A 111,500-nucleotide genomic window follows, 5' to 3' on the forward strand; every position below is an offset into this window, starting at 1 on the left:
GCTCATGACGATCGTCGCGATCGCAGCCATTGCAGCAACGGCACTCGCGATTGCGGGCTTATGGCTTTTCACCGGTCCCATGCCGATCCACATGCTCGTCGCCACCGTGATCGGTGTGTCTGGGTCGGTTCTTCTCGGCGGCGGCCTGATGGCCCTCGTCTTCATGAGCTCCGGCACCGGGCATGACGAACGGGTGCACGACTTCGAAAAGGACAAGGAATGATCAGCCCTGACGCCGAGCCTATCTTGCGGGTTGTTCCCGGGCCGGCCGACATTAACACCAACGGCCACATCTTTGGTGGCTGGGTGCTCAGCCAGATGGACATCGCCGGCGGAATCGTCGCGTCGCGCCACTCGCAGGGGCCGTGCGCCACCGTCGCCATCGACTCGATGGCGTTCATCGCGCCCATCCTGCTGCGCGACATCATCTCGATCTACGCGCATGTCGAGCGGACCGGCCGCACCTCCATGGCGATCCGGATCGAGGTCGTCGCCGATCGCGGCGCGGCGGATCCGGCGGTCAAGGTGACGGAGGGGCTCTTCACCTTCGTCGCGCTCGACGAGAACCACCGCCCCCGCCCCCTGCCCGCGCCGACTCCGACACCCTGAACCGTCCTTCTGGCCGTAAGGCAGCAAAAAGCCCGCCGATGCGACAGGCACCGGCGGGCTTTTCAATGTTCCGAAATGCGGTGGCTCAGGCGGCGGCGATGCTGCCGTCATCATTGGCCTCGGCCCGTGGCCGCCGGGTTCGGCGACGCGGTGCCGCCGCCTCTTCTCCGTCAGCTGCGGCGGGGACCGGCGCGATGGCGGGCGGCAACCGATCGGCGAAGCCCAGCGGATCGCCGGCACCGGATGCATCCTGGTCCGCTTGCTGCTCGACAGCCTCCTCGCGCTGGCGCGGCCGGCGACCCCGCCGCGGCCGCTCGACCGCCTCGGCACCTGCCGTCTCGCCCGCCTCGGCGTCCGTCGCGACCGGCTGCTGCTCGTCCGTCATCTCGGGCGCGCGCGCCCGGCGCTCGCGGCGCGGCTCGAAGCCGGCGTCGGCTCGCGGCTCGCGCTGCGGCCGGCCATCGCGGTCGGCACGGTCCTCGCGATCACCGCGATCCGACCGACCGTCGCGCTCTGGACGCTCCCGGTCCTGGCGCTGATCGCGATCTCCGCGCTGTTCACGATCGAAGCGCCCCCGCTCGCGATCGTCGTCACGGGCACCTTCGGCGCGCACGTCCTCCATCATGTCGCCGTCGGCGTCATCATCGAAGTCGTCGCGCTGCCGCCGTTGCGGCTGGTCCTCGGCGCGCGGCCGGCTCTCGCTCAGCACGCGGAAATAATGATCGGCGAACTGCAGATAATATTCAGTGGTGACGCGGTCGCCCTGGCGCTGCGCATCCGACGCAAGATTGCGGTACTTCTCCAGCAGCTGGCTGGCGTTGCCGCGCGCACGATTGTCGATCCGGTTGCCTTGCTCGGGCCGCCCGCCTTGCGGACGCTGCTGCCCGCCACGGCCGCGACGGCGGCCGGCCTGACGATTGTTTATCAAGATGCCTTGGTCCTCAGTCTCAGGTGTCGTGATCCGTCTGTAAAGGCCGAGTCAGTCGCTCCGCCGGCTGCGGTGCCGATGCGGCCTCCATGCCTCCGCAGATCGCCTTCCGCTGTGATGTCGCGCCAAGCGCGTCGACCGGTTCACCGATCGTGGCAGCTGTCGGCCGCCATCCGCCCAACCCCTTCGTGCATTTCATCTAATGCTGCCCATGCCCTTTTCCAAGCGCAAACTCGCTGGCCTGCATCAGCAGGCATCGATCACGCCCGCCGAGATCGCGGCGCACGGCGATCGACAGCCCGGCCGCGCGGAACAGCGCACCGGCCGCTTCCGCCTGCGTCCAGCCGATCTCCACACAGGCGATGCCGCCGGTCGCGAGCTGACCGGGCAGGACGCGCGCAAGAACACGGTAGTCGTCCAGGCCATCCGCCCCGGCAAACAGGGCGCTTGCCGGCTCGTGCCGGCGCACCTCGTCCGGCAGCACCGCGCCATCCTCGATATAGGGTGGATTGCACAGGATCAGGTCGAATGCCTCGCCCGTCCCCGACCAGTCGCCGGCGCGGATCTCCGCACGATCCGCCATGCCGAGCGCGACCGCATTCTTGCGTGCCCAGTCGAGCGCTGCCGGCGATGCGTCGATCCCGACGCCGGTCGCATCGGGCCACCCGTCCAGCGCGGCGAGCAGAAGCGCGCCCGATCCCGTCCCCAGGTCGAGCACACGGCGCGGCGGCGGCCGATCGGAGAAAGCGGCGACCGCTGCCTCGATCAACGTCTCGCTGTCGGGCCGCGGCACCAGCACGCCCGGGCCGACCTGCAGGCTGATCGTCCAGAAATCGCGCTGGCCGACAAGATAGGCGACCGGCTCGTGCGACATGCGCCGTTCGATCAGCGTGTCGAACCCGGCGGGCACCGGCGCACGCTCGATCCCTTCGAGCAGCATCCGCTCGCGCGATTGCCCCGCCGCCTGCGCAGCGATCAATTCCGCGTCCAGCCGGGGCGTATCGCTGACCGTCGCCAACCTGGCCGCCGCCGCCCTGATCGCCGGCCCCAGCGACCCTGTCGCCTCAGGCCTCGTCAAGCTGCCCCAGCCGCGCCGCTTCGTCCTCGGAGATAAGTGCGCCGACCAGCTCGTCCATCTCGCCCTCCAGGATCTCGGGCAGCCGATGGAGCGTCAGGTTGATGCGATGATCGGTCACGCGGCCCTGCGGAAAGTTGTAGGTGCGGATCCGCTCCGACCGGTCGCCCGACCCGACCATCGACTTGCGCTGCCCCGCGCGCGCGGACGCGAGCCGCTCACGCTCCAGCTCGTACAGCCGGGTGCGCAGCACCTTCATCGCCTTGGCCTTGTTCTTGTGCTGCGACTTCTCGTCCTGCTGGCTGACGACCAGGCCGGTCGGAAGATGCGTGATGCGCACCGCGCTGTCGGTTGTGTTGACGGACTGCCCGCCCGGTCCGGAGGACCGGAACACATCGATGCGCAGGTCCTTCTCGTCAATCTGGACGTCGACTTCCTCGGCTTCGGGCAGGACCGCCACCGTTGCGGCGCTGGTGTGGATGCGCCCGCCGCTTTCGGTCGCCGGCACGCGCTGCACGCGGTGCACGCCGCTTTCGAACTTAAGCCGGGCGAACACGCCCTGACCGGTCACCGAAGCGACCACTTCCTTGTATCCACCTGCGTCCGACGACGACCCGCTGATCGTCTCGACCCGCCAGCCGCGTCCCTCGGCATAGCGCTGGTACATGCGGAACAGGTCGCCCGCGAACAGCGCGGCCTCGTCACCGCCGGTACCGGCGCGGATCTCCAGCATCGCGGCGCGCTCGTCGGCGGCATCGCGCGGCAGCAGCTTCAATGCCAGGTCGCGCTCGGCCGCCGCCAGCGCGGCGCCGTTCTCGGCAAGCTCGGCCTGCGCCATCTCGCGCAGTTCCGGGTCCGCATCCTGCGTCATGTAGCTGAGCGAGGCTGCCTCCTGGCGCAGGCGCCGCACCTCCGATGCCGCCGCCGCGACCGGTTCCAGCTCGGCATATTCCTTTGACAGCTGCACGAAGCGGTCGGCGGGGAGCGATCCGTCCGCCATCTGCTGCGACAGCTCGTCCCGCCGCGCCTCGATCGCGCGGATGCGGTCTGCGGAAATGGACGTCATGCGGGGATCAAGGCCAAGTCGGATGTCCGCAGCACATCGGCGGCCTGCTCCTCGCCCGATCCCGGGCGCACGCGCAGCGTCGCCGCACCATCGCGCCAGCCGATCGCGACCACCTCGCCCGCACCCAGCTTCACGCCCTTGTCGAAACGCTTGCGCGGCGATCCGCCCGCTACGATCTCCACGGACAACGCCGCGGCACGCAGACGGTCGGCGACCCGCAGGCCGTCCGCCAGCGCGGCATCGTCCTCGATCACCAGCGCGACATCGCACACGTCGAATGCCGGCGCTTCCGCCAGCATGCCAAGCCGCTCGATCCCCGCCGCCCAGCCGACGCCCGGGGTCGGCGCGCCGCCCAGGCTCTCCACCAATCCGTCATAGCGGCCGCCTGCCAGTACGGTCCCCTGCGCGCCCAGTCGGTCGGTGACGAACTCAAACGCGGTGTGCCGATAATAGTCGAGCCCGCGCACCAGCCGGTCGTCGCGCGTCCAGGCAACGCCCGCCGCGTCCAGCCCGGCCGTGACCTTGCCGAAGAAGTCGGCGGCGGCACCCGTCAGGAACTGGTCGATGCCCGGCGCCGCGTCCGCAACCGGGCGGTCGCGCGCATCCTTGGAATCCAGGATCCGCAGCGGGTTCTTGTCCAGCCGCTTCTGACTGTCCTCGGAAAGCTCGCCGCGCGCCGCCTCGAAATGCTCCACCAGCGCCGCCCGCCACGCATCGCGCGTCTCGGCATCGCCCAGCGTGTTGAGCTTCAATGTCACGCCATCGGCAATGCCGAGCTCGCGGATCAGCTGGGCGGCGAACGCGAGCAGCTCCACATCCGCCAGCGGCTCGGCCGCACCAAGCACCTCGGCATCGATCTGGTGAAACTGCCGGAAGCGTCCCTTCTGCGGCCGCTCATAGCGGAACACGGGGCCGTGGGCGGCGATCTTCAACGGCGCGAACTGCTGCCAGCCCTCCGTCAGATAGGCACGCGCGATCCCCGCGGTGAATTCCGGCCGCAGGGTCAGCGAATCACCGCCGCGATCCTCGAAGGTGTACATCTCCTTCGACACGACATCGGTGGTCTCGCCCAGCGAGCGGGCGAACACCGCCGTTGCCTCGAACACGGGCAGCTCGACCCTACGGAAACCATAAAGCCGGCGCACGCGCTCGAACGTCGCGACGACGTGCGCGAACCGCGCTTCCTCCTCCCCGAAGATGTCCTGAGTGCCGCGAATGCGCTGCGGCGTCTGCGCCTTTGCCATAGAAGCCGCTTCCTAGTGGAGGAGCGCGGCCCGCGCCAGCGTCCGGATGGAGGTGGCTTGCAATCCGCGTAGTCGCGCCTTTTGCACGTCCCGGCGCTGGACGTTGCCGGTTGCGGATGACTAGACAGGTCAATCAACTGCCTGAGAAGGTCGCCCCCACGATGATCCGTCCCCTGTTCGTCGCCGCGCTGTTGCTGTCCGCGGCCCCGATCGCTGCGCAGCAGCTGTCGCAGCCGCAGCCCGTACCTTTCGTCAATCGCGTGCCCGCGCCGCGCGATGCGGCCTACCCGGGCACCATGCGGCTGGAGGTCGACGCCACCGACACGCAGCGCCGCGTCCTGCGCGTGCGCCAGACGATTCCGGTGGCGGAGGGCGGGCGCATCACGCTGCTGTTTCCCGAATGGCTCCCGGGCAACCACGCGCCGCGCGGGCAGATCGAGGCTTTGGCGGGGCTGCGCTTCACCGCCGGCGGCCGGCCGGTGCGGTGGACCCGCGACGACGTGAACGTCTACGCCTTCCATGTCGACGTGCCGGACCGCGCGCGGGAGCTGGTGGCAGAATTCCAGTTCGTGTCGCCCACGACCAGCGACCAGGGCCGGATCGTCGTCACCAACGACATGATGAACATTCAGTGGGAAGACGTGTCGCTCTACCCCGCCGGCTATTTCACCCGTCGGATCCCGGTCGATGCGTCCGTCCGCTATCCCGCCGGCTGGACGGCGGCCTCCGGCCTTCCGAGCCGGGTCGCGAACGGCGTCTACCGCTACCAGACGACGGACTACGAGACGCTGATCGACTCGCCCGTCTTCGCCGGTCGCCATTTCCGCCGCTGGCAGTTGACGCCAGACGTCGGTCTCAACGTCGTTGCGGACGAGGAGCGCTTCCTGGCCGCCACGCCGGAGCAGATCGCCGCCCACCGCCGCCTGGTCGAACAGGCCGTCACGCTGTTCGGCGCGCAGCATTACGACAAGTACGAGTTCCTCTTGGCGCTGACCGACGAGATGGGCGGCATCGGGCTGGAGCATCACCGCTCCTCCGAAAATGGCGTGAACCCGGAATATTTTACGGAGTGGGACAAGGGTCCCGGCCGCCGCAACCTTCTGCCGCACGAGTTCACGCACAGCTGGGACGGCAAGTATCGTCGCGGCGCGGGCGCCTGGACCCCCGACTACTCGACGCCGATGCGCAACGAGCTGTTGTGGGTCTATGAAGGGCAGACGCAGTTCTGGGGCTACATTCTCGGCGCCCGGTCCGGCCTGTTCTCGAAGGATGAGACGCTGGATGCGCTCGCCTACATCGCCGCCACGCTGGATCAGCGCGCCGGGCGCACCTGGCGCCCGCTGCAGGACACGGTCAACGATCCGATCATCACTCCGCGCCGCCCCAAGCCCTGGACCAGCTGGCAGCGGTCCGAGGACTATTACAACGAGGGCATGCTCGTCTGGCTCGATGTCGACGCGGAGCTTCGGCAGCTGACCGGCGGCGAGCGCTCGATGGACGATTTCGCGCGCGCCTTCTTCGGCATGAACGACCGTGACTGGGGCATCAACACCTACACCTTCGATGACGTCGTCTCGACGCTCAACGGCATCGCGCCGGCCGATTGGCGCAGCTTCCTGCGCACGCGCCTCGACGATGTGAGCACTCGCGCGCCGCTCGGCGGCTTCACCCGCTCCGGCTACACGCTTGTCTACGAGGATACCCCGTCCAGCTACCTGACCGACCTTCAGTCCCGCAACGAGAACGCCGATCTCAGCTTCTCGGTCGGCGGCACCGTCGCCAACTCCGGGACCATCTCGCAGGTGATGTGGGACGGCCCGATGTTCGAGGCCGGCCTGACGCCGGGTCAACAGATTGTCGCCGTCAACGGTCAGGAATACGGGGCCGGCGTGCTGACCCGCGCGATCACGGACGCAAAGGGCGGTCGTGATCCGATCCGCCTGACCGTCCGCGACGGAGATCGCCTGCGTGAGGTCGCCATCGACTATCATGACGGGCTGCGCTACCCGCGCCTCCGCAAGACGGGCGCGGCTGACACCGGCCTCGACCGGCTGCTCGCACCGCGTTCCTGACGCGGCGCGACCGCGTTTCATTCGGCCGGCGGCGCCTCCGGGCGCCCCGGCCTGTCACAGGGTGCGTGCATGAACATCGAGCTTATTCCCGTTGGCGACGATCCGCCGAACAGCCTCAACGTCGTCATCGAGGTGCCTGTCGGCGGCGAGCCGGTGAAGTACGAGTTCGACAAGAAGTCGGGCGCGCTCTACGTCGATCGCATCCTCCACACCCCGATGCGCTACCCGGCGAACTACGGCTTCGTGCCCCACACGCTGTCGCCGGACGGCGATCCGCTCGACGCCCTGGTGGTTGCCCGTTCGCCCTTCATCCCCGGCTGCGTCGTGCGCGTGCGCCCGATCGCGGTGCTGATGCTGGAGGACGAGGCCGGCGGTGACGAGAAGCTGCTGACCGTACCCGTCGACGCGACCTTCCCCTATTATTCGAAGATCGGCGAGAAGGACGACCTGCCCGAAATCGTCATGCAGCAGATCGAGCACTTCTTCACCCACTACAAGGATCTGGAGACCAAGAAGTGGGTCCGGGTCGGAAAGTGGGGCGGTGCGCAGCAGGCCCGCGACGTCATCATCGAGGCGATCGAGCGCGCAAAGGCCGCGAAGGACTCCGGTCCCCGCCGCCGCATGAGCGATTTCTCGGCCGTTTGACCATCGCCACCGGCCGGTGCCCTCGCCGACGCGGGGGCGCCGGCCCGGTCAGCTGACGAGCTTCAGCCCGGCGACCGCCGCGACGATCCCCAGGATCAGCAGCAGGCGCGCAGCCGACAGCACTTCTCCGAAGAACAGTGCGCCCACCACGACGGTGCCGACCGCGCCGATCCCGGTCCAGACGGCATAGGCGGTCCCCATCGGGATGGTTCGTGCCGCCGCCTCCAGCAGCGCCATCGACGCGGTGACCGATCCGAGGAAAGCCAGCGTCCACGGCAGGTTGCGGAACCCGTCCACGAACCGCAGCGCGGTCGTGAAGCCGACCTCGAACAGCCCTCCAACGATCAGCAGCACCCACGCCATCATCTTGCCTCCCTGTCCGGTCCGGCGGAACCGCGTTCCGTGCAGCCGGGTTCATCCCCGACCTGAACGGCACGAGAGGGACAATCAATGGCCGAGCTTAAATCTCCGGTGCGGTACACCCCCGGCGTCGAGCAAACGGACGGTGACGAGCAGAAGACGCAGGCCGAACTGAACGAGCAGTTCACCACCATCCTGGAGACCACCTCCAAGGATTATGGTCACGCCGTCCGCTCTGTTCACGCAAAGAGTCACGGGATCGTCACGGGCGAGCTGACCGTGCACGACCAGCTCCCGCCGGAGCTTGCCCAGGGCCTGTTCGCGACTGCCGGCACACACGCCGTGCTGCTGCGCTTCTCGACCAATCCGGGCGACATCCTGGATGACAGCATCTCGGTCCCCCGGGGCGTCGCGATCAAGGTGTTTGACGTCGCGGGCGACCGGCTTCCCGGCGCGGAGGGCAACACCCAGGATTTCGTCATGGCCAACGGACCCGCCTTCGCGGCCGCCACGCCCGAGCAGTTCCTGGGCAATCTGAAGATGCTCGCCAAGACCACCGACAAGGCGGAATGGGCGAAGAAGGCGCTGTCGAAGGTGCTGCAGACCGCCGAAGCCGCCCTCGAGCTGGTCGGCGGGGAGAGTGCGACGCTGAAGACCTTGGGCGGGGCGCCCAACGTCCACCCCCTGGGCGAGACTTATTGGGGTCAGGCACCGTTCCGCTACGGCGACTACATCGCCAAGTTCCAGCTCGTCCCGGTGTCCGACAACCTGACGTCGATCACGGGGAACATGATCAACGCCGATGGGCGTCCCGATGCGATCCGCGAGGCCATGCGTGAAACCATGATCGAGGCGGACGGCGTGTGGGAGCTCCGCGTGCAGCTCAACCGCGATCTCGACAGCATGGACATCGAGGATGCGAGCAAGCCTTGGGACGAGGAGCAGAGCCCGTTCCAGACGGTCGCCACCATCCGGGTCCCGCACCAGCTCGCCTGGTCGCCGGAACGCGCTCAGATCGTTGACGATCAGCTGCGCTTCAGCGTCTGGACGGGGCTTTCCGCCCACCAGCCGCTCGGTGCCATCAACCGCGCGCGGCGATCCGCCTACCAGACGTCGTCCGACTTCCGCGGCCGCTTCAACGGTTGCCCCATTCATGAGCCGCAGCAGGCGCCGGCGCTCGCCGGCTGAGCCTGGATCAGGCCGAGGCGAGGGCGTCCAGCGCGGCGCCCTCGATCCGCCATCCCTCCCAGCCGCTGGTCGGCGCCGCCCCCATCCGGCGGTAGAAATCCTTGGCCGGCTCGTTCCAGTCGAGCACCGCCCAGTCCATCCGTCCGCACCCGCGCCGCCCGGCCTCCGCGGCGAGCGCGCGGAACAGCGCCACGCCCGCGCCGGTCCCGCGGGCGGCTTCCTCGACGAACAGGTCTTCTAGGTAAAGCGTCGGGCTCCCCGTCCAGGTCGAGTAGGTCAGGAACCACAACGCCACACCGACCACCCGGCCATCCTGCCGGGCCAGATGCGCCCACACACGCGGCTGGTCGTCGAACAGCGTGGCAGACAGGCTCTCTTCCGTCGCCTTGACCGCGTCCGGCATGCGCTCATAGGCCGCCAGCGCCTTGATCAGGCGCAGGATCTCGGCCTCGTCGCCCGGTCGTGCCATGGTGATGTCGGTGGTCATGCCTGCGGCTCCAATGTGGGTTGTTCGATCGGCTTGGTGCGGACGGCGACGATGCATCCGGTCACGATCAGCGCCGCGCCCACGACCGTCCAGCCGGACACCGTCTCGCCGAACACCGCCCACCCGAACAGCGATGCCCACACAAAGGCCGTGTATTCGGTGGGCGCCATATGGCTGGCGGGCGCCCGCGCATATCCCCAGGCGAGCAGCATGGCGGATACGGTGCCAAGCACGGCGGCCGCGACGATCGCTGTCCACTGGTCCTTCGGCGGAACCGACAACATCCAGGGTGCGGCCAGCAACAGCAGCCCGGCAACCACCAGTGCCTGGAAGAACGCCACCTCAGCCGGTTTCGCCACCTGCGCCTGCTGCCGCATCAGCACGATGTTGAAGGCATAGCAGAGGGCCGACCCGAGCACCGCAAGCGCGCCCGTCAGTGCCTCGGGGCCGAGGTCGGCTCGTGCTTGCCCGGCCAGGATCGCGCCGACACCGACCGCCGCGATCAGCGATGCGGCGACTGCCGCCGGCGCCACCCGCTCCTTCAGCATCACGGCCGACAGATACTGGGCCAGGAGCGGCGACACGAACGACAGGGCGATCGCCTGCGCCATCGGCAGGCGCGCCAGCCCCCAGAAGAACAGCAACGCCATGATCGTCGTCACGGCCCCGCGGATCAGGTGAACCCGCAGCGTCGATCGCGCGGGCCACCCGTCGCCGCTCGCCAGATATAATGTGCCCCCGATCGCGACAGCCGCCAGGTTGCGCCAGACAAGCGCCACATAGGTGCCGATGGCGATCGACAGCCCCTTCATCAGCACGTCCATCGCGGAGAACACGGCGATGCCTGCCGCCGCCACCGCAAAGGCGGTGACATGCCCGCGACCGTCGCTCACCTCTTCCGCAGGCCCGCGTCGCGCCCCATCAACCCCCAGCGCCGCATCGCGTCGGCATCGTCCAGGCATTCATCTGGCGCGCGGCGATAGTTCATCGTCATCTGCCGCCCGTTCTTGTCGACGACGCTGAACCGCTCGGCTCCCGCCTCGTCCCACACGGCGTCGCTCTGCGCATCCGCCTTGAACCACAGGGCGTCAAGCGCGACGATCGCGAACACGGTCCCGTCGAGGTAGAGCGTCGCTCCCCCCATCATCCTGCGGTGAGTGACGGATCCCAGCGGCGCCATCGCCTCGGCGACCCACTCGATCAGCCCGGTGTCGAGGCTCATCGGGCGGCCGTCGCTCCACTCACGGTAATCGCAGTGATGCCATGCCGCTGCATCAGGTAGAGCAGACCGCCGACGCAGCTGTAGGGCATGGCGTCACTTCCCTCGATCCGCACCCGCCGGTCGCGGTCGGCGGACCCAGCGAACACCGCTTCCAGGTCGCTGCGCTCGCGCGCCAGGTCGAACATGCGGCCGTCGGTCCCGATCATGCATCGACGATCCGGCATCTGCTTGACCACGATCTCCGATCCATTCTCCGCGGGCGTGGCGGACAGCAGCAGCAGGGCGGCCGCGACGATCACTCCGCCGCGATGGCGGGCTGCCGCTGCGCCTCGATCTCGGCGGCCTTGGCCTCCACCAGCCGGACGATGTGGTCGACCATGCCTTCGTCCTGCACATGGTGGTCGGTGACCCCGGACAGATAGACCATGTGCCGGCCGTTACCGCCGCCGGTGATCCCGATGTCGGTCTCCCGCGCCTCGCCCGGGCCGTTCACCACGCAGCCGAGCACGGACAGCGACATGGGCGTCCGGATGTGCTGCAGCCGCTCTTCCAGCGTCTGCACGGTGCGGATGACGTCGAAGCCCTGCCGCGCGCAGCTGGGGCAGCTCACCACGCGCACGCCGCGGTTGCGGATGCCCAGCGCCTTCAGGATCTCGAAACCGACCCGGATCTCCTCCTCCGGCTCGGCCGACAAGGACACGCGGATGGTGTCGCCGATGCCGAACCACAGGAGCGACCCCATGCCGATCGCCGACTTCACCGTGCCGCCGACGAACCCGCCGGCCTCGGTGATGCCCAGGTGCAGCGGGCAATCGACCTGCTCGGCCAGCTGTTGGTAGGCCGCCACCGCCAGGAACAGGTCGGACGCCTTCACCGCCACCTTGAACTCGTGGAAATCATGGTCCTGCAACAGCTTGATATGATCAAGCGCGCTTTCCACCAGCGCTTCCGGGCACGGCTCGCCATATTTCTCGAGCAGGTGCTTTTCCAGGCTGCCGCCGTTCACGCCGATGCGGATCGCGCAGCCATTGGCCTTTGCCGCCCGCACCACCTCGGCCACCCGATCGGACGACCCGATGTTGCCCGGATTGATCCGGAGGCACGCCGCGCCTGCATCCGCGGCCTCCAGCGCGCGCTTGTAGTGGAAATGGATGTCCGCGACGATCGGCACCCGTGCTGCGCGCACGATCTGGCCCAGCGCGGCCGTTGATTCCACATCGGGGCACGACACTCGGATGATGTCCGCGCCGACATCCTCGCACCGGCGGATCTGGTCGATCGTCGCGCCCGGATCCGACGTCGGCGTGTTGGTCATCGTCTGCACCGTCACCGGCGCATCGCCGCCGACGGGGACGTTCCCGACCATGATCTGGCGGGACGGGCGACGATGGATGTCGCGCCACGGGCGGACTGACATGGGAAACCTTCCGAGATGGCTATCGGCCGTCATATAGCGGCTTGCGCTGGCAAGCGGAACCGGTGGCCTTGCCGCAACCTTCTGCTAGACGCCCGGTCGTTGGTCCGCGGAGTTCCCCCATGTCTTCCTTGAGCTGGTCGCTCGTCATCCACGGCGGCGCCGGCGTCATCCCGCGCGGCAGCCTCGACGCCGCCGCCGATGCCGCCGCGCGCCGTTCGCTGGCCGACGCCCTTGATGCCGGCTCCGCGATCCTGGTGGCGGGCGGCAGCGCGCTGGACGCCGTGGAGGCGGCCGTGCGCGTGCTGGAGGATGCGCCCAGCTTCAACGCCGGGCGCGGCGCCGTGCTGACGCGCGAGGGCACGGTGGAGCTCGACGCCGCCATCATGGACGGGCGTGACCGGCGGGCGGGCGCCGTCGCGCAGGTCACGCGCGCCCGGCATCCCGTCAGCGTCGCGCGCGCCGTCATGGAGCGGAGCCCGCACGTCATGCTCGTCGGCCGCGGTGCCGACATATTCGCGATCGGCGAAGGGCTGGAGCCCGCGGAACAGGACCACTTCATCCTTCCGGAACGCCGCCGCCAGCTCGATGAGCTGCTTGCCGGCGGTGGCGACGGCTTCGACGTCGACATGAAATACGGCACCGTGGGCGCGGTCGCGCGCGATCGCGATGGCCATGTCGCGGCGGCGACCTCGACCGGCGGCGTCATGGGCAAGCGCTGGGGCCGGGTCGGCGATTCTCCCCTCATCGGTGCCGGCACCTTCGCCGACGACCGCGCCTGCGCCGTGTCCTGCACGGGATCGGGCGAGCACTTCATCCGCGCCGGCGTCGCGCGGGAGATCGCGGCCCGCATCCGCCTGGCCGGGGAGGATCCGGCCACGGCCACCGCGACGACGATGGCCGACATGGCCGCGCTCGGCGGCACCGGCGGCGTCATCCTGGTGGACGCGGCGGGCGATCCGCTCTGGCAGTTCACAACGGCGGGCATGTACCGCGGCCGGGCGACCTCGGCCGCCGGCCGCCATGTCGCCATCTTCGGAGACGAGGATTGATCCGGAGGCTTCTGCTCTTCGTCGCGGCGGCGATGCTGCCGACGGCGCCCGCGCTCTCCTGGGGCCGCTATGGCCACGACACGGTGGCGGAGATCGCCTGGCTTGAAAGCAGCCCTGTGGTCCGCGCGCGAATGACCGCGCTGCTGCGGCGCACCGCATTGCTGGAGACGCCGGACTGCCCGGCCCGCACGCTTGGCGATGCCAGCATCTGGGCGGACTGCATCCGCGGCTTGAGCCCGCGCTTCAGCTACACCAACCCCTGGCACTACCAGAATGTCTCGGTCTGCCGCCCGTTCGAACTGACCGCGGCCTGCAAGGACGGCAACTGCGTGTCCGCGCAGATCGACCGCAACGTCCGCCTGCTCGCCGACCGCACGGTGCCGGAGCGGGAGCGGGTCGCCGCGCTCTTGTTCCTGATCCACTTCGTCGGCGACCTCCATCAGCCGCTCCACGCCGGCGACGACGATGATCGCGGCGGCAACGACGTGCGCGCCCGCTACGGCATTGCCGGCGGGCCGCGGACGAACCTGCACGGCGTGTGGGACACGCCGCTGGCGGAACGGGCGATCACCACCCCGGCTGCCGATGCGCGAGGGCTTCTGGCGAGCGCGCCGGCGGATCGCGCCGCGCTTGCAGCCGGTACGACGGAGGATTGGTCGCGTGAGGCCTGGCAAGCAGCGCGCGAAATCGCCTACACGCCCGTCCGCGGTGGCGATCCCTGTGCCCGCGGTAACGTCGCCGCCTTGAGCGAGGCCGACATCGAACAGGCGATCCCCGTCATCCGCCTGCAGGTGCTGCGCGGCGGCGTTCGCCTCGCCCGGCTGCTGCAGGAAGCCCTCGGCTAGACCACGAACATTAACCATCCCCGCGCGTTGAAGGCAGCGTCGGCACCGCCACGAGTGTCCGCCAACAGGAGGGATGACCATGAAAATCGCGGGATGCGCCGCCACGATCGGCCTTGCCCTGGCCGCACCGGCCGGGGCTCAGAACTACAGCAACCTGTTCGTCTTCGGGGACAGCCTGGTTGATTCGGGCAACGCCCGTGCGGCGCGCCTTGCCGTCGGCGGCGTGGATCCCGCACCGCCCGCGCAGGGCTATTTCGAAGGCCGCTTCTCCAACGGCTATAATTTCGCCGACTATCTCTCGCTCGGCCTGTTCAACACGCCCGCGACCGCATCGGCTCTGGGCGGGCTGAACTTCTCGGTCGGCGGCGCGCAGGCCGCCGAGGTCCCGGGCGACGCAAGCCCGAGCTTTGCCGAGCAGATCGCGAGCTTCCAGGGGTCGGGGCTCAGCTTCAATCCCGATTCGCTCGTGCTGCTCACCTTCGGCGGCAACGACGTGCGGCGGGAGCTTGGCCGGGTCGCGACCATCCCCAACTATGTGCCCGACTTTTCGGAAACGCTCGCCGCGTTCAGCACGGGCGTGTCCGACCTGATCGGCCTGGGTGCCCGCAACATCATCGTCACCGGCTTGCCGGACATCGGGCAGATCCCCGTGGTGACTGCCCTCGGCTCCGCTGACCTGTCACGGACCGGTACCCAACTCTCCTTCGGGCTCAACCAGGCGCTTGCCCAACAGACCTCCCTGCTTGGCGCCCAGGCGGGTCTTCAGCTGAGCTTCTTCGATCTCTTCGCCTTCCAGCAGGCGCTTTATGCGGATCCGACCGCGGCCGGCCTGCCGGCCAACCTGAACACGCGCACGCCGTGCCTTGCGGTACCCGGCGCCGCCCCGACCTGCACCGGCTTCGTGTATTTCGACGGCATCCATCCGACGACCCAGGTGCACGCGGTGATCGGCGACGCGCTGGTCGCGCAGGCTCAGGCAGTGCCGGAGCCTGCGACCTGGGCGATGATGATCGCCGGCTTCGGCGCGGTCGGCCTCACCCTGCGGGCAAGACGGCGAGCGGACGTCAGGCTCGCCGCCTGAACGAAAGGGGGGGAGAGACGCTTTCGCATCCCTCCCCCCTTCCTTGGGTTCGAAACGACTTAGTTGCCGACCGTGACGGTCACCGCCCGGCGGTTCTGCGCCCAGGCGCCTTCGTCCGATCCCGTCGCCTCCGGCCGTTCCTTGCCATAGCTGATGACGTTGATCCGGCTCGCCGACACGCCCTGCGCCTGCAGATAGTTGGATGCAGCCGTCGCGCGCCGGTCGCCCAGGGCCAGGTTGTACTCGCGCGTGCCGCGCTCGTCGGCATGACCTTCAATGGTGATGCGGACATTGGGGTAACGGGCCAGCCACTGTGCCTGGCTGTCGAGGATCGACCGCGCCTGCGAATCGATGTCGGAGCTGTCGGTCGCGAACAGCACGCGATCGGCATTCACACTCTGAAGGAAGTCTGCCTGGCTGCCGGGCACCACGGTCGTGCCGGTCTGGCCGGTCCCCGCGCCCGTGTCATAGCCGGTCTCCGGCGCGGTGGTCGCCGGCGGCGGCGGCAGCTGCTCCGGCGCACGGCGTGCGCAGCCTGCGACCGTCACCAGCGACAGCGCGCTCACCATCATGATTGCCTTGTTCATATCGTTCCCTCCTTGTCGGAATCTGTCAGCTTAACGTCGTCACATCCGAAACGGTCCGCTCAGGGCAACAGCGGCCCCCAGCTCGGGTCGGAGCCGTCGCGCGGCGTCGCGATCCGGCGCTCGACCCGGCCGGTCAGGTCGACCGAGTGGACACTGGCGCGGCCAGAGCCTTGCGCCGTGCGGAAGAACATCAGCACCCGGCCGTTCGGCGCCCAAGTCGGCTGCTCGTCCTGCCAGGCGTTGGTCAGCAGGCGCTCGCCGCCGCCACTCGCGTTCATCACGCCGATCCGGAACCCGCCGCCGATCTTGGTGAAGGCGATCAGGTCGCCGCGCGGGCTCCACACCGGCGTGCCGTACCGCCCGCCGCCGAAGCTGATGCGCTGCTGGTTCGATCCGTCGGCGTTCATGACATAAAGCTGCTGCCCGCCCGACCGGTCGCTTTCGAACACGATGCGACTGCCGTCGGGGGAATAGCTGCCGCCCGTGTCGATGCCGGGCGAGTTGGTCAGCCGCTGCGGCCGGCCGCCGCTTGCCGACACGCGGTAGAGGTCTGTATTTCCACCCTGCGCCATCGAGAACAGGATGAAGCGGCCGTCCGGAGAGAAGCGCGGCGCGAAGGAAAGCGACGCGCCCTCCACCACCAGCCGCTGCCGCCCCGTGCCGACCTGCAGCGTGTAGATGCGCGGCCGATCCTCGGCATAGCTCATGTAGACGATCTGCTGCTCGTTCGGCGAAAAGCGCGGCGTCAGGACGATGTTCTGCCCGCTCGTCAGGAAGCGGTGGTTGGCACCGTCCTGGTCCATGATCGCCAGCTGCTTGGTGCGGTTGTTCTTCGGGCCGGTTTCCGAGACATAGACCACGCGGCTGTCGAAATAGGGCCCTTCGCCCGTCAGGCGCGAATAGACGCTGTCCGCGCACTTGTGCGCCGCGCGCCGCCAGCTGTCCGGCTGCACCACAAAACCCTGCCGCGCCAGCTCGGTCCGCGCGAACACGTCATAGACGTAGCAGCCGACCGTCAGCGATCCGTCGCCATTGGCGCGGACGAACCCCTGCACCAGTGTCTGCGCGCCCGTGCCGCCCCAGTAAGGGTAATCGGGCTGCGTCACTTCGTCGAAGCGCACCGGCCGCATCCGGTTGGCATCGATCGGCGTGAACAGGCCGCTGTTGCGCAGATCGTTGGCGATCACCTCCGACACTTGCCGGCCAAGCGCGTCGGTCGATCCGGCGGCGGTTCCCACTGGGGAGTTGGTCGGCATCACCGGAATGGCGATCGGCTGCGGCGCGCTGACGCCGCCGGTGACGTCCACCTCCACCTGCGCCGCGGCGGGCACCGCCGCCATCGCGGACAGCACCGCTGCAATCATGACCAGGGAACGTCGCATGGGTCCTCCTCCCCTCAACCGGGCAGACTATAGTTCAGGATGATGTCTTCCCACCCGCCGGCGTAAAGCTCGGCGGGCAGCTCATAGGGCGAACACTGGATAAAGGCGCTGATCGCAAGCTCGGCGACGCGCTGGGCGTATCGGCCGTTCTCCGCATTGACGCCAGTCTGCCCGACAATCGTCGGCCGCCCGTCAAGCGTCCCGTTTTCGTTCATGCGCAGCCGGATACGCGATCGGATCTCGTTGGCGCCGGGCCCGGGGTTCGGGATGCGATTGGCGCAGGGCTGCACCTGCCGCTGGATGGCGGCGGACAGGCTCGCGACCTGGCTTGATCCGACGGAGGCGGCACGCGGCGTCTGCGACGTGCTCTTCGATGCTTCGCGCGTCAGCCCCTGACGGAAGCTGTCTCCCAGCCGCGATCCGCGCGGGCGCTCGGCCGGCGTCTGGCGCGTGGCCGCAGGCGGGGTCGGGCGGGGCCGGGTCTGCGCGCGCTGCGGCGGACGCGGCGTCGCGCGCGGTGCCGGTTGGGCGACCGGTGCCGGTTCCGGCGGTGCGGGCGTCGGTTCGGGCGCAGCCTCCACCGGCGGCGTGGGCGTCGGGGCCACCTCGGGTGCGGGTGCAGGCGTCGGCGGCCCAAGCTCGGGCGCAACGCTTTCCGCCGGCACCTCGGTCGCGATCTCGGGCGCGGCCGATTTCCACGCCACCTCGTCGACAAAGGCGATGTCCATCGGGTCGCTTTCCAGCGCGCGCGGGTTGGGCGTCGCCAGGAACCCGACCGACAGGATCCCGAACAGGATGACGTGCGCCGCGGTGGCGACGCCCAGACCGATCTTTTCGGACCGGTCCATCGTCACTCCTGCCCGACGCTCACCAGCGCGATGCGGTTGAGGCCCGCGCGGTTGAGCTCGCCCATCACCCGCATCACCCGGCCGTAATCAAGCGTCCGGTCGGCCCGCAGGAACACCTGGCGCGGCTGGTCGCCGCCGCCGGCCAGCGCCGCCAGCCGATCGGGCAGTACCGCCTCGGGCACTTCGGTTTCGTCGATGAAGGTGCGGCCGGTCTCGTCGATCGACAGGGTGATCGGCTCCTGGTCCTGGTCCAGCGCGGCGGCGCGGCTGTCGGGCAGGTTCACCGGCACGCCCGCCGTCAGCAGCGGCGCCGTCACCATGAAGATGATCAGCAGCACCAGCATGACGTCGACGAACGGCGTGACGTTGATCTCCGCCATCGGCGCGCGCCGCCGCCCCCTGCCCCGACCGGAGACGCCCATCCCCATCAGCCGGCGTCCAGCTCGCGGGAGAGGGTGGCGTGGAATCGATCGGAAAAGCGGGTCAGCCGCGCCTCCAGCCGGTCCAGCGCATGGCCGAAGCGGTTATAGGCGATGACGGCCGGGATGGCCGCGAACAGGCCGATGGCGGTCGCGAACAGCGCTTCCGCGATGCCCGGCGCCACCACCGCGAGCGAGCTCGACTGCTCGGCCGCGATCGAGGTGAAGGCGCGCATGATGCCCCACACAGTCCCGAACAGCCCGACGAAGGGTGCCACGGACCCGACCGTTGCCAGCACGTTCAGCCGCTCCGACAGGCGGTCGATGTCGGCCGCGACGGACACCTGCATCGACGTCGCCAGCCGGGCGCGGGTGCCGTCCTTGTCGATCTGCTTGCCGCCGGTCGATCGCCGCCATTCGCGCACGCCGGCATCGAAAAGGCGTGCCGCCGGAGACACGTCGCTTGAGTTCCGATCATGGAACTTGTCGATGTCGTCGGCCTTCCAGAACGCGTCCTCGAACGCTTCGCTGGCCTTGCGCTCACGGCGCAGGCGCCCGCCCGTGCTGACGATGATCGCCCAGGTCCAGATGCTGGCGGCCAGCAGGCCCAGCATCACCGCCTTCACGACGATGTCGGCCTGCAGGAACAGCGCGACGGGAGACAGGCTGGCGGCTTCGGTGGCGAGGACTGGCGTCATTGCGGCGCTCTCGGGCTCCCTTGTTCCAGCCGCTCGAAAATCCCGATCCACGCGCGCGGCTGACGCGTGGGACGTCCTTCGGAGGATACAAACGCGGCGACCACCTTCGCCTCGGTCAGCAAAGCATCGCCCCGGATGACTCGCTGATGAACGCGGGCGTAGGCGGCTCCATGCCCCACAAGCCGGCTCTCGACCATCAGCCGGTCGCCCAGCCGGGCCGGGGCATGGTACACGATGTCGAGCGAACGGATCGCATAAACGCCCGTTCCCGCCTCCCACGCCGCGCGCTGGTCGATGCCGGCGTCCGCCAGCATTTCCGATCGGGCGCGCTCCATGTAGCGGAGGTAGTTGGCGTGATAGACCACGCCCGACAGATCCGTGTCCTCGAAATACACGGTGATGGCGAAGCGGTGGACGCCGCCATCGAAGCCGCCATGTGTCGCATCCGCGGGCATGGGCACGGGCCTAGCGTGCCAGACCGTTCAGGCAACCCCGAACGGCCCGCATTCGGCCGGGCGGTGCGCTAACGCCGCTGTCCGAACGCGCCCACCTGCTCCGCCACCAGCCGGATCAGATCGCCCTGCGCCACCGGCATGTCGGCCAGATGCGTGCCCCATCCGGGCTGCGGTTGCCCGCCGATGACGATGTCGCCCGGAAACTGATCGGTGCGCGCATCATCGGGCGTGGGCGGGATCGACAGCGCCAGATAGCCGACCGCCCCGTCATGGACGCAGCGCGCCTCCACCAGCCCCTCGGTGCGCACGAAGGGAACGCTTGGCTGCCCCTCGCTGGACCACCGGATCGGCGGGTTGGTGGGTCGCGCGGCGAACCAGTAGCTGTCGAGCAGCGCCGATACCGGCGCCTGGGTAAACTGCGCGGGCCCGCCGCCGTTCAGCGCGCCCGGATTGGTGCAGGCGACCGTCCGCCCGGCGGTTGCCGCCCGGCCGAACAACGCCACCTCCGGCGGGGGCGCATCGGCACGATAGGTGACATAGGTGATGACGCAGCCGGTCTGCCCTTCCTCGGTGCAGAGCGGGATCTGGCGGAACGTGCCTCCGACCACTTCGCCTTCCGGCACCTCGATGTTCCAGCCGAGCAGGATCGCCGACAGCATCTTCTCCGCCGCCGGCTTGCCGTCGATCTCCTCCGCAATCAGCCGGCTCAGGTGCACGCTGCCCTGGCTGTGGCCGATCAGGACGAACGGCCGGTCCCCGCTGCGCCGCCGGAACTCGGTCCATGCGGCCTTCACGTCCTGGTAGGCGAGCTCAAAGGCCGGCACGACCTCGCGCTGATCGCCGCTGGTGGCCGCGCGGTTGAGGGTGGCCAGCGTCAGCTGGCGATAGATCGGGGCAAACAGGCGGCATTGCTCGGAAAAGCGCGCCACCTGTGCATAGGCGGTCGCGATCTCCTCCTGCCCGGCCACCAGGTCGGAAACGACGCCCGGATCCCGCGACACCGTCGGATAGACGTAGAAGCAGTCGGCAGCCGCATCGGGGTTGGGGCGTGCCTCGCCCACCGATCCATAGCCGTTCGGATTGAGCGCAACGGTCGGCAGCACCTGGCTGCACGCGTCCGTCTTCCCCGGCAGGCACAGCCAGGCGCCATCCTGCTGGTAATCGGGTGCCGCCGGCATCGCGGCTGCAGGAACCGGTGGCGCCGCCGGGGTGGAGGGTGTCGGCGTCGGCTGCGCCTGCACGGCGGCGGCAGCGGCGGCGGCAAGCAGCATCCAGGTCGTCATGGTCCTTCTCCCTCGTCGAACAGTCCGCCCTGCGCGCCGGGCGGCGGCGTCAATCCCAGATGCGTCCAGCCACGCCCGTTCAGGCACCGGCCGCGGGCCGTCCGCGCGATCAGCCCGAGCTGGATCAGGAAGGGCTCGATCACCTCCTCCACCGTGTCGCGCGGCTCCGACAGGCCGGCGGCGAGCGTCTCCACGCCGACCGGCCCGCCGCGATACACATCGGCGATCATGGTGAGGTAACGCCGGTCCATCGCGTCCAGCCCGAGCGCATCGACATCCAGGCGGCCGAGCGCCCGATCCGCAACCATGCGGTCGACCAGCGCGTCTCCCGCCACGCCGGCGAAGTCCCGCACCCGCCGCAGCAGCCGCCCGGCGATGCGCGGCGTTCCCCGCGACCGCCTCGCGATCTCCCGCGCACCATCGTCGGAGATCGGCAGGCCCAGCAGCCCGGCGGCGCGCACCACCACCCGCTCCAATTCGTCGACCGTGTAGAATTGCAGTCGGATCGGGATGCCGAACCGGTCTCGCAGCGGTGTCGTCAGCAACCCCTGCCGCGTGGTCGCGCCGACCAGCGTGAAGCGCGGCAGGTCGATACGGACCGACCGGGCCGATGGCCCTTCGCCGATCATCAGGTCCAGCACGCGGTCTTCCATCGCCGGATAGAGCACCTCCTCCACCTGCGGCTGCAGCCGGTGGATCTCGTCGATGAACAGGACGTCGCCGTCTTCCAGGTTGGTCAGCAGCGCCGCCAGGTCACCCGCCTTGGCGACCACCGGTCCCGATGTCGCGCGGAATCCCACCCCCATCTCGCGCGCCACGATCTGCGCCAGCGTCGTCTTGCCGAGGCCGGGCGGCCCGAAGAGGAGCACATGGTCAAGCGCGTCGCCCCGCGCGCGTGCCGCCTGGATGAAGACGCGCAGATTGTCGCGCGCGCCCTGCTGCCCCACGAACTCGTCCAGCGCGCGCGGCCGCAGCGCCGCGTCGGCATCGTCCGGGGCGCGGACAGGGCTCAGCAATCGCTCGGCGTCGGTCACCCAGCCTGCCTAGCGGGCCGGCGCCACCGCTGTCGAGCGCGGCTGCGTCTCGGGCATCAGCAGCAGATAACCGACCAGCCCCACAGCGGCGATCGCACCCAGCGTCGCGAACATCGCGCTATAGCCAAGGTGAAGCGCGATCAGGCCCGCCAACCCTGCGCTGAACGCGGCGCCCAGCCCTTGCGCGGTCGCGACCGCCCCTTGAGACACGGCAAAGCGCCCGGTGCCGCGCGTCAGGTCCGCCACCACCACGGGGAACAGCGCGCCGAAGATGCCCGCTCCCACCCCGTCCAGCAGCTGCACACCGATCAGCCAGGCGGGCGCATCGAACACTGGATACAGGAATCCCCGCACCGCCAGCACGGCGAAGGCCGCGACGAACAACGGCTTGGTGCCGACCCGCTCCACCAGCCGCCCGCTCGCCATCGCTACCGGCACCATCACCGCCTGCGCGGCGACGATGCACAAGGCGATCAGCGATGTGGCGTAATCCTGCCCGACTTCCCGGGCGAGCTGCTGCCCGACGAAGGGCAGCATGGCCGCATTGGCCAGGTGGAACACGGCGCACAGCGCCGCGAAGATCAACAGCGGCCGGCACTCCAGCAAGGTGCGCCAGCCGCTCGGGACCTCCGCGGCATCGTCCGTGCCGCCAAGCCCGCGCGCGGTCCGGTTGTCGACCTGGCTGTTGTCGACCCGTGCGGCCGCCGCGACGCTCGCCAGCGCCAGCACGCCCATCAGCCAGAACACCACCTCGGGGCCGAAGCGCCAGGCGAGCAACCCGGCCAGCCCGGCAGCGACCGCATTGCCGGCATGGTTGAATGCCTCGTTCCGCCCGACCCGTCGCGCAAACATCTTCGGACCGACCAGACCCAGCGTCAGCGCCGACAGTCCGGGCGCGAACAGCGCGGCGGCAACCGCTGCCAGCGATTGGGTGCCCGCGACCCACGCGAACCCCGACACGAACGGCAACGACACGCTTGCCGCCGTGACTGCCAGCGCGGCCAGGATCAGCAATCGGGGCTTGTTGAGGCTCCGGTCCACCAGCCCGCCGGCGGGGGTTTGCGCGGCCAGCCCGATCAGCGCGCTCAGCGTCAGCACGAAGCCGACGGTGGCCTCGTTCCACCCATGGGCAGGGCCGCGCACCGACAGCAGGTAAATGGCGAGATAGGGGCCGAGCCCGTCGCGGACATCGGCCAGGAAGAAGTTCAGCGCATCCAGCTGCCGGTCGGCAGATCGCTTCTCAGGCGGCGCACCCACATCCGCGATCGTCGCCATTGGCCGGCTCCATGATGATGTGGAGCCTGAACGTCATTGCAGCGGATCGGTTCAGGGCCGCGCCGACTTGCGCAGCGCCAGCCGCACGATGGCATCCAGCGTGGCGCCCGGGCCAAGCTCGGCTCCGGCCGCGTCCACCGCCGCCGACGCATCGAGCGGGCGGAAGCCGAGGTTGAGCAATGCCGAGATCGCGTCGGCGGCATGCCCGCCATCCGCCGGCTTCGCGCCGCCCGCAGGGGCCAGCGCCGATCCGATACCGCCCTTGTCCTTCAGCTCGGTGACGATGCGGAGCGCAAGCTTCGGGCCGACGCCCGTTGCCCGCGCCACGCTCGCCTTGTCGGCCGCCGCGATCGCGCGCGACAGCTCGTCGGGCGCCAGCACCGACAGGATCGCCAGCGCAACGCGGCCGCCGACGCCCTGCACGCTGGTCAGCAGCCGGAACCAGTCGCGCTCCGCCGCCGATCCGAAGCCGAACAGCGTGATCGCGTCCTCTCGCACCTGCATTTCGGTCAGCAGCACCACGTCGCCTCCGGCCGGCGGCAGCGCACCCAGTGTCCGGGCGGAGGCGAGCGCGAGATAGCCGACACCGCCCACGTCCAGCACCAGCTGGTCCGCACCCGCCTCCACCAGCACGCCCTTCAACCGTGCGATCATGCCCATGCCCCCCGTGCCCGCGCGCTGGCGAGATGATGCGCGTGGCAGATCGCCACCGCCAGCGCGTCGGCGGCATCCGCGCCGTCGATGGCGGCGCCCGGCAGCAGCCGCGCCACCATCGCACGCACCTGTTCCTTGGCGCCGCCGCCCGTGCCGGTCACCGCCTTCTTCACCTCGGCCGGGCTGTATTCGCCCACCTCGACCCCGCCGCGCGCCGCCGCGCAGATCGCGACGCCGCGCGCCTGCCCCAGCTTCAGCGTCGATTGCGGGTTGGCGTTGACGAACACCTGCTCCACCGCCGCCGCCGCCGGACGATGCGCGGCGATGAGCGCGGCGAGCGCCGCGTCCAGCATCGCCAGCCGCGCACCCAGCGACAGCCCCGGCGGCGTCGACACGCGTCCGTTGGCGATGTGGGCCAGCCGGTTGCCCTCCGCCCGGATCACGCCCCAGCCGGTGGTGCCGAGACCGGGATCAAGGCCCAGCAGGATCAGCCGAGCGCTTCCATCACGGCGTCGGACACCTCGTGGTTGCCCCACACGGTCTGCACGTCGTCATCGTCGTCAAGCGCGTCCAGCAGCTTCATCAGCTGCGCGGCGTCCGCTTCGCCGACGTCCACCATCGTGCCCGGCCGCCAGGCCAGCTTGGTGCCCTCCGCTTCGCCCAGCACCGGCTCCAGCGCCTTGGCCACTTCGTGCAGGTCGCCCTGCGCGGTCCAGATCTCGTGCCCGTCCTCGCTCGACGTGACGTCCTCGGCACCCGCCTCCAGCGCCGCCTCGAACACGCGCTCGGCATCGCCGACGCTCGCGGGGTAGGAGATCAGCCCCAGCCGGTCGAACCCGTGGCTGACGCTCCCCGCCGTGCCCAGGTTGCCGCCGTTCTTCGACACGGCCGTGCGCACGTTGGTCGCGGTGCGGTTGCGGTTGTCGGTCAGCGTCTCGATGATCAGGGACACGCCGCCCGGTCCGAAGCCTTCGTACCGGACCTCCTCGTAATTCTCCGCGTCGCCCCGGCTTGCCTTGTCGATCGACCGCTGGATGTTGTCCTTCGGCATGGACGCGGCCTTTGCCGCGTTCACCGCCGCGCGCAGGCGCGGGTTCATGTCGGGATCGGGCAGGCCCATCTTCGCCGCCACCGTGATCTCGCGGCTGAGCTTGGAAAAGGCGCCGGAGCGCTTCTTATCCTGCGCGCCCTTGCGGTGCATGATGTTCTTGAATTTGCTGTGGCCCGCCATTGTCTGCCTCTATCGTGTGCGCCGCTCTTATGCCGGCGGCTGCGCCTGCGCCAGCCGGTCGAGCTTGGCGTGGAGCGCGTCGAGCTTGTGGTTGATCCGGGCGATGTCCAGTTCCGCCCGCAGGTTCACTTCATAATCCAGCTGCGCCGCCAGCCGATCCTTCATGGATTGGCGGTTCTGGCTCATCATGATGACGGGCGCCTGGATCGCCGCCAGCGTCGACAGCATCAGGTTGAGGAAGATGTACGGATATGGGTCGAACGCCATGCCGAACCGCGCCAGCACGTCGGAATTGAGCAGCATCCACCCCAGCAGAACCACCGTGAAGGTGATGATGAAGCCCCAGCTTCCCCCAACCGCGGCCACCCGGTCGGCCAGTCGGTCACCGAAACCCGACCGGGCATCGGCCTCGTCACCGGCATCCCGGCTGGTCGCGGCGCCGCTCTCGAACCCTGCCAACGCGCGGCGTTCCGACGCATCCAGCGTCGCAGGCGCCCGCCCCAGCAGCCGATGCACGATGTCCGCGACCGGCGGGTGCATCAATGCAGGCCGAGCGCCTGGCGGTAGGTTTCCAGCAGCGCGTCCGCCTCGTCGCGGTGGTGCTTCTCCATCCGCCGCAGCCGCACGATCGCGCGCATCGTCTTGGTGTCGAAGCCGGTGGATTTCGCCTCGGCATAGACGTCCTTGATGTCGTCCTGCGTTCCGCGCTTCTCTTCCTCAAGGCGCTCGATCCGCTCGATGAGCAGGCGCAGCTGGTCGGCGGCAACGACGTCGTCGGACATGGGTCTCGCAATCTCTCTGGTTGGTGGGTTGGCCGGCGCGTCTAGGGCATCGCACCGGCCGTTTGAACCCCTACTCGGCCATCACCGCGCGACCGGTCGACTTGTGCACCCGGCCATCGTGCATCACGAAGTCGACCGTCTCCAGCGCCCGGACGTCGGTCAGCGGGTCCCCGGCAACCGCGATGATGTCGGCGGTGCGGCCCGGCGCGATCGTGCCCAGCGTCTCGGCCCGGCCCAGCGCCTCGGCCGCATCCACCGTGGCGGCGCGGATTGCCTGGGCCGGCGTCATCCCGGCCGCCACCATCAGCGAGAATTCGCGCGCGTTCTCGCCGTGCTTCGACACGCCCGAATCGGTGCCGAACGCCACCCGCACGCCGGCGCGGATCGCCCGCGCATGGCTCTCGGCCGCGGCTGCCGCCGCCGCTTCCGCCTTCGGGATGGTCGCCGGCGGCAGCACGCCCGCGCGCGCCTGTTCCAGCGCGGTCACCGGCGCGATCATCGTCGGCACCAGCCAGGTGCCGCGCTCCCGCATCAGCCGCACCGTCTGGTCATCGAGATAGGTGCCGTGGTCGATCGTATCGACGCCCGCCTCCACCGCCGCGCGCGTGCCCTCGGCGGCATGGCTGTGCGCCGCCACCCGCCGGCCGAGCCCATGCGCCGTTTGGATCACCGCGCGCATTTCCTCCGGCGACATGGCCCGGCCGAGCCCGCCCGACACATTCGACAGGACGCCGCCGGTCGCCATGAACTTGATGACCTGCGCACCCAGCGCGACCTGCTCGCGCACCGCCCGGGTGCAGTCGGTCGGCCCGTCGCAGGTGTTGGTCGTGTGCGCATGCACGGCATCGGCAAAGGTCGCATTGAGCCCGTTGGTCGGGTCGCCATGCCCGCCGGACACGGAGATCGGCGCGCCCGCCTGGATTACGGTCGGCCCCACCAGCTCGCCCCGCCCGAACGCCTGCGCCAGCGCGCGCATGCCACGTGCGTCGCCGCCCAGGTCGCGCACGGTCGTGAAGCCGGCATCCAGCGTTGCGCGCGCATTGCTCAACGCCGTCACCATGTCGTCGGCATCGTCGCGCGTCGTCGTCTCCAGCCGGGCGCGCAGCGGATCGCCGCCGATCCCCCACAGGTGGACATGCATGTCGATCAGGCCCGGCAGCACGAACCGATCGCTCAGGTCCACCAGCCGCGCGCCCGGCTCCGCCGGCGCCAGCCCGTCGCGGATCTCGGCGATCTTGCCGTCGCGCACGATGATCGTGCTTGGCCCGCGCGGGCGCTCGCCCGGCCGGTCGAGCAGCCGCCCCGCATGGATCCAGGTGACGACGCTGCCGGCCTGCGCCGTCGTGGCCGGCGTCGTCTGCGCGGCTGCCGATCCGCCCGCCGCCAACATCAGCGCCAGCGCGCTCGCAAGAGTCCGCATCTTCATCCTCCCCTTCGTTCCCTGCCAAGCGGGCAGCGCACGTCGATGCGCTGTTCTTCCCGCTTCCGCCCAAGAAGGGAAGGGCAACGCGTCGACATGCCTGGCCGGAGAAGAAAAGAGGATCCGTGTTCACCCGTTCCGGGCGACGCTCTCCTTCATGCGCTGCAACTGCTCGGGCGTCGCTTCGGTCTGGAACCGCGCCTTCCACTCGGCCTGGTCCATGCCATAGATCGCGCGCCGCGCCGCAGCACGGTCGATGGCCCCGTTGGCTGCCTCCTCGACCCAATCGGCCAGGCAATTCCGGCAAAAGCCCGCAAGCCCCATCAGGTCGACATTCTGCGCGTCCGTCCGGTGCTGCAGGTGCCCCACCAACCGGCGGAACGCGGCGGCCGCCACGCGGTCGTCGATCCCGGCGACCTCGACCTCTTCGGTTCCCGTGCAACTCATCGCCATCTCCTGCTTTGCCCCACCGGCTTTAGACGTTAGAGCCGCCGCGACAAACCGGACCGAGGACTTCTTATGACGACCAGCCTGCGCCCGCGTGACCGCAAGGTCCGCATCCTGGCCACGCTCGGGCCCGCCAGCCGCTCGCCCGAGATGATCGCCAAGCTCTACCGCGCAGGCGCCGACGCGTTCCGCGTCAACATGAGCCATGGCGCGCAGGACGGCCATGCCGAGACCATCGCCACCATCCGCACGCTGGAAAAGCAGTTCAACCGGGCAACCACCATCCTCGTCGACCTTCAGGGGCCGAAGCTGCGCGTCGGCGCGTTCGCCAGCGGCGCCGCGTTCCTGGAGACCGGCTCCACCTTCGTGCTCGATCAGGACACGACGCCCGGCGACGCCACCCGCGTGCGCCTCCCGCACAAGGAGCTGTTCGCCGCGCTGACACCCGGCGCGCGCCTGCTGCTCGATGACGGAAAGCTGGTGCTGCGCACGATCACCGCCTCGCCCGACCGGATCGAGGCGCGGGTGGAGGTCGGCGGCACCTTGTCGAACAACAAGGGGCTGAACGTCCCCGACGTGCTCGTGCCGATGGCCGCGCTGACCGAAAAGGATCGCTCCGACCTGTCCTTCGCAGTCGAACAGGATGTCGACTGGATCGCTTTGTCCTTTGTGCAGCGGCCGGAGGACGTGGCGGAGGCGCGCCGCCTGATCGGCGGCAAGGCTGCGCTGCTCGCCAAGATCGAGAAGCCGGCTGCGGTTGAGCGGCTGGATGCCATTCTTGAACTCGCCGACGCGGTCATGGTCGCGCGCGGCGACCTGGGCGTTGAACTGCCGCCTCAGGACGTCCCGCCCCTGCAGAAGCGCATCGTCGAAAGCGCGCGCCGCCTCGGCCGTCCGGTCGTGGTCGCCACGCAGATGCTCGAATCGATGATCAAGTCGCCCTCACCGACCCGCGCGGAGGTGTCGGACGTGGCGACCGCCGTCTACGATGGTGCCGACGCGATCATGCTTTCGGCCGAAAGCGCCGCCGGCGACTGGCCGGAAGAATCGGTGTCGATGATGAACAGCATCGCCACCCAGGTGGAACGCGACCCCGGCTATGCCGCCCGTGTCCACTTCACCGAAACGGTGCCCGATCCCACCACCGCAGACGCGCTTGCGCAATCGGCGCGCGAGATCGCAAAGACTGTCGGCGCCGCCTCCATCATCTGCTTCACTCTGTCCGGCTCCACGGCGCGCCGCGTCGCGCGGGAGCGTCCGTCCGTGCCGCTCCTGGTGCTGACCCCGCGGCTGGAGACCGCACGCCGGCTCGGCCTGCAATGGGGCGTCCACGCCGTCCGCACCAAGGATGTGGAAAGCTTCGAAGAGATGATCGCAAAGGCGAAGCGCATGGCGCTCCGCCATGGCCTCGCCACGGCCGGCGACCGCGTCGTCATCGTCGCCGGCGTGCCCTTCGGAACGCCGGGCAGCACCAACGTCATCCACGTCGCCCGCATCGTCGGCGACGAACTGAAGGGCCGCGACGCCTGACTTGAAAGCAGGTATTTACTCGGCCGCTCCCATCGGCGCTTCTCGAACGGCTCCCCGATCAGTTGCCGCCGGAGATCCGATCCTCGCGAAAAGGGAAATTCGGCTGGGTAAGAAGCTCCAGGCGCGCCTCACGCCACTGCGCTTCGGTGCGGCAAATCTCTTCCCGGCGGTAGGGATGCGATCGCACCTGCTCCCGACAGATCAAGAGATCCGAACCCGGTGGCGTGCCGCCAGCAGCTGTATGGGTGGCCGTCGGGGCTGGTGCTGCCTGGAGAACCAGACTTAGAACTGCGGTCGCGATCATGCACTTTCTCCCTAGGGGCGAAGGAACTGATTCGATCAGAACGCCTGTGACTTGAGTGTAAACACCAAGCTGGTCTTCCGACATGAATTGTTACACCCGATTCAGCGGCAAACCGGAATTCAGAGCGGCAGGCCGGCCTGGCACCGCTCCAGCTCGACCGGATCATGCGTGCAGGTGACGGTGACCTCATCCCGCTTCTCGACGGACAGGGCACGCAGGCGGGCCTGGTTGTTCAGCCGGCTGGTGGCGTCCACTTCCATCAGCCGCTGGTAGGCGCAAAGGCCGGGCGTACAGCGTCGCCGCGCCGACCGCATCTCGCCGCGATAGAAGTAGGCGTCGCCCGCATGCAGCAGCCAGCCGGCGGCGCCGCGATCGATCGCCACGCCGGCATGTCCCCAGGTGTGGCCGGGAAGCGGAACCATCAGGATCTCGGGCGGCAACCCCTCCAGGTTCCTGACGGCATCGAACCCGAACCACGGCTCCCCGCGCGCGCCATAGGTTCGCCAGCCCGCGACCTCGTCCAGCTGCCGCCGTCGCCACCGGTTTTGCGCGACGATGCCGCGGTGCGGGCCCAGGGCATCGTCATATTCCCGCTTCATCACGTGGACGGTGGCCTTCGGAAAATCTTCAAGCCCGCCGGCGTGATCGAAATCCAGATGCGTGGCGATGATATGGCGCACGTCCGTTGCCTGGTAACCCAGCGCCTCGACCTGCCGGATGGCGGTCTCCCGCTCGTGCAGGCGGATGTTGAGCATCGTCCGCCATGCCAGCGTGATGCGCGGATCGGGCCGCCGGTGAGGATGCGCGACGTCGCGCAGGCCATATCCGGTGTCGACCAGCACCAGGCCGTGCGCATTCGTTTCGACCAGGAGGCAATGGCAGACGATTTCACCGAAAATGCTGGTGCTGCGTCCGTCAAACAGTGCGCCGCCCAACGGACAATCGGTGCCGCAGTTCAGATGGTGAATGCGCAAGGATGATCTCCCGCAGGCTTGCCGGGCAGGAGCCATCCCCTACCCGGCCATCCGTCAACCGATCTGCGCGTCCTGCGCGCCGCTGTCCGGCCGCGCCGGTCCCAGGATCGGCTCCTCGCCCAACGGCCGGTTCTGGAAGACGGTGAACGTCCCGCGGCCATCCACCGCAGGGCCGTCGGTCCAGCGCCCTTCGGGCACCGATCCAACGGCAGCAGTGGCGTAGAAGTTATAGTTGTTCTCCTGATCCTCCATCTCCTGCGGAAAGCTGTTGGGGATCGGCAGGTTCGCGGACGGGCCGCCCAGCTCCTCCAGCACCGCCAGCCACTGCTGCTGGTGCATGGTGTCGCGCGCGATCATGTAATGGAGCATCTTCTTCATGCCCTCGTCCTCCGCCGCGTTGAACAGACGGACGGCGAGCACGCGTCCGGTGCTTTCCGCGGCAACGTTGCAGTACATGTCGGCCGCCGCATTTCCGCTCGCGTAGATGTGGCTCATGTTGAATGGTACGCCGTCGGAATCCATCGGCATGGCCGCCAGCCCGCCGGACAGCAGGTTCTTGTGGATCAGTCCCTCGATCGATGCCTTGGCGCTGCCGCCGCCCATCACCGCTCCGACGATGCCGTCGGCGGCACCTTCTTCCTGCAACGAGGCCGGTGCCGTCTCAAGGTTCAGCGCAACCGCGGTTGCCAGCATCTCGATATGGCCAATCTCCTCCGTCGCCGTGTGGAGCAGCATGTCGCGATACTTGGTTGTGGGCGCGCGATTTCCCCATGCCTGGAAGAAGTATTGCATGCAGACGCGGATCTCGCCCTCGACACCGCCGATCGCCTGCTGAAGCATTCGTGCGAATTGTGGGTTGGGCTTGGCAACAGTGACCGGATATTGCAGCCGCTTGTCGTGAAAGTACATGAAGGTCCTCCTCGCTATGCTACGAGGTGAACGGACAAACTCCACGCAAGTCGTTCCGCTAACAGTATGAAATCGCTGTATTTTTGGCTGATCTCGGTTGTAGATCTGGATCAGGACTGCGGTCCGCCGGGTCGGTTACGCGGGCAGCAGCTCTCGCGCCATCAGGTCGCGGCGCAGCGTCTCGGCATCGCGGAACAGATGCCCGGCCATGCCGACCGCTTCCGCCCCGGCGATGTTCTCCGCACGGTCGTCGACGAACAGCATGGCCGATGCCGGCAGCCCGAAGCGCCGCTCCGCCAGGCGGTAGATCGCGGCGTCGGGCTTCACCAGCCGCTCCTCCCCCGACACGATGATGTCGCGCATCGGGCCGAACAGCCGGGGATGGTTGGCGCGCACGGGCACGAAGAACTCGTGGCTGAAGTTGGTGATGCCGAACATCGGCACGCCCGCTGCCGCCAGGTCGTCGATGATCGCCTGCATGCCCGCGATCGGTGCACCCAACGTTTCGCCGAACCGCGGACCCCAGACCTCGATGAGCGCGCGGTGCTGCGGGTGCTCCGCGATCAGCTCGGCGCTTGTCTCGGCAAAGGGCCGGCCCGCATCATGCTGGAAATGCCATTCCTCCGTCAGCACCTCGCTGAGGAAGAGATCAAGCGCGTCCTCGTCCGCGATCATCCCGCGGTACAGCGCCCGCCGATCCCAGGGCAGCAGCACGTTGCCGACATCGAAGACGACCGCCGACACGCCCCGAACGTCAAAAACCCGCTCCCCGGTGCCGGGAAGCGGGCGATCCCCCTCCGCCATGCCGGGCGTCAGCCCTGGCGGGCCTTGAAGCGGCGGTTGGTCTTGTTGATGACGTAGGTGCGGCCGCGACGGCGGATCACGCGATTGTCGCGGTGACGGTCCTTCAGCGACTTCAGCGAATTGACGATCTTCATGGCGCGCGCCTGCTCTTCAAGAATCTTGTTCGAAACGGAAGCGGCGCGGGTATCCGCCCGGCCGTCCCAAGTCAAGTCGGCGGCCAGCCGGGCGGGATCAACGATGGATCGTTTGCGCGCCGTCACGGTTTCGCTAAGGCGACCCGTCTTTCCAGAGGATACCGACCATGTATCGCCTCGCTTCCGCTGCCCTCCTGCTTTCGCTCGGCGCTTGCGCCGCGCGCACGCCGCCGATCGAGGTCACCCGCTTCAATCTGGGCACGCCGATCGAGCGGGGCTCGGTCGCCGTGCGCGCCAATGACGGTCAGGATCAGCAGAGCCTCGCCTTTCGCCTTTATGCCGGCGCCGTCAGCGACGAGCTTGGCCGGGTCGGCTATGTCCCCGGGCAGGAGGAAACCAGCCTCTACCTCGCCACCGTTGATGTCGCCACCGGCACGCGCGCGGCCCTTGCCACCCGGTCCCCGGTCAGCATCGGCATCGGGGGCGGCACCGGCGGCTTCCGCGGTGGCGGCGTGGGCCTCGGCGCATCCTTTGGCCTCGGCGGCCGCCCGCGCGACACGGTGGTGACGGAGCTGCGCGTCCAGATGACTCGCCGGTCGGACGGCACCACCGTCTGGGAAGGGCGCGCGCAGGGCGAGGCGCAGGTGGGCACCGACGCGGCCGATCCCGATGTCGCCGCCCGCCGCCTTGCCGCGGCGCTGTTCTCCGACTTCCCCGGCAACAATGGCGAGACCGTGAGCGTCCGATGAGCCTTGAGATTTCCGCCGCCTTTGATGGCGGCAACATTCGCGTGCTGGGGATCGACGGCGACCGCGCCGATCTGGAGATCGTGGCGGATACGGGGTCCGACTTCTACCAATGGTTCTACTTCCGCGTCGCCGGCGCCCGCGGCCGCCCGCTCGAGCTGCGGATCACCAACTGTCGGGGTGCCGCCTACGCCTTCGGCTGGCCCGGCTACCGGGCGCGCGTGTCCACCGATCGGGAAAACTGGCGCCAGGCGGAGACCAGCTTCGACGGCGACGTCCTCACCATCCGCCACACGGGCGATGCAGACGTGCTGTGGGTCGCCTATTTCGCGCCCTATTCGATGGACCGGCACCATGATCTGGTCGCCCGCATCGCCGCCCACGACGGCGTTCGTGTGCGCGAGCTCACCCGCACGCTCGACGGGCAGCCGCTGGACATGCTGACGCTGGGCGACGGTCCCAAGCAGCTGTGGTTCTACGCGCGCCAGCATCCGGGCGAGACCATGGCCGAATGGTGGATGGAAGGCGCGCTTGAAAAGCTCGTCGACCCGGCGGACGCCGCCGCCCGCACGCTGCGGGAAAAGGCAACCATCCACCTCGTTCCCAACATGAACCCCGATGGCTCGCGCCGCGGCCATCTGCGCACCAACGCCATCGGCGTGAACCTCAACCGCGAATGGCACGATCCCAGCCCCGGCCGCAGCCCGGAGGTCTTCGCCGTGCGCGCCGCCATGGACGAAACGGGCGTCGACTTCGCCATCGACGTTCATGGGGACGAGGCCATCGCCGCCAACTTCTTCGCCGGCTTCGAGGGCATTCCGTCGCTGAAGGAGGATCGGCAGCGCCTCTACACCCGCTATGCGCAGGCGCTGGCGGCCTACACGCCCGACTTCCAGCTCGATCTGGGCTACCCGGTCAGCGCCCCCGGTACCGCCAACCTGTCGATGTCGACCGCGCAGGTGGCCGAACGCTTCGGCGCCGTCGCCATGACGCTGGAAATGCCGTTCAAGGATCATGACGCCAACGCCGATCCGGATCATGGCTGGTCCCCCGACCGGTCGAAGCGGCTGGCCCATGCCTGCCTGGATGTTCTCGCCGGCATGATCGACGAGGTCTGAGCGTCTTGGACGCGGCGGATCGCTCGCACGCGGTCTCGATCATGCCGCGTCTCGACCGCTCGCGACCGCACCGGCTAAGAGCGCGCCGACGCCAAGGGAGTTTTCCATGTCCAACCTCGTCCTGATCCGCCACGGCCAGTCGGCCTGGAACCTGGAGAACCGCTTCACCGGCTGGTGGGACGTGGACTTGACCGATCAGGGCGTCGCGGAGGCCAAGGCGGCAGGCCGGCTCCTCGCCGAACGCGGTCTGGACTTCGACATCTGCTTCACCAGCCTGCAGAGCCGCGCGATCAGGACGCTGCACCTGGCGCTGGAGGAGATGGGCCGCCTGTGGCTGCCCGAGGTGAAGGACTGGCGCCTGAACGAGCGTCACTATGGCGGGCTCACCGGGCTCAACAAGGCGGAGACCGCCGAACGCCACGGTGACGAGCAGGTCCGGATCTGGCGGCGCAGCTTCGACACGCCGCCCCCGCCGATGGAGGCTGGCAGCGACTACGACCTGACTCAGGATCGTCGCTATGCGGGTATCGACGTGCCGGCGGCCGAAAGCCTCAAGGACACGATCGCCCGCGCCCTTCCTTTCTGGGAGCAGAACATCGCGCCGGAGCTGCGGGCGGGGCGCCGCGTCCTGATCGCCGCACACGGCAACTCGCTGCGCGCTTTGGTGAAGCACCTGTCGGGTATCCCGGACAACGAGATCGTGGGGCTGGAGATCCCGACGGGCAAGCCGCTGGTCTACGCCCTGGATGCGGACCTGACGCCCACCGACCGCTACTACCTCGCCGATCGCGCCGCCTGATCGCTGGGATGCGGGGCAGGCCGTCGGGCCGCCCCCTAGAGGACGTTCCGCTTCAATCGGTACATGTCGCCGTCGGCCCGCCCCAGCGCGGTGCCGCCGGCGTCGTTCACCACCAGGGTCGTGACACCCACGGAAACGCTCACGCGCATTCCGTTGGCCATGGGGGTGGCCGCGATCACCTCGGCCAGCGACTGCGCCTTTTCACGGGCGGCCTCCTCGCTGACGCTGTGCAGCAGCACGCCGAACTCATCGCCGCCCAGCCGCGCCGCCAGGTCGCCGGCGCGGATATGCTCCTTCAACAGCTCGGCGACATGGATCAACGCCAGATCGCCTGCCCCATGACCGTGGAAATCGTTGATCCCCTTCAGTCCGTCGAGGTCGATGTAGAGCAGAGCGGCCGACGTGCCATACCGGGCGACGCGCGCGATGGTGCGCTCCAGCTCTCGTTCGAACATCCGGCGGTTGGGAAGCGGCGTCAGCGTGTCGCTGTCCGCCAGCGCCTCCAGCTCGGCGATGCGGATGCCCATCATACGCACGGTCTCGCGCAGCGCGGCGTTCTCCTCGACCAGTCGGGAGGAACGACGCTCGACCGGGTCGAGCGGACTGGTAATGCCGCTCATTCGACTCATGCCTGGAAAAACTCCCTACGCAACAATACTGCAGCGGCCGGGCTCCGACCACTGTCTTGGTTGGTGAACGTCCCGGTGGCGAATACGCTCCGGTGTCTCATCCGGCATGATTGCGCTTGGCATGCGCCGCTTTTAGGGACGGTCGGATGACGCAGGATGCCACCATCGGCCTCATCATGGGCAGCCAGTCCGATTGGGACACGATGCGCCATGCCGCCGACACGCTCGACCGGCTGGGGATCCCGCATGAGGTGCGGATCGTGTCGGCGCATCGCACGCCCGATCGCCTCGTCGACTATGCCCGCGGCGCACGGGATCGTGGCCTCCGCGCCATCATCGCGGGCGCCGGCGGTGCCGCGCATCTGCCGGGCATGGTCGCGGCGATGACACCGGTCCCGGTGCTGGGCGTTCCGGTCCAATCTGCTGCCCTGTCCGGCTTGGACAGCCTTTTGTCGATCGTGCAGATGCCCGGCGGCGTGCCGGTCGCGACCTTTGCGATCGGCAAGGCCGGGGCGATCAACGCCGCGCTGTTCGCCGCTGCGCTTCTTGCCGGCACCGACCCGGCGCTCGCAGGCCGTCTCGATCAATGGCGCGACGCTCAGACCCGCGACGTGGCTGACGCCCCGCGGTGACGGCCCCGGACGCGTCTTTGCCGATGGTCCCGCCGGGGGCGACGATCGGCATCCTCGGCGGCGGTCAGCTTGGCCGCATGCTCGCCATCGCCGCCGCCCGGCTCGGGTACCGCACCCACATCTACGCGCCCGAGGAGAGCGGCCCCGCTGCCGATGTCTGCGCCTGCTGGGTGCGCGGCGATTATGATGATGCCGACCGGGTGGCGGAGTTCGCCCGCGCCGTGTCGCTCGTCACCTTCGAGTTCGAAAATGTGCCGCTCGCCGCCGTGGAGCGGCTCGCCGGGCTTGCGGCCGTCCATCCGCCCGCCCGCGCCCTCGCCGTGTCCCAGGATCGCGCCGACGAAAAGCGCTTTGTTGAGTCGCTCGGCGGGGCGGTCGCGCCCTGGCGGCCAGTCGACGGCCGCCCCGGTCTCGATACCGCGCTTGCTGCGATCTGCACGCCCGCGATCCTGAAGACCCGTCGCTTCGGCTATGACGGCAAGGGACAGGCGCGCATCGACACCGCGGCGGACGCGGATGCGGCATGGGCGGCGATCGGTGGCGCCCCGGCGGTGCTCGAGGGGATGGTGGCGTTCGATGCGGAATTCTCCGTCATCGTGGCGCGCCGCGCGGACGGGATGCTCGTCACCTACCCGCCCACCCGCAACGAGCATCGTGGCGGCATCCTCCACCGCTCGGTGGCGCCTGCAACCGGCATTCCGGCCCGGCTTCTCGAAGCCGCCGCCGCCCTCACCGCCCGCATCGCCGACGCTCTCGACTATGTCGGCGTGCTCGCCGTCGAGTTCTTCGCCGACGGTGAGGATCCGATCCTCAATGAGATGGCGCCGCGCGTTCACAACAGCGGGCACTGGACCATCGAGGGCGCGGCGACGTCGCAGTTCGAAAACCACATCCGCGCCATCTGCGGCCTTCCGCTCGGGCCCACGTCGCTGACCGGGCGGTCTGCCGAAATGCTCAACCTGATCGGCGACGACATCGACGCCTGGCCGCGGCTGCTCGCCGAGCCCGGCGCGCATCTCCACCACTACGGCAAGCACGACGCGCGCCCGGGCCGCAAGATGGCCCACGTCACCCGGGTCACTGTCGCGCGCTGACCTCCGGTCGCCGGACATGACAAAGCCGCGGTGCCGGCTTGGCGACCGCGGCTTTGTCTTGCAGCGCTGCCTCGCTCCCGCCGAAGCGGGCGCGACGGCCTAGGCCTTCCGCGTACCCGTCATCGGCGACGTGCCGAACGCACCTGCGGTGACACCGCCGGTCAGCGTGTCGCCGTCGATCGTGGCCGTGCAATCGAGCGTGATCGCCATCGGCACCTTCATGTCCATCTTCCAGCTGAGGGTGTTGCCCTCGACCCGGCCGTCCAGGACGTCGAGCGATCCCATCGCCCCGGCATTGGTGCCCGTGAACCGGTCACCGTCGGTCTTCACCGTCAACGTCGACTTCTGCTCGCCCAGCGGCGACTTCACCACGCAATCCCACTCGCCATCCAGGTTGGACATCATTCTCTCCTTTGAACCTTGTTGTCAGCGTGCCGCCGGCTGGGCAGCCGGTGCAGCCGGGGCTGCGGATGCCGGCGCCAGCTCGACGACCTCGACCGGCAGGCCGAGCCCTTCCAGCTGCGGCCGCACCCGTGCCGCGTCACCAACGACCACCCACAGGATCTGGTCCGGCTTGATGTTCGCGCGCGCCGCCTGATCGACCGCCGCGACGGTCATCGCGCGGTACCGCGCCGCCAGCGTGTCGTAGAAGTCGTCCGGCCGCTTGTAGAGGTCGTTGCGCATCATCCCGGCCAGGACTGCTCCCGCCGTCTCGTAGCTGCCGGGCAGTTCGCGGATGGAGCCGTTCACCGTCCGCTCCAGCTCCGCCTGCGTGGTCCCGTTCGACCCCAGGTAGCTGGTCATCTGATCCCGAAGCGCACGGATCGAATCGCCCGTGCGATCCTGCTGGACGGGCGCCAGCACGATGTACGGCACCTGCCCTTCGACCCGGTTGACGATGCCGCGCACGCCATAGGACCAGCCCTTCTGCTCGCGCAGGTCCATGTTGATCCGGCTGAGGAAGTTGCCGCCCAGGATGTCGTTGGCGGCAACCAGCGTCTCCAGATCGTCCGTGCCCTCCACCGGCAGCAGCTCGCCGGCGAAGATCACCGACTGCGGGCTGTCCGGCCGGTTGACCAGCACGATGCGGCTGCGCGGTGCCGGCACCGCTGCCTCGATGTCCTTGGTGCCAGCCGTCCCCGTCGGCTGCCAGCGGCCGAACTGCGCTTCCAGCAGCGGCTGGACCTCGGCGAGCGGACGATCCGACACGACGAAGATCTTGGCCTTGTCCGGACGCATCCACGCACTGTGGAAGGCGGCCAGCTGCTCGCGCGTCACCCGCGCCACCGCGGCGGGATCACCCGTCCCGGTGAACGGCACGCCATAAGGGTGCTGTGCACCGTACAGCAGCGGCGGCAGGGTGCGCAGCGCAATCGCCTGCGGCTGCGTCAGCTCGGCCGCGATCTCGGCCAGCTGCTGGGCGCGCAGGCGTTCAACTTCCGCCGGCGCGAAGGCCGGGTTCTTCACCACATCGCCGAACAAGGCCATCGAAGGTGTCAAGTTGGCACTCAACGCAAACAGCGTCGCGGTGGTGCGATCCATGCTGGCATTGGCGCCGATCTGCGCACCGAGCCGCTCCTGCTCCTCGGCGATCTGGATCGAGTTGCGGGTGGTCGTCCCTTCGTCCAGCAGCGACAGCATCAGCGCCTGGGTGCCGAGCGCATCCTTCGGATCCGCCGCGTTGCCCGCGTCGAAGCTGATGGCGACCTGGGTGATCGGCACCGCATCACGGTTGGCGTAGACCACCTCGATGCCGTTCGACAGGCGCGCGCGCGTCACGTCCGGAAAGTCCAGATCCGCGATCTGGCCGACCGGCGGGAACTGCCCGGGCTGGCGCGGCCGCGTTGCAGGCGCCGGCGCTGGGGTGGCCGGACGCTGCTGCGCCTGAGCCGGCAGCGGAGCCAGCGGCGCCTCTCCCGCTTCCGGGGTGTGATAGTAGCGCGGGGCCGACGTCCCGCCGGCAAAACCGCCAGCGCGCGGACCGGCCTCCTGATAGGCCTCCCGTGCGCCCGGCACCACCGACAGCGCATAGACCGGCCGGGTGAGCCACTTCTGAAGCGCAGCCTGGATCTCGGCCGGCGTCAGCGCGGCGGTTGCCTGCAGCTGCTGCTTATAGAGCTCGGGATTGTTGGCGTAGAGTTCACCCTCGGCCAACGCCACAGCCTTGCCGCCGAAGCCGCCGACCTGCTCCAGACCGGCGATCCGCCCCGCAACAGCGCGGGTGGCATAGCGCGACACCTCGTCCGCGGTCGGCCCCGTGCGGATGTAATCCGCCATGATCTCATCCAGGCGGCGCGATACGGTTGCGGGATCAACGCCCGGGCGAACGTTCACCGTGACCTCGAACATACCAATCTGCGCGAAGTCCTGCACGTTGGCGGACACCGAAACGGCCAGTCGCTCCTGACGAACGAGGATGTTGTCGAGGCGCGACGACGACAGGCCGCCAAGCACGCCGGCACCCGCCGACAGGGCCACCGTCTCAGGATCGGTCAGGCCGGGCACCACCCAGTTGCGATAGATGCGCGTGGTCGCCACCCGGTCGCGCATGACCTCGGTCTTCGGGGCGGACAAGGTCGGCACCGGTGCGGCGATCGGCTCCTGCTGCGGCCCGCGCGGAATGTCACCGAAGTAACGCTCTACAAGCGGACGTGCAGTCTGCGCGTCGATGTCGCCGGCTAGCACCAGCACCGCATTGTTCGGGCCGTAGTGCTGACGGAACCAGTTGCGAACATCCTCCAGGCTGGCCGCATCCAGGTCGGCCATCGATCCGATCGTGGAATGGCCATAGGGGTGGCCCTCCGGAAACAGGGCAGCCAGTTGCGCATATTCGACCAGCCCATAGGGTTCGTTGTCGCCTTGCCGCTTCTCGTTCTGCACGACGCCACGCTGGTTATCCAGAACCTGCTGGGTGACCGCGCCGAGCAGATGGCCCATGCGGTCAGATTCCAGGAACAACGCGCGCTCAAGCGCCTGGGTCGGGACGTTTTCGAAATAGTTGGTGCGATCGAACCAGGTTGTGCCGTTGAGGTTGGTCGCGCCGATCTGCCGCAGCGGCTCGAAGAAATCGCCCGGCACATTCTCCGTGCCGTTAAACATCAGGTGCTCGAACAGATGAGCAAAGCCGGTTTTGCCTTCCGGCTCGTGCTTCGAACCGACATTGTACCAGACGCTGACGGCGACCACCGGCGCCTTGCGATCGGTGTGCACAAGAACGCGCAAGCCGTTGTCGAGCGTGAAGCGCTCATAAGGGATATCGACCTGGGACACGAGCTGTGACAGCGGCGCCGGTGCGGCGGTCGCTGCGGACGCGGGCGAACCGGAAGAGGTCATGGCAGTGTCTGTCGCGGTGGCGCAGCCTGCCAGCATCGCGAGCGGCATGATCAGCACGGTGAAAGCTCTGCGCCTCATTTTGTCCTCGTCCTCGGTCGTTTCGTCGCGGACCATAGCAGCGCGTCGTCAGTCCGCAACGCACATCCTGCGGCCTTTCGATCTGCCGGAGAACAGGCTAGACCCGACTGTCTTTTCAATAAGAAAGAGCCTTCATGCGCCTGTCGATCGCGGCCGTTTCCGCTCTCCTCCTTGCCTCGTCGCATCCGGTTATTGCGCAAACGTCGACCACGACACCGCCTCAACCGCCTGCGGCTGCAGCGGCGACGCCGCCTGCGGAAATTTCAGCGGACGCGGTCCGCGCTCACATCACCTTTCTTGCCGACGATCTCCTGGAGGGCCGTGACACGGGATCGCGCGGGTACGACATCGCGGCGAACTATGTCGCAAGCCGCTACCTCGCCACCGGGCTCGCCCCGGCTCCGCGCAACGACGCCTGGTTCCAGCCGGTCAAGTTCCAGGAAACTACGGTCGTCGATGACGGATCTGCGGTGCTGATTGGTGAGCAGCGGTTCGCCAACCGCCAGGCTGCACTGGTGACGCCCGGCCGGGAGGCGGAAACTCGCGTCACGGCGCCGGCCGTGTTCGTCGGTTACGGGCTCGATAGCCCGGCAGACGGGTTCGACGACTATGCCGGCCTCGACGTCACTGGCAAGATCGTCGTTCTGCTCGCAGGCGCGCCCGCGAGCACGCCGTCCGACGTCGCCGCCAGCCTCAACGCCGACAAGGCGCGCCGCGCGAGCGAGCGTGGTGCGATCGGCGTTATCACGATCAACACCGACGCCGCAGAGGAGGCGCGCCCCTTTTCCCGCTCCGTTCAGCTAGGTGGCCGCCCGTCCACGACTTGGGTTGCTTCAGACGGCACTCCGTTCAGCCAGGCACCGAACATTCGCGCCAGCGCGCTGATCGACCGGCCCGCAGCAGAGGCACTGTTCGACGGCGCACGCACGCCGCTCGCCCGCATCCTGCGCGATGCGCGTCGCGCAAACGGCCGCCCCCGCGGCTTCGCGCTCGCACAGCCCGTCAGCATCGACGTGCGAGCGACCCGTCGCACGATCGAGAGCAAGAACGTCATTGGAATGCTGCCCGGGTCGGATCCGACTGTTGCGAACGAATACGTGCTGCTGATGGCACATCTCGATCACATCGGGATCAGTCCAAATGCAGAGGGCGACGACAAGATCAACAACGGCGCAATGGACAATGCCGCCGGGGTGGCGACGATGCTGGAAGCCGCTCGCGCACTCGCGGCCGGGCCGCCCAACCGGCGACCGATCCTGTTTGCGGCCGTGACGGCGGAGGAGCGCGGTCTGCTCGGCGCGTCCTATCTATCACGCAACCTGCCGATCGACGGCCGGGTCGTGTCCGTCGTCAACCTCGACATGCCTATCCTGCTCTACGACTTTCAGGACGTGATCGCCTTTGGTGCGGAGCACTCCACCATGGGCCCGATGGTCGCGGCGGCAACCTCTTCGATGGGCATCCGGACCTCGCCCGACCCCTTGCCGCAGGAGCGGCTGTTCACCCGCTCCGACCATTACCGCTTCGTGCAGCAGGGCGTGCCTTCCGTGTTCCTGATGACTGGCTTCGCGGGCGACGGTCGTGAGAAGTTCACGCACTTCCTGGAGACGAACTATCACTCGCCCCGTGACGAGGTGACGCTGCCGTTCAATTGGCAGGCCGGTGCAAAATTTGCGGAAGTGAACCTGCGCATCGCCCGCGCTGTCGCCAACGCCGATCAGGCACCGCGTTGGTACGCCGACAGTCCGTTCGGGCGCCAGTTCGCGCCCGACGCTCCGAAGGCGGAGCGCGCCGCGGGAGACTAACTGCGGCGCCGGGTACGTCACACAATGGGGCGCCCGCCCACTGCCTGAGCAAGGGCTGCAAGGGTCGCGATGGCCAGGGCTCCGGTGCACGCGACCACAGCGATCCGACGTCCTCGCGCGAATACCCACCCGATGACCACCGCCGCCGCTGGCAGAATCTGTTCGGCGTGGAGGCCAAGGAAGTGTGCCACGCGCAGGTCTCCGCCCGCGCGGTTCCAGCCGGTAATCGGCAGGGAGCTGCCCGTCGCGCCGACGCTGTGCGCGCCCGTCGAGCTCATGTAGCCGCCAAGGCCGCCGCCGAGCACTACCGTAAGCAAAAGCCCGATCACCACTGCCAGCTGACAGTGCGGCGCCAGATCCGGCCGCGGGTGGCGCCAGACCGCCCAGGCGATGGGAAGCGACGTGCCAACCAGCACGACCGCTCCCACGCCCATCAGTGCATAGCCGAGGGTGGCCCAGCCGGTGGAGAAGTTGAAATGCGACGCCTCGGCGAAGGCTGCGCGGTAGGCGATGTAGAAGGCCTCGTAAGCGCCCGTCACCACCAGCGCCCAGGCCGTTGCACGCAGGAGCCCGCTGTCGCGCTGGGGGGCTTGGACGTCGCCGATGAACCATGCGGCGGTCAGCGCGAAGACGCCGATCGAGAGGAAGAAGCGGGTCGGCTTGGCCCAGGTCGGCTGACCCATGAAGGTGCGGGCATCCACCAGTTGCAAACACGCGGTGAGGAGGGCGCAGCCCAGGAGCAGCAGACCGAAGCGGGTCAACAGCGGCTGCCGGGCATGGAGCGCGGCGAAGAGCTTGAGTGCCATGTTTACGCCTCCACACGCGCAAACGGGCGCGCTGCCAGGAAGACAAGGAAGCCGACGGGGCCGAGCAGGAAGGTGAGCGGGAGGGACAGGAGCAGTGCCGCCTTCGGCAGGCCGCGCCCGAGCCCTTCGCGCAGGATCAGCGTGCCAACCACCAGGTCGAACGCAAGATAGTGGACCCAGCCGGCGAGCAGCGCGCGATCGTCGGCGAACAGCGTCCGGATCGCGGCAAGCGAGCCGAAGCCGCCATCGGTGGCGGCAAACGAACCGAGCTGAGCCAGGTAGAGGAGCGCGAGAAGGCCCGGCACCACGATCCCCGTCAGGCGCCATGCGACAGGCCGCAGCCGCGGTGCGAAGAGGCTGGCGATCAGCACGACCCAGCCGACAAGAGCCAGCAGGTTGGCGATTCGGAACATGCCGTCGGCAGTCACTGGAACCTCCATCTGAACAATGTATAGTTGGGGAATGGCAGATGAACTGAACAGTGTCAAGAAGGGTCGCTACCATCATGGGGATCTTCGCGCGGCTTTGCTCGACGCCGCAGAGGCGCTGCTCGGCGAACGCGGCGTCGACGGCTTCTCGCTTCGCGAATGCGCCCGCCGTGCGGGTGTCTCCCCGGCGGCGCCCGCGCACCACTTCGGGGATGCGAGGGGCCTCCTCACGGCGCTTGCGACCCGCGCCTTCGCCGCGCTGACGGACGCGCTTGCCGCCGCGCCGGTCACAGACGAGCCCGTCGCCGACCTGCATGCGCTGGGCGCCGCCTATGTCGGCTTCGCGCTTGCGCGGCCGGCGCTCTTCGACCTCATGTGGCGGCGCGCGTTGCTGAGCGGGGACGATCCGGCCTTCATCGCCGCTGCCGATGCCGCATTCGATCCGCTTGCCCAGGCCGTGGCGCGGGTGACCGGCGGCGCGCCCGACCGCGCCGACGTCATGGCCGCGTGGTCGATGGTGCACGGCTATGCGCGCCTCGCCCTCGACGGCGCGGTGCCGCCGCAGACCCGCCCGCCGCTTGCCGAGGTTGTTCGTCGATTGACGCTCTAGACGGGCTTGTGTTGCCTCTTTGCAACACTAAGTTCGGCAAAGCCATTCCAGGGGAGCATCATGAACCTCGACCAATTCACCGACCGGGCGAAGGGTTTCCTGCAGTCCGCACAAACCGTCGCCATCCGCATGAACCATCAGCGGATCGCGCCCGAGCACATCCTGAAGGCGCTGGTCGAGGATCGCGAGGGCATGGCCGCGGGCCTGATCCGCGCGGCCGGCGGCGATCCGGCACGGGTCACCCAGGCGGTCGACGCCGCCCTCTCCAAGCTTCCAGCGGTGTCGGGATCGGGGGCGCAGCAGACCCCTGGCCTCGACAATGATGCCGTTCGCCTGCTCGACCAGGCCGAACAGGTCGCGAAGAAGGCGGGTGACGGCTTCGTCACCGTTGAACGGCTGCTGCTTGCCCTTGCGCTGTCGACGGGTCCAGCCGGTCGGGCGCTGTCGGCCGGCGGCGTGACGCCGACCGGGCTCAACGCCGCGATCGAGCAGCTGCGCAAGGGCCGCACGGCGGACAGCGCCTCGTCCGAGGATGCCTATGACGCGTTGAAGCGCTTCGCCCGCGATCTCACCGCCGCGGCGCGGGACGGCAAGCTCGACCCGGTCATCGGCCGGGACGAGGAGATCCGCCGCACCGTCCAGATCCTGGCCCGGCGCACCAAGAACAATCCCGTCCTGATCGGCGAACCGGGTGTCGGCAAGACGGCGATCGCAGAAGGCCTCGCCCTGCGCATCGCCAATGGCGACGTGCCGGAGGGGTTGAAGGACCGCACGCTCATGGCGCTCGACATGGGCGCGCTGATCGCCGGCGCGAAATATCGCGGCGAGTTCGAGGAGCGGTTGAAGGGCGTCCTCGACGAAGTGCGCGGCGCCGACGGGCAGATCATCCTCTTCATCGACGAGATGCACACGCTGGTCGGCGCCGGAAAGGGCGAGGGCGCGATGGACGCGTCCAACCTGCTGAAGCCCGCGCTTGCCCGCGGCGAGCTCCACTGCATCGGCGCGACCACGCTCGACGAGTATCAGAAGCATGTCGAAAAGGACCCGGCCCTTCAGCGTCGCTTTCAGCCGGTTCTGGTGGGGGAGCCCACGGTCGAGGATACGGTGTCGATCCTGCGCGGCCTGAAGGAAAAATACGAGCTGCACCACGGCGTCCGCATCACCGATGCCGCGCTGGTGGCCGCCGCCACGCTGTCCAACCGCTACATCGCCGACCGCTTCCTACCCGACAAGGCGATCGACCTGATGGACGAGGCCGCAAGTCGCATCCGCATGGAGGTCGAGTCAAAGCCGGAGGAGATCGAGACCCTCGATCGGCGGATCCTGCGCATGAAGATCGAGCGCGAGGCGCTGACGCGTGAAAGCGACGCCGCCAGTGCCGATCGCCTCGCCACGCTCGAAGCCGACCTGGCCAATGCCGAGCAGCAGTCGGCCGAGCTCACCACCCGCTGGCAGGCGGAGCGCGAGAAGATCGCTTCGGAAGCCAGGATCAAGGAGCAGCTGGATTCCGCCCGCGTATCGCTCGAGCAGGCGCAACGGGCGGGCGACCTGGCGCGCATGTCGGAGCTTACCTACGGCACCATTCCGCAGCTGGAGCGCCAGCTCGCCGAGGCGGAGGGCGCCAGCAAGGGCGCGATGCTGCGCGAGGAGGTGACCGCCGACGACATCGCCTCCGTCGTCGCCCGCTGGACCGGCATCCCGGTCGAGCGGATGATGGAGGGCGAGCGCGAGAAGCTGCTTGGCATGGAAGACGCGATCGGCAAGCGCGTGATCGGGCAGCGCGAGGCCGTTGCCGCGGTGTCGGCCGCTGTCCGGCGCGCGCGGGCCGGCCTGCAGGACCCCAACCGACCGCTCGGCTCCTTCCTGTTCCTGGGGCCGACCGGCGTCGGCAAGACGGAGCTGACCAAGGCGCTCGCCCGCTTCCTGTTCGACGACGACAACGCGATGGTGCGGATCGACATGTCGGAGTTCATGGAAAAGCATGCGGTGGCGCGGCTGGTCGGCGCCCCCCCGGGCTATGTCGGCTACGAGGAAGGCGGCGTGCTGACGGAGGCCGTGCGGCGGCGCCCGTATCAGGTGGTGCTGTTCGACGAGGTCGAAAAAGCGCATCCGGACGTGTTCAACATCCTTCTGCAGGTGCTGGACGACGGTCGTCTGACCGATGGGCAGGGTCGCACGGTCGATTTCACCAACACGCTGATCATCCTGACCTCGAACCTCGGCAGCCAATATCTCGTGCAGCTGCCCGATGATGCGCCTGTGTCACAGGCGGAGCCGCAGGTGATGGAGGTCGTTCGCGCGCACTTCCGCCCCGAGTTCCTCAACCGGCTGGACGAGATCATCCTGTTCCACCGGCTGGGCCAGGGCGAGATGGGACCGATTGTGGAGCTTCAGGTGGAACGCGTTCGCCGGCTGCTGGCGGACCGCAAGATCGGGCTGGAGCTGAGCGACCCCGCCCGCGCCTGGCTGGGGCGCGTGGGCTATGATCCCGTCTACGGCGCACGACCGCTGAAGCGCGCGGTGCAGAAGCACCTGCAGGACCCGCTCGCCGACCTGATCCTGCGCGGCGAGGTGAAGGACGGCAGCACCGTCCACGCCGACGAAGGCGACGGCCGGCTGGTGCTGACGGCGGGGTGACGTAAAAAGGGGCCGCGCCTTGCGACGCGGCCCCTCCCCTTCTTCCAGTCCGATCGGGCTTAGAGGCCGACGCGGACACCCGCCCGGAATGCGCGGCCGAAGATGCCGCTGCCACCCTGTATCGGGTTGTACAGGTACGCGCCGTAGGTCACCGGATCGATCGGCGGCAGATCGTCCAGGACGTTCAGGACGTTCACGTAGAAGGTGAAGTTCTCGTTCGCGCGGAACGACGCCGTCATGTCGAGCGTGAAGTAATCGTCCACCCGGCACGGCGTGTAGCCGTCCGACAGGCCGCACTGGCCCGCCGTGCCCGGACCCGTCTCGTCCTCGGCCGACAGATCATAGCCGCCGACCCAGTTCACGGTGCCGCTGAGGGTGAAGTCCTCAAAGGCCAGCGTGTTCTGCCACGTGCCGCGCCACTCCGGCGTGCCCGATCCGGCGGTCAACGCGAAGTTGCCGAGCGTCCCTTCGTAGGTCTGCGTCGAGCCGTCCGGGAAGGTCGTGCTGAGATTGATGATGTAGCTGACCTCCGGCGAGGAAGTGAACTGGACGTCGCCAAAGTCGTAGGAGAACAGGCCGGCGACATCGATACCTTCCACGTTGATCGTGTTGGCATTGACCAGCTGCGATTCCACGAACGCCGGCCGCGGCAGGGCGTTGGGAAAGGCAGGATCGGGTGCATCGGCGATGACGTTGTAGCCGGCGGGGATCGGCTGACCGGCGAAATACGCCGCCAGAGCCGGATCGATCGGCGCGCTGGTGATCGCGTTCGACTTCTCGATGTTGAAATAGTCCACCGTCAGGCGGACCGACGGCAGCGGCGACAGAATGGCGCCGACGGTGTAGCTGCGCGACTTCTCCGGCTCCAGGTCGGGCGACGCGAGCGTCGTCAGGCCCCGCGAGTAGGCGGTGATGTAGTTCGGGCATCCCGACAGATTGTCGGCGCGGCAATCCGGGCCATATTGCGACAGGAAGGACTGCGGCAGCGTGGCCGTGGACACGGTGACGAAGCCGGTGGTCGGCAGCGCATTCGCTTCGCCGAAGGACGGGATGCGGAAGCCTTCCGAATAGGTCGCCCGCAGCGAGAATTGCGGGATGGGCGTGAACAGCACACCCACCTTCGGCGAGAACGCCTCCTGACCCGACGAATACGCATCGAAGCGGCCCGACGCGTTCACCTCCAGGAAGTCGAGCACCGGTGCGTTGATCTCGGCAAAGGCCGAATAGACCGTCCGGTTGCCCGAGGTTCCAAAGGCGTTCAGCGTGAAAAAGCGCTGCGTGGGGCCGTTGGTGTCGGGATTGGCGCTGGGCGCGTCGACGGCTTCGTAGCGGATCTGGCCGCCGACGCCGAGCTGCAGGGGACCGCCCGGCAGCTCGAACAGGTCACGCCCGAGCGTTGCCTGAACGGCGTACAGGTCGGACGATGCGTCCGTCACGTTGTCCGGCGACACGAAGTCCAGGATGTCTTGGCTGTTCTGCGACGGGTCGACGAAGTTCAGCGTGCCCTGTGCGATCGAGGTGAGCAGGTTGGCGATATAGACATAGCCCCTCTGCTCACGCCGCAGGTCGTTGTGCATCGCGGTTGCATCAACGGTGTACTGCCAGTCGTCGTCGGCGCCGAAGGTGCCGGTGACGCCCAGCGCCGCGCGGTAGACCCGGCTGCGGGTCGAGTTCTCGACCGGGCGATTGATCGGGCGGCCGGTGACCCGGGCGATCAGGCCCTGGGCAGCGAACGGATTGTTGGGGTTGAGCACGCCGTTGGTGGCGTTGCAGCCGGTGGCGACCGCCGATGCATCGCCCACGCCGCCGGCGCAGACATAGACCGGCAGGCTGAGCGCGAAGGATCCGGGCGCCAGCGATGCCGACGGGCCGGAAGCGGTGGAGAAGGGCGGGAACAGGATGCCCGCGTTGGCGGAAGCGCGGATCGTCGGCGGCAGGCCCGTGTAGCTGGAGCTGGTCTGCTGGAAATTGACCATGAAATAGCCCTCGGCGCTGTCGCCGAGACGCGCCGTTACGCGACCCGAGCCGCCGAACCGCTCGATGGTGGGGGAGACCACGCCATATTTCGCAACCGTGTCGACCGTGCAGATCTGGTTGGTGCCGGTCGGCGCGATGGCGTTGCCGGTGAGCGCAAGCTCCTCGGGGGTGAGCGTGTAACCGGGGCCGTACTGACAGCCGGCCGCCGGGTTCAGCAGCTGGTAGCGGCTGCCCTCGATCGCTCCGTTGGTCGCGGTGTAGGGGCGGACGTAGACGTCGTAGACACCGACGTTGAACGCCGAGAGCTGTCCGGTTTCCGGATCACGGCCGTTGCCGATGTTGTTCGGACCGCACGTGCCCTCGAAGCAGATGCCGGACAGATCGCTGGAGTTGTACGGCGCGGGAAGGTCGCGGTTGGCGACGCCTTCCGACCGGAAATAGAAGCCGCTGAGATAGGCGTTGAACCCGTTGGTATCGAGGTCCCCGGTGCCGACCGTCAGGCTCAGGCGCTGGTTGGATGCGGTGCCATCCTCGGTGATGCCCGCCTCGACACGTCCGCCGACGCCGTTGAACTGACGCTTGGTGATGATGTTCACCACGCCGGCAACGGCATCCGCGCCGTAGGTCGAAGACGCGCCGTCACGCAGGACCTCGATCCGCTCGACGATGTCGTCCGGGATGGTGTTCAGGTCGACGAAGTTGCGCGATCCGTCGTCGGCCAGCGGGTAGTAGGCCGCGCGCTGACCGTCGAAGAGGACCAGGGTCGAGTTGGTGCTGAGGCCGCGCAGCGACACGGCGGACGCGCCGGCAGCAAAGGCGCCGTTGGCGGTGAAGCTGTTGGTCAGCGCCGGACCGTTGTTGGAGGAGATCTGCTGGATCGCATCCTGCACCGTGTTGATGCCGCGCTGCTCCAGCGACTCCGCCGTCACCACGGTGACGGGCGAGACCGTGGTCGCGGTGCTGCCGCGAAACAGCGTTCCGGTGACGACGATCTCCTCGCCGGCGGCAGCATCGTCCGGGCCAGCCTGCGGGGCGGCGGGTGCCGAACCGACCGGCTCCTGCGGTTGCTCGGCGTCCTGCGCCCAGGCAGGCGATGCGGAGACCATGAGCCCTGCGCCAAGCATGGCGAGGACGTGACGAGCAGAGCCGCTCCGGGAATTGGAGCGAACCTGGGAGATGCGACTTTTCATTGATGTGCTCCCTGTCTGGTCTGGCGCTTTGCACCTCGACCTGGTTCTTCAGCGACCCGAAACGGGACAGCGGGAGTATGAAACCCTTCTGCGGAGGCAAGACAGCCTCAACTGCATCAACCTAACGCATTCATCCGCCACAGTAATATTTCAGCAACACTCTGCAACGTGAGTTAACAACTCTTTTCGCGAAGCGTGGAACATATTCGTAGGTGCCTCACCTGTGCCTGCGAGACGCTCACGCCGCGAGGTGATCCAGCCTCTGCGATCGCGCGAGCCAAACCTTGGTTTCGGGTATGCGGGCAACAAAAAAGGGCGGCCTCTTCGCAGAGGCCGCCCCTTCTTGCTTAATGCCGAAGATTAGAAGCGCAGGCGAGCACCCGCATAGAAGCGACGGCCAAACACGTCGTAGACGGACGCGTTGGTGTCGGTTCCGGTTGTGTTGCCGGAGACGCCCGACAGGATCAGCGGAGCACCATTGTCGAGGAGGTTGTCCGCGCCGATGTAGAACTCATAATTGTCGGACGCCCGCCAGGACGCTTGGGCGTCCAGGTAGAACTCGGCCGGGATCTTGATGGCGCCCGGCTCCAGATCATAGCCAGCCAGGAACTGATCATCGAGCGAAGACCGGCCGAGATAGGTGCCGGTGAAGTTCAGCGTGAACTCATCGTTCGAATAGCCGAGCGACGCCGTGAAGCGATCCTTCGCAGCACCGACTTCGCCAGCGGACGGATCAACATCCGCGCCCGGCAACGGCACCGTGTCCAGGCTGAACACGTGCGTGTAAACTACCCGCGCGTTCAGGTTACCACCAACGCCAATGCCCTCGAGCGGAATGCTGTTGGTCAGCGTGACGTCCAGACCCTCGGTCGAGAACTCGCCGCCGTTGATTGCGCCGACGTTGATCAACTCGATCGAACCCGAGCTGTTGATTGCCGTTGCGTTAGGACGACGGCTGATGAACGAGCACAAGTCCTGGTTGTTCTGGTTAAAGCACTGATCGAGGATGAAGGCCCGACCGGGGGTCACGATCGCGTCGTCGATGTTGATGTTGAAGTAGTCGACGCGCAGGACGACGTTCCGCAGGAAATCAACCGAGCGCGGATTGATCGTCACCGAAGCCGTGTAGGAGTCGGACTTCTCCTCCTGCAGGTTCGGGTTGCCGCTGTTGAAGCCGCTGATGCCCTGAATATCCGCCTGGTTAAGCGTGAAAACACCGTTTGCTGCAATGTTGCCAAGGACACCCGGCGACGCGCGGCAGATGTCGCCACGAGTACCGCCACCGGTTGCACCGATCCCAACGCAGGGATCCTGCAAACCAGTCGGGAACGTCTGCGACGGGCCCGTAAACAGCTCACCGATGTTGGGCGCCCGCACCGACCGAGCGTAGGTGCCGGTAAACCTGATCGCTTCGATCGGCGCAAACTCAACACCGCCGCTGTAGCTGTAGACGGTGCCGATCGTCGAGTAGTCAGAAACTCGACCGGACCCACGCAGCCCCAAATAGTTGATGAACCCTTCCGAGATCAGAGGGACGTTGATTTCGCCGTAGAGCTCGCTGACCTCGAACGCGCCGGAGGTGTCCGGGAGAGCGTTGCCGGCATTCAGGCCGGCGTTGGTCAGAGCGTCGTTGTTCTCGTTGCTGGTCTCACGACGATATTCCGCACCCACCGCGATACCGAGCGGACCGCCGGGCAGATCGAACAGCACGCCGGACAGGTTGCCCTGGACGACCTGCTGGGAAATGCGGGTCTGGAAGGTCTGATCAGCCGCGATGTAGTTGATCGCCGCCTGCGAGATCGAGTTGAAACCGTAGATGTTGATCGGAACGCAGCCCTGCGCCCGAGCACCCGCATCGGCGCAGACCGGCGTGTTGTCTCCAGCGAACTGGGCCCCCAGCGCGCTGCGCGGAATCGCAGACAGTGCGTTGCGGAAGTTCAGGACGTTGACCTGACCATTGGACTGCTGCGATTCGCTGGTGCGACCATAGTTGTAGCTGAGGTCCCAGTTGAACTTGTCGTCGAACAGGGTGCCTTCGACGCCGACCACGAAGCGGTAGAAGTCGCGAGTGGTAGAACCGTTACGGGTGCCGAACTCCGACAGGCGACGTGCGAACTGCAGATCACGAATGCCGTCGCCGTTTGTGTCCGTCGAGGCATTGAAGATGGCGTCCGGCACGAACGGGTTGCGGATGAGCACGCCGTTGACGAGCGTCTGAAGCGGAACCGCACCGGTTGCGTCAGGGAAGATGCCGCCGATGCCGTTCGATGAAAGCGGGAACGGCTCGATCTCACGCGAAGAGCTGGTGTTGTTATACGTACCCTCACCGAAGACACTGATGCCGTCAGTGACCTCATAGTTCACGCGTGCCGCGAACAGGTAACGCTCGACCGGCACGGCAATCGTGCGGAAGAACTGACGGTTGAAGCCGTCCGGCGCACGCGTTGCGGTGCCGTTGCTCGAGAAGCCGGTGATCAGCTGGTTGTTGCGATTGAACGTGAAGCTGCCACCGGACGTGATGAAGCGGCCCTGCGGCGCAAAGCCGGACAGGAACGGCTGGGTCGGCACGCCGAAATCGGCCGGATCGCCAGTAATCCCAGCAAAGGTGTCAATGTCGTCGAGGAAGGTACCCTCACGATTGCGCGACAGCACGCCACCCTCGTTGGAGTAGCCGAAGTGCACCATGGCATTGCCGCGGCCGTCGCCAAAGTTGCCGCCCGCGGTGATGTTCGCCTGATAACGACGATCGTCGCCACGCTCGGTCAGGCCGTACTGCGCGTTCGCCTCGACGCCTTCGAAATCATCCTTGTAGATGAAGTTGACGACACCCGCGACAGCGTCCGAGCCGTAGAGCGACGACGCGCCGCCCGTCAGAACGTCGATACGCTGGATGAACTGCACCGGGATGACGTTCGTATCAACGGTGGCCGAACCCGGCAGACCCGACACGACGCGACGGCCGTTGATCAGCACCAGCGTGCGATCGCTGCCGAGGTTGCGGAGGTCGACCGTGGCAACGCCGGTGCCGGAGGTCAGAAAGGCCGAGTTGGTGCGGCTGAGACCAGGCGCGCCGAACACGGGGCTTTCAAGCAACAGTTCCTGAATGTTGGTGACGCCGGCCTGGTCGATGGCGACGTCGGACACGACCTGCACCGGCGACACCGACGTGATCGTCGGCGACACGATGCGCGAGCCGGTGATCACGATGTCCTCGCTCGGACCGGTGCTGGTGGCAAGACCAGCCGCCGCGCGCGCTTCTTCGCTCTGCGCGGTGGTCTGCGCCTGGCTCGACTGCGAACCAAGGGTGGTTTCCTGCGCCATCGCGGAACCAGAGAACATCGCAAGCGCAAGCACCACCGGCGCGCTGCCGGCCCGCAGAGCATGCTTCAAGGTCGAATTAACCATGGAAAACCCCTTTTTCTTCGCCAATGCATCAGCAAGCAAGCAATGGACGCAATAAGCGGCAAGGCATCGTGCGCCTTGTCAGGGGCAGGGAAATGCATGATCTTGGGAGCGCCCGAAAGAGGGGCGCGCTCTCAAGCACCATATTGCTTTAAACTGTCGCCAATTTGCAACATTGAGGCGGCTCGTAAGGCCGCCAACGATCCTTTCGTAGGAACGGGAGCTAGTTCCCCTCCATCGGCGGCACCAGCAGTTGCGGGTCCACGCGGGCGTCGCGCCACTTCAGTGCCCAGTGGAGGTGCGGTCCGGTGGAGCGACCGGTGGTGCCGATCGCGCCGAGCAGCTGTCCGCGACCGACGCGCTGGCCGACGCGAACGTCGATCCGCGACAGGTGGAGGAACGCGCTGTTCAATCCCATGCCGTGATCCACAATCAGCAGATTGCCTTCCAGGCTGAACGGCCGGTCCGCAGCCAGCACGACGACGCCGTCGGCCGGCGCGGTGATCGCGGTGCCGGTCGGGCGGGCAATGTCCACGCCTGAGTGATAGGCGCCGGGCTCCCCACGGTAGATGCGCTGCGAACCGAACACGCCGCTGATCCGGCCCGTCGCGGGCCAGGCGAAGCGCTGCAGCCAGCCGTTGACCGGGCTTTCGATCGCGCGCGCCGCCTCGATCCGCGCCACCTCGGCCGCGCGGATCCGCTGGTAGGTCGGATCGGGGCGGCTGGGTCCGCGCGCGATATCGACGCGCTCGATCCGCCAGGCGCGCGGCCGGACGGTCAGGGGCTCGGTGATCGTGCGCCCATCCGCGAGCCGGGCCGTGAGACGCGCGCTCGGCCCCGCGTCGCGGTCGAAGCCGATCAGGAATCGCTCGCCCGCCGCCAGCGGCACCGGCTGCCCGTCCAGGAACAGCGCGGCGGTTCCGCTCGGCGCGGTGCCGATCACCAGTCCGCCCTGCTGCAACGCGCCTTCGAAGGAAAAGCGCGCGCGCTCCGGCGGCTCGGTGGCCCGCACCACCGGCACGGGCGGCGGCGCGGTCACCGGCGGCTGGCTGCGGGGAATGGCCGTGCACCCACCCAGCAGCGCCAGCAGGATCGCGCCTGACAGCCCGCGCATCATCGGCCGCACATCGCGTCGACGGCGGCCTCGGCAGAGCCATAGCCTTCCTGCCGCTCCACGCTCCAATAACGTAAGCGGTCGAGCGGAACCGGCATGCCCGTCCGCGCGCAGACGATGTGGCTGCCGGGCGAGATCACGCGAAAGCCATTGGGGAGGTAGGCGAGCCGGGCGGGTCGCTCGGCATTGGTCATCAGCATGGTGTTGGTATCGGCCTTCCCAGGTTGATCCGCGATTTACAGGAGGCTGCCCTGGTCCGATGCCGCGGGAGCGGACCGCCGCGGCGCCGGCGCCTTGTCGGACCGCACCGCCACCTCACCATCGGCGAAATGGAGCAGCATGGCGCCGGCATCGCGCGCCTGTCCGGCGCTGGATATCAGCGCTCCGCGCGCCATCACCCGGGCAAAGCCGCGCGCGAGCGGGCGATCCGGATCGAGCGAGGCGAGCAGGCGCGACAGCCTGTCGAGCCGCTCGTGCGCGCGTGCGGCGCTTCGCAGCAGCAGCCTCGGCTCCAGCCCGACCCGCGCCAGCCGGTCGCGCCCCAGCGCCACGCGCTGCCGCAGCAAGGGCGGCCGCAGCGCACCACCTGCCCGCGCCAGGTCGCCGCGCGCATCCGCGACCCGGCGCCCAAGCGCCCGATCGAGCCGTGCGGCCGCCGCGGCCGCCCGCTCGCGCTGCGGATCGAGCAGTCCGGGCAGGCTCGGCATCAGCCGCGACGCCGCCGCCAGCCGCTCGGCACCGCGCGCCACATAGCGGCGCGCGCATCGTTCGATTGACTGGCCACGCGTCGCCAGCGTCCGCTCCAGCTCCGCCTTCACCGGCACCGCCATCTCGGCAGCGGCGGTGGGGGTCGGCGCGCGGCGATCGGCGGCGTGGTCGGCCAGCGTCGTATCCGTTTCGTGCCCGACCGCGGAGATCAGCGGGATGGTCGCCGCCGCGATGGCGCGCACCACCGGCTCCTCGTTGAAGGCCCAGAGATCCTCGATCGAACCGCCGCCGCGCGCCACGATCAAGAGGTCCGGTCGCGGGATGTCGCCGTCTTCGGGAAGCGCGCAGAAGCCGGCGATCGCTGCGGCCACCTGCTCGGCCGCGCCCTGCCCCTGCACCTGGACCGGCCAGACGATCACGCGCGTCGGGCAGCGATCCTCAAGCCGGTGAAGGATATCGCGGATCACCGCGCCCGTCGGGGACGTGACGACGCCGATCACGCGCGGCAGGAAGGGCAAAGGCCGTTTGCGATCGGTCGCGAACAGCCCTTCGGCCGCGAGCTTCGCCTTCACCTTTTCGAGGAGGAGCATCAGCGCGCCCTCCCCGGCCAGCTCCATGGTGTCGATCACCAGCTGATATTTGGATCGGCCCGGATAGGTGGTGAGCTTGCCCGTCGCGATCACCTCGATGCCGTCTTCGGGGCGGAAGGCGAGCCGTGCCGCCGCGTTGCGCCACATCACCGCGTCGATGCAGGCGTCCTCATCCTTCAAGGTCAGATAGGCGTGACCCGACGCTGCCTTCTTCCACCCGGACACCTCACCCCGGATGCGGACATGGCCGAAGCGGTCCTCCACGGTGCGCTTCAACGCCTGCGAGAGTTCGGACACGCTGATCGCGGCCGAATTGCTGCCCGCCGTCCCCTCGGCTAACAGCCGGCGCGCGGCGTCGATAAGGGGATCGTCCATGAATGTCCTGCTGCTGGGCTCTGGCGGGCGTGAGCACGCGCTTGCCTGGAAACTGGCGCAATCGCCCTCCTTGGGCAAGCTTTTCGCCGCGCCCGGCAACCCGGGAATCGCGGATCACGCCCGACTGGTCGTGCTGGATCCGGCGGATCATGCGGCCGTCACCGCCTTTGCACGGGCGGAATCCATCGGGCTGGTGGTGGTGGGGCCGGAAGCGCCGCTGGTGGACGGGCTTGCCGACAGCCTGCGCGCGGCCGGCGTTCCGGTGTTCGGGCCGTCCGCGGCGGCGGCACGCCTGGAAGGGTCAAAGGCCTTTACCAAGGAAATCGCGGTGGCCAACGGCATTCCGACCGCCGACGCCGTCTATGCGACATCGCCCGACACGGCGGCAGCGGCGCTCGACCGGTTCGGCGTTCCGGTCGTTGTGAAGGCGGACGGCCTTGCCGCAGGCAAGGGGGTGGTCGTCGCCGCCACCCGCGCCGAGGCGGATGCAGCGGTGGCAGCCTTGTTCGCCGACGGCACCGGCGCCGCGCTGATCGAGCAATGCCTGGTCGGCGAGGAGGCGAGCCTTTTCGCCCTGAGCGACGGCAGCACCGTGATCCCGTTCGGCACCGCCCAGGACCACAAGCGCGTCGGCGACGGCGACACCGGGCCAAACACCGGGGGCATGGGGGCCTACAGCCCCGCCCCCGTGCTCACGCCCGAACTGGAGCTGCGGGCGATGCGCGAGATCGTGGAGCCCACCGTTCGCGCCCTGGCGGACGCCGGCACGCCCTTCGTCGGCGTGCTGTACGCCGGGTTGATGCTGACGGCAGAGGGGCCGAAGCTGATCGAATATAATGTCCGTTTCGGCGATCCGGAGGCGCAGGTGCTGATGCCGCGCGTCGCGGGGGATCTTGTGGCCATCCTCCATGCCTGCGCGACCGGCGGCCTGGCAGCCCTTCCGACGCCCCGCTTTTCCGACGAGACGGCGCTTGGCGTGGTGATCGCCGCCGACGGTTATCCCGGAACACCGCGGACCGGCGGCACCGTCGGCGGGCTGGAAGCGGCGGCGGCAACCGGCGCGACCGTGTTCCACGCGGGAACACGGTCGCTGGAGGACCGTGTGGTCGCGAGCGGCGGCCGCGTCCTGTGTGTCGTGGCAACCGGTGCCGATGCACGGACCGCGCGGGACCGCGCCTATCAGGCTGTCGACATGATCGACTTTCCCGACGGCTTTTGCCGCCGCGACATCGGCTGGCGCGCCATCCAGCGCTGAGCGTGATCCGGAATCAGGCGGGCGAACTTAGGTGCTCGACAGCGCCGGCGGGTGCCGGGATGCTATGGCATCCGGCACCGGCACGCGCCGGCCCGACTGAAACGGAGAGCTGACACATGGCCGATTATTGGTGGCTGATCCTGCTGGTGGCGGTGCTTGCCGTCATTGGGCTCGTCCTGCTGACCCGCCGCGGCGGCGGCGAGACGCTGGATCGATCGACCCGCACACATGAGGTGTCGCGCGATCCTGAGCCGGATGGTCCGGCGGACCAGGCCGTTCCTCCCGTGCTGGTGATCCCGCAGGCCGCACCGCTCGACGTGGTGCCGCCCTCCATCCCGCTGATCGACGAAGCGCGCGTGGTGATCGAGGACGCGCCCTCTGCCGGTGCGGAAGACACTGCCGACAGCGACGGCCCGCCCGATGATCTGACGGTGATGAAAGGCGTGGGGCCGAAGCTCGCGGCGCTTCTCGCCGACCTGGGCGTCACCCGCTATGCGCAGATCGCGCGCTGGACGGAGGCCGATCTTGCGCGCGTCGACGAGCGGCTGGGCGCCTTCAAGGGCCGCCCCACCCGGGATCGCTGGATCGAACAGGCCCGGCTGCTTTCCGGCGACGATCGCGGCGCATTCGAGCGCACGTTCGGCAAGATCGATCCCGCCGCCTGAACCCCGGACACGGCAAGGGGCCCGGACCTTTCGGCCCGGGCCCCCGCCCCCCTCGCTAAGCTACAGGAGGGAAGCTCTTGGCGGAGCGGTTAGCAGCGGCTGCCGCTCCGATCGATCGCGCGGCCTGCCAGGGCACCGGCACCTGCACCCACGATGGCACCCGCCGTCCGGTCACCGCGGCGACCGACAACCTCGCGGCCCAGCAGACCACCGGCGATGGCGCCGATGATGGTGCCCGTCGTGCCGTCGCTGCGGCGGCAATAGCGGTTGTCGTAACGGTTGCCGCGATAGTTGCGCGCCCGGTCGCCCCGATAGCGGTCACCGCGGTAGTAGCGGTCGCCACGATCATAATCGCGATAATAGTCGCCGCGGTTGTAATAGCCCTGGGCCGCCGCCGGCGTTGCCGGAACCACTGTCGCAGCCGAGGCCGCGACGACCGCACCGAGAAGAGTGAGCTGCTTCAGCATGACGATACTCCCAAATACTAGATCGAAAACCGTGTCCAACCGGCGAAGTGCTGTTGGAAGAACTCCCTGTTCGTCCCGGCCTTCGTCGATAATTGGGTTCTAGAGTGATTCGCTTGAGTCGTCCCTGAACGCGCATTTTAGCTCCCGTTCATGGAGATTACCGGGCGGGTGCTTCCGGAAAGCCGCGCTTTCCCTGACGTTTGACCCGATTTTGCCGTCTCGCGCCCGGACGGCAGGTCGTTATGAGGCGGCATGGGACGGCGCCGGAGATGAACGATCTGAAACGCGGCCGCCGCTTCCTCGCCGCCGCTGCGATGATCCTGCTGTTCGTTGGCGAGCGCGCCCGTCCCGGCGAACGCGATCGCCTCGGCCCTGCCGTGCCGATCATGGCGGATGCCGTGCCGCTCGACCGCTTCGACCCGGATCGCCGGCAGGTCGGCCGCCTCCTGCTGCGGGAGGCATGGGCGCTGCGATCGGCCGATCCGGCCTTCGGTGGCTTCTCGGCGCTGGCCGCCCACGGTCGGCGCTTCCTGATGGTCAGCGACGGCGGCACGCTGGTCAGCTTCGCTCTCGATCGCGGCGGCGGCATACGCGATGTCCGTCATGGCGATCTGACCGACGGTCCGGGCGATGGGCGGCTGAAGGAATCGCGGGATGCCGAGTCGCTGGCGCACGATCCGGCGACGGGCGAATGGTTGGTCGGCTTCGAACGTGCCAACGCCATCGGCCGCTACGATCCCGAGTTCCGCCGCCTTCTGGCACTCGCGCGGCCCGCGTCGATGGCCGACTGGCCCGACAATGCCGGTGCGGAGGCGATGGCGCGGTTACCGGATGGCCGCGTGCTCGTCTTTGCCGAAGGCGGCCGCACCCCGTCCGGTGCCCGACGCGCCCTCCTGTTCGATCGTGACCCCACCGATCCGGCAGCGCTCGCCACGCCGATTGCCGTCACTCCGCCGGACGGCTTCCGTGTCACGGATGCGGCAGCCTTGCCCGACGGCCGGATCATCGCGCTTCATCGACGCGCGTCCGTCACCGACATCCGCTTCGGCAGGATCGATGGTCGGCTGACGCTCACCGATGGCTTTTCGGCAGCGATCGCGATCTACGATACGGCAACATTGCCGAGTGGAGCGCTCAGGGCCGAGCGCGTGGCGACGCTTGCCGCACCGCTCACTGTCGACAACATGGAAGGGATCGCGGTTGTGCCGGAGGACGGCCGGCTGTTCATCTGGATCCTGTCCGACGACAACCAAAAAAGTGTGGAACGCACTCTGTTGATGCGCTTCGAGCTGCTGCCGTGACGAACGCACGAAAGCGGCGCCCGGCACGCCGCGCCCCTTGCCGGAGCACGCATGCCGACGCCGCCATCACGGCCTTGGATTGAGCGGCCGGGCGCGCCCGGCGACGCTCAGGCCGCCTGCTTCTTGACCAGCTCGCGCTTCAGCCGGCGCACGCGCAGGCTCAGCTTCTCGTCGGACGTCTTCAGCAGCCAGTTGTCGAGGCCGCCGACATGCTCGACCGAACGAAGGCCGTGAGTCGACACGCGCAGACGCACGGCGCGCTCCAGCCCGTCCGACAGCAGCGTCACGTTCTGCAGGTTCGGCAGAAAGGTGCGCTTGGTCTTGTTGTTGGCGTGGCTCACATTGTGCCCCACCTGCCGGCCCTTGCCGGTCAGCTCGCAGATGCGCGACATGGTCTTGGTCCTGAGTTTCGGGTGTCCCGGAAAAGGTGCGCCACTAACGATTGACCGGCCCGACGTCAACCGATCCCGTCGGGCACGCGGTCATCATGCAACCGGAACGATCGCCGGATCGTTCGCCCGCCGATTGCACCTGTGCCGAAAGGGGCCGAACCGATGCGTAAGTTCCTGCTGCTGATCCTGCTGATCATCGTCGGATTGGCGATCATCGCCGTCGCGACCGGCCTGGTCCCGGTGACGCAGACGCAGGAAGCGCGGCTGCCGACCATCGAGGGCGGGCAGCTGCCGGCGTTCGACGTCGACACGCCCGAGGTCGAGGTGGGCACCGTCAACAAGACGGTCGAGGTGCCGGTGGTGGATGTCCGCAAGGGCGGCCAATAAGGTCTTGCCATCGCTCCCGCCGACTGCTCCGTCGGCGGGATGATCCACGGCTTCCCCCTTCCTCCGCCCATGCAGCGCGCGCTGGCGCTGGCGGAGGCGGCCGGCAGGTGCGGGGAAATCCCGATCGGAGCTGTCATTCTCCACCGCGGGCGGATCGTGGCGGAGGCTGCAAACGAGACGCGCAGCCGGCCCGATCCAACCGCCCATGCCGAACTGCTCGCGATCCGGCGGGCAGCGGACGCGCTGGGGCAGGAACGGCTGACCGACTGTACGCTTTTCGTGACGCTTGAGCCTTGCGCGATGTGCGCCGGCGCGATCGCCCATGCCCGACTGGCGGTGCTCCATTACGGCGCGGAGGATCCGAAGGGCGGCGGCGTGGCGCACGGCGCCCGCGTCTTTTCCCATCCGACCTGCCACCATCGGCCGCTGGTCTATGGCGGCATCGGGGCCGAGCGATCGGCCGCGATGCTCCGCCGCTTCTTTGCGGAGCGGCGGGTGGGCGCGGACGGATCCGCGCCCGCCGACGATCAGTAGTTGGACTGGCGGACGTCGTTCTCCGTCACCGGCACCACGCGGATCTCGACCCGGCGGTTTTCCTGACGGCCGGCTTCCGTGTCGTTGCTTGCGACCGGCTGCGTCGATCCGAAACCGCGGGTCGCGATGCGGGCGGACTGCACGCCGCGGCTGCTGAGATAATCGGCGACCGCCTGGGCCCGACGCTCCGACAGGGGCTGGTTGATGGCATCGCTGCCCGTCGAATCGGTGTGGCCGTACACGTCGATATAGGTCTGGTTATACTCGCTGAGCGTCTGGGCGACCTGATCGAGCGTGGTGCGGAACTGCGGCTGGATCGATGACTGGTTGGTCGCAAAGGTGATGCCGGCCGGCATGTTCAGGACCAGGTTGTCGCCTTCGCGGCGCACGTCGACGCCGGTGCCGGCGGTCCGCTCCCGCAGTTCGCGCTGCTGGCGATCCATGTAGGCGCCGACGCCCGCACCCGCGATCGCGCCGATGCCGGCGCCCACGATCCGCTCCGTCCGGTCGTTGCGGCCGCCCAGCAGGTCGCCGAGCAGATAGCCGCCGACCGCGCCGCCGGCGCCGCCGATCGCCGCGCGGCTGATTCGGCGCTCACCGGTCACGGGATCGGTGGTGCAGGCCGCGGTGGTGCCCGCCAGCGCCAGCAGCGCGGCGACGGTCATGGTGGAGGGACGACGGATCATGGAACTCTCCCGTGCGGTTGATGATGTTGCGGGCAAGAACCGCCACCCGTGCACCCTTGTTCCGGATGCGATCCGACATCGCTGTTGTGTCGGAGCCGAAATGCCTGCAAAGCCGCCGCCGCGCCATGCAGCCGCTTCCCCCCTTTCCCTGGCTCGATCTTCTGATCATCGTCGCGCTGATCGGCGTGAACGGGCTGTTCGCGATGTCGGAGCTGGCGCTGGTGTCGTCGCGGCGGCCGCGGCTCCAGGCGCTCGACAAGGCGGGCAGCCGCGGAGCCCGGGTCGCGCTCACCCTGTCGGAGGATCCCGGCCGCTTCCTGTCGACCGTGCAGATCGGCATCACGCTGATCGGCATCCTGGCCGGCGCCTATTCGGGATCGAGCCTGGGCGGCCCGGTCGCGGCGCGGCTCGAGCGGCTGGGCCTGCCTGCCGACACGGCCGAGGGTGCGGGCTTCGGCGTCGTCATCGCTGTCACCACCTACCTGTCGCTGATCGTCGGCGAGCTCGTCCCCAAGCAGATCGCGCTCCGGTCGCCCGAGCGGATCGCGGCCGCCATGGCGATCCCCATGTCGTGGCTGGCCCGCGTCGCCGGCCCGATCGTCTGGCTGCTCGATGCTTCCACCGGCCTCGTCTTTCGCCTGCTCGGCATCGGGCGGGAGAATGACAGCCAGGTCACGGCCGAGGAGCTGCACCTGATCGTCGCGGAGGCCAGCAAGTCCGGCGTGATCGAGGAGCATGAGCGCGCGATCATCTCCGGCGTGGTCCGGTTGGCCGACCGACCCGTGCGCGAGGTGATGACGCCGCGCACGATCGTCGACTGGATCGACGTGGAAGCGACGCCGGAGGACATCCGCGCCGCGCTTGCGGGAACCGGCCACACGCGCCTGCCGGTGGCGGAAGGATCGGTCGACCGCATCGTCGGCGTGATCCAGGCGCGCGACATCGCCACCGCGCTGGTCGATGGTCGGCCGCTGGAGCCCCGCGCGCTGATGCGCCCGGTCACACACATCCCCGACCAGCTGGGCGCGATGGAAGCGCTGGAGACACTCCGGCGGGCAGAAGTGCCGATGGTGCTGATCCAGGACGAGTACGGTCATTTCGAGGGGCTGGTGACGCCCACCGACCTGCTGATCGCCATTGCCGGCAGCTTCGCGTCAGACGTCGACGACGCGACCGACCCGGACGTTGTCGAGCGGGAGGACGGCAGCCTGCTGGTGTCCGGATCGCTGTCGGCCGATGCGCTTGCCGAGCGGCTGGAACTGACGCTGCCGGACGACCGCGATTACGCCACGGCAGCCGGCTTTGCGCTGTCCGTCCTGAAGCGGCTGCCGAAGACCGGCGACCATTTCACCGCGCAGGGCTGGCGGTTCGAGATCGTCGACATGGACGGGCGCAAGATCGACAAGCTGCTCGCCGAACCGGTCGTCGACCCGGCGGTCTGAGCGGGATCAGGGCGTCTCGAACAGCTGGGCCAGCTGCTCGATGATGGTGCCGCCCAGCTGTTCGGCATCCATGATCGTCACCGCCCGCGAATAATAGCGGTTCACGTCGTGGCCGATGCCGATCGCCACCAGCTCCACCGGCGACTTGCCTTCGATCCAGCCGATCACGCCGCGCAGGTGCCGCTCCAGATAGCTTCCGCTGTTCACCGACAGCGTCGAATCGTCGACGGGCGCGCCGTCGGAGATGACCATCAGCATCTTGCGCTCTTCCGGGCGCGCCAGCAGCCGGCCATGCGCCCACATCAACGCCTCGCCGTCGATGTTCTCCTTCAGGAGCCCTTCGCGCATCATCAGGCCCAGCGACTTGCGCGCGCGCCGCCACGGTTCGTCGGCGCGCTTGTAGACGATGTGGCGCAGGTCGTTGAGCCGGCCGGGCGCGGGTGGACGCCCTTCCGCCAACCAGGCCTCACGCGATTGCCCGCCCTTCCAGGCACGGGTGGTGAAGCCCAGGATCTCCGTCTTGATGCCGCACCGTTCCAGCGTGCGCGCCAGGATGTCGGCGGAAATGGCGGCGATGGAGATCGGCCGGCCGCGCATCGATCCGGAATTGTCGATCAGCAGCGTGACGACGGTGTCCCTGAACTCGGTCTCCCGCTCCACCTTGTAGGACAGCGACTGGCCGGGGTTGACGACGACGCGCGCCAGCCGGGCGGCATCGAGCAATCCTTCTTCCTGGTCGAAGTCCCAGCTCCGTGACTGCTGCGCCATCAGCCGCCGCTGCAGCCGGTTGGCGAGCTTCGTGACGGCGCCCTGAAGATGCACGAGCTGCTGGTCCAGATAGGCGCGAAGCCGGCCCAGCTCCTCCTCGTCGCAGAGCTCTCGCGCTTCGATCACCTCGTCGAAGCGGGTGGTGAAGGCGCGGTAGTCGAGCCCCATCGGCGGCTCGCCAAGCGGCCGGTTGGGGCGGGAGGGCGCCTCCCCCTCCATCTCGCCGGGCGCGGGATCGCCGTCGCCGTCATCGAGCATGTCGGCCTCACCTTCGGCCTCGCCCTCGCCCTCCTGCGGATCGCCCTGCTCCACCCGCATCTCGGACGGATCGGGCGGGGCCGCGCCCTCGCCCTGCTGGTCGTCCTCGCCTTCGTCCTCGCCCGGCTGTTCCTGCTCGTCGCCGCCCTCGTCCTCCGGCTCCTCGCTGGCGGGCTGGCCCTCGACCAGCTCCAGATCCTCCAGGAGCTTGCGGGTGAGCTTCTGGAAAGCGGCCTGATCGTCCAGCACAGCGGGCAGCGCGTCGAGCCCGACGCCGGCCTTGTCCTCGATCCAGTCGCGCACCATCCCCAGCCCGCGTTCGGCATGGGCGGGGGGTTTCAGCCCCGTCAGCCGTTCGCGGACGACAAGGCCCACGGCGGTGGACAGCGGAACCTCGTCGGCGCCGCGCGCCCGGCCGATCGGGTCGCTGCGCAGCCGCTGGCCGAGGCTGTGGCTGAGATTGGCGGCGACGCCCGCCATGCCGCGGCTGCCGATCGCCTCCACCCGCGCGCCTTCCGCCGCGTCGAACACGGCGCGCGCGACCGCGTCCGCAGGGGCGCCGCGCGCGTGGAGAGCCGCGTCGTGGTGGCGCATGCGGATGGCAAATCCGTCCGCCTGCCCGCGCGCCTCGGCCACCGCCTCGGGCGGCAGCGCGCGCGCCGGCGTCGTGACCTTGATCGACCGGCCGCGGGCGGAGGACGCCTCCGTGGTGAAACCCAGCTCGACATCCGGATCATCGGCCAGCGCGCGCGCGGCGCCCGCCAGCGCCGCGCGGAATTCGTCCAAGGCCGACCGATCCGCCATCAGGCCTGCTTCGCCACGCCCTCCGGCAGGTCCTTGCCGAACACGCGCTGGTAATATTCGGCCACCGTGCCGCGCTCCGCCTCGTCGCACTTGTTGAGGAAGCTCAGCCGGAAGGCGAAGCCGACATCCTTGAAGATGAGCGCGTTCTGCGCCCAGGCGATCACCGTGCGCGGGCTCATCACGGTGGAGATATCGCCGTTCATGAAGCCGCGCCGCGTCAGCTCGGCGACCTTCACCATCCGGTCCACCGTCTCCTTGCCGTCGGGCTTGTCATATTCGCCCGACTTGGCGAGCACGATGCGCGCTTCGGTCGCGGCCGGCAGATAGTTGAGCGTGACCACGATGTTCCATCGGTCCATCTGGCCCTGATTGATCTGCTGCGTGCCATGGTAGAGCCCGGTGGTGTCGCCCAGGCCGACCGTGTTGGCGGTGGCGAACAGCCGGAACCAGGGATTGGCGCGGATCACGCGGTTCTGGTCGAGCAGCGTCAGCTTGCCCTCCGCCTCCAGCACGCGCTGGATCACGAACATGACGTCTGGCCGGCCCGCATCATATTCATCGAACACCAGCGCGGTCGGCGTCTGCAGCGCCCAGGGCAGCAGGCCTTCGCGGAACTCCGTCACCTGCGCGCCGTCGCGCAGCACGATGGCGTCGCGGCCGATCAGGTCGATGCGGCTGATGTGCGCGTCCAGGTTGATGCGGATGCACGGCCATTTCAGCCGGGCGGCGACCTGTTCGATGTGGGTCGACTTGCCGGTGCCATGATAGCCCTGCACCATGACGCGGCGGTTGTTGGAGAAGCCCGCCAGAACCGCCAGCGTCGTGTCCGGATCGAACACATAGGCGGGATCGAGGTCGGGCACCCGCTCGTCCGCCTCCGAAAAGGCGGGCACGGTCATGTCCGTGTCGATGCCGAACAGATCGCGCACCGATGCGGTGCGGTCGGGCGCCGCCATCAGCACCGTGTCACGACTGTCGGGTTGGGCGTTCGGAAGATCGATCATGGGAGCAATGGGCCTTTCGCCGCTGCCTTAGGGCATGCCGAACGCTTTTCTCAACCATCCGGACGCAGGATCAGTCGATCTTCTCCGGCAGGCGGAACAGGTCAACGAAGCGGCGCGCCCGGTCCATGTCGCCGGCCACCGCCATGCCGCCGCCGGTCCCGTCCGCGTCCAAGGGCAGCTTGCCGTAGATCGACACCCGCATGGCCATCGTCGTGCCGGTCAAGACGACGTCGGTCGCCGCCCCCTCCTCCCGCCGGATGACGAGCGAGCCGGCGTCCGTGCGGAGCACAAAGGCGTCGTCGGGGAAGCGAAAGGCGATGGACGTTGGGGGCATGTCGGCGAGCTTGGCCGGGTCGACGAGCGTTTCCAGCGACATCATCGCGGACGCCGGCGACATGAACAGGAGCGGATCGTGCCGGCGGGACTGCGCCGCCCAGCGGCCGAGATCCCGCATCAGGGGCGCCGCCTGGAGCCCCCACGGCGTCAGCGCATAGACCTGCACATTTGCCGGTGACGGCAGCATGCGACGCACGATGATGCCGGTTTCGGCGAGCTTTTCGAGCCGTTGCGTGAGCACGTTGGCGCTGATCCCCGGCAGGTTGGCCCGGATCTCGCCGAAGCGGCGGGGCCCGTAGACCAGTTCCCGCATGACCAGAAGCGACCAGCGCTCGCCGATGAAGTCGAGCGCCAGCGCCGTGCCGCAGGCATCGTCATAGCCCTGCCGGACGCGCGACCTCGATAACTCAGTTACATTTTCTAACTTCATGGTTGTTTTAACTAACCACATGAGGCACCAATCGCAAGCGCCGAGTCGCAGCAAGATGAGGGAGGAACAGATGCCGAAGATGATTTTCGTGAACCTGCCGGTCACGGACGTGGCGCGAAGCACGGCCTTCTACGAGGCGATCGGTTTCCGGAGGAACGCCGCCTTTTCCAACGACCAGGCGTCCGCGATGGCGTGGTCGGAGACGATCAGCGTCATGCTGCTCGATCACGGCTTCTATTCGACCTTCACCGACAAGCGGATCATCGACGCCAAGACCACCAGCGGCGTGCTGCTCTGCCTGTCGTTCGACGACAAGGCCGGGGTGGACCGGATCCACGATCTGGCGCGCGGCGCCGGCGGCAGGGAGACGCGCGCGATCGAGGACCAGGGCTTCATGTACGGCGGGGCGTTCGAGGATCCGGACGGGCATGTCTGGGAGACGGTCTGGATGGATGCGGCCGCGATGACGCCGCCCGCCGATGCCGCCGCCGCCGAGCCGGCAGCGGCTGCCTGAAGGCGGATGGCGATGCGCCGGCACCGCGACGCCTTTGCCGTGGCCGCCGCCGCGTTCGCCGTGACCGCGCTGGCGATGGTCGCCTGGCCGGCGCTTCCCCTTGTTCCATGATCGAAAGGTCCAGTTTCGTGAGCACGCCCGTCATCACCGCCTTCGACTGGGTTCCCGACTTCGCCAAGGGCCAGGTGCGCGACCTGCGCGTGCGCTGGGCGCTGGAGGAGGTCGGGCAGCCTTATGAGGTCCGCTATCTGCGCCAGGGCCAGCAGAAGAAGGATGCCCACCGCGCCTGCCAGCCCTTTGGCCAGGTTCCGACCTATGAGGAGGGCGACCTGGTGCTCTTCGAGTCGGGCGCGATCGTGCATCACATCGCAACGGTGCACCCCGGGCTGCTGCCGGCGGATCCGGCGGCGCGGGCGCGGGCGGTGGAATGGATGTTCGCGGCGCTCAACACGGTGGAGCCGCCCATCGCCGACCATGCGCTGGTGACGATCTTCGAGGTGGCGGAGGGCTGGTCCCGGCCGCGGCTGGCATCCGTTCTCGCGCGGATCGACGGACGCTTGGGCGAGCTGTCGCGGCGGCTGGGGGACCGGCCGTGGCTGGACGGTGACGATTTCACCGCCGGCGACCTGATGATGGTCAGCGTGCTGCGCATCGTCGCGGACGACGGGCTGCTCGATCCGCATCCAAACCTCGTCGACTATGTTGCGCGCGGCACCGCGCGTCCTGCGTTCGGACGGGCGCTTGCCGCGCAGATGGCGGGCTTCACCGGATCGCCCCCGCCCGGCTTTGACGCCTGGATGGCGGAGATCGCCCGCAAGCAGGCGGAGCTCGCCTGAAACCCGGCCCCATACCCTGAAGGAGAGAGACGATGACCTATGTCGAAGGCTTTCTGACCCCCGTGCCGACCGCCAAGAAGGACGCCTACGTCGCGCATGCCAACGAGGCCGTGCCGCTGTTCAAGGAGTTCGGGGCGACCCGCATGGTGGAGGCGTGGGGCGAGGACGTCGCGCGCGGCAAGCTCAACGACCTCTGGATGGCCGTCAACGCGGCGGAGGACGAGACGGTCGTTTTTTCCTGGATCGAATATCCCGACAAGGCGACGCGGGACGCGGCCGTCCAGCGCATCATGACCGATCCGCGGATGGAGGAGGTCGGCAAGTCGATGCCGTTCGACGGCAAGCGCATGATGTGGGGCGGCTTCGACAGCGTCAGCGACGCAGGACGGGGGACCGGAACCGGCTATGTGGACGGCGTGGTGGTGCCGATCGCCGGGAACGCGCGCGACGCCTATGCCAGTTTCTCGCGCGCGGTCGCCGACCCGTTCATCGAGCATGGCGCGCTGCGGGTGATGGATGCGGTGGCCGACGACGTCAGCCGGGGCGAGCATACCGACTTCTTCCGCGCCGTCCTGGCCGAAGGCGAGGAGGTGCCGGCCTTCGGCTGGGTCGAATGGCCCGACAAGGCGACGCGCGACGCCGGCTGGGAGAAGGTGATGGCCGACGAGCGGATGAACGGACAGGACGCGCCGTTCGACGGGAAGCGCATGATCTTCGGCGGCTTCACGCCGATCGTCGACGCCTGAGGAGAGAGACGATGGCAAACCCGCATGGCGAGCACATCTGGTATGAACTGCTGACCACCGATGCAGACGCGGCGCAGGCCTTCTACGCCGACGTGATCGGCTGGTCGGTGGCCGGATCCGGGATGCCCGGCATCGATTACCGCATTCTCACCGCCCCTGACGGTGTGGCCGTCGGCGGGCTGATGCAGCGCACGGCCGAGATGCCGGGCGCCGCCGTCTGGCTGGGCTATGTCGGCGTCGATGACGTGGACGCGGCCGTCGCCAAGGTCGAGGCAGCCGGCGGCAGCGTCCACATGCCTGCGATGACGATGGACGGGGTCGGCCGCATGGCGATGGTGGCCGATCCGGACGGCCTGCCGTTCTACGTCATGCACGGCGACAGCGACGAGGACAGCCGCGCCTTCCTGCCTGCGCAGGAGCACGACGGCCCCTCCACCGTCGGCCATGCCGTTTGGAACGAGCTGAGCGCGCCCGACCCGGACGCCGCGCTCGGCTTCTACGGCGCGCAGTTCGGCTGGACCCAGGCCGGCGGGATGCCGATGGGCGAGCTTGGCGAGTACCGCTTCCTGGCGGGCCCGCGGAGCACGCACGGTGCGCTGTGGGGCACCCCGCCGGACGGGCGACCCGGCTGGACCTATTATTTCCATGTCGAGGACATCGACGCGGCGGTGGAGCGTGCCCGGAACGGCGGCGGCGCGGTGCTGCACGGCCCGGCCGAGATCCCGGGCGGCAGCTATTCTGCGATCCTGACCGATCCGCAGGGCGCGCAGGTCGGGCTCGTCGGCCGTCGCGGAGGAGCCTGACTTGGAAAAGCTCAACACCGTCCTGTGGTTCGACAAGGGCCAGGCGAGAGAGGCGGCGGAGTTCTACGCCGCCACTTTTCCCGACAGCCATGTCAACAGCGGCGTCGCCGCGCCCGGCGACTATCCATCCGGTCAGGCGGGCGACGAGATCCTGGTCGAGTTCACCGTGCTCGGCCGGCCCTTCCAAGGGCTGAACGGCGGTCCCACCTTCCGCCCCAACGAGGCCGTTAGCTTCATGGTGGTGACGGAAGACCAGGCGGAAACAGACCGGTACTGGGACGCCATCGTCTCGGCCGGCGGGCAGGCGAGCGACTGCGGCTGGTGCAAGGACCGCTGGGGCTTCTCCTGGCAGATCACGCCCCGCATCCTGATGGAGGCGCTTGCCGCCGGGGGCGCGAAGGCGGAGCGCGCCTTTGCCGCGATGTCGACAATGCAGAAGCTGGACGTCGCGGCGATCGAGGCCGCACGGCGGGGCGACGGCTGATGCGGACCATTCGCGGCGCAGTCTTCATGTCGCTGGACGGCGTGGTCCAGGCACCGGGCGGCCCGACCGAGGATCCGACCGGCGGCTTTGCGCATGGCGGCTGGCTGCCGCAGTTCTTTGACGAGGATGTGGGCGCGGCGATCGGCGCCGTGTTCGACGGATCCTATGATCTGCTGCTGGGGCGGCGCACCTACGACATCTTCGCGGCCTACTGGCCCTTTGTCGGCGGCGCGGCGACCGGCATCGGCGAGGTGTTCGATCGGACCGGCCGCGACGATGGCGAGCAGGCGGCGATCGAGATGGGCGACGCCTTCACCCGCGCCACCAAATATGTGCTCAGCCGCGGTCAGCCGGACCTTGGATGGTCGAACAGCCATCTCCTTCCCGACCTCGCGGCCCTGCGCGCGGTGAAGGAGGGCGATGGGCCGGACATGGTGATCCAGGGCAGCAGCACGCTCTATCCGGCGCTTCTGGCCGACGGGTTGATCGACGAGCTGACGGTGATGACCTTCCCGGTCGTGCTCGGGACCGGCAAGCGGCTGTTCCCGGAGCCGACGCCGCCCCGTGCGCTCCACCTCCGCGACCAGCGCACGACCCCGTCGGGCGCGATCATCGCCCGCTATGCGCCGGCAGGCGCCGTCGAGCAGGGGTGGGCCGGCCCGCAATCGACCAGCGCGCGGGAGGAGGCACGGCAACGCGCCATGGCGGAGGGACGCTGGTAGGCCGCCCGGCGGGTCAGGCGAACGCCGCCGCGCCCTTCAGCTGCTGATAGGCGGTGATGACTTCCTGCAATGCGGCCTCGTGCCCGCGGTCGCCGCCGTTGCGATCCGGGTGGAACTTGCGCACCAGCTCCGAATAGTGCGAGCGGAGCGCCTTGCGGTCGGCGTCCGCATCCAGCCCAAGCACCTTCAGCGCGCGGCGATCCGCCGCCGACAACGGCTTGCCGTCCTTGCGGTCGGGCTGCCGGACCTGGCCGAAGCGCCCCTGGATGGCATCGAGCGGATCGGCAAAGTCCGACCAGCGCGGCGGCGCGTCACCCCCCGAATGGGCAAAGGCGCGCGTCTCCCGCTCCCACGCGGCGGTGGGGCGCTGCGCGGCCTCGATCTCGTCCGTGCTCATGCCGGCAAAGAAGTTATAGCCGGCGTTGAACTCACGCACATGATCCAGGCACAACCAGCGCCACCGGGGCGGACCGTCCGCGCCGGACGCACCCGCCTCCGGCGGGGCACGAAATTCGCCGGCGGCAACGCAGCCCGGCGCATCACAGGTATCGTCCCGCTCGACCCGCCCATGGAAACGCTGGCCCGGCCTGTCCTTCGGGATCCTTCCGCGCGGCAAACTCTTCCTCCGAAAGCAGCAAAAAGGGTCTATATAGGCGCAATGACAGGTGGTTTGAGAGGCCCGGTCGCGGCCGAGATCGAGAAGCGGCTGATCGCCGCGCTTTCCCCCACGCGCCTGGATGTCGCCGACGACAGCGAGCTGCATCGCGGGCATGCCGGGCACGACGCGCGCGGCGAAAGCCACTTCACCGTGAGGATCGAGGCGGACGCCTTTGCCGGCCAGTCGCGCGTCCAGCGGCAGCGCATGGTCAATCGCGCGCTGGCCGACCTGCTGGCCGAACGCGTCCATGCGCTGGCCATCGTCGCGCGGGCGCCCGGCGAGCCGCAATGACCTATGACCTGTGGTACTGGTCGCCGATCCAGGGCCGCGGCGAGTTCGTGCGGCTGTTCCTTGAAGCGCTGGGGCAGACCTATCGCGACCGCACGCGCGAGGATGGCGACGATGCGCTGATGGCTGACATGGACCGGCATCGCCAGGTCTATGCTCCGCCCTACCTGGTGGCCGGCGACACCGTCGTCAGCCAGGTCGCCACCATCCTCCTCTTCCTTGCCGACCGGCACGGCCGCGGCGGCGCGGGCGATGCGCGCTACGCCGTCCAGCAAATCCAGCTGACGATCGCGGACGTCGTCGCCGAAGCGCACGACGTCCACCACCCGGTCGGGGTCGGCGACTATTACGAGGATCAGAAGGCGGAGGCCGCGCGCGCCGCCGCCCAGTTCCGCACCGACCGCATCCCGGCTTATCTGGACCATTTCGAGGGTGCGATCAGCCCATCCGGATGGCTGGTCGGCGAGGGGTGGACCTATGCCGACCTGTCGCTGTTCCAGCTGGTGGAGGGGCTGCGTTACGCCTTTCCGACGCGGATGGCGGCAATCGCCGACGACCATCCGAACGTCGGCCGTCTCGTCGCGCGTGTCCGCGACCTGCCGGAGATCGCCGCCTATCTGCAAAGCGCGCGGCGCATCCCGTTCAACGAGGACGGCATCTTCCGCCACTATCCGGAGCTTGACGGCGCATGACCCGCGACGACCTCATCCTGCAGACGATCGAGCCCACCACCCACGACCTCGGCGGGTTCAAGGTGTACCGCACGCTGCCGTCCCGCCCGCGCACCATGGTCGGCCCGTTCGTGTTCTTCGACCAGATGGGCCCTGCACACCTGGAAGTCGGCCAAGGCGTCGACGTGCGCCCGCATCCGCACATCGGCCTGTCCACGGTCACCTATCTGTTCACCGGCGCGTTCGACCACCGGGATTCGCTTGGCACGTTCCAGACGATCGAGCCGGGCGCGGTCAACCTGATGACGGCCGGATCCGGGATCGCGCACAGCGAACGCTCCCCGGAGGCGGAGCGCGTGGCAGGTCCGCAGCTGTCGGGCATCCAGACCTGGCTCGCCATGCCGGAGGAAAAGGAGGAGATCGATCCCGCCTTCGAGCATCTGGGCGCAGGCGAGCTTCCGGAGATCTCGTCCGGGGGCGCGATTGCGCGGGTCATCATGGGGACGCTGTGGGGCCAGACCGCACGCACCACCTGCCATGCCGAGACGATCTACGGCGACGTGCGCCTTGCCCCCGGCGCGCAGGTTCCGGTCGACGACGCGGCGGAGGAACGCTGCGTCTACCTGGCGGACGGCGAGGCGAGCATCGACGGCCTGCCGCTGGAGCCGCAGCGGCTTTACGTGCTGCGCCCCGGCATCCGCGCGACGCTGCGCTCCGCCCGGGGCGGCCGGGTGATGATCGCGGGCGGCAGCGCCTTTGCGACCCCCCGCCACGTCTGGTGGAACTTCGTGTCGTCCAGCCGCGACCGCATCCGCCAGGCAAAGGAGGACTGGAAGGCGGGCCGCTTCCCGCTCATCCCCGGTGACAGCACGGAGCACATCCCGTTGCCCGAGGTGCCGAAAACGGTCAGCTATCCTTGAGCACGCGTCCGACGCAGATGGTGCCGCTCGCAACCGGCGTCCGGCTGGACACGGTTGTCGCGGGTCCGGCCGACGCGCCGCCGATCATCTTCCTTCACGGCTTCCCGGAATCGAACCGTACCTGGCGGCACCAGATCGCCGATCTTGACCGCGATCACCGGGTGATCGCGCCCAGCCAGCGCGGCTACGGCCTGTCCGACAAGCCGTCCGGCACCGGCGCCTATCGCATCCAGAAGCTGACGGCGGACGTGTTCGCGCTTGCCGATGCGCTCGGCATCGATCGCTTCACGCTTGCGGCGCACGACTGGGGTGGCGCGGTCGGGTGGGCGGCGGCGCTCGACCGGCCGGAGCGGATCAGCCGCCTCGTCATCGCCAACGCGCCGCACCCGCTCGTCTTCCAGCGCAGCCTGGTGGACAGCGACGCGCAGCGCCGGGCGTCCAGCTATATCCGGCTGTTCCGCGTGCCGGGGGTGGAGCTTGCCGCCAGGATCTATGGCCTGGAGCGGCTCTATGACCGATTGTTCGGGCGGCAGTTCCGGCGCGGGCTGATCGATCCGGGCGAGCGGCAGCGGACGCTGGCGGACTGGCGGCGGCCCGGTGCGCTCACGGCCATGCTCAACTGGTACCGGGCGGCGCCCTTTGCCGTGCCGCGCCCCGGCCGGCCGGCGCGTCGGCCGGAATGGACGCTTGCTCCCTTCCCGCGCATCACGGTGCCGACGCTGGTCGTCTGGGGCACGCGCGACGATGCGCTGCTGCCGCTTCAGCTCGACGGGCTCGACACGCTTGTGGACGACCTTTCGGTCGAGCGGATCGATGCCGGCCACTTCGTGCCGTGGGAGGCACCGGACGCAGTGACCGCGGCGATCCGGAGCTTTCTTGCCGCGCGCCCGACCACCCCTTAAGTCGCCGCTCCCATGGCACCCCCAATCGTCCTCGCCCTGCCCAAGGGCCGCCTTCTGTCAGAAGCGCTCCCCCTCCTCGCCCGTGTCGGCATCGAGCCGGAGGCGGCGTTCCTGGATGACGACAGCCGCGCGCTGCGCTTCTCCACCAACCAGCCGGGCATCGAGCTGATCCGCGTGCGCGCGTTCGACGTGGCGACCTTTGTTGCGCATGGCGCGGCGCAGATCGGCATCGTCGGGTCGGACGTGGTGGCCGAATTCGGCTATCCCGAGCTCTACGCGCCCGTCGACCTCGGCATCGGGCATTGCCGCGTGTCGCTGGCGGAGCCGGCCGGGCTTGCCGCCGAGGACGACCCCGCGCAGTGGAGCCATGTGCGGATCGCCACCAAATATCCGAACCTTACCCGGCGCCATTTCGAGGACAAGGGCGTGGGCGCCGACATCGTGAAGCTGAACGGTGCGATGGAGCTTGCCCCAACGCTGGGGCTCGCCGACCGCATCGTCGATCTGGTCTCGTCCGGCCGGACCCTGAAGGAGAACGGCCTGGTCGAGGTCGAGGTGATCGCCCAGGTGACCGCGCGGCTGGTCGCCAATCGCGCCGCCTTCAAGACGCGGGCGGATGTCGCCCCGCTGGTGGATGCGTTCCGCGCGGCCGCCGATCCCCGGCAGGCGGCGGCGGCATGACGGAGCGGCTGGACAGCCGGAACCCCGGCTTCGACCGCGCCTTTGCCGCGCTTGTCGATGCGCGGCGCGAGCCCGATGCCGACGTCGCCCGCGACGTCGCTGCCATCCTGCGCGCGGTGCGTGACGATGGCGATGCGGCGGTGCGCGCCTATACCCAGCGGTTCGACGGGCACGACCTGGACGAGACCGGCTGGCGGATCGCGCCGGCGGAGCTGCAGCAGGCGTTCGACACGCTCGACCCGTCGCTGCGCGACGCGCTGGTGCTCGCGACCGACCGGATCAGATCCTATCACGAGGCGCAGCGGCCAGCCGACCGGGACGCCGTAGACAGCACCGGCATGCGCATCGGCGCCAGGTGGACGGCGGTGGAAGCGGCCGGCCTCTATGTGCCCGGCGGCCGGGCGGCCTATCCGTCGTCCGTCCTGATGAACGCACTGCCGGCCAAGGTCGCGGGCGTCGACCGCATCCGCGTGGTGACGCCGACACCGAAGGGCGAGGTCAATCCGCTGGTGCTCGCCGCCTGCCACCTGGCCGGGATCGACGAGGTGATCCGCATCGGCGGGGCGCAGGCAGTGGCCGCCCTCGCCTACGGCACCGACCGGGTCGGGCGCGTCGACGTCATCACCGGTCCGGGCAACGCCTGGGTCGCGGAAGCCAAGCGGCAGCTCTACGGCACCGTCGGGATCGACATGGTGGCAGGCCCGTCCGAGATCGTCGTGGTCGCCGACCGCGACAATGATCCGGCGCACATCGCCGCCGACCTGCTCAGCCAGTCGGAGCATGATCCCACCAGCCAGTCGATCCTGTTCACCGACGACGCGGGCTTCGCCGACGCTGTCGCGGCTGCCGTCGACCGGATCCTGCCGACGCTTGCGACCTGGGACACGGCCGAGCGCAGCTGGCGCGCGAACGGCGCCATCCTGCTCGTCGAGCGGCTGATCGATGCCGCGCCGCTGATCGACCGGCTCGCGCCCGAGCACCTCCAGCTGGCCGTCGAGGACCCCGAACCGCTGTTCCAGGCCGTGCGCCACGCCGGGTCGATCTTCCTCGGCCGGCACACGCCGGAGGCGATCGGCGACTATGTGGCAGGCCCGAACCATGTCCTTCCGACCGGCCGCCGGGCGCGCTTCTCCTCCGGCCTGTCGGTGCTCGACTTCATGAAGCGCACGAGCTTCATCCGTTGCGACGCCGGCGCGCTTGCCGCCGTCGGGCCTGCTGCCGTCGCGCTGGCAGAAGCGGAAGGGCTTCCGGCGCACGCTCTGTCGGTGGCGCAGCGGCTCTAGGCGCGCGTCACCGGCGCAGCATCAGCGTCAGTGCGGCGACATGCTGCATCGTCGTGTCGCCACCCGACCGGACCACCTGGTTCAGATAACCGGCCTCGATCGTTGATCGTCCCGACATCGGCAGCTCGACGCCGGCGAAGCTGCGCACCCGGTCGAACCCGGTGCGGGTGCCCCAGTCGGTATCGTTGAGGTGGAAGAACCCCTCCACCCAGCCAAGCGCGCTGACCGGCGCCTCGCCAGCGTCCAGCGGATGCGCAAACCGAAGCTGACCGCGCGCGCGCCAGCCGGTATCACGGCCGTCGGAACGCCAGCGCTGTTCCAGACGAAAGCGGGAGGACAGCCGCCCGCGCCCGATGCTGCCCATCGACCAGCTCACCTGCTGGAAGCTGCGATCCTCCCGGTCCGCCGGCCCGGTCGGCTGCGGCGTCACCACCCGGGCATAACCCTGGTGCACCGAGACGGCGTCCGAAAGGCGCAGCCCGGCCGCCCCGCGCAGCAGCCGCTGGTCAAGCGTGCTGATGCCGTCGCCGAACCGCGGCTGGATTTCCGCAAAATACACGACCGGACCCGCGACCGGACCCTGGACGGTGACGTTCAGCCACAGCTGCTCGTCGGTCGACGCCGCCGCCGGCACAGGCAGCATCATGAGCGCGCAGAGCGCAGGCAAGGCGAGGCGGCAGCGGATCGTCAATCTCCCATGGCCGAAAGGCAGGATCGCCAGCTACGGCCTTGTGTCCACCGGTGCAAAGCGCGCGGCGACAGCACGGTGCATCCGGCGGACGTTCCACCTTCGACAAGCCGGGATCGATTGCCTATCTGCGCGCGATGGCCAGTCGATCCCAATCCCGCTCCGCCGCCCGGCTCGCCGCCGTGCAGGCGATGTACCAGATGGAAATGGAGGGTACGCCCCTTCCCACGCTTCTCCACGAGTTCCACCACCACCGGCTGGGCGCGACGATCGAGGGCGCGGACTATGCCGATGCCGAGGTCGATTTCTTCGACGATCTGGTGTCCGGCACCTTCAAGCGCCGCGCCGAGATCGACGACCTGATCGCAGGCAAGCTCGCCGCCGGCTGGTCGCTCGGCCGGCTCGACAAGCCCATGCGCGGGCTGCTGCGTGTCGGCACCTATGAGCTGCTTGCCCGCCGCGACGTCCCCACCGCGACCGTGATCTCCGAATATGTCGACGTGGCGGATGCCTTCTACGACAAGCGGGAGAAGGGCTTCGTCAACGGCCTGATGGATGCCGTGGCAAAGCAGGTCCGCGGCTGATGGGAGAGGTGGTGAATCTGCGCCGCGCCCGAAAGGCAATGCGGCGGCAGGCCGATGCCACCCAGGCCTCAGCCAACCGTGTCGCCCATGGCCGCACGCGTGCGGAGATCGATGCCGACCGGGCCGCCGCCGCGCGCCGAGACGCGCTGCTGGACGGCGCCAGGCTTGATCCCGGGGCGGGCAAGGACGCCGAGGGCTGACCTGCCAGTCGGGGTCCCGGCCGAGGGAGCCTCGGCAGCCCAGCTTCGTTCGGCTGGCATGATCGGCGCCCTCGCCCACGCAACCGACCTTCGCACCGCCGCGCGGGAGACCATGACCGACGCGCTCGACCGGATGGATCAGGGCCGTCCGGTCGTCGTCCTGAGCCATTTCGATGCCGACGGCCTGGGCGCCGCCGCGATCCTCGTTCGCGCGCTTGGCGCGGCCGGGCGAACGGTTGTTGCCCTCGTCACCGGCAAAGGCGAGACGCCGTGGGACGATGCCGTTCGCGCCCGCCTTCAGGCCCATGATCCCGGCGGACTGATCCTGGCCGACCTCGGCACGCGGGCCGAGCCGGTGCTGCCGGGCTGTCCGACGATCGTCATCGACCATCATGTGCCGACCGGCGCGCCCGAGGGCGCGATAACCCTGAGCGGCAATGGCCTCGACCCCGAGCCGACCACGGCGCTTCTGGCCTGGTGGGCGGCCGGCGCGCTCGGCCAGCAGGACGATCTTCTCTGGCTGGCGGCGATCGGCCTGATCGGCGACATGGCGGAGGACCGGGGCTTTCCGGAGCTGGCGGCCGCGCAGGCCCGCTGGGGGAAAACGGCGCTGCGCGACGCGACCTCGCTGGTGAACGCGCCGCGCCGCACTGCCGCCGCCGACCCTGGACCCGCGCTTCGCCTGCTGCTCGCCGGGGACGGGCCCAAGCACATCACCAAGGGCGACGATGCCGATGCCGATGCCCTGCGCAACGCCAAGGCCGAAGTGCGCGCCGCCATGGAGGTGGGCCGGCGCGTGGCACCGATGATCGCCGGCGACGTCGCGCTGATCCCGCTCGATTCCCCGTGCCAGATCCATCCGCTGATCGCGCAGCAATGGCGCGGCCGGCTGAAGGACAAGATCGTGCTGGCGGCCAACCGCGGATATCGCGACGGCTGGGTGCACTTCGCCGCCCGCTCCGCCAGCGGGCGCAATCTCATCAACTTCCTCGCCGAGCACCGTCCGCCGGGAGCGGACAGCCGGTATGGCAACGGCCATGCGCAGGCGACCGGCGGCGCGCTGACGCTTGACGACTGGAACAGCTTCATCGCCGGCCTCGGCCTGCCCGCCGCGCGGATCGCGGATGCGGGCGGCGGCTGAGCGCTTCCCGCCCGTCAGGCGGCGGCGGTGATCCCCACCAGCTTCGGCGCCGCTCGCCTGCCACTTTCATCCTTGTCGAAGATGACGCCCGTCATCGCCTCCGACACCCGCCAGAGCCGCTCCGCCACCGCCTCGTCTCGGGCCTGGGGCGGGACCTTCGCTGCCGTTGGATGACCGCGTGTCTCGGCCAGGCGGTCGGGACCATAATAGCCGCCCGGCACGGCGTCCGTCGCCGTGGCGGCGAACAAGGTGGGCAGCGCACCCTGCGCCACCGGCTGGAACAGGAACGGCAGGAACGACCGCACCAGCCCGTGCAGGCTGCTGCGCCCCGGACCGTTGTGGAGAAGATCCGTCCTGGCGACACCCGGATGCGCGGCGATGCTGGTGACGCCCCAGCCATTGGCCGCGCTGCGGCGCTGCAGCTCGAACGCGAACATCAGGCAGGCGAGCTTCGACTGCGCATAGACCGGCATCGGCCTGTAGCCCTTCTCCGCATTCAGGTCGTCGAAGTCGATGGCGCCCTGCGGCGCCGCGATGCTGGACAGCGACACGACGCGGGCCGCCGGCGCCCGCTTCAGCAACGGCAGAAGCCGGCCGGTCAGCGCGAAGTGACCGAGATAGTTGGTGCCCATCTGCAGCTCGAAGCCATCCGCCGTGACGGAGCGGGCCGGCGGCACCATCACGCCCGCATTGTTGATCAGCAGGTCGAGCCTGTCGTGCCGTTCGGCCAGCCGGTCGGCGAACATGTGAACGGAGCGCAGGTCGGCCAGGTCGAGGCGCTCGAACCGCACAGAGGCCCCCGGCACCGTCGCGTGGATGCGGCCCACGGCGTCGCTGCCCTTCATCGGGTCGCGGCTGGCGACGATCACATCGGCACCGGCGCGTGCCAGCGCCAGCGCATCTTCAAAGCCCAGCCCGCCGGCGCCGGTGACCACAGCGGTGCGGCCCTGCTGGGGCGGAATATCGGAAACGGTCCAACGCGACATGGGATGACCCTTTCGAGGAGCCGGAGGGAAGCCCGGCGATGTCGGGATGATCCGCCGATCGGCACGTGCAGGCCATGCCGGAAAGATCAGAAGACTTGCCCGATCCTCCACACCCTCCGCTTGTCTGAGCGGACCGCGCGGCTCGCCCCTACCGTGTTCCCGCCGCGACCAGCGCCTTGAAGTTCATCGCGTCGCGCTTGGGTGCGGTGCCGAACGCGCGTGAATATTCCCGGCTGAACTGCGACGCACTTTCGTACCCGACCTGGTAGGCCGCCTCGGAGACGTTGGCGGCGTCCGCCACCATCAGCCGACGTGCCTCCAGCAGCCGCAGCTGCTTTTGATACTGCACGGGCGTCATCGACGTCATCGCGCGGAAATGCTGGTGGAAGGACGACAGGCTCATCCGCGCCACCTCCGCCAGCTGTTCGACCCGGATGGACTGGGCGAAATGATCGCGCAGATAGTAGATCGCGTTGGCGACGCGTTCCGTATGCGTGTCGGGCACGGCAAGCTTCGCGATGTCGGCACCGTGGGGGCCCGTCAGCAGCCAATAGCAGATCTCGCGCATGACGGATGGGTAGAGCACCTGCGCCGCCTCCGGCGTCGATGCCATCCGTGCGATCCGCGTGACGCAGTCCGCCAGCGGACCGTCGACCTGGCCGACGAACACGCAGGCCTCAGCGGTCGCAGCGGTGAGGGGCGGGCTCGCCAGCTGCTGTATAACCTCGCGCAGCATCGCCACGTCGAACTCGATGGTCATGCCGAGATAGGGCGTGTCGGGCGAGGCCCCGATCATCCGCCCGCTAGCCGGCACCTCGACGCTGACGACCAGGCACTCCATCTCGCCGTAACGCAGCGTCGTCTCGCCGAACAGGATCTCCTTGGCGCCGCGCAGCACCACGCACAGCGACGGGCGGTACATCCGGCGCACCGGCGGCACCTCGTGGAACAGGCGCATCATGTGCACGCCCTCCATGGGTGTCTGAAAATGTCCCTCGCCCCCGCCGCGCTGCTCCAGGAACACGCCGACCGCGTCCAGCAGCGCCGCCGGCGTGCCGCCTCTCCCCTCGGCTGCCGCGGCGGGCGCTCCTGGAGAAAAAGGCAAGATTTTCGCGCTTTCCGGCATTCGGATCATCGGAGCGTCCCTGTAGCTTGAGGATGCAAAACCAAGCCGGGACCATAACCCTATTTAGTCACGGCATGACCGTCAAGCACCTCAGTGAAGTGCTGATCCCGACGCCATGACACTATCGAAGCTAAAGTCCGAACCGTGAAGGAATAAGCGACATGCTGATCATCGCTCTTGTTTCGCTGATGTCTTTTGTTCGAGCGCGCTGGATCCAAAAGGCGTCAGATAGTCGTATCTAGACGACGACTTCTGATCGGTTAGCACCAGCATCTACGGCGTCGCGGATCGTCAATGGCAGCTTGTGCATGACGACTGCCGAAGCGGCCGCGGCCGCGCGCGGATCGTCAGGCGCCAAACGCACCATCGATGGTGTGCATGGCACCGGTGACGAACCCGGCTTCCGGCCCGGCAAGCCACGCCACCATTCCCGCGACCTCCTCCGGGCGGCCGTGACGCTTGATCGCCATGAAGCCGTGCATCAGGTCCCGCATCGGCCCGTCTTCGGGATTGGCGTCCGTATCGATCGGGCCCGGCTGGACGACGTTGATGGTGATCCCGCGCGGCCCCAGGTCCCGCGCCAGCCCGCGCGCCAGCCCCTGCAACGCGGACTTGCTGAGCGCATAGGAGGCCATGCCAGGCACCGGCATGCGGTCGCCGTTGACGGATCCGATGATGATGATGCGCCCACCCGCGGGCATCTGCCGGGCGGCCTCGACCGCGGCATGGTAGGGGGCATGCACGTTGACCCGCAGCAGATGGTCGATCGCATCCGGCGCCTGGTCCAGCGCATCGCCGAAGATCGCATAGCCTGAATTGACGACCAGCACGTCCAGCGGCCCGCTTTCCCGCACCCGGGCGATCACCGCGTCGCGGTCGGCGCTGTCGGTCCGGACCGCGGTGGCGCCGGAGGTTGCGGCCACGTCTTCGGCCGCCCCCGGCGATCCGTAGAAGGTGAAGGTCACTGCTGCGCCTTCCGCCGCGAACCGCCTGACGATCGCCGCGCCGATCCCGCGGCTGCCGCCAAGCACCAGAACGCGCTTCCCCTCGAACCCTGTCATGTCGCCATCCTTGAGCAAAACTGTAGGGCGCGCTACATAAATGCACCCACACGTTGATCAAGGGTTTTCTTAAAGGTGACTACAAAAATACCGCGCGTGCGCGGACGACCGCGCGGGTTCGATCCGGAAGAAGCGGTCGCGACCGCGCAGCGGCTGTTCCATGAACGCGGCTTCGACGCGGTGAGCGTGTCGGAGCTGACCGGCGCCCTCGGCATCAATCCGCCCAGCTTCTATGCGGCGTTCGGCAGCAAGGCCGGCCTCTATTCGCGCGTGCTCGATCGTTGGACCGGTGACGGTGCCATCCCCCTCCACGACATCCTCCGGGCCGATCGGCCGGTCGCCGCCTGCCTGGCCGATCTGCTGGAGGAGGCCGCGCGTCGCTATGCCGCCGACGCCCGTGCGACCGGCTGCCTCGTGCTCGAGGGCGTGCGGTGCACCGATGCCGACGCGCGCGATTGTGCGCATGGGCGCTGGCAGGCGGCCGACGCCATGATCCGTGGCTTCATTGCCGCCCGGCACCCGGACCAGGCCGCGGCCGTAGCCGACTATGTCACCACCACCATGGCCGGCCTCTCCGCCCGCGCGCGAACGGGGCAGGATGTCGACCAGCTGCTCGCTTCCGCGCGCATCGCCGCGCTGGGACTGACGCGCGCGCTCGAAGAATGATGATCTGCGCCGGCCGGGACGGCGCAGGGCGCCCGGGTCAGCGCTCCCGCGGCGGTCGTGTTTCCGCCATGGCCAGGAAGACAGGAAGCACGCACAGTGCGACCGCCGCGATCATCGCTCCCGGCACCAGCGGCCAGCCCGTGTGCGCAATCAGCCGCTCCGCGATGAGCGGGGTCAGCCCGCCGAAAACGGCAGTGGCTGTGGTCGCGCCCAGCGCCAACCCGCTCAGGCGGCCCTCCCCCGGGAACTGCTCGGCCGTGGCGACCGCGCCCACCGCACTTACCCCGCCCCCGACACCGGCGAGCACCACCGCCCCGACGATCGCGCGCCACCATGGCCCGTCCGCCATCAGCGCGAACATCGCCATGGGCAGCACGGCGCTCGCCCCCGCCAGCAGGAGCAGCACCGGGCGCCGACCGATGCGGTCCGCCAGCAGGCCGATCCCCGGCGTGACCAGGATCACGGTCAGCGCGGCAAGGGTGGACAGCCACAGCGCCCCCGCCTCGTCCGATCGGCCAACGGAGGAGAGATAGGCCGGCACATAGGTGATCCCGACATAATAGGTGATCGAGCCCAGGGCCGAGATGGCGAAGCCGCGGGCGATCGCGGGCCGATGCTGGCGGATCGTCGCCCGGAGCGGAGACTGCGGCACCGTGCCCTCCGCGCGCTGCCGCACGAAGTCGGGCGACTCGTCCATCCAGGACCGCGCCACCCAGACGGAGCCGGCAAGGAAGGCGCCGACGAAGAACGGGATGCGCCACCCCCAGCTGTCGAGCGCCGCCGCATCCAGAAAGGCCACCGTCACCGCGGCGACACCTGCCGCGAGCAACGCGCCCACCTCGCTCGCGGCGGCGGCCAGCGACGTCACCAGCCCCCGCCGGTCGGGCCGGGCGCCCTCCAGCAGGTAGGCGACCACGCCCGTATACTCGCCGCCAACGGAGAACGACATCACGCAGCGCAGCGCAAGCAGCGCCCAGCCCGCGGCCGGCCCGATCTGTGCCGCGGTCGGCAGCAGCGCGGTCGCGAGCATGGCCGCCGTCATCATCGCCATCGACACCATCATGGTGACGCGCCGGCCAAAACGGTCGCCGACATGGCCGAACGCGACCGCACCCAGCGGGCGCATCAGATAGGCGACGGCGAAGCCGGCAAGTGTGGTTGCAAGCGACCCCGCATCGCCGCTGAAGAAAACGCGGGCGAGGATCGTCGCCATGTAGAGGTAGAGCGTGAAGTCATACCATTCGACCACGGTCGACAGCGCCGCGATCGCAAGCGAGCGCCGCGACACTGCGGGACCTGATCGAGCCGGGAACGCCATCTGCCCCGCGGCTTAGAACAGCCGTCCGCCGTTCCGAAGCGCGGAATGGACCAGCCGCACGAGAAAGCGGGAGGTACCGCCCAGCTTCCTCCGGCCGCGGAAGCGCCGGCACAGCGCGCGACTACCGCCTACGAGCTGTATCGCGACGCAGGAGAGCGCCGCTCCCATGCTGCAGAATAAGCGGTATTCAGATCGGCGGCATGACGTCACAGTTCCCTGATCAGGGGAGTTTTTGAGATGCGATTCATTTCGGCAGCCGTTGCCGCATTTGCGGTGTCAGCCGTTCCGGCAAATGCAGCTTACGTGTTGTTCCAGATCGAAGCGGTTACGTCAGGCTACGATGTCACGTCACCGAGTAGCTCTATCAATCGCACAAACGTCTTCACCACCGCCAGCGCAGTTTTGGATACTGAATTGGAGCCTGGACTTCAGGTCTTCAACGGCACCTATGTTTCGGCGGGAGGCATGAACGCCAGCTTTGCGAGTGAGATCAGGCGGGGCGGCTACCAGATAGATGGCGATTTCACGCTGTCCGGAGACTTTAGTCTTCTGCTATCGGGGCAGGTCAGTTCCCTAAGCGGCGCAAGTTCGAATTTCGTACTTTTCGACTCAAATCCGCGAGGGGGCATCTACACCTATCGCGCAGGTAGGGCTACGCTTACAGCCACGCTGCTGCCTTCTGACTACTCGGGTAGAACCGGTTTAACGTCGGCCTCTCCCGGCATTCCCGAGCCCGCAACATGGGCGATGATGATCGCCGGTTTCGGGCTTGTCGGCCTCTCGTCGCGGCGTGCGGCCCGGACAGCTTCGCGGAAGCAACTTTTCTGAGTTTTGGCGGAACGGGAGGGATTCGAACCCTCGAGGAGCTGTTAACCCCTACACACTTTCCAGGCGTGCGCCTTCGACCACTCGGCCACCGTTCCGCGGAGCGAGCCGCCTAGCGGCTGGCGGCGGCGGGGGCAAGCGGGCTTGCGGCCGGGTCGGCGCGCTGGCAGCCTCGCACCATGCTCGCCCTTCTCCTCGCCGCGCTGCAGGCTGCCGCGCCTTCGCCCGGCCCCGCACCCTCGCCGCAGTCCCCGTCGCAGATCGCGGCGGAGGCACCGGCTGCCGAATGGGTCGACATCACGCCCAACGATCTGCTGGTGATGGAGCTCGCACCCGCCGCCACCGGGCGCCCGCGCCGGATCGTCATCCAGCTCGTGCCGCCGCCCTTTTCGGCGCCCTGGGTCGCCAACATCCGCACGCTGGCCCGCGCCCGCTGGTGGGACGGCACCAGCGTCAATCGCGTGCAGGACAACTATGTCGCGCAGTGGGGCGACGCGACGGAGGCAAAGCCGCTGCCGGATGGGCTGCTGACCGGGACGGAGGCCGGCTACACGACGCAGCTGGACCAGCAGGACAGCGTGGTTGCCGGCCATGTCGAACACACACTGACTCCGCCGATCACGGCGCTCCGCCGTGCGGACGGTGGGCTGGAGGTCGACCCGTATGCGCGCGGGGGCGTGGGCTTCGTGGGCGGATTTCCGGTCGGGAACGAGGGCTATGGCAGTCCGGACACCTGGCCGCTCCATTGCTATGGCGCGGTGGGGGTCGGCCGCAACCTGTCTCCCGATACCGGTTATGGGGCCGAGCTTTACGCCGTGATCGGCCATGCGCCGCGACACCTCGATCGCAACATCGCGGTGGTCGGCCGCGTGATCGAGGGGATCGAGCATCTGTCGTCGCTGCCGCGCGGCACGGGCGCGCTCGGCTTCTACGAGCGGCCGGAGGAGCGGGTGGCGATCCGCTCGATCCGGTTGGGGAGCGACCTGCCCGCCGCCGACCGGCCGCGGCTCCAGTATCTCGCGGAGGGCGGAGCGACGATGACGCGCTTCATCGCGGCGCGCCAGAACCGGGAACCGCCCTTCTTCATTCGCCCGGCGGGCGGCGCCGACATCTGCAACGTGCCCGTTCCGGTCCGCGCCGCCCCCTGACGCGTTTGCGAGTCGATTGCAGCCATAGGGTCTTTCCCCTGCCGGGCGGCAGTTGCTAAGGCGGCCGGGAACCCCGATCCTTCAGGCGCCAGGCCTCCCTTGTCCGCGCGCCCAAGAGCCTTAGGAGCCCGCGCATGACAGCCGTCGGTCAGGACAGCCTTTCGACCCGTAGCCAGCTCGACGTGGATGGTCAGACCATCCACTATTATTCGCTGGAGAAGGCAGCGGCGCAGCTGGGCGACGTGTCGCGCCTGCCCTTTTCCATGAAGGTGCTGCTGGAAAACCTCCTGCGCTTCGAAGACGGCAAGACCGTCACCCGCGACGACCTGCAGGCGGTGGTCGACTGGCAGGGGGAGCGCACCTCCAACCGCGAGATCCAGTATCGCCCGGCCCGCGTCCTGATGCAGGATTTCACAGGCGTCCCCTGCGTGGTGGACCTCGCCGCGATGCGTGACGCGATGGGCGCGCTCGGCGGCGACGCGCAGAAGATCAACCCGCTGGTCCCCGTCCACCTCGTCATCGACCACTCGGTCATGGTGGACGAGTTCGGCACGCCCCAGGCCTTCCGCGACAATGTCGAGCTCGAATATCAGCGCAATGGCGAGCGCTATGAGTTCCTGAAGTGGGGCTCCAAGGCGCTCGACAACTTCAAGGTGGTGCCGCCTGGCACCGGCATCTGCCACCAGGTCAACCTGGAGAACATCGCCCGCACCGTGTGGTCGTCCGAGGATCCGGACGGCGCGACCGTCGCCTATCCCGACACGCTGGTGGGCACCGACAGCCACACCACCATGGTCAACGGCCTGGGCGTGCTCGGCTGGGGCGTCGGCGGTATCGAGGCGGAGGCCGCCATGCTCGGCCAGCCGGTGTCCATGCTGATCCCGGAAGTCGTCGGCTTCAAGCTGACCGGCGCGCTGAAGGAAGGCGTCACCGCCACCGACCTCGTGCTCACGGTCACGCAGATGCTGCGCGCCAAGGGCGTGGTCGGCCGCTTTGTCGAATTCTACGGCCCCGGCCTCGACGCGCTGTCGCTCGCCGACCGTGCGACCATCGCCAACATGGCGCCCGAATATGGCGCAACCTGCGGCTTCTTCCCGGTCGACGAGAAGACCATCGACTATATGCGACTGACCGGCCGCGAGGAGTCGCTGCTGCGCCTGGTGGAAGCCTACACGAAGGCGCAGGGCCTGTGGCGCCATGCCGATGCCGCCGAGCCCGTGTTCACCGACACGCTGTCGCTCGACATGGCGACCGTGCAGCCGTCGCTGGCGGGGCCGAAGCGGCCGCAGGACCGCGTGCTGCTGACCGACGTGGACGAGGTGTTCGCGAAGGAGATGGGCGGCAGCTTCCGCACGGCGGAGCCGGCGGCGCGCCACGCGGTCGAGGGCGCGTCCCACGACATCGGCAGCGGCGACGTGGTGATCGCGGCGATCACCAGCTGCACCAACACCTCCAACCCGTCCGTGCTGGTCGCCGCCGGGCTGGTCGCCCGCAAGGCACGCGAGCGCGGCCTGAAGCCGAAGCCTTGGGTCAAGACCTCGCTGTCGCCGGGCTCGCAGGTCGTCACCGACTATCTGGAAAAGGCCGGGCTGCAGGATGATTTCGACGCGCTCGGGTTCAACCTGACGGGCTATGGCTGCATGACCTGCATCGGCAATTCGGGCCCGCTGCCCGCGCCGATCAGCAAGGCGATCAACGACAATGATCTGGTCGCCGTCTCCGTGCTGTCGGGCAACCGCAACTTCGAAGGCCGCGTGTCGGCCGACGTCCGCGCCAACTTCCTGGCCTCGCCGCCGCTGGTGGTCGCCTATGCGCTGAAGGGCACGGTGACGGAGGACATGGTCGGTGAGCCGATCGGCACCGGCTCCGATGGCGAGCCCGTGTACCTGAAGGACGTGTGGCCGACCGATGCCGAGGTGCGCGGCATGATCGAGGCCAACATCGACAGCGAGATGTACCGCAGCCGCTACGCCAACGTGTTTTCCGGCGACGAGATGTGGCGGGCGATCCAGGTCGAGGGGTCGGACACCTACAGCTGGCCGACCAGCTCCACCTACATCGCCAACCCGCCCTACTTCCAGGACATGGACATGACGCCGAAGCCGGTGGGCGACATCGTCGATGCCAAGCCGCTGGCGATCCTGGGCGACTCCATCACCACCGACCACATCAGCCCGGCCGGTTCGATCAAGGCGGACAGCCCGGCCGGCAAGTGGCTCCAGGAGCATCAGGTCCAGCGCAAGGACTTCAACAGCTACGGCGCGCGCCGCGGTAACGACAATGTCATGGTGCGCGGCACCTTCGCGAACATCCGCATCCGGAACGAGATGGTGCCGGGCGTGGAAGGCGGCATGACCACCTACGGTGGGGAGACCATGCCGATCTACGACGCCGCCATGCGCCACAAGGCGGACGGCACTCCGCTCGTGATCGTCGCCGGCAAGGAATATGGCACCGGATCATCGCGCGACTGGGCGGCCAAGGGGACCAACCTGTTGGGCGTGCGTGCGGTGATCGCCGAAAGCTTCGAGCGCATCCACCGCTCCAACCTGGTCGGCATGGGCGTGCTTCCGCTGCAGTTCGTCGACGGCTTCGACCGCAAGACGCTGAAGCTGGACGGCAGCGAAACCTTCACGATCGACAATGTCGCCGGCCTGCGTCCGCGGCAGTCGGTGGAGGTCAAGCTGACCCGCGCCGATGGCAGCAGCGAGACCTTTGTCACCCGTTGCCGCATCGATACCGTCAACGAGCTCGACTATTTCCTGAACGGCGGCATCCTGCCCTATGTTCTTCGAAAGCTTGCGAGCTGATCGTCGCATGTTTGTTGCGTCCCGGCACATTTTGCCGGGACGAAACAATCATTTGCGGTTGACCATCCTAACAAAGCTGGTGAACATCCCTTTAACCCAGGGGAATAGATGTTCAGCTCTGGTGCGTTCCGGCACCTGACCTTGAACACGGGGTCGCACCCCCTGGGTCGAAAAGGGGGTTACATGTTCCGTTCGTTCAAGTTGGCTCTGCTTGCCGCGTCCGTTTCCAGTCTGGCCGCTCCGGCGCTCGCCCAGACGACATCCATCGTCCCGGGCTTCTCGATCGAGGACAATCGCGCCCGCATCGAGTCCCAGGTCAATCCGCTGATCACCACCGTCCGCCAGGGCGATCTCTACAACTCGACGTCCATCGTCCCCGGCAACCGCTACACCGGCGTCGGTGGCCTGTTCATCCAGGCGGTCGGCAGCACGGGCAGCGGCTCGCTGTGCACGGGCGCGCTGATCACCAGCAGCATCGTCGTCACCGCGGCACACTGCCTCGCCGGCACGGATATCGGATCGATCGGCTTCTACACGCCCGACTATGTCGGCGGCACCGGCCGCACCGTTTACGGCGCCAGCGGCTTTGCCATTCACCCGGGCTATGACGATTCCATCGGCGTGCTCGGCGGCAACGACATCGCCGTGATCCAGCTCAGCCGCGTCGCCACCGGGCTCGAGGTCTACGACATCGCGACCACGCAGGACGAGCTGAACGTGGTCCACACCAAGGTCGGCACCGGCACCGTCGGCGTCGGCGCGATCGGCACCTTCCCGGCGCCCTTCGACTTCGATGGCGAGAAGCGCTCTGGCAGCAACATCTACGAATATACCTGGGATCTGTTCACCGGGTCCGACGACGGCATCACCGATGCCTTTGGCGCGCCGGTCGGCAGCATCCTGACCTTCGACTTCGACAGTGGCACCGCGCAGGAGGATCTGTTCGGTCGCCTCGGCCTCGCGCCGCAGCGCGGTGTCGTCGTGGGTGGCCAGGTGCGCGACGTGAACTCCTCGCCGGGTGATTCGGGTGGTCCGACCTTCATCAACGGCAAGATCGCCGGCATCACGTCGTTCGGCATCACCGGCAATGCGTTCGAGCCGCTGTCCGTCAACTGCGGCGATCCGACCAGCGTCGACCAGTCGTTCAGCCTGGAGACCAACGCCTGCACCAACAGCAGCTTTGGCGAGCTGAGCGGCGACACCCGCGTCAGCTTCTTCGCCGGCTGGCTGGACAGCTACCGCACGGGTGCGGGCACCTTCCAGGCGATCGGCGCGGTGCCGGAACCGTCGACCTGGGCGATGATGATCGCCGGCTTCGGCATGGTCGGCTTCGGCATGCGCCGCCGCGAAAAGCGGGTGCTCGCCTAAGCCTCGTCACCCTCCGTCGTCGGCGTGACCCACCCGGGCAGCGCCGACGGCGGAACGGCCTCCAGCCGGGCATGGACCACGGCGAGGCCGCGTTCGGGATCGGTGACGCGGGCCGCGTCGCCGACCTCCGCCATCGGCCGCACCAGCAGCCGCCGGTTGACCTTCGACCGGTGGTGCATCCGGGCGGTGTTCTCCTGCCCGACATAGCAGCCCTTGGTGAAGCTGACGCCGTTCAGCTCGCGCGCATTGCATTCCAGCCACAGCGTGGTGCCGTCGCCAAGCTCCGCCACGCCCTCCGTCACGCCCAGCGACAGCCGGTGCGCGTCCCATCCCAATGCCGCCGCGCCCGCCGGGGCCAGCCAGCGCCGCCCCAGGGCCGGCAAGCGCGGGTCAGGCACGCCCGCGTCTCCACCAACCGCCCAATGCACCGCTAGGGTCGGCTCGGCCGCGATCGTCACCGGGCGGCGCAACCGGTACATCGACAGCCTGCGGATCAGCGCGTCCGCGCGCGCGGCCTCGCAATCGATCAGCACATCCTCGCCGTCCGGCCAGAGGATGAAGTCGAACAGGACCTTGCCCTGTGGCGTCAGCAGCCCGCCCCACCGCGGCCCGTCGCCGTCGCGCGGCACGTCCTGCGTCACGAGGCCCTGCAGGAAGTCATGCGCTTCTGCGCCGGAGACGCGGATCAGCGCGCGGTCGGTGAGGGTGGTGCCGGTCATCGCCCGAAGGTAGGAACGGCGGCACCGATCCCCAAGCGAGCGAGCACCATGGCGACCTTCGACCTGATCCTGACCGGCGGCACCGTCCATACGCCGGGCGGTCCCGTGCAGGCCCCGGTCGGCGTGCGCGACGGGCGCATCGCCGCCATCGGAGACGCGGGCGATGCCGGGCGCACCATCGATTGCACCGGCCTCGACATCCTGCCCGGGGTGATCGACAGCCAGGTCCATTTCCGCGAGCCCGGCCTGGTCCACAAGGAGGACCTGGAAAGCGGCAGCCGAGCCGCCGTGCTGGGCGGCGTCACCGCCGTGTTCGAGATGCCGAACACCAATCCCAACACCGACAGCGCGGACGCGCTCGCCGACAAGGTCGCGCGCGCCCGCCACCGCATGTGGTGCGACCACGCCTTCTATGTCGGAGCAACGGCCGGAAACGCCGAGCAGCTGGGCGAGCTGGAGCGGTTGCCCGGCGCCGCAGGCGTCAAGATCTTCATGGGATCGTCGACCGGCAACCTTCTGATCGATGGCGACCGCGATCTCGCGCGCGTACTGGCCAGCGGTCGTCGGCGCTGCGCCATCCATGCCGAGGACGAGGGGCGGATGATCGCCCGTCAGGGCGAGCGCGTCGAGGGCGATCCGTCCAGCCATCCGGTCTGGCGCGACGACGAAAGCGCGATGATCGCGACCCGCCGCATCCTGTCCCTGGCGCGCGCGGCTGGGCGTCCGGTCCATGTCCTCCACATTACGACCCCGGCCGAACTCGCGCTGATCGCGGAGCACCGCGACATCGCAACGGCGGAGGTGACGCCCCAGCACCTGACGCTGGCCGGAGAGGAGGCCTATCCGCGCCTCGGCACGCACGCGCAGATGAACCCGCCGATCCGCTCCGGCGCGCATCGTGACGGGCTGTGGCGCTGGCTGTCGCAGGGCATCCCGGACGTGATCGGATCCGATCATGCCCCCCACACGCTTGAGGAAAAGGCGAAGACCTACCCCGCCAGTCCGAGCGGGATGCCCGGCGTGCAGACGCTGCTGCCGCTCATGCTCACCCACGTCGCCGCCGGCCGGTTGACGCTGCAGCGCCTGATCGAGCTGACCAGCGCAGGGCCGCAGCGCGTCTTCGGGATCAACGGCAAGGGGCGGATCGCGGTCGGATATGATGCGGACTTCACGGTGGTGGACCTGAAGGCGCGCTGGACCGTGACGCGCGAAGAACAGGCTACCCGCGCCGGCTGGTCGCCGTTCGAGGGCGACGAGATGACCGGAAAGCCGCTCGGCACGATCGTGCGTGGCCACGTCGCCATGTGGGATGGGCAGCTCGGCGAGGCGGCCGCGGGAGAGACCGTTCGGTTCGAACCTTTCCTCCTTCGCTGAGCCAGTGGGAACAGCTTTTATTGATCCACGTTAATCACCCTGCCGCCGGATAGATCCGATTTCCGCTCGCAACTGGGAGATTATAGATGGTTCGTCCTCTGCTTGCCGCCACGCTGCTCGCAGTGGCGTCACCTGCCCTCGCGCAAGGCGACATGACGCCCTCGACCGTGGATGTCGTTGAAGTGGCGAGCGCGGCCGGCCAGTATGGCAGTCTGCTCGACGCGGCGATGGCAGCCGGTCTTGCGGAGACATTGGCGACGACCGATGGCCTGACCGTTTTCGCCCCAATCGATGCCGCTTTCCTTGCCGTCGATGATCTGGACGCGCTGAAGGCAGATCGAACCCGGCTGGCTGACACACTCCGCCTGCACGTCGTGCCGCGTTCCTATCTGTCGACGGACATCCCCGCCGGCACGACGCAGGTGCGGACCCTGGCCGGTGAGACGCTGACGATCACCAACAACAATGGCACCATTTCCGTCACCGACCCGTCCGGCGCGCGCGCGATGGTGGTGCGGGCCGACCTGCGAGCCGACAACGGCGTCGTTCACGGCATCAATCGCGTTCTGTCGAAATAACATTTGGTTTGAATAAGGGGAATGCGCGGGCTGTATCGCCCGCGCGTCATAGTTCTAGTCAAAGTTTCGACTGATGTACTCGTATCGTACGCTTACTCTTCTGCAGAACCGAAGTCGGACCGGCGCCGCCGCACCTCGGTGACGCCGCGCTGTGACAGCGCCTGCCGGATCCGGTCGAGCAGATCGGCCTTCCGATAGGGTTTGCCGAGCACGTCGAGCCCGGAGGCGCGCGGCCCCTCGATCACCAGCTCCTCGTTGTAGCCGGTGGTCATCAGCACCGGCAGCCCGGGATCGATCGCCGCAATTTCCTGAGCAAGCACGATGCCGTTGATTCCGCCGGGCATCACCAGGTCGGTGAACAGCAGGTCAATCGTGCCCGGTGCCATGGCCTTGAAGTTCTTGAGCGCGATCTCACCCGATTCGGCCGTGGCGACGCGGTAGCCCGCATCCTCCAGGATCTCGCGCGCCAGCGACAGCACGTCGGGGCTGTCCTCCACCACCAGGATGTGCGCGGAGACCGCATTCTCGCCCTCCGGCGCGGAGGTGGACTTGCGCTGCGGCCCCGGCACCTCGACCTCGTCCGCCGCGGCGACGGGGAACAGCATGCGCACGGTGGTGCCGGAACCGACCTCGCTCTCGATCTCCAGCCGTCCGCGCGATTGCTGAACGAAACCGGAGGCCATGGCGAGCCCCAGCCCCGTGCCCTTGCCCGTCTGCTTGGTCGTGAAGAAGGGCTCGATCGCGCGTTCGACGACATGGTCGGGCATTCCCTCACCATGGTCGCGGATCTCGATCGTGATGTAGTCGCCCGGCGCCAGCTCACGCGACGACGCATCCCCGTTCAGGTGGATCTTGCCCGTCACGATCTCCACCACGCCGCCTTCGGGCATCGCGTCGCGTGCATTGAGGGCGATGTTCAGCACCGCCATCTCGAACTGCTCGGGGTCCAGGACCGCCTTCGGCAGGTTGCGGCGCAGGCTCAGCTGCAGCTCCACCTGCTTGCCGATCGAGCTGTCCATGACGTCGACGAACGCGTTGATGCATTCGTTGATGTCGATCGGTCGGGGATCGAGCCTGGTCTTCCTCGCAAAGGCGAGCAGCTGGCCGGTCAGCTTGGCGCCGCGCTCCGCCGCCGCCCGGGCGCGCTGCAGGTATCGCAGGCTGCGCTCCCCCTCCAGCTGGCTTTCCAGCAGCTCCAGATTGCCGTTCACCACCTGCAGCAGGTTGTTGAAGTCGTGCGCCAGGCCGGCCGTCAGCTGGCCGACCGCCTCCATCTTCTGCGCCTGCATGGCCGACTTCTCGCTTTCGCGCCGCCGCGTGACGTCGAGCTGGCTGGCGAAGAAGTAGAGCAAGGTGCCCTGCACGTCGTAGACGGGTCCGATGAAGACCGCGTTCCAAAACGGTGATCCGTCGCGGCGATAGTTGAGCAGCTCCAGCGCGATCGAATCCTTGCGTTCGATTGCCTCGCGCAATTGCGTCACCGCCTGCCGGTCCGTCTGCGCACCCTGCAGGAATCGGCAGTTCCGCCCAAGGACCTCGGCCTCCTCGTACAAGGTCAGGTCCAAGAAGGCCTTGTTGGCGAACACGATGGGATTGTCGGCCTGATGCGGATCGGTGAGGATCATCGGCATCCGCGTCATCTCGATCGCGGCGAAGAAGACGTTGCCCCGATCGTTCAGCCCAGGCTCGGTGATCGTGGCCTCGCGCCAGTGGTTCTGGCCCGACGTGCCGATCGGCTCACGCTGCCCGACATCGGCCGATCCCCTGGCCGGCGTTCCGAAGCTCTGTCCGCCGCCTTCCTCGTCGCGGCCCTGATTGTCCCTGTCGCTCACCACCGGCTCATCCGAAATCCCCAGGCTTCGCCCCGCCACGCCAACCGGCACCGCCGGCACGGGCGGGTCCGCGCTGAACGCGCATCGCTGCCGAAAGGTGGCACGTTACCCGTTTGCGGCAGGCGTGCCAAACAGCGGCATCACCCCCGCCTCGATCGCGGCGCGGTGGTGCCGACGGCAGAGCGCGACATAGCGGTCGTTGCCGCCGATCTCGGTCTGCTGCCCGTCGCCCACCGGCTGCCCGCTTGCGTCCAGACGAAGGTTCATGGTGGCCTTGCGCCCGCACCCGCACACCGCCTTCAGCTCGACCAGGCTGTCCGCAATCCCCAGGAGCGCAGCCGACCCTTCAAACAGGCCTCCGCGAAAATCCGTCCGCAATCCATAGGCCAGGACGGGGATGCCCAGCAGGTCGGCGATCCGCGCCAGCCCGTCCACCTGCCGCCGGGTGAGGAATTGAGCCTCGTCGACCAGCACGCAGTCGACGGGTCGCCGGGCGCGCTCCGCCGCCACCTCGGCGAACAGGTCGGTTGTCTCGTCGAACGTGGCCGCCGGCGACGCCAGCGCGATCCGCGATGCGATCATCCCGTCGCCCGCGCGGTTGTCCACGGCGGCGGTGTAGAGCATCGTTCCCATGCCGCGTTCGCGATAATTATAGTCGGCCTGAAGCAGCGTGGTCGACTTGCCCGCGTTCATGGACGCGTAATAGAAATAGAGCTTGGCCATCGGACCCGGGTCTAATCGCCTGCACGGAGTTTTGCGATGCACGTGCGGCCTGCGACCATGGACGACCTGCCGGCACTTGCCGCGGCATCAGCGGACCTGTTCGACGCGCCCGTCATCGCCGCCCGCCTCGCCCGCTATCTGGCTGCCCCCGATCACCGCATGCTGATCGCCATCCTGGACGGCGCGGCGATCGGCCAGGCGCGCGGCATGATCCAGCATCATCCGGACCGCGACCCGGAACTCTACATCGAGACTCTCGCTGTCGCGCACCCGCACCGCCGTCGCGGCGTGGCGCGCGCGCTGCTCCACGCCCTGCTCGGCTGGGGCGCGTCGGTTGGCTGCGTCGCCGCCTGGGTCGGGACCGAGCTCGACAACGCACCGGCCAACGCGCTCTACCGCCGGCTCGGCCGCGCCGAACCGGTGAACCTCTACCTCATCGATCTCTAGGGGCGGCCAAACGGCCCGCCGCCGGCGCCTAGCGGGCCTGGTCCTCGTCCTGCTCGGTCAGGTCGCGCGCGACCGTGGGGGAGCGCAGCAGCGCGTCGATATGGCTGCCTTCCTCGAAGCTTTCGTCCGCCACGAACTTCAGCCGCGCCGCATATTTAAGGTTCACGCGCCGCGCGACCTCGCCCTGCAGATAGGCGGTGTTGGTCCTGAGCGCCTTCAGCACCGCCTCCTCGTCCTTGCCGAGCAGCGGTTTCACGAACGCGGTTGCATGGCGCAGGTCGGGCGACATCCGGACCTCCGTCACCGACACCATGTGGCGGGCCAGCGTCTCGTCATGCACGTCGCCGCGCTGCAGGATGTCGGACAGGGCGTGGCGCACCTGCTCGCCCACGCGCAGCAGGCGGACGGATCGGGTTTCGGGCGTGTCGTTGTTGCGCATCGGACCGTAGATAGGTCGCCGCCGCGTCGATGGCGAGCCGGCGATTGCAACACGCCCGATCACACGGCAGGCTGCCCTGATCGAGCATCTGGGGGGAATCATGGATCGTCGCGAGCTTCTGAAGACGGGCGGCCTTGCCGCGCTTGCCTGCCTTGTCGGCCCGGTGCCGCTGTTCGCGCAGGCGCCGGCGCCCACGCCCGGTGACACGGCGCTCCGCGCGGTGTTCGACGACATCTTCCAGCAGACGCTGCGCATGCAGCCGACGATTGCCACCGGCTTCGGGCTCGACACCGGCGCCAACGCCGACCTGCGCAGCAAGCTGCCCGACAACTCGCTCGCCAGCCGCGCGCGCGACCTGCAGTTCGCGAAGGCGTCGCTGGCGCGGGTACAGGTCGACCCTCAAACCCTGTCGCCGCAGATGCGCATCCACCGGGAGGTGGTCGCCTACATGCTGGAGGATCTGGCCGTCGGGCCGGAACGCTTCGGCCTTGCGTCCACCGTCTATCCCTTCCGCCTCAGCCAGCAGAGCGGCGCTTATTTCGAGATCCCCGACTTTCTCGACAGCCAGCATCCCGTCAACAACGCGGCCGATGCCGAAGCCTACCTTGCGCGGCTGGAGGCGTTTGGCCGGTCGATCGAAAACGACAACGAGGTGACCCGCCACGACGCGGGTCGCGGCTGGCTTGTGCCCGACTTCGCGCTCGACCTGACGCTCGGCCAGCTGCAGGCGCTGCGGCGCCCCGCACCGGGGGACAGCACCCTTGTCCGCTCGCTTGTCCGGCGCACGGGCGAGAAGAGCATCGCGGGCGAATGGGGTCCGCGCGCCACCGCGATCGTCGCGCGCACCGTCTATCCCGCCCTCGACCGGCAGATCGCGCTGGTCAGGGAACTGCGCCCGGCCGCACGGACGTCGTCCGGGGTCGGCACCCTGCCGCAGGGGCCGGCGGTCTACGCCGCCGCGCTTGCGTCCGCCACCACCAGCACGCTCACGCCCGACGAGGTGCACGACATGGGCCTGCGCCAGGTCGCGGAAATCAGCGCGGAGCTCGACCAGATCCTGCGCGCGCAGGGGCTGACCGACGGCAATGTCGGCGCCCGCCTGACGCAGCTCAACAACGATCCCGCTCAGCTCTATCCCGACAGCGCGGAGGGCCGGGCCGAACTGATCGCGGGCCTCAATCAGGGCGTGCAGGCTTTGCGTGCGCGCCTGCCCGAGGCGTTCCTGTCGCCGCCGAACGATCCGGTGACGATCCGCGCGGTGCCGGTGGAGATCCAGGACGGCGCCCCCAACGGCTACTACTCGCCGGCTGCGCTCGATGGGTCGCGTCCGGCGATCTACTACATCAACCTGAAGAACGTCGCCGACTGGCCCAAATACAGCCTGCCCGCGCTCACCTATCACGAGGCGGAGCCCGGCCATCATCTCGAAAACTCGATCGCCAACAAGGCGGACGCGCCGCTGATCCGCCGGCTCATCTGGCTGTCCGCCTATGGCGAGGGCTGGGCACTCTATGCAGAAGGCGTCGCGGACGAGCTCGGCGGCTATTCCGGGCCGATCGAGCGGGCGGGCTTTCTCCAGTCCTACCTCTTCCGCGCGGCGCGGCTGGTGGTCGACACCGGCGTCCATTCCAAGGGCTGGAGCCGCGACCAGGCCACCGATTACATGGTGGAGACGACCGGCTTCACCCGCGCGCGCGCGCAGCGCGAAATCGAACGCTACTGCGTCTGGCCGGGGCAGGCGTGCAGCTACAAGGTCGGCCACAACAGCTGGGTGAAGATGCGCAAGCGGGCGCAGGAGATCCTGGGCGACCGCTTCGACGTGCGGCAGTTCCACGGCATCCTGAGCGAGGGGCCGGTGCCGCTCACCCTGTTCGAACGCCGCGTGGAGGAACGCGCGCGCGAACAGCTGGCCGGGTGACGGAACGGCGGGCGGGATCCCGACGACCCCGCCCGCTGCCCGTCAGGCGAGCACCGACCCGCCGCCCTTGCGCCGCCGCCGCATCGCCGCGCCGGTCAGGCCGAAGCCTGCGATCATCATGCCCCAGCTTGCCGGCTCCGGCACGGCGGAGAACAGCGTCACCGCGGCGCGCGCGCGGTCGGGCGCATCGGCGAACAGGCCGTCGACGCCGGCGTTCAGGAAGGCCAGGAACTCGGCCTGATCATTGCCATAGGCGGCCGGATCGGTGCCGTTGCGAAGGTTGGTCGGCAGGAAGACGTTCTCCGGTCGGAAGGTATAGGGCACCACCTCGAGCCCGGCGGCATGGGCATCCGCGATCACGGAGGTTGGCGTGGTCAGGTTGCCATTGGCATCACGCGGAATCAGCACGTTCTTGTCGGGACCAAGGACGTCGGCATAGCTGGCGACATACTCCAGCCCTTCCTTGGTCAGCAGCGCGCCATAGGTGCGGGTGTCCCCGGCCGCGACGAAGTCGAAGGGGCGCCCGTTCACCCCGGTGGTCAGCTGCACCAGCCGCAACTCGGTCAGCTGGTTGAGCTCGACCAGATTGCCCACCTCGAACGACTGGATCAGCGCAAGGTCGTCTGCGCCGTCATAGCCGTTGGCCGACAGGGTCCGGACCAGCGGTTCTTCAAGCGACAGTCCGATCGTGTCGAAATAGGTCGGGTGCTTGGTTTCGGGGATGATGCCGATCCGGCGGCCGGTCTCCGCCTCCTTGCGCCGCACGAGGTCGATCACCTCCTGAAGCGTCGGCACCTCGAACTGGCCGTTATACTGCACGTTGTCGGGCCGAAGCTGCGGGATGCGCTCCACCGCGCGCAGCGTCTTCAGCTCGGCCAGGGTGAAGTCCTCGGTGAACCAGCCGGTGTAGGACACGCCGTCGATCACCTTGGTCGTGCGTCGCCCGGCAAACTCCGGGCGCGACGCCACGTCGGTCGTCTCGTTGATGTAGTTCTCGTGGCGGGCCACCAGCACGCCATCCTTGGTGGAAACCAGGTCCGGCTCGACGAAGTCGGCCCCCTGGTCGATGGCCAGTTCGTAGGAGGCGAGCGTGTGTTCCGGCCGATAGGCGCTGGCCCCACGGTGACCATAGATCTTGGGCTGAGCGATGGCGGCCGTGGCGGTCGTCATCAGGATGGCTGCAGCGGCAAGGCTGCGTCGCGTAAGCTTGAGCATGTCGGACTCCCTGTGCGAGCCCCCCGCAGCGCTTTCACTACCCCCGCGTGACGACATGACGTCATTGCCGTTGCACCTTTGTGGCAGCGCGGATCGCTGCGGCGATAGTGCTCCCGGCTCAAGTGAACGAACAGGCGTAATAATGCCCCATGAGATGGCGGCAGCCGACCAGATCGCCGCCGAACAGCTTGGTGACATGATCCGGTGCGTGAAAATCACCGGTTACCGGATCGAAGCCCCGCGCCTCCATGACGATGCCCGTTGGATCGAAGATGATGCCGCTCCAGTTGTCGAGAAAGCCGGCAGGGTTGAAGGCGACCCGCACCGGCGGCCCGACATCGACGGAGTAGGTGACGCCTCCATCCTCCTCATGGTTGGCAGGCGTGGGGTGCCGCTGCACCTTTGCAATAATCTCGGCATAGTGTTCACGGTTCAGGATCAGGCGTGCGAAGGTGCCGCTGACTCTCCCGGCGTAAAGCATTGGCCACGCAACCGTGATCGTCAGGGCGAGCAGCACGGCGGGTGCCAGAATGACGATCGCACGATCCCGCATACGGTCGAGCGCGCGTGCGTGCCCCAGTCCACGCGCCAAGGCCACGCCGAAGCCGAGTAGCAGAACGAGCGGCATGATCGGAATGGCTAGGATGAAAAGTAGGAAGCCGACGCCTTCGGCAAGTGCGCCGACGAGGCCGATTAGGAAGGGCGTCGTCGCGATTAGGCCAAAGAACAGCGTGGTGCCGTTTAGGAAGGATTTCATGGGCGTGGCGTCCTCAGAATGTCGTGAGGCCGTGCCGCCGGACACTTGCGAGCGTCATGAGCACTGCGTGAGCAAACGGTGAGCGGATATGAAAAGGGCGGGTGCATCGCTGCACCCGCCCTGGATCTTTCACCAATGGCGCCGATCAAAGCGTGCGGTCGCGCATCTCCACTTCGAACGTCTCCAGGAAGTCGCCCGGCTTGATGTCCGTGAAGTTCTGCGTGAACGTCACGCCGCACTCCAGGCCGGCGCGGACCTCGGCCACGTCGTCCTTAAATCGCCGCAGCGAGGCAATCTCGCCCTGGTAGATGATGACGTCCGCCCGCGTGATGCGCGCCTTCAGCGCCTTGCGGATCGCGCCTTCGACCACCAGCAGGCCGGCCGCCTTGCCCGTCTTGCCCGCGGAGAAGACCTCGCGGATCTCCGCACGGCCGACGACATGCTCGATCGCTTCCGGCCCCAGCTGCCCGGCCATGCCGGCGCGGATCTCGTCGGTCAGGGCATAGATGACGTCGTAATATTTGAACGCCACCTTCTCGCGGTTCGCGATCTCGCGCGCCTTGGCATTCGGCCGCACGTTGAAGCCGATGATCGGCGCACCCGATGCCGCTGCCAGCGTCACGTCGCTTTCGGTAATGCCGCCGACGCCCGAATGCAGCACGCGCGCCCGGATGTCGTCGGTGGAGATCTTGTTCACCGCGTTGACGATCGCCTCGACCGATCCCTGCGTGTCGGCCTTGACCACCAGCGGATATTCGATCGCCTGCTTCTCGCGCAGTGCGGAGAACATCGATTCCAGGTTTGCCGGCGCCGATGTCGTCCGCTTGCGCGTGATCACCGACTGGCGATAGGCGGCGACCTCGCGGGCGCGTGCCTCGTTCTCGACCACCGACATCGGGTCGCCGGCACCCGGCACGCCCGATCCGCCGAGCACCTCGACGGGGACGGAGGGACCTGCCTCCTTCACGTTCTTGCCCTGGTCGTTGATCAGCGCGCGGACCTTGCCGCTTTCCGCGCCGATCACGAACACGTCGCCCACGCGCAGCGTGCCGCGCCGCACCAGCACGGTCGCGACGGGGCCGCGGCCCTTGTCCAGCTGCGCTTCGATCACCGTGCCCTCGGCCTCGCGGTCGGGGTTGGCGGTCAGCTCGAGGAGCTCGGCCTGCAGGTTGATCTTCTCGATCAGGTCGTCGAGCCCGGTGCGCTTCAGCGCGGATACTTCGACGTCCTGCACCTCGCCGCCCATATACTCGACCTGCACGTCATACTGCAGCAGCGCCTCGCGAACGCGCTGGGCATTTGCTTCCGGCTTGTCGATCTTGTTGATCGCCACGATCATCGGCTTGTCGGCCGCCTTCACATGGTTGATCGCCTCGATCGTCTGCGGACGCAGGCCGTCGTCGGCCGCCACCACCAGCACCACGATGTCGGTGACGTCGGCACCGCGCGCGCGCATGTCGGTAAAGGCCTCGTGGCCGGGCGTGTCGAGGAAGGTGATCCGCTCACCCGACGCCACCTGCACCTGATAGGCGCCGATGTGCTGGGTGATGCCGCCCGCCTCGCCCGACACCACGTTGGTGCCGCGCAGCGCGTCCAGCAGCGACGTCTTGCCGTGATCGACATGGCCCATGATTGTCACGACCGGCGGCCGCGGCTGCAGGCTCTCCGGCGCGTCCGCGTCGGCGTCCGACACCTGGATGTCGATGTCGCTTTCCGACACGCGCTTGATGCGGTGGCCGAACTCGGTGACCAGCAGCTCTGCCGTGTCCTGGTCGATGTCCTGGTTGACCGTGACGGGCATGCCCATCTTGAACAGCGCCTTCACCAGGTCGGCACCACGTTCCGCCATGCGGTTCGCGAGCTCGGCGACGGTGATCGTCTCCGGCACCACCACGTCGCGCACCTGCTTCACCGACGGACCGCCCGCCTGATGGGCGCGCTTGTCCTTCTCGCGCGCACGCTTCAGCGCGGCCAGCGAGCGGGCGCGGGTGCCCTCGCCACCGTCGGTCAGCGCCTTGGTGACGGTCAGCTTGCCTGCCTGGCGGCGGTCGTCGCCGCCACGCGGCGCCGGACGGGCCGGGCGCACCGGCTCCGGACGCTTGGGCGACACCACGGGCGTGAACCGGCGCGGCGCCGGGCGATCGTCGGTGCGCTGCGGCGTCGCGGCAGCTGCGGGGGCGTCGCCGCCCGGCGCAGCGGGGGCCGCGGCAGGTGCTGCGGCAGCCTCGGCGGCGGGGGCCGGCTGCGGCGCAGGCGTCGCGGCGGGCGCCGGTGCAGGTGCCGGCTCCGCGGCCGCGGCCGGCGCGGGCGTTGGCGCCGCAGGCTGCGACGCGCGCTCTTCCTCCGCGCGGCGGTTCTCCTCGGCGCGACGGCGCTCTTCCTCGCTCGCCTCGCGGCGCAGGCGCTCCTCGCGGCGGCGACCTTCCTCCAGCGCGTTCATGCGCGCTTCTTCCGCCTCGCGCAGCAGCTTGGCCTGCAGCTCCTGGCGGGACAGCAGGCTGTTCTGCGGACGCGCAGGCGTCGGCGCCGGGGCCGGCGGCGGTGCCACCGGGCGCGGCGCGGGCTGCGCCTCAGCGGCCGGCTGCGGCGCCGGCGTCGGTTCGGGCTGCGGCGTCTGCTCCGTCTCGCCGGGGCGACCCAGGACACGACGACGCTTCACCTCGACCACGACGGTGTTCGACCGGCCATGGCTGAAGCTCTGCTTCACCTTGCCCGTCTCCACCGTGCGCTTCAGCCCCAGCGGCGCACGGGCGCCCAGCTTCGGCTTATCCTTGTTGTCGATGTCACTCATGTAGTGCCTGGAATCCCTCAACTGCGTCCGTGATCGGCGTCGCCGCCGTCTGCGCCACAAGCGGGCGTTGAACCTTGCGAGGCGCTTTCGCAAGGCTGCCCGGAAGACAGAAAGCCGATGAAGCGCTGCCAGCGGTCCAGCGCGACGAGCACCCGGTCCGCGGCGGCACGGTCGCACACGCCGATATGTACCACATTCTCGCGGCCAAGCGCCAAGGACAATATGGTGCGATCCGCAGCGATTGCCAGCCCGGCCTCGCCGCTTCCCTCCGCATCGCGCCCGACCCGCCAGGCCTGGTCCAGCTTGCGGTTGCCGTCGGCGCGTGCGTCGGCGGCGTGGAGCAGCAGGTGGAGCCGCCCGGCGCGCGCGGCCTCCGCGATCCGCTCGGCCCCCGTGACCAGCGTGCCGCCCCGCGCCTCCAATCCCAACCTGTCGAGCGCGGCACGCTCCAGCGCCTTTTCGACGCGCTCCGCCAGATCGTCCGGCACCAGGATCGGGCCGGTCTTGAACGCCCGGGCCAGCGCGCCCTTCAGCTTGCCGCTGGCGATCGCCGCCGCAAGCGCCGACCGGTCCACGGCGATCCATGCACCGCGGCCGGGCGCGCGCGCCCGGACGTCAGGCAACACCTCGCCATCCGGCGACAGCGCAAGCCGCACCAGCAACGCGGGGTCGGCCCGCTCGCCCGTCAGGATGCAGCGGCGGGTGTTCGCCGCCGCCGGCATGTCGGACCGGTCCGTCCCGCCGGCTGGCGGAACGGCCCTGTCGCCATCGGTCAGCCGTTGGCGCTCATTGCTCGGAGTCCGCAACCGCGTCCTCCTCGGTTGCGCCCGCGGCGGGCTCCTCGTCGGCGAACCAGTGGGCGCGCGCGGCCATGATGATCTCGTTGCCTTGATCTTCGTTCAGGTTGTACTCGGCCAGCACGCCGCCCTTGTCCTCGCTGCGCTGGGAGGACTCGGCCCGCCGACGCGGCTCCACCCGCTTCTTCTGGATCAGTTCGTCCGTCGCCAGGTCAGCGACATCGTCCAGCGTCTTGATGCCGGCCTTGCCCAGCGTCACCAGCATCGCCTCGGTCAGGTAGGGCAGCTCGGCCACCGCGTCCTCGACACCCAGCGCGCGGCGCTGCTCGCGGTTGGCGGCATCGCGCCGCTCCAGCGCTTCCTGCGCGCGGTTTTGAAGCTCGCCGGCCAGATCCTCGTCGAAGCCCTCGATCGCCGCCAGCTCGTCAAGCTCGACATAGGCGACCTCCTCCAGCTCGCCGAAGCCTTCGGCGACCAGCAGCTGCGACAGCGTCTCGTCGACGTCCAGCTCCTGCTGGAAAAGCTCGGACCGCTCGGTGAATTCCTTCTGGCGCTTCTCGCTCGCGTCCGCCTCGGTCAGGATGTCGATCGCCGAGTTCGTCAGCTGCGATGCCAGCCGGACATTCTGACCGCGCCGGCCGATCGCCAGCGACAGCTGGTCGTCGGGCACCACCACCTCGATGCGGCTTTCCTCCTCGTCGATCAGCACGCGGCTGACGGTCGCGGGCTGCAGCGCATTGACCACGAAGGTCGCCGTGTCGGGCGACCAGGGGATGATGTCGATCTTCTCGCCCTGCATTTCCTGGACCACCGCCTGCACGCGGCTGCCCTTCATGCCCACGCACGCGCCGACGGGATCGATCGATCCGTCATGGCTGATCACGCCGATCTTGGCGCGGCTGCCCGGGTCGCGCGCCGCCGCCTTGATCTCGATGATGCCGTCGTAGATTTCGGGCACTTCCTGCGCGAACAGCTTCTTCATGAAGTCGGGATGCGCGCGGCTCAGGAAGATCTGCGGGCCGCGCGCCTCGCGCGCCACGCGCAGGATCAGCGAACGGATGCGGTCGCCCACGCGCACCACCTCGCGCGGGATCTGCTGGTCGCGGCGAATGACGCCTTCGGCGCGGCCGAGGTCGACGACGACATGGCCGAACTCGACCCGCTTGACGACGCCGGTGATGATCTCGCCGACGCGGTCCTTGAACTCCTCGTGCTGGCGCTCGCGCTCGGCGTCGCGCACCTTCTGGAAGATCACCTGCTTGGACTGCTGCGCCTGGATGCGGCCGAACTCGATCGGCGGCAGCGGATCAACGATATAGTCGCCGATCGCGGCGCCGGCCTGCAGCTTCTGCGCGTCCTTCTCGTTCACCTGCTTGTAGACGTCGTCGACGGTTTCCACGACCTCCACGACGCGCCACAGGCGCAGGTCGCCGGTGTTCGGGTCCAGCTTGGCGCGGATGTCCATCTCCTGGCCGTAACGCGTCCGCGCCGACCGCTGGATCGCGTCCTCCATCGCCTCGATGACGATCGCGCGGTCGATCAGCTTCTCCTTCGCGACCGAATCGGCGATCGCGATAAGCTCGGCCTTGTTGGCGGAAACGGCGGTGGCCATCCTCTAGTTACCTTCCATCCTGATGCTGTCTGCGCCCTCGCTGGAAAGCGGGGCGGTTGCCTCGATAAGTCTGTCGGTCATCACGAGCTTTGCGTCGGCGATCGCGGCAAAGGGCACGCTGTGCGAAACGCCGTCCTTGTCCAGGATCGACACCTGGTCGCCGTCGATACCCGCCAGATCGCCCTTGAACTGCTTGCGCCCGTCGATCTTCTCTTCAAGCGTGACGCGCGCCTCGTGCCCCGCCCAGTCCGCGAAATCCTTCAGCCGGGTCAGCGGCCGGTCGATCCCCGGGGAGCTGACCTCCAGCCGGTAGGCGCCCTCGATCGGGTCGCGCCCGTCGGCCTCCAGCGCGTCCAGCTGGTCGGAGATGCGCCGCGACAGGTCGGCACAATCCTCGATCGTCAGCTGGCGCGTCTCCGGACGCTCGGCCATCACCTGCAGGGTCGGGTCGCTGGTGCCGCCGATCATCTTCACGCGCACCAGGTCGAAGCCGAGCGCACGGGCTTCGGGTTCGATCAGCTTGGTCAGCGCGGTCAGGTCCGACATGATGCTCCGGTCAGGCGGCATCGATGCCGGGGCCCGCGGGCCTCAACCTCGCCGTTGCCGCCGATGTGTGAGAAAACTCGAGCAGCGATATAGAGCAGTCCGGCCCGTCTCGCAACAAGCAAGCGGCGTCGGCGTTGCATCACCAACGATCCTTGTCTGCGGAGCTCTGGTTCATGCGTTTTCATGCCCTTTTGTTCGCCGCCGCACTTCCGCTCGGCTTTGCCGCCTGTTCGGGAAACACGGGCGGTACGACCGCCGCCGCCACCGATGGCCAGGCGGCGCCCGCTCCGGCACCGTCTTCGGGTCCGACCCCGGCGGCCGGCCGGCCCTTCCAGACCGCGGTGATCGCGGATCTCGACACGCCCTGGGCCATGGATTTCCTGCCCGACGGCCGCGTGCTGGTGACGGAGAAGGACGGTCGCCTCCGCCTCATCCGCCCGCTCGCCGGCAACGGCAGCGCGGTGATGCAGACGATGGTGGACGGCGTGCCGTCGGTCGACAGCGCCGGTCAGGGCGGACTGATGGACGTGGTGCTGCACCCGCAGTTCGCCCAGAACCGGCTCGTCTACTTCAGCTATTCGGAGGCGCGTGACGGCGGCAAGAACGTCGTGCTCGCCCGGGCCGAGCTGCAGGAACCGTCGTCGGGCGCGCCGCGCCTCGCCAATGTGCAGACGCTGCTGCGCGGCGACCCGGTCGACGGCAACGGCCACTATTCCGGCCGCATCGCCTTTGCGCCCGACGGTCACCTGTTCTTCACAGCGGGCGACCGGCAGAAGTTCGATCCCGCGCAGGACAAGTCGCTGCTCCTGGGCAAGGTGTTGCGCCTGACGGAGACCGGCCAGCCCGCCCCCGGCAACCCGCTGGCGGAACAAGGCTTCCGGCCGGAAGTCTGGAGCTATGGCCACCGCAACCTGCTGGGCATTGCCTTCGACCCTGCCGGCAACCTGTGGCAGCAGGAAATGGGGCCGCGCCACGGCGACGAGCTCAACCTGATCCTGCCGGGCCGCAACTATGGCTGGCCGAACGTCTCCAACGGAGATCATTATGACGGCCGCAACATCCCCGATCATGCCGCGGGAGACGGGTACGAGGCGCCCAAGGTGTTCTGGAACCCGGCGATCTCGCCTGCCGGGCTGATGGTCTATTCGGGCGACATGTTCCCCGCCTGGCGCAACAGCGCCTTTATCGGCGGCATGAACACGCCCGGCCTGATCCGCGTCCAGCTGAACGGCACGGACGCGCAGAAGGCGGATCAGTGGGACATGGACGGTCAGCGCATCCGCGATGTCGCCCAGGGCCCCGACGGCGCCGTGTGGGTGCTGGAAGACGGCACCGACGGATCGCAGGGCCGCCTGCTCAGGCTCACGCCGGCCGCGCGCTGATGCGCCGCGCTCCTCTCCCCGGCGACGGGGAGAGGGGCTTCGGCACCGGCTATTCCGCGGCGTTTTCGGTCCGCGCCGGTCCGTCGCGGTTGAAGGCGGCGATCGCAGCCGCCGTAATCGCCTCGGTCGCCGCGGCGATGGTCGGCTCCGGGTCGGGCGCCCAGAACGGGCTGTGGATCGACGGCAGCTTCGACAGGTCGCCGCCCGCCTCGTCCCACTTGGCCTGCGGCACGCCACCCACCCAGAACAGCACGGCCTCCACCCCGTCGGTGTCCGCCAGCCGGAACCGGCTGAAGTCCTCGCCGCCCATCTGCGCGCGCGTCGCCGTTACGCGGTCCGCGCCGAACCGGCTTTGGAACAGCGCGATGGTCTCGGTGGTCAGCGCGTCCGAATTGTAGACGGCGGGGGTGAATTCGTCCTGTGTGGTGACGACCGGCATCCGATCCTCGGGGATGCCGGCGGCGATCGCCTCGCCGCGCGCGATCCGGGCGATGCCGTCCAGCAGGTGCTGCCGCACGGCCGGGGTGTAGCTCCGCACGGTCAACTGCAGCCGCGCCTCGTCGCCGATGATGTTGTGCTTGGTCCCGCCGTGGAACGATCCCACCGTCACCACGCCCGATTCCAGCGGATCGATCTCGCGCGACACCAGCGTCTGCAGCGAATTGACGATCCGCGACGCCAGCACGATCGGGTCCTTCGCCAGGTGCGGATAGGCGCCGTGCCCGCCCACCCCGCGCACCAGGATGTCGACCGGATCGACATTGGCCATGACATAACCGGTGCGGACGCCGATCTGCCCGGCCGGAAGGGCAGCGGCATCGTGGAAGGCGATGGCGGTGCGCGGCTTGGGGAAACGGGTGTAAAGCCCGTCCTCCAGCATCGCCCGCGCGCCCGATCCGATCTCCTCGGCCGGCTGGCCCACCATCACCAGCGTGCCACGCCACTGATCGCGCATCGCCGCCATCCGGCGCGCGGTGCCGATCCACGCCGTCATGTGCGTGTCGTGCCCGCAGGCATGCATCACGCCCGTTTCGCCGCCGCCCTCCTGCGTCACCTTGACGGTGGACGCATAAGGAAGCCCCGTCTGCTCGGTGACGGGCAGCGCGTCCATGTCCGCGCGGAGCAGGATCACCGGGCCCGGCCCGTTCTCCAGCACGGCGACGACACCCGTCCGCCCGACGCCTTCGGTCACGGTGAAGCCCGCCGCCCGTGCCTCGCGCGCCATCACCCCGGCCGACCGGGTTTCCTGAAACGACAGTTCGGGATGCGCGTGGAGGTCGCGGTAGATCTCGATCAGCGACGGCAGGTCGCGCGCCACGTCGGCGCGCAGATTGTCCGCCTGTGCCGCCACGGGTGCGGCGGCCGATGCCAGCAAGGCGAACAGAAGCAGATGGCGCATGACGGACCCCCGAAGCGATGTTGCGATCAGGCCAAACTGTTCCGCGCCGCGCGTCCCTTGTCGAGCGCAAACAACCGGCCCCACTCTACTCCGGCACGATCTCCATGACGTCGATCAGGCTTTCGTACCGCGGCGAGGGGAACAACAGCCGCCACCGCCGGTCGCCGATCCGCTGCAGCACGCCGATGAGGTCGCGATCCGCATCCGCGCCGTAGCGCAGCGCCCGCTGCTCGGAGCCGAGCGCAAGCGTGCCGAGGAAGATGCGTCGCGCCGCCACGTCGCCGTACAGCGCGCCCACCTGGCGCTGCGATCCCGTCAGCTTCTCAAAGGACTGCACCCGGTCCCCGGCGCCGACCCGGCATCGGAAATAAGGATAGGCGACATGGGTCAGCCCGCCGCTTCCGCCCCGCGAGCCAAGCTTCGTCACCCGGCACCGGTAATCGCCCGGCGGCAGCGCCGCGTCCGGCTCGCCCGCATCCGGCACCATCAGCGCGCCTTCGCTGTCCAGATCCGCGGCATGCCCGGCGGCGCGCGCCTGCGCCAGGCCGGCAACAAAGGCCGTGCGCCATCCGCGCAGCCGCGCCCGGTCCGCATCGGTCGCATAGCGTCGCCAGTCGTCGGCGGGAAGCCCGGCGCCCGATGCCCGCGCCGCCGGCGGCGGCCGGTCCGCTCCGGCGCAGCTCGCCAGCGCCAGCATCGCTGCCGCCGACAATGCCCGGCCCCGGATCATTGCGCCGTCCAGCCGCCGTCCATCACCATGTTCGCACCGGTGATCGAACGCGCTTCCTCCCGGCACAGGAACAGCGCCATCGCCGCCACCTCGTCCACCGTCACGAACTGCTTGGTCGGCTGTGCGGCCAGAAGGACATCCTCCATCACCTGCTCACGCGTCAGGCCGCGCGCCTTCATCGTGTCGGGTATCTGCTTTTCGACAAGCGGCGTCCACACATAGCCCGGGCTGATGCAGTTGGCGGTGATGCCGTCGGTGGCAGTCTCCAGCGCCACCGTCTTCATCAGGCCGGTGATCCCGTGCTTGGCCGCCACATAGGCGGCCTTGCCGGGGCTCGCCGTCAGGCTGTGCGCCGATGCGGTGCAGATGATCCGGCCCCACCCCGCCTTGCGCATGATCGGCACGGCCGCCCGCGTCAGGTGGAACGCCGATGTCAGGTTGATGGCGATGATCTGGTCCCACTTCTCCGGCGGGAATTCGGCAATGGGCGCCACATGCTGCACGCCGGCATTCGCCACCACGATGTCGACGCCGCTCATTTCACCCTCGGCGCGCGCCACCATCGCGGCGATCTGGTCGCCGTCCGTCATGTCCGCATCCGAATAGAGCGCATTGGCACCGCTCGTCTCCGCCAGGCCCCGCCGCTCCGTCTCGATGGCGTCTGCGTCACCGAAGCCGTTGATCATCACCGCCGCGCCCTCCGCCGCCAGCGCCTTCGCGATGGTCAGGCCGATGCCGGACGTCGATCCGGTCACGATCGCGCGCTTGCCCTTCAGGATCACGGCTCACTCCTCATGGCTTTGAAAGGTCGAAGACGCTGGTGCGTCCGTGCAGGATGTCCTCGGCCATCAACCCGGACCGGCCGACCGCCTGCGCCACCGCGGCCTCGCCCGCCTCCCAGTGAAGGCGCATGGTGCGCTGGGAGAATTCGTAATCGCGCGCGCCGCCCTCCCAGGCATTGGCGCGGTTGATCAGCTGGACGATCGACACCGGCTTCTCGGCGGCCTTCGCGGCGAGGGCGACGACATCCGGATCGTCTTTCAGGTCGTCCGGCAACTTGTCGAGCACGCGCCGCACGAGCTCGCGGTCCTTGCGCAGCCGCATCAGCTCCGTGCTCACCTGGCGCGTCCGGCTCGAATAGCGGATCTCCTTTTCGCGGGCCATCACGTCCATGATGGTCTTCGGCCGGGGGGCCGACGCGGAAAACAGGTCCACCTGGAAGACAAGAAGGGCGTCTTCCTGCGTGTCCAGAACATGCGACAGCGGCGTGTTGGAAACGAGCCCGCCGTCCCAGTACAGGCGGCCGTCGATCTCGACCGGCGGCAGCCCCGGCGGCAGCGCGCCCGACGCCATGACATGGCGCGCGTCCAGCCGCTCGCACGCGCTGTCGAAGTACCGGAAGTTGCCGCTTTCGACGTCGACCGCGCCAACCCCGACACGCACCGTCCCGGCGTTTAGCAGGTCCCAGTCGACCAGCGCATCCAGCGTCTCGCGATACGCGGCTGCATCGTAGAAGGAGAGCGCGCCGCACGATCCCGGCTCCGCGAACACGGG

Annotated in this window: 115 protein-coding genes and 1 tRNA gene (2 of these 116 cut by a window edge); 48 read left to right on the forward strand and 68 right to left on the reverse strand. The window is 68.6% G+C overall.

Annotated elements, in window-relative coordinates; genetic code table 11:
* Both GGR88_RS09945 and GGR88_RS09950 read left to right on the forward strand, forming a co-directional pair.
* On the forward strand, positions 1–223 hold the 3' portion of the coding sequence (locus GGR88_RS09945; protein ID WP_167954566.1) for a hypothetical protein. Its footprint begins 56 nt before the window's first position; 223 of the gene's 279 nt are visible here — the last part of the coding sequence; its start codon lies off the left edge, out of view; the stop codon is at positions 221–223.
* The gene (locus GGR88_RS09950) at positions 220–609 is read left to right on the forward strand and encodes an acyl-CoA thioesterase (protein ID WP_167954567.1); all 390 of its coding nucleotides are present in this window, start codon (positions 220–222) and stop codon (positions 607–609) included. Before GGR88_RS09945 ends, GGR88_RS09950 begins: the two co-directional genes overlap by 4 nt.
* 85 nt (positions 610–694) lie before the next feature.
* Here the strand turns inward: GGR88_RS09950 and GGR88_RS09955 are convergent, their stop codons facing one another.
* The 4 genes from GGR88_RS09955 to hisS form a co-directional block, all read right to left on the reverse strand.
* Positions 695–1,537, reverse strand: coding sequence for a DUF4167 domain-containing protein (locus tag GGR88_RS09955; protein WP_167954568.1), 843 nt, complete (start codon positions 1,535–1,537; stop codon positions 695–697).
* Positions 1,538–1,736: 199 nt separating this feature from the next.
* The gene (prmC, locus tag GGR88_RS09960; RefSeq protein WP_167956105.1) at positions 1,737–2,588 is read right to left on the reverse strand and encodes a peptide chain release factor N(5)-glutamine methyltransferase; all 852 of its coding nucleotides are present in this window, start codon (positions 2,586–2,588) and stop codon (positions 1,737–1,739) included.
* Between the two features lie 13 nt (positions 2,589–2,601).
* Complete coding sequence (gene prfA, locus GGR88_RS09965; protein ID WP_167954569.1) at positions 2,602–3,678, reverse strand: peptide chain release factor 1; 1,077 nt, start codon at positions 3,676–3,678, stop codon at positions 2,602–2,604.
* Positions 3,675–4,922 (reverse strand): histidine--tRNA ligase, encoded by a 1,248-nt coding sequence (gene hisS / locus GGR88_RS09970; RefSeq protein ID WP_167954570.1) that lies wholly within the window; start codon positions 4,920–4,922, stop codon positions 3,675–3,677. Before hisS ends, prfA begins: the two co-directional genes overlap by 4 nt.
* Positions 4,923–5,083: 161 nt before the next feature.
* On the opposite strand from hisS, the gene GGR88_RS09975 reads away from it, so the two are divergent.
* Both GGR88_RS09975 and ppa read left to right on the forward strand, forming a co-directional pair.
* Positions 5,084–6,994, forward strand: a complete 1,911-nt coding sequence (locus GGR88_RS09975) for a M61 family metallopeptidase (RefSeq protein ID WP_167954571.1) — start codon at positions 5,084–5,086, stop codon at positions 6,992–6,994.
* 69 nt (positions 6,995–7,063) lie between these two features.
* Positions 7,064–7,639 (forward strand): inorganic diphosphatase, encoded by a 576-nt coding sequence (ppa, locus tag GGR88_RS09980; RefSeq protein ID WP_167954572.1) that lies wholly within the window; start codon positions 7,064–7,066, stop codon positions 7,637–7,639.
* Between the two features lie 48 nt (positions 7,640–7,687).
* Here the strand turns inward: ppa and GGR88_RS09985 are convergent, their stop codons facing one another.
* Positions 7,688–8,005 (reverse strand): DMT family transporter, encoded by a 318-nt coding sequence (locus GGR88_RS09985; RefSeq protein ID WP_342449774.1) that lies wholly within the window; start codon positions 8,003–8,005, stop codon positions 7,688–7,690.
* Between the two features lie 84 nt (positions 8,006–8,089).
* Here GGR88_RS09985 and GGR88_RS09990 point away from each other — a divergent pair, with 84 nt between their 5' ends.
* Positions 8,090–9,187, forward strand: a complete 1,098-nt coding sequence (locus tag GGR88_RS09990) for a catalase family protein (protein WP_167954573.1) — start codon at positions 8,090–8,092, stop codon at positions 9,185–9,187.
* A 7-nt stretch (positions 9,188–9,194) separates the two neighbouring features.
* Here GGR88_RS09990 and GGR88_RS09995 read toward each other — a convergent pair whose 3' ends face one another.
* From GGR88_RS09995 to ispG, 5 genes are read right to left on the reverse strand one after another with little or no spacing between them, the layout of a single operon-like run.
* Positions 9,195–9,674 carry a GNAT family N-acetyltransferase gene (locus tag GGR88_RS09995; protein ID WP_167954574.1) on the reverse strand — a complete coding sequence of 160 codons (480 nt, stop codon included), beginning with the start codon at positions 9,672–9,674 and terminating at the stop codon, positions 9,195–9,197.
* Positions 9,671–10,567, reverse strand: coding sequence for a DMT family transporter (locus GGR88_RS10000; RefSeq protein ID WP_342449775.1), 897 nt, complete (start codon positions 10,565–10,567; stop codon positions 9,671–9,673). The genes GGR88_RS09995 and GGR88_RS10000 overlap by 4 nt, the downstream gene beginning before the upstream one ends.
* Positions 10,564–10,896 carry a TfoX/Sxy family protein gene (locus GGR88_RS10005; RefSeq protein WP_167954576.1) on the reverse strand — a complete coding sequence of 111 codons (333 nt, stop codon included), beginning with the start codon at positions 10,894–10,896 and terminating at the stop codon, positions 10,564–10,566. The genes GGR88_RS10000 and GGR88_RS10005 overlap by 4 nt, the downstream gene beginning before the upstream one ends.
* Positions 10,893–11,195: a hypothetical protein gene (locus tag GGR88_RS10010; protein WP_167954577.1), complete on the reverse strand. Its 303-nt coding sequence runs from the start codon at positions 11,193–11,195 to the stop codon at positions 10,893–10,895. The genes GGR88_RS10005 and GGR88_RS10010 overlap by 4 nt, the downstream gene beginning before the upstream one ends.
* On the reverse strand, positions 11,192–12,313 hold the full coding sequence (gene ispG, locus GGR88_RS10015) for a flavodoxin-dependent (E)-4-hydroxy-3-methylbut-2-enyl-diphosphate synthase (protein ID WP_167954578.1): 1,122 nt from the start codon (positions 12,311–12,313) through the stop codon (positions 11,192–11,194). The genes GGR88_RS10010 and ispG overlap by 4 nt, the downstream gene beginning before the upstream one ends.
* Positions 12,314–12,441: 128 nt before the next feature.
* On the opposite strand from ispG, the gene GGR88_RS10020 reads away from it, so the two are divergent.
* From GGR88_RS10020 to GGR88_RS10030, 3 genes are all read left to right on the forward strand, one after another.
* Positions 12,442–13,362 (forward strand): isoaspartyl peptidase/L-asparaginase family protein, encoded by a 921-nt coding sequence (locus tag GGR88_RS10020; protein ID WP_167956109.1) that lies wholly within the window; start codon positions 12,442–12,444, stop codon positions 13,360–13,362.
* Complete coding sequence (locus GGR88_RS10025; RefSeq protein ID WP_342449811.1) at positions 13,362–14,207, forward strand: S1/P1 nuclease; 846 nt, start codon at positions 13,362–13,364, stop codon at positions 14,205–14,207. The genes GGR88_RS10020 and GGR88_RS10025 overlap by 1 nt, the downstream gene beginning before the upstream one ends.
* A 79-nt stretch (positions 14,208–14,286) precedes the next feature.
* A complete protein-coding gene (locus tag GGR88_RS10030) occupies positions 14,287–15,288 on the forward strand; it encodes an SGNH/GDSL hydrolase family protein (protein ID WP_209023368.1) in 1,002 nt (333 codons plus the stop codon).
* Between the two features lie 59 nt (positions 15,289–15,347).
* Here the strand turns inward: GGR88_RS10030 and pal are convergent, their stop codons facing one another.
* The 16 genes from pal to GGR88_RS10110 all read right to left on the reverse strand — a co-directional run bounded on the left by pal (position 15,348) and on the right by GGR88_RS10110 (position 27,803).
* Entirely contained in the window at positions 15,348–15,875 is a 528-nt protein-coding gene (gene pal, locus GGR88_RS10035) for a peptidoglycan-associated lipoprotein Pal (RefSeq protein ID WP_167954579.1), read from the reverse strand.
* A gap of 59 nt (positions 15,876–15,934) precedes the next feature.
* The gene (tolB, locus tag GGR88_RS10040) at positions 15,935–17,239 is read right to left on the reverse strand and encodes a Tol-Pal system beta propeller repeat protein TolB (RefSeq protein WP_425338490.1); all 1,305 of its coding nucleotides are present in this window, start codon (positions 17,237–17,239) and stop codon (positions 15,935–15,937) included.
* A 32-nt stretch (positions 17,240–17,271) separates the two neighbouring features.
* A complete protein-coding gene (locus tag GGR88_RS10045; RefSeq protein WP_167954581.1) occupies positions 17,272–18,105 on the reverse strand; it encodes a cell envelope biogenesis protein TolA in 834 nt (277 codons plus the stop codon).
* A gap of 2 nt (positions 18,106–18,107) precedes the next feature.
* Complete coding sequence (tolR, locus tag GGR88_RS10050) at positions 18,108–18,533, reverse strand: protein TolR (protein WP_167954582.1); 426 nt, start codon at positions 18,531–18,533, stop codon at positions 18,108–18,110.
* Entirely contained in the window at positions 18,533–19,222 is a 690-nt protein-coding gene (gene tolQ / locus GGR88_RS10055) for a protein TolQ (protein WP_167954583.1), read from the reverse strand. Before tolQ ends, tolR begins: the two co-directional genes overlap by 1 nt.
* Positions 19,219–19,677, reverse strand: a complete 459-nt coding sequence (locus GGR88_RS10060; RefSeq protein WP_167954584.1) for a YbgC/FadM family acyl-CoA thioesterase — start codon at positions 19,675–19,677, stop codon at positions 19,219–19,221. The genes tolQ and GGR88_RS10060 overlap by 4 nt, the downstream gene beginning before the upstream one ends.
* Positions 19,678–19,745: 68 nt before the next feature.
* Entirely contained in the window at positions 19,746–20,960 is a 1,215-nt protein-coding gene (locus tag GGR88_RS10065) for a DUF3089 domain-containing protein (RefSeq protein WP_167954585.1), read from the reverse strand.
* Positions 20,957–21,994 carry a Holliday junction branch migration DNA helicase RuvB gene (gene ruvB / locus GGR88_RS10070; protein WP_167954586.1) on the reverse strand — a complete coding sequence of 346 codons (1,038 nt, stop codon included), beginning with the start codon at positions 21,992–21,994 and terminating at the stop codon, positions 20,957–20,959. The genes GGR88_RS10065 and ruvB overlap by 4 nt, the downstream gene beginning before the upstream one ends.
* A gap of 9 nt (positions 21,995–22,003) precedes the next feature.
* Complete coding sequence (locus GGR88_RS10075; RefSeq protein ID WP_167954587.1) at positions 22,004–23,269, reverse strand: MFS transporter; 1,266 nt, start codon at positions 23,267–23,269, stop codon at positions 22,004–22,006.
* Between the two features lie 51 nt (positions 23,270–23,320).
* Complete coding sequence (ruvA, locus tag GGR88_RS10080) at positions 23,321–23,923, reverse strand: Holliday junction branch migration protein RuvA (RefSeq protein ID WP_167954588.1); 603 nt, start codon at positions 23,921–23,923, stop codon at positions 23,321–23,323.
* Positions 23,920–24,414 carry a crossover junction endodeoxyribonuclease RuvC gene (gene ruvC / locus GGR88_RS10085; protein ID WP_167956116.1) on the reverse strand — a complete coding sequence of 165 codons (495 nt, stop codon included), beginning with the start codon at positions 24,412–24,414 and terminating at the stop codon, positions 23,920–23,922. Before ruvC ends, ruvA begins: the two co-directional genes overlap by 4 nt.
* Entirely contained in the window at positions 24,411–25,154 is a 744-nt protein-coding gene (locus tag GGR88_RS10090; protein ID WP_167954589.1) for a YebC/PmpR family DNA-binding transcriptional regulator, read from the reverse strand. The genes ruvC and GGR88_RS10090 overlap by 4 nt, the downstream gene beginning before the upstream one ends.
* A gap of 27 nt (positions 25,155–25,181) precedes the next feature.
* Positions 25,182–25,694: a DUF1003 domain-containing protein gene (locus GGR88_RS10095; RefSeq protein ID WP_167954590.1), complete on the reverse strand. Its 513-nt coding sequence runs from the start codon at positions 25,692–25,694 to the stop codon at positions 25,182–25,184.
* Complete coding sequence (locus tag GGR88_RS10100) at positions 25,694–25,936, reverse strand: DUF2312 domain-containing protein (RefSeq protein WP_167954591.1); 243 nt, start codon at positions 25,934–25,936, stop codon at positions 25,694–25,696. Before GGR88_RS10100 ends, GGR88_RS10095 begins: the two co-directional genes overlap by 1 nt.
* A 70-nt stretch (positions 25,937–26,006) precedes the next feature.
* Positions 26,007–27,356: a metal-dependent hydrolase family protein gene (locus tag GGR88_RS10105; RefSeq protein ID WP_245196803.1), complete on the reverse strand. Its 1,350-nt coding sequence runs from the start codon at positions 27,354–27,356 to the stop codon at positions 26,007–26,009.
* Between the two features lie 129 nt (positions 27,357–27,485).
* Positions 27,486–27,803 (reverse strand): DUF1244 domain-containing protein, encoded by a 318-nt coding sequence (locus GGR88_RS10110; protein ID WP_167954593.1) that lies wholly within the window; start codon positions 27,801–27,803, stop codon positions 27,486–27,488.
* Positions 27,804–27,875: 72 nt separating this feature from the next.
* Between GGR88_RS10110 and pyk the strand changes: the two genes are divergently transcribed.
* Complete coding sequence (pyk, locus tag GGR88_RS10115; RefSeq protein ID WP_167954594.1) at positions 27,876–29,333, forward strand: pyruvate kinase; 1,458 nt, start codon at positions 27,876–27,878, stop codon at positions 29,331–29,333.
* Between the two features lie 58 nt (positions 29,334–29,391).
* Here pyk and GGR88_RS10120 read toward each other — a convergent pair whose 3' ends face one another.
* The 5 genes from GGR88_RS10120 to ykgO all read right to left on the reverse strand — a co-directional run bounded on the left by GGR88_RS10120 (position 29,392) and on the right by ykgO (position 32,458).
* Complete coding sequence (locus GGR88_RS10120; RefSeq protein ID WP_167954595.1) at positions 29,392–29,637, reverse strand: hypothetical protein; 246 nt, start codon at positions 29,635–29,637, stop codon at positions 29,392–29,394.
* A gap of 119 nt (positions 29,638–29,756) precedes the next feature.
* A complete protein-coding gene (locus tag GGR88_RS10125; protein ID WP_167954596.1) occupies positions 29,757–30,611 on the reverse strand; it encodes an MBL fold metallo-hydrolase in 855 nt (284 codons plus the stop codon).
* A 54-nt stretch (positions 30,612–30,665) separates the two neighbouring features.
* Positions 30,666–31,520: a manganese catalase family protein gene (locus tag GGR88_RS10130; protein WP_167954597.1), complete on the reverse strand. Its 855-nt coding sequence runs from the start codon at positions 31,518–31,520 to the stop codon at positions 30,666–30,668.
* A 135-nt stretch (positions 31,521–31,655) separates the two neighbouring features.
* On the reverse strand, positions 31,656–32,324 hold the full coding sequence (locus GGR88_RS10135) for an HAD family hydrolase (protein WP_167954598.1): 669 nt from the start codon (positions 32,322–32,324) through the stop codon (positions 31,656–31,658).
* 8 nt (positions 32,325–32,332) lie between these two features.
* Positions 32,333–32,458 carry a type B 50S ribosomal protein L36 gene (gene ykgO, locus GGR88_RS10140; protein ID WP_095998341.1) on the reverse strand — a complete coding sequence of 42 codons (126 nt, stop codon included), beginning with the start codon at positions 32,456–32,458 and terminating at the stop codon, positions 32,333–32,335.
* A 167-nt stretch (positions 32,459–32,625) separates the two neighbouring features.
* On the opposite strand from ykgO, the gene GGR88_RS10145 reads away from it, so the two are divergent.
* The 3 genes from GGR88_RS10145 to gpmA all read left to right on the forward strand — a co-directional run bounded on the left by GGR88_RS10145 (position 32,626) and on the right by gpmA (position 35,121).
* Positions 32,626–33,207: a DUF4136 domain-containing protein gene (locus GGR88_RS10145; protein ID WP_167954599.1), complete on the forward strand. Its 582-nt coding sequence runs from the start codon at positions 32,626–32,628 to the stop codon at positions 33,205–33,207.
* On the forward strand, positions 33,204–34,322 hold the full coding sequence (locus GGR88_RS10150; protein WP_167954600.1) for a M14 family metallopeptidase: 1,119 nt from the start codon (positions 33,204–33,206) through the stop codon (positions 34,320–34,322). The genes GGR88_RS10145 and GGR88_RS10150 overlap by 4 nt, the downstream gene beginning before the upstream one ends.
* A 106-nt stretch (positions 34,323–34,428) precedes the next feature.
* Entirely contained in the window at positions 34,429–35,121 is a 693-nt protein-coding gene (gpmA, locus tag GGR88_RS10155; RefSeq protein WP_167954601.1) for a 2,3-diphosphoglycerate-dependent phosphoglycerate mutase, read from the forward strand.
* A gap of 35 nt (positions 35,122–35,156) precedes the next feature.
* On the opposite strand, the gene GGR88_RS10160 is transcribed toward gpmA, so the two are convergent.
* Positions 35,157–35,741 (reverse strand): GGDEF domain-containing protein, encoded by a 585-nt coding sequence (locus tag GGR88_RS10160; protein ID WP_167954602.1) that lies wholly within the window; start codon positions 35,739–35,741, stop codon positions 35,157–35,159.
* A 155-nt stretch (positions 35,742–35,896) separates the two neighbouring features.
* On the opposite strand from GGR88_RS10160, the gene purE reads away from it, so the two are divergent.
* Together purE and GGR88_RS10170 are read left to right on the forward strand one after the other, a co-directional pair.
* Positions 35,897–36,382 (forward strand): 5-(carboxyamino)imidazole ribonucleotide mutase, encoded by a 486-nt coding sequence (gene purE / locus GGR88_RS10165; RefSeq protein ID WP_167954603.1) that lies wholly within the window; start codon positions 35,897–35,899, stop codon positions 36,380–36,382.
* A 23-nt stretch (positions 36,383–36,405) separates the two neighbouring features.
* Positions 36,406–37,476: a 5-(carboxyamino)imidazole ribonucleotide synthase gene (locus tag GGR88_RS10170; RefSeq protein ID WP_167954604.1), complete on the forward strand. Its 1,071-nt coding sequence runs from the start codon at positions 36,406–36,408 to the stop codon at positions 37,474–37,476.
* 99 nt (positions 37,477–37,575) lie between these two features.
* On the opposite strand, the gene GGR88_RS10175 is transcribed toward GGR88_RS10170, so the two are convergent.
* A complete protein-coding gene (locus GGR88_RS10175; RefSeq protein ID WP_167954605.1) occupies positions 37,576–37,878 on the reverse strand; it encodes a hypothetical protein in 303 nt (100 codons plus the stop codon).
* Positions 37,879–37,902: 24 nt separating this feature from the next.
* Complete coding sequence (locus GGR88_RS10180) at positions 37,903–40,887, reverse strand: M16 family metallopeptidase (protein ID WP_245196805.1); 2,985 nt, start codon at positions 40,885–40,887, stop codon at positions 37,903–37,905.
* Positions 40,888–41,021: 134 nt separating this feature from the next.
* On the opposite strand from GGR88_RS10180, the gene GGR88_RS10185 reads away from it, so the two are divergent.
* On the forward strand, positions 41,022–42,692 hold the full coding sequence (locus GGR88_RS10185) for a M28 family metallopeptidase (RefSeq protein WP_167954606.1): 1,671 nt from the start codon (positions 41,022–41,024) through the stop codon (positions 42,690–42,692).
* Positions 42,693–42,709: 17 nt separating this feature from the next.
* On the opposite strand, the gene GGR88_RS10190 is transcribed toward GGR88_RS10185, so the two are convergent.
* The gene (locus tag GGR88_RS10190; protein ID WP_167954607.1) at positions 42,710–43,498 is read right to left on the reverse strand and encodes a hypothetical protein; all 789 of its coding nucleotides are present in this window, start codon (positions 43,496–43,498) and stop codon (positions 42,710–42,712) included.
* A 2-nt stretch (positions 43,499–43,500) separates the two neighbouring features.
* Positions 43,501–43,926 (reverse strand): abscisic acid-deficient protein Aba4 family protein, encoded by a 426-nt coding sequence (locus GGR88_RS10195; RefSeq protein ID WP_209023369.1) that lies wholly within the window; start codon positions 43,924–43,926, stop codon positions 43,501–43,503.
* Between the two features lie 34 nt (positions 43,927–43,960).
* Between GGR88_RS10195 and GGR88_RS10200 the strand changes: the two genes are divergently transcribed.
* A complete protein-coding gene (locus GGR88_RS10200; RefSeq protein WP_167954609.1) occupies positions 43,961–44,536 on the forward strand; it encodes a TetR/AcrR family transcriptional regulator in 576 nt (191 codons plus the stop codon).
* Between the two features lie 60 nt (positions 44,537–44,596).
* Positions 44,597–47,173 (forward strand): ATP-dependent chaperone ClpB, encoded by a 2,577-nt coding sequence (gene clpB / locus GGR88_RS10205; protein WP_167954610.1) that lies wholly within the window; start codon positions 44,597–44,599, stop codon positions 47,171–47,173.
* 59 nt (positions 47,174–47,232) lie between these two features.
* Here the strand turns inward: clpB and GGR88_RS10210 are convergent, their stop codons facing one another.
* From GGR88_RS10210 to xseA, 5 genes are all read right to left on the reverse strand, one after another.
* Positions 47,233–50,256: a TonB-dependent receptor domain-containing protein gene (locus GGR88_RS10210; RefSeq protein WP_245196808.1), complete on the reverse strand. Its 3,024-nt coding sequence runs from the start codon at positions 50,254–50,256 to the stop codon at positions 47,233–47,235.
* Between the two features lie 444 nt (positions 50,257–50,700).
* Positions 50,701–53,745, reverse strand: coding sequence for a TonB-dependent receptor domain-containing protein (locus tag GGR88_RS10215; RefSeq protein ID WP_209023370.1), 3,045 nt, complete (start codon positions 53,743–53,745; stop codon positions 50,701–50,703).
* 220 nt (positions 53,746–53,965) lie between these two features.
* Positions 53,966–54,856 (reverse strand): M23 family metallopeptidase, encoded by an 891-nt coding sequence (locus tag GGR88_RS10220; RefSeq protein ID WP_425338491.1) that lies wholly within the window; start codon positions 54,854–54,856, stop codon positions 53,966–53,968.
* Entirely contained in the window at positions 54,856–55,050 is a 195-nt protein-coding gene (locus GGR88_RS10225; RefSeq protein WP_425338480.1) for a DUF2093 domain-containing protein, read from the reverse strand. The genes GGR88_RS10220 and GGR88_RS10225 overlap by 1 nt, the downstream gene beginning before the upstream one ends.
* 42 nt (positions 55,051–55,092) lie before the next feature.
* The gene (gene xseA / locus GGR88_RS10230; protein ID WP_167954614.1) at positions 55,093–56,529 is read right to left on the reverse strand and encodes an exodeoxyribonuclease VII large subunit; all 1,437 of its coding nucleotides are present in this window, start codon (positions 56,527–56,529) and stop codon (positions 55,093–55,095) included.
* On the opposite strand from xseA, the gene purD reads away from it, so the two are divergent.
* Positions 56,528–57,784: a phosphoribosylamine--glycine ligase gene (gene purD / locus GGR88_RS10235; protein WP_167954615.1), complete on the forward strand. Its 1,257-nt coding sequence runs from the start codon at positions 56,528–56,530 to the stop codon at positions 57,782–57,784. The two genes, xseA and purD, sit on opposite strands and share 2 nt — an antisense overlap.
* A 116-nt stretch (positions 57,785–57,900) precedes the next feature.
* Positions 57,901–58,449: a hypothetical protein gene (locus tag GGR88_RS15315; protein WP_245196811.1), complete on the forward strand. Its 549-nt coding sequence runs from the start codon at positions 57,901–57,903 to the stop codon at positions 58,447–58,449.
* 89 nt (positions 58,450–58,538) lie between these two features.
* Here GGR88_RS15315 and GGR88_RS10245 read toward each other — a convergent pair whose 3' ends face one another.
* Positions 58,539–58,916: a glycine zipper 2TM domain-containing protein gene (locus tag GGR88_RS10245; protein WP_167954616.1), complete on the reverse strand. Its 378-nt coding sequence runs from the start codon at positions 58,914–58,916 to the stop codon at positions 58,539–58,541.
* Positions 58,917–59,185: 269 nt separating this feature from the next.
* On the opposite strand from GGR88_RS10245, the gene GGR88_RS10250 reads away from it, so the two are divergent.
* Entirely contained in the window at positions 59,186–60,217 is a 1,032-nt protein-coding gene (locus GGR88_RS10250) for an esterase-like activity of phytase family protein (RefSeq protein ID WP_167954617.1), read from the forward strand.
* A gap of 107 nt (positions 60,218–60,324) precedes the next feature.
* Here the strand turns inward: GGR88_RS10250 and rpmB are convergent, their stop codons facing one another.
* Positions 60,325–60,609: a 50S ribosomal protein L28 gene (gene rpmB, locus GGR88_RS10255; RefSeq protein WP_167954618.1), complete on the reverse strand. Its 285-nt coding sequence runs from the start codon at positions 60,607–60,609 to the stop codon at positions 60,325–60,327.
* A gap of 162 nt (positions 60,610–60,771) precedes the next feature.
* Between rpmB and GGR88_RS10260 the strand changes: the two genes are divergently transcribed.
* Positions 60,772–60,996 carry a hypothetical protein gene (locus tag GGR88_RS10260; RefSeq protein ID WP_167954619.1) on the forward strand — a complete coding sequence of 75 codons (225 nt, stop codon included), beginning with the start codon at positions 60,772–60,774 and terminating at the stop codon, positions 60,994–60,996.
* 39 nt (positions 60,997–61,035) lie between these two features.
* Complete coding sequence (locus GGR88_RS10265) at positions 61,036–61,530, forward strand: nucleoside deaminase (protein ID WP_245196813.1); 495 nt, start codon at positions 61,036–61,038, stop codon at positions 61,528–61,530.
* Here GGR88_RS10265 and GGR88_RS10270 read toward each other — a convergent pair.
* Positions 61,524–62,216 carry a YiaD family glycine zipper/OmpA-like lipoprotein gene (locus tag GGR88_RS10270; RefSeq protein WP_425338481.1) on the reverse strand — a complete coding sequence of 231 codons (693 nt, stop codon included), beginning with the start codon at positions 62,214–62,216 and terminating at the stop codon, positions 61,524–61,526. The two genes, GGR88_RS10265 and GGR88_RS10270, sit on opposite strands and share 7 nt — an antisense overlap.
* Before the next feature lie 125 nt (positions 62,217–62,341).
* Between GGR88_RS10270 and GGR88_RS10275 the strand changes: the two genes are divergently transcribed.
* Complete coding sequence (locus GGR88_RS10275) at positions 62,342–63,658, forward strand: hemolysin family protein (protein WP_167956126.1); 1,317 nt, start codon at positions 62,342–62,344, stop codon at positions 63,656–63,658.
* Between the two features lie 6 nt (positions 63,659–63,664).
* Here the strand turns inward: GGR88_RS10275 and cobT are convergent, their stop codons facing one another.
* The 3 genes from cobT to GGR88_RS10290 form a co-directional block, all read right to left on the reverse strand.
* Positions 63,665–65,488: a cobaltochelatase subunit CobT gene (gene cobT / locus GGR88_RS10280; protein ID WP_167954622.1), complete on the reverse strand. Its 1,824-nt coding sequence runs from the start codon at positions 65,486–65,488 to the stop codon at positions 63,665–63,667.
* Entirely contained in the window at positions 65,488–66,492 is a 1,005-nt protein-coding gene (gene cobS / locus GGR88_RS10285; protein WP_167954631.1) for a cobaltochelatase subunit CobS, read from the reverse strand. The genes cobT and cobS overlap by 1 nt, the downstream gene beginning before the upstream one ends.
* Positions 66,493–66,562: 70 nt before the next feature.
* Positions 66,563–67,258: a winged helix-turn-helix transcriptional regulator gene (locus GGR88_RS10290; RefSeq protein WP_167954633.1), complete on the reverse strand. Its 696-nt coding sequence runs from the start codon at positions 67,256–67,258 to the stop codon at positions 66,563–66,565.
* Between the two features lie 70 nt (positions 67,259–67,328).
* On the opposite strand from GGR88_RS10290, the gene GGR88_RS10295 reads away from it, so the two are divergent.
* From GGR88_RS10295 to GGR88_RS10320, 6 genes are all read left to right on the forward strand, one after another.
* On the forward strand, positions 67,329–67,772 hold the full coding sequence (locus tag GGR88_RS10295; RefSeq protein ID WP_167954634.1) for a VOC family protein: 444 nt from the start codon (positions 67,329–67,331) through the stop codon (positions 67,770–67,772).
* A gap of 128 nt (positions 67,773–67,900) precedes the next feature.
* A complete protein-coding gene (locus tag GGR88_RS10300; RefSeq protein ID WP_342449776.1) occupies positions 67,901–68,608 on the forward strand; it encodes a glutathione S-transferase family protein in 708 nt (235 codons plus the stop codon).
* 32 nt (positions 68,609–68,640) lie between these two features.
* Entirely contained in the window at positions 68,641–69,354 is a 714-nt protein-coding gene (locus GGR88_RS15675) for a DUF1428 domain-containing protein (protein ID WP_167954636.1), read from the forward strand.
* 11 nt (positions 69,355–69,365) lie between these two features.
* Positions 69,366–70,157 (forward strand): VOC family protein, encoded by a 792-nt coding sequence (locus tag GGR88_RS10310; protein WP_167954637.1) that lies wholly within the window; start codon positions 69,366–69,368, stop codon positions 70,155–70,157.
* Position 70,158: 1 nt separating this feature from the next.
* Entirely contained in the window at positions 70,159–70,641 is a 483-nt protein-coding gene (locus GGR88_RS10315; RefSeq protein ID WP_167954638.1) for a VOC family protein, read from the forward strand.
* A complete protein-coding gene (locus GGR88_RS10320; RefSeq protein ID WP_167954639.1) occupies positions 70,641–71,363 on the forward strand; it encodes a dihydrofolate reductase family protein in 723 nt (240 codons plus the stop codon). Before GGR88_RS10315 ends, GGR88_RS10320 begins: the two co-directional genes overlap by 1 nt.
* A 13-nt stretch (positions 71,364–71,376) precedes the next feature.
* On the opposite strand, the gene GGR88_RS10325 is transcribed toward GGR88_RS10320, so the two are convergent.
* A complete protein-coding gene (locus GGR88_RS10325) occupies positions 71,377–71,964 on the reverse strand; it encodes a J domain-containing protein (RefSeq protein WP_342449812.1) in 588 nt (195 codons plus the stop codon).
* Positions 71,965–72,021: 57 nt separating this feature from the next.
* On the opposite strand from GGR88_RS10325, the gene GGR88_RS10330 reads away from it, so the two are divergent.
* Genes GGR88_RS10330 through hisD form a run of 6 tightly spaced genes read left to right on the forward strand, consistent with a single transcriptional unit; the run spans position 72,022 to position 76,766 of the window.
* A complete protein-coding gene (locus tag GGR88_RS10330) occupies positions 72,022–72,312 on the forward strand; it encodes a BolA family protein (RefSeq protein ID WP_167954642.1) in 291 nt (96 codons plus the stop codon).
* Positions 72,309–73,001 (forward strand): glutathione S-transferase, encoded by a 693-nt coding sequence (locus tag GGR88_RS10335; RefSeq protein WP_167954644.1) that lies wholly within the window; start codon positions 72,309–72,311, stop codon positions 72,999–73,001. Before GGR88_RS10330 ends, GGR88_RS10335 begins: the two co-directional genes overlap by 4 nt.
* Positions 72,998–73,900, forward strand: a complete 903-nt coding sequence (locus tag GGR88_RS10340; RefSeq protein WP_167954646.1) for a pirin family protein — start codon at positions 72,998–73,000, stop codon at positions 73,898–73,900. Before GGR88_RS10335 ends, GGR88_RS10340 begins: the two co-directional genes overlap by 4 nt.
* Entirely contained in the window at positions 73,897–74,802 is a 906-nt protein-coding gene (locus tag GGR88_RS10345; RefSeq protein WP_245196817.1) for an alpha/beta fold hydrolase, read from the forward strand. Before GGR88_RS10340 ends, GGR88_RS10345 begins: the two co-directional genes overlap by 4 nt.
* A gap of 12 nt (positions 74,803–74,814) precedes the next feature.
* Positions 74,815–75,483, forward strand: coding sequence for an ATP phosphoribosyltransferase (gene hisG, locus GGR88_RS10350; protein WP_167954654.1), 669 nt, complete (start codon positions 74,815–74,817; stop codon positions 75,481–75,483).
* Positions 75,480–76,766, forward strand: a complete 1,287-nt coding sequence (gene hisD, locus GGR88_RS10355) for a histidinol dehydrogenase (RefSeq protein WP_167954656.1) — start codon at positions 75,480–75,482, stop codon at positions 76,764–76,766. Before hisG ends, hisD begins: the two co-directional genes overlap by 4 nt.
* Before the next feature lie 7 nt (positions 76,767–76,773).
* Here the strand turns inward: hisD and GGR88_RS10360 are convergent, their stop codons facing one another.
* Positions 76,774–77,412: a DUF2490 domain-containing protein gene (locus GGR88_RS10360; RefSeq protein ID WP_167954660.1), complete on the reverse strand. Its 639-nt coding sequence runs from the start codon at positions 77,410–77,412 to the stop codon at positions 76,774–76,776.
* Between the two features lie 179 nt (positions 77,413–77,591).
* On the opposite strand from GGR88_RS10360, the gene nusB reads away from it, so the two are divergent.
* The 3 genes from nusB to GGR88_RS10375 are packed head-to-tail and all read left to right on the forward strand — an operon-like array spanning position 77,592 to position 79,379.
* Positions 77,592–78,038: a transcription antitermination factor NusB gene (gene nusB, locus GGR88_RS10365; RefSeq protein WP_167954662.1), complete on the forward strand. Its 447-nt coding sequence runs from the start codon at positions 77,592–77,594 to the stop codon at positions 78,036–78,038.
* Positions 78,038–78,238 (forward strand): DUF4169 family protein, encoded by a 201-nt coding sequence (locus tag GGR88_RS10370; protein WP_167954664.1) that lies wholly within the window; start codon positions 78,038–78,040, stop codon positions 78,236–78,238. The genes nusB and GGR88_RS10370 overlap by 1 nt, the downstream gene beginning before the upstream one ends.
* A gap of 58 nt (positions 78,239–78,296) precedes the next feature.
* Positions 78,297–79,379, forward strand: coding sequence for a DHH family phosphoesterase (locus GGR88_RS10375; protein ID WP_167954666.1), 1,083 nt, complete (start codon positions 78,297–78,299; stop codon positions 79,377–79,379).
* Positions 79,380–79,393: 14 nt separating this feature from the next.
* On the opposite strand, the gene GGR88_RS10380 is transcribed toward GGR88_RS10375, so the two are convergent.
* The 3 genes from GGR88_RS10380 to bdcA all read right to left on the reverse strand — a co-directional run bounded on the left by GGR88_RS10380 (position 79,394) and on the right by bdcA (position 82,552).
* Positions 79,394–80,365, reverse strand: coding sequence for an SDR family oxidoreductase (locus tag GGR88_RS10380; RefSeq protein WP_167954668.1), 972 nt, complete (start codon positions 80,363–80,365; stop codon positions 79,394–79,396).
* A gap of 148 nt (positions 80,366–80,513) precedes the next feature.
* The gene (locus tag GGR88_RS10385) at positions 80,514–81,470 is read right to left on the reverse strand and encodes an AraC family transcriptional regulator (RefSeq protein ID WP_245196818.1); all 957 of its coding nucleotides are present in this window, start codon (positions 81,468–81,470) and stop codon (positions 80,514–80,516) included.
* Positions 81,471–81,838: 368 nt separating this feature from the next.
* On the reverse strand, positions 81,839–82,552 hold the full coding sequence (gene bdcA / locus GGR88_RS10390) for an SDR family oxidoreductase (RefSeq protein ID WP_167954670.1): 714 nt from the start codon (positions 82,550–82,552) through the stop codon (positions 81,839–81,841).
* A 96-nt stretch (positions 82,553–82,648) separates the two neighbouring features.
* Here bdcA and GGR88_RS10395 point away from each other — a divergent pair, with 96 nt between their 5' ends.
* Positions 82,649–83,218 (forward strand): TetR/AcrR family transcriptional regulator, encoded by a 570-nt coding sequence (locus tag GGR88_RS10395; protein WP_342449777.1) that lies wholly within the window; start codon positions 82,649–82,651, stop codon positions 83,216–83,218.
* A gap of 37 nt (positions 83,219–83,255) precedes the next feature.
* Here GGR88_RS10395 and GGR88_RS10400 read toward each other — a convergent pair whose 3' ends face one another.
* The gene (locus GGR88_RS10400) at positions 83,256–84,536 is read right to left on the reverse strand and encodes an MFS transporter (RefSeq protein WP_167954674.1); all 1,281 of its coding nucleotides are present in this window, start codon (positions 84,534–84,536) and stop codon (positions 83,256–83,258) included.
* A 237-nt stretch (positions 84,537–84,773) separates the two neighbouring features.
* Between GGR88_RS10400 and GGR88_RS15070 the strand changes: the two genes are divergently transcribed.
* Entirely contained in the window at positions 84,774–85,364 is a 591-nt protein-coding gene (locus GGR88_RS15070; RefSeq protein WP_209023371.1) for a PEPxxWA-CTERM sorting domain-containing protein, read from the forward strand.
* Positions 85,365–85,368: 4 nt separating this feature from the next.
* Here GGR88_RS15070 and GGR88_RS10410 read toward each other — a convergent pair.
* Positions 85,369–85,459 (reverse strand) — tRNA-Ser (locus GGR88_RS10410).
* An 81-nt stretch (positions 85,460–85,540) separates the two neighbouring features.
* On the opposite strand from GGR88_RS10410, the gene GGR88_RS10415 reads away from it, so the two are divergent.
* The 3 genes from GGR88_RS10415 (at position 85,541) to GGR88_RS10425 (ending at position 90,687) form a co-directional block, all read left to right on the forward strand.
* Positions 85,541–86,509, forward strand: a complete 969-nt coding sequence (locus GGR88_RS10415) for a peptidylprolyl isomerase (RefSeq protein ID WP_167954676.1) — start codon at positions 85,541–85,543, stop codon at positions 86,507–86,509.
* Between the two features lie 134 nt (positions 86,510–86,643).
* Positions 86,644–89,319 (forward strand): aconitate hydratase AcnA, encoded by a 2,676-nt coding sequence (gene acnA / locus GGR88_RS10420; protein WP_167954678.1) that lies wholly within the window; start codon positions 86,644–86,646, stop codon positions 89,317–89,319.
* A gap of 183 nt (positions 89,320–89,502) precedes the next feature.
* Positions 89,503–90,687: a trypsin-like serine protease gene (locus GGR88_RS10425; RefSeq protein WP_167954689.1), complete on the forward strand. Its 1,185-nt coding sequence runs from the start codon at positions 89,503–89,505 to the stop codon at positions 90,685–90,687.
* Here the strand turns inward: GGR88_RS10425 and ygfZ are convergent.
* A complete protein-coding gene (ygfZ, locus tag GGR88_RS10430) occupies positions 90,684–91,406 on the reverse strand; it encodes a CAF17-like 4Fe-4S cluster assembly/insertion protein YgfZ (RefSeq protein ID WP_167954691.1) in 723 nt (240 codons plus the stop codon). The genes GGR88_RS10425 and ygfZ overlap by 4 nt on opposite strands.
* 48 nt (positions 91,407–91,454) lie before the next feature.
* Here ygfZ and GGR88_RS10435 point away from each other — a divergent pair, with 48 nt between their 5' ends.
* A complete protein-coding gene (locus tag GGR88_RS10435; protein ID WP_167954693.1) occupies positions 91,455–92,780 on the forward strand; it encodes a dihydroorotase in 1,326 nt (441 codons plus the stop codon).
* A gap of 86 nt (positions 92,781–92,866) precedes the next feature.
* A complete protein-coding gene (locus GGR88_RS10440) occupies positions 92,867–93,358 on the forward strand; it encodes a fasciclin domain-containing protein (protein WP_167954695.1) in 492 nt (163 codons plus the stop codon).
* A gap of 92 nt (positions 93,359–93,450) precedes the next feature.
* Here GGR88_RS10440 and GGR88_RS10445 read toward each other — a convergent pair whose 3' ends face one another.
* Together GGR88_RS10445 and GGR88_RS10450 are read right to left on the reverse strand one after the other, a co-directional pair.
* Positions 93,451–95,190: a histidine kinase famiy protein gene (locus tag GGR88_RS10445; RefSeq protein ID WP_342449778.1), complete on the reverse strand. Its 1,740-nt coding sequence runs from the start codon at positions 95,188–95,190 to the stop codon at positions 93,451–93,453.
* Positions 95,191–95,295: 105 nt separating this feature from the next.
* The gene (locus GGR88_RS10450; protein WP_167954699.1) at positions 95,296–95,913 is read right to left on the reverse strand and encodes a thymidine kinase; all 618 of its coding nucleotides are present in this window, start codon (positions 95,911–95,913) and stop codon (positions 95,296–95,298) included.
* Positions 95,914–95,949: 36 nt separating this feature from the next.
* On the opposite strand from GGR88_RS10450, the gene GGR88_RS10455 reads away from it, so the two are divergent.
* Positions 95,950–96,360: a GNAT family N-acetyltransferase gene (locus tag GGR88_RS10455; RefSeq protein WP_167954701.1), complete on the forward strand. Its 411-nt coding sequence runs from the start codon at positions 95,950–95,952 to the stop codon at positions 96,358–96,360.
* Between the two features lie 28 nt (positions 96,361–96,388).
* Here the strand turns inward: GGR88_RS10455 and rbfA are convergent, their stop codons facing one another.
* Entirely contained in the window at positions 96,389–96,799 is a 411-nt protein-coding gene (gene rbfA, locus GGR88_RS10460; RefSeq protein ID WP_167954703.1) for a 30S ribosome-binding factor RbfA, read from the reverse strand.
* A 100-nt stretch (positions 96,800–96,899) separates the two neighbouring features.
* Here rbfA and GGR88_RS10465 point away from each other — a divergent pair, with 100 nt between their 5' ends.
* Positions 96,900–98,717: a DUF885 domain-containing protein gene (locus tag GGR88_RS10465; protein WP_167954705.1), complete on the forward strand. Its 1,818-nt coding sequence runs from the start codon at positions 96,900–96,902 to the stop codon at positions 98,715–98,717.
* A gap of 42 nt (positions 98,718–98,759) precedes the next feature.
* On the opposite strand, the gene GGR88_RS10470 is transcribed toward GGR88_RS10465, so the two are convergent.
* The 6 genes from GGR88_RS10470 to rimP all read right to left on the reverse strand — a co-directional run bounded on the left by GGR88_RS10470 (position 98,760) and on the right by rimP (position 106,435).
* Positions 98,760–99,932 carry a glycerophosphodiester phosphodiesterase family protein gene (locus GGR88_RS10470; protein WP_167954707.1) on the reverse strand — a complete coding sequence of 391 codons (1,173 nt, stop codon included), beginning with the start codon at positions 99,930–99,932 and terminating at the stop codon, positions 98,760–98,762.
* A gap of 118 nt (positions 99,933–100,050) precedes the next feature.
* Entirely contained in the window at positions 100,051–100,734 is a 684-nt protein-coding gene (locus tag GGR88_RS10475; RefSeq protein ID WP_342449779.1) for a hypothetical protein, read from the reverse strand.
* A 100-nt stretch (positions 100,735–100,834) separates the two neighbouring features.
* On the reverse strand, positions 100,835–103,480 hold the full coding sequence (gene infB / locus GGR88_RS10480) for a translation initiation factor IF-2 (RefSeq protein ID WP_167954709.1): 2,646 nt from the start codon (positions 103,478–103,480) through the stop codon (positions 100,835–100,837).
* A gap of 17 nt (positions 103,481–103,497) precedes the next feature.
* Positions 103,498–104,286: a DUF448 domain-containing protein gene (locus tag GGR88_RS10485; RefSeq protein ID WP_425338482.1), complete on the reverse strand. Its 789-nt coding sequence runs from the start codon at positions 104,284–104,286 to the stop codon at positions 103,498–103,500.
* A complete protein-coding gene (nusA, locus tag GGR88_RS10490; protein WP_167954711.1) occupies positions 104,267–105,889 on the reverse strand; it encodes a transcription termination factor NusA in 1,623 nt (540 codons plus the stop codon). The genes GGR88_RS10485 and nusA overlap by 20 nt, the downstream gene beginning before the upstream one ends.
* Positions 105,890–105,892: 3 nt before the next feature.
* Positions 105,893–106,435: a ribosome maturation protein RimP gene (rimP, locus tag GGR88_RS10495; protein ID WP_167956138.1), complete on the reverse strand. Its 543-nt coding sequence runs from the start codon at positions 106,433–106,435 to the stop codon at positions 105,893–105,895.
* Positions 106,436–106,608: 173 nt separating this feature from the next.
* On the opposite strand from rimP, the gene GGR88_RS10500 reads away from it, so the two are divergent.
* Entirely contained in the window at positions 106,609–107,817 is a 1,209-nt protein-coding gene (locus tag GGR88_RS10500) for a PQQ-dependent sugar dehydrogenase (RefSeq protein ID WP_167954713.1), read from the forward strand.
* A gap of 49 nt (positions 107,818–107,866) precedes the next feature.
* Here the strand turns inward: GGR88_RS10500 and GGR88_RS10505 are convergent, their stop codons facing one another.
* The 4 genes from GGR88_RS10505 to GGR88_RS10520 form a co-directional block, all read right to left on the reverse strand.
* Positions 107,867–109,216, reverse strand: a complete 1,350-nt coding sequence (locus tag GGR88_RS10505) for an amidohydrolase (RefSeq protein ID WP_167954715.1) — start codon at positions 109,214–109,216, stop codon at positions 107,867–107,869.
* 85 nt (positions 109,217–109,301) lie between these two features.
* Positions 109,302–109,946 carry a DUF4893 domain-containing protein gene (locus GGR88_RS10510; protein ID WP_167954718.1) on the reverse strand — a complete coding sequence of 215 codons (645 nt, stop codon included), beginning with the start codon at positions 109,944–109,946 and terminating at the stop codon, positions 109,302–109,304.
* Positions 109,943–110,728 (reverse strand): 3-hydroxybutyrate dehydrogenase, encoded by a 786-nt coding sequence (locus GGR88_RS10515; RefSeq protein ID WP_167954720.1) that lies wholly within the window; start codon positions 110,726–110,728, stop codon positions 109,943–109,945. Before GGR88_RS10515 ends, GGR88_RS10510 begins: the two co-directional genes overlap by 4 nt.
* Before the next feature lie 10 nt (positions 110,729–110,738).
* A protein-coding gene (locus GGR88_RS10520; protein WP_167954723.1) for a patatin-like phospholipase family protein crosses the window boundary here: on the reverse strand, positions 110,739–111,500 show its 3' portion. Its footprint extends 384 nt past the window's final position; the window shows 762 of its 1,146 coding nt (coding positions 385–1,146); the start codon falls outside the window, past its right edge — the gene reads right to left on this strand; its stop codon occupies positions 110,739–110,741.

The sequence above is a fragment of the Sphingomonas jejuensis genome (genome assembly GCF_011927695.1).
Taxonomy (GTDB): Bacteria; Pseudomonadota; Alphaproteobacteria; order Sphingomonadales; family Sphingomonadaceae; genus Sphingomonas_K; species Sphingomonas_K jejuensis.

Coding starts and splice junctions, on each gene's coding strand:
- GGR88_RS09950 (WP_167954567.1), top strand. CDS start 220: ATGATCAGCCCTGACGCCGAGCCTATCTTGCGGGTTGTTCCCGGGCCG.
- prfA (WP_167954569.1), bottom strand. CDS start 3,678: ATGACGTCCATTTCCGCAGACCGCATCCGCGCGATCGAGGCGCGGCGG.
- hisS (WP_167954570.1), bottom strand. CDS start 4,922: ATGGCAAAGGCGCAGACGCCGCAGCGCATTCGCGGCACTCAGGACATC.
- GGR88_RS09975 (WP_167954571.1), top strand. CDS start 5,084: ATGATCCGTCCCCTGTTCGTCGCCGCGCTGTTGCTGTCCGCGGCCCCG.
- ppa (WP_167954572.1), top strand. CDS start 7,064: ATGAACATCGAGCTTATTCCCGTTGGCGACGATCCGCCGAACAGCCTC.
- GGR88_RS09985 (WP_342449774.1), bottom strand. CDS start 8,005: ATGATGGCGTGGGTGCTGCTGATCGTTGGAGGGCTGTTCGAGGTCGGC.
- GGR88_RS09990 (WP_167954573.1), top strand. CDS start 8,090: ATGGCCGAGCTTAAATCTCCGGTGCGGTACACCCCCGGCGTCGAGCAA.
- GGR88_RS09995 (WP_167954574.1), bottom strand. CDS start 9,674: ATGACCACCGACATCACCATGGCACGACCGGGCGACGAGGCCGAGATC.
- GGR88_RS10005 (WP_167954576.1), bottom strand. CDS start 10,896: ATGAGCCTCGACACCGGGCTGATCGAGTGGGTCGCCGAGGCGATGGCG.
- ispG (WP_167954578.1), bottom strand. CDS start 12,313: ATGTCAGTCCGCCCGTGGCGCGACATCCATCGTCGCCCGTCCCGCCAG.
- GGR88_RS10030 (WP_209023368.1), top strand. CDS start 14,287: ATGAAAATCGCGGGATGCGCCGCCACGATCGGCCTTGCCCTGGCCGCA.
- pal (WP_167954579.1), bottom strand. CDS start 15,875: ATGAACAAGGCAATCATGATGGTGAGCGCGCTGTCGCTGGTGACGGTC.
- tolB (WP_425338490.1), bottom strand. CDS start 17,239: ATGATTGCAGCGGTGCTGTCCGCGATGGCGGCGGTGCCCGCCGCGGCG.
- GGR88_RS10045 (WP_167954581.1), bottom strand. CDS start 18,105: ATGGACCGGTCCGAAAAGATCGGTCTGGGCGTCGCCACCGCGGCGCAC.
- tolR (WP_167954582.1), bottom strand. CDS start 18,533: ATGGGGATGGGCGTCTCCGGTCGGGGCAGGGGGCGGCGGCGCGCGCCG.
- tolQ (WP_167954583.1), bottom strand. CDS start 19,222: ATGACGCCAGTCCTCGCCACCGAAGCCGCCAGCCTGTCTCCCGTCGCG.
- GGR88_RS10060 (WP_167954584.1), bottom strand. CDS start 19,677: ATGCCCGCGGATGCGACACATGGCGGCTTCGATGGCGGCGTCCACCGC.
- GGR88_RS10065 (WP_167954585.1), bottom strand. CDS start 20,960: ATGACGACCTGGATGCTGCTTGCCGCCGCCGCTGCCGCCGCCGTGCAG.
- GGR88_RS10075 (WP_167954587.1), bottom strand. CDS start 23,269: ATGGCGACGATCGCGGATGTGGGTGCGCCGCCTGAGAAGCGATCTGCC.
- ruvA (WP_167954588.1), bottom strand. CDS start 23,923: ATGATCGCACGGTTGAAGGGCGTGCTGGTGGAGGCGGGTGCGGACCAG.
- GGR88_RS10090 (WP_167954589.1), bottom strand. CDS start 25,154: ATGGCGGGCCACAGCAAATTCAAGAACATCATGCACCGCAAGGGCGCG.
- GGR88_RS10095 (WP_167954590.1), bottom strand. CDS start 25,694: ATGCACCCGCCGGTCGCGGACATCGTGCATCGGCTGCTGGGGCGGGCG.
- GGR88_RS10100 (WP_167954591.1), bottom strand. CDS start 25,936: ATGTCCGACGACGTCGTTGCCGCCGACCAGCTGCGCCTGCTCATCGAG.
- GGR88_RS10105 (WP_245196803.1), bottom strand. CDS start 27,356: ATGCGGACTCTTGCGAGCGCGCTGGCGCTGATGTTGGCGGCGGGCGGA.
- GGR88_RS10110 (WP_167954593.1), bottom strand. CDS start 27,803: ATGAGTTGCACGGGAACCGAAGAGGTCGAGGTCGCCGGGATCGACGAC.
- pyk (WP_167954594.1), top strand. CDS start 27,876: ATGACGACCAGCCTGCGCCCGCGTGACCGCAAGGTCCGCATCCTGGCC.
- GGR88_RS10120 (WP_167954595.1), bottom strand. CDS start 29,637: ATGATCGCGACCGCAGTTCTAAGTCTGGTTCTCCAGGCAGCACCAGCC.
- GGR88_RS10130 (WP_167954597.1), bottom strand. CDS start 31,520: ATGTACTTTCACGACAAGCGGCTGCAATATCCGGTCACTGTTGCCAAG.
- GGR88_RS10135 (WP_167954598.1), bottom strand. CDS start 32,324: ATGGCGGAGGGGGATCGCCCGCTTCCCGGCACCGGGGAGCGGGTTTTT.
- ykgO (WP_095998341.1), bottom strand. CDS start 32,458: ATGAAGATCGTCAATTCGCTGAAGTCGCTGAAGGACCGTCACCGCGAC.
- GGR88_RS10145 (WP_167954599.1), top strand. CDS start 32,626: ATGTATCGCCTCGCTTCCGCTGCCCTCCTGCTTTCGCTCGGCGCTTGC.
- GGR88_RS10150 (WP_167954600.1), top strand. CDS start 33,204: ATGAGCCTTGAGATTTCCGCCGCCTTTGATGGCGGCAACATTCGCGTG.
- gpmA (WP_167954601.1), top strand. CDS start 34,429: ATGTCCAACCTCGTCCTGATCCGCCACGGCCAGTCGGCCTGGAACCTG.
- GGR88_RS10160 (WP_167954602.1), bottom strand. CDS start 35,741: ATGAGCGGCATTACCAGTCCGCTCGACCCGGTCGAGCGTCGTTCCTCC.
- purE (WP_167954603.1), top strand. CDS start 35,897: ATGACGCAGGATGCCACCATCGGCCTCATCATGGGCAGCCAGTCCGAT.
- GGR88_RS10170 (WP_167954604.1), top strand. CDS start 36,406: ATGGTCCCGCCGGGGGCGACGATCGGCATCCTCGGCGGCGGTCAGCTT.
- GGR88_RS10175 (WP_167954605.1), bottom strand. CDS start 37,878: ATGTCCAACCTGGATGGCGAGTGGGATTGCGTGGTGAAGTCGCCGCTG.
- GGR88_RS10180 (WP_245196805.1), bottom strand. CDS start 40,887: ATGAGGCGCAGAGCTTTCACCGTGCTGATCATGCCGCTCGCGATGCTG.
- GGR88_RS10185 (WP_167954606.1), top strand. CDS start 41,022: ATGCGCCTGTCGATCGCGGCCGTTTCCGCTCTCCTCCTTGCCTCGTCG.
- GGR88_RS10190 (WP_167954607.1), bottom strand. CDS start 43,498: ATGGCACTCAAGCTCTTCGCCGCGCTCCATGCCCGGCAGCCGCTGTTG.
- GGR88_RS10200 (WP_167954609.1), top strand. CDS start 43,961: ATGGCAGATGAACTGAACAGTGTCAAGAAGGGTCGCTACCATCATGGG.
- clpB (WP_167954610.1), top strand. CDS start 44,597: ATGAACCTCGACCAATTCACCGACCGGGCGAAGGGTTTCCTGCAGTCC.
- GGR88_RS10210 (WP_245196808.1), bottom strand. CDS start 50,256: ATGGTCTCCGCATCGCCTGCCTGGGCGCAGGACGCCGAGCAACCGCAG.
- GGR88_RS10215 (WP_209023370.1), bottom strand. CDS start 53,745: ATGGTTAATTCGACCTTGAAGCATGCTCTGCGGGCCGGCAGCGCGCCG.
- GGR88_RS10220 (WP_425338491.1), bottom strand. CDS start 54,856: ATGCGCGGGCTGTCAGGCGCGATCCTGCTGGCGCTGCTGGGTGGGTGC.
- GGR88_RS10225 (WP_425338480.1), bottom strand. CDS start 55,050: ATGACCAATGCCGAGCGACCCGCCCGGCTCGCCTACCTCCCCAATGGC.
- purD (WP_167954615.1), top strand. CDS start 56,528: ATGAATGTCCTGCTGCTGGGCTCTGGCGGGCGTGAGCACGCGCTTGCC.
- xseA (WP_167954614.1), bottom strand. CDS start 56,529: ATGGACGATCCCCTTATCGACGCCGCGCGCCGGCTGTTAGCCGAGGGG.
- GGR88_RS15315 (WP_245196811.1), top strand. CDS start 57,901: ATGGCCGATTATTGGTGGCTGATCCTGCTGGTGGCGGTGCTTGCCGTC.
- GGR88_RS10245 (WP_167954616.1), bottom strand. CDS start 58,916: ATGCTGAAGCAGCTCACTCTTCTCGGTGCGGTCGTCGCGGCCTCGGCT.
- GGR88_RS10250 (WP_167954617.1), top strand. CDS start 59,186: ATGAACGATCTGAAACGCGGCCGCCGCTTCCTCGCCGCCGCTGCGATG.
- rpmB (WP_167954618.1), bottom strand. CDS start 60,609: ATGTCGCGCATCTGCGAGCTGACCGGCAAGGGCCGGCAGGTGGGGCAC.
- GGR88_RS10260 (WP_167954619.1), top strand. CDS start 60,772: ATGCGTAAGTTCCTGCTGCTGATCCTGCTGATCATCGTCGGATTGGCG.
- GGR88_RS10265 (WP_245196813.1), top strand. CDS start 61,036: ATGATCCACGGCTTCCCCCTTCCTCCGCCCATGCAGCGCGCGCTGGCG.
- GGR88_RS10270 (WP_425338481.1), bottom strand. CDS start 62,216: ATGATCCGTCGTCCCTCCACCATGACCGTCGCCGCGCTGCTGGCGCTG.
- GGR88_RS10275 (WP_167956126.1), top strand. CDS start 62,342: ATGCAGCCGCTTCCCCCCTTTCCCTGGCTCGATCTTCTGATCATCGTC.
- cobT (WP_167954622.1), bottom strand. CDS start 65,488: ATGGCGGATCGGTCGGCCTTGGACGAATTCCGCGCGGCGCTGGCGGGC.
- cobS (WP_167954631.1), bottom strand. CDS start 66,492: ATGATCGATCTTCCGAACGCCCAACCCGACAGTCGTGACACGGTGCTG.
- GGR88_RS10290 (WP_167954633.1), bottom strand. CDS start 67,258: ATGAAGTTAGAAAATGTAACTGAGTTATCGAGGTCGCGCGTCCGGCAG.
- GGR88_RS10295 (WP_167954634.1), top strand. CDS start 67,329: ATGCCGAAGATGATTTTCGTGAACCTGCCGGTCACGGACGTGGCGCGA.
- GGR88_RS15675 (WP_167954636.1), top strand. CDS start 68,641: ATGACCTATGTCGAAGGCTTTCTGACCCCCGTGCCGACCGCCAAGAAG.
- GGR88_RS10310 (WP_167954637.1), top strand. CDS start 69,366: ATGGCAAACCCGCATGGCGAGCACATCTGGTATGAACTGCTGACCACC.
- GGR88_RS10320 (WP_167954639.1), top strand. CDS start 70,641: ATGCGGACCATTCGCGGCGCAGTCTTCATGTCGCTGGACGGCGTGGTC.
- GGR88_RS10330 (WP_167954642.1), top strand. CDS start 72,022: ATGACAGGTGGTTTGAGAGGCCCGGTCGCGGCCGAGATCGAGAAGCGG.
- GGR88_RS10335 (WP_167954644.1), top strand. CDS start 72,309: ATGACCTATGACCTGTGGTACTGGTCGCCGATCCAGGGCCGCGGCGAG.
- GGR88_RS10340 (WP_167954646.1), top strand. CDS start 72,998: ATGACCCGCGACGACCTCATCCTGCAGACGATCGAGCCCACCACCCAC.
- hisG (WP_167954654.1), top strand. CDS start 74,815: ATGGCACCCCCAATCGTCCTCGCCCTGCCCAAGGGCCGCCTTCTGTCA.
- hisD (WP_167954656.1), top strand. CDS start 75,480: ATGACGGAGCGGCTGGACAGCCGGAACCCCGGCTTCGACCGCGCCTTT.
- GGR88_RS10360 (WP_167954660.1), bottom strand. CDS start 77,412: ATGATGCTGCCTGTGCCGGCGGCGGCGTCGACCGACGAGCAGCTGTGG.
- nusB (WP_167954662.1), top strand. CDS start 77,592: ATGGCCAGTCGATCCCAATCCCGCTCCGCCGCCCGGCTCGCCGCCGTG.
- GGR88_RS10370 (WP_167954664.1), top strand. CDS start 78,038: ATGGGAGAGGTGGTGAATCTGCGCCGCGCCCGAAAGGCAATGCGGCGG.
- GGR88_RS10375 (WP_167954666.1), top strand. CDS start 78,297: ATGATCGGCGCCCTCGCCCACGCAACCGACCTTCGCACCGCCGCGCGG.
- GGR88_RS10380 (WP_167954668.1), bottom strand. CDS start 80,365: ATGTCGCGTTGGACCGTTTCCGATATTCCGCCCCAGCAGGGCCGCACC.
- bdcA (WP_167954670.1), bottom strand. CDS start 82,552: ATGACAGGGTTCGAGGGGAAGCGCGTTCTGGTGCTTGGCGGCAGCCGC.
- GGR88_RS10400 (WP_167954674.1), bottom strand. CDS start 84,536: ATGGCGTTCCCGGCTCGATCAGGTCCCGCAGTGTCGCGGCGCTCGCTT.
- GGR88_RS15070 (WP_209023371.1), top strand. CDS start 84,774: ATGCGATTCATTTCGGCAGCCGTTGCCGCATTTGCGGTGTCAGCCGTT.
- GGR88_RS10415 (WP_167954676.1), top strand. CDS start 85,541: ATGCTCGCCCTTCTCCTCGCCGCGCTGCAGGCTGCCGCGCCTTCGCCC.
- acnA (WP_167954678.1), top strand. CDS start 86,644: ATGACAGCCGTCGGTCAGGACAGCCTTTCGACCCGTAGCCAGCTCGAC.
- GGR88_RS10425 (WP_167954689.1), top strand. CDS start 89,503: ATGTTCCGTTCGTTCAAGTTGGCTCTGCTTGCCGCGTCCGTTTCCAGT.
- ygfZ (WP_167954691.1), bottom strand. CDS start 91,406: ATGACCGGCACCACCCTCACCGACCGCGCGCTGATCCGCGTCTCCGGC.
- GGR88_RS10435 (WP_167954693.1), top strand. CDS start 91,455: ATGGCGACCTTCGACCTGATCCTGACCGGCGGCACCGTCCATACGCCG.
- GGR88_RS10440 (WP_167954695.1), top strand. CDS start 92,867: ATGGTTCGTCCTCTGCTTGCCGCCACGCTGCTCGCAGTGGCGTCACCT.
- GGR88_RS10450 (WP_167954699.1), bottom strand. CDS start 95,913: ATGGCCAAGCTCTATTTCTATTACGCGTCCATGAACGCGGGCAAGTCG.
- GGR88_RS10455 (WP_167954701.1), top strand. CDS start 95,950: ATGCACGTGCGGCCTGCGACCATGGACGACCTGCCGGCACTTGCCGCG.
- rbfA (WP_167954703.1), bottom strand. CDS start 96,799: ATGCGCAACAACGACACGCCCGAAACCCGATCCGTCCGCCTGCTGCGC.
- GGR88_RS10465 (WP_167954705.1), top strand. CDS start 96,900: ATGGATCGTCGCGAGCTTCTGAAGACGGGCGGCCTTGCCGCGCTTGCC.
- GGR88_RS10470 (WP_167954707.1), bottom strand. CDS start 99,932: ATGCTCAAGCTTACGCGACGCAGCCTTGCCGCTGCAGCCATCCTGATG.
- infB (WP_167954709.1), bottom strand. CDS start 103,480: ATGAGTGACATCGACAACAAGGATAAGCCGAAGCTGGGCGCCCGTGCG.
- nusA (WP_167954711.1), bottom strand. CDS start 105,889: ATGGCCACCGCCGTTTCCGCCAACAAGGCCGAGCTTATCGCGATCGCC.
- rimP (WP_167956138.1), bottom strand. CDS start 106,435: ATGTCGGACCTGACCGCGCTGACCAAGCTGATCGAACCCGAAGCCCGT.
- GGR88_RS10500 (WP_167954713.1), top strand. CDS start 106,609: ATGCGTTTTCATGCCCTTTTGTTCGCCGCCGCACTTCCGCTCGGCTTT.
- GGR88_RS10505 (WP_167954715.1), bottom strand. CDS start 109,216: ATGCGCCATCTGCTTCTGTTCGCCTTGCTGGCATCGGCCGCCGCACCC.
- GGR88_RS10510 (WP_167954718.1), bottom strand. CDS start 109,946: ATGATCCGGGGCCGGGCATTGTCGGCGGCAGCGATGCTGGCGCTGGCG.